Below are 114,679 nucleotides of genomic sequence, written 5' to 3'. Positions count from 1 at the left end.
GCCAGAAGAGCGCGCGTGTACGGATGCAGCGGGCGGCTGAAAGTATCGGTCTTGCTGCCGTGTTCGACTACCTTGCCGAGATACATCACCATAACGTCATCGGCAATATGCTCCACCACCGAGAGGTTGTGAGAGATGAACAGATACGCGACGCGGGTCTTTTGCTGGATATCCATCAGCAGATTGAGTACCTGCGCCTGGATCGAGACGTCCAGCGCAGAGACCGGTTCGTCCGCGACGATAACCTTCGGGTCCAGCATCAGCGCGCGCGCAATGGCGATGCGCTGGCGCTGGCCGCCGGAAAACATGTGCGGATAGCGGCCGTAGAATTCCGGACGCAGACCGACCTGCTTCATCATTTCCTTGGCTTTTTCCATGCGCTCGGCGCCGTTGAGCCGCGTGTTGATGATCAGCGGTTCTTCCAGCATGGCGGCGACTTTTTTGCGCGGATTGAGACTGGCGTCCGGATTCTGGAACACCATCTGTACCAGCGGGCGCGCTGCTTTCAGAACGGTGGGATCGCGCTCGGCAACATTTTTTCCATCGAGCCAGAGTGCGCCGGCGGTGGGCGATTCGATCATCGTGACTTGTCTGGCCAGCGTCGATTTGCCGCAGCCGGATTCACCCACCACAGCCAGAGTCTTGCCGGCGGCAAGCGTGAAGGACACGCCATCCAGCGCGCGCGAGATCGCCTTGGGTTTGAACAATCCCTGAGAGACGGGGTAGTGCTTGGTCAGTTTGTCTGCGCGCAGCAGCACTTCCGGTGCCGCTGTCGTGGGCGTGCTGGCCGGCGTCGAGGTAGTGAGTTCGGTCATCAGCTTGCCTTTTGCCATTGATTGGTCGGACGGCCGGCGCTATCCAGGGGGAAATGGCAGCGCACTTTGGCGTGGGCCGGACCGGTCAGCGCCGGGCGCACTTCGCTGCAATACGGCAAGGCGTAGGCGCAACGCGGGCTGAGCAAACAACCGGCAGGCCGGTCGTACTGGCCGGGCACCATGCCGGGAATGGTCTGCAGGCGCTCGCGGCCGGCGTTGTTTTCCGGCAGCGCCGCCAGCAGCGCCTGGGTATAGGGATGTTGCGGCGCGTTGAAGATTTCGGGAACGGTGCCGGTTTCCAGCACCTGGCCGGCATACATCACGACAACGCGTTGCGCGGTCTGCGCCACCACGCTCAGGTCATGTGTGATCAGCATCAGCGCCATGCCCCGTTCTCGCTGCAAGTCCAGCAGCAAATCCAGCATCTGCGCCTGCACGGTAACGTCCAGCGCGGTGGTGGGTTCATCGGCGATGAGCAGGTGCGGATTGCAGGCGATGGCAATCGCAACCATCACACGCTGGCTCATGCCGCCTGACAGCTGATGCGGATAGGCATCCAGCCGACGCTCGGGATCCGGAATATTGACTTGCTTGAGCAGTTCAAGCGCACGGGCGCGCAATTCGGCTTTTGAACCCTTCTCATGCACGCGCAAGGTTTCCATCAGCTGATACGCGACGGTGAAGGACGGATTTAGGCTCGTCATCGGATTCTGGAAAATCATCGCAATGTCCTTGCCCAGCAGAGCGCGCCGTTCACGCTCGGACATTTTCAGCAGGTCGCGCCCGTCGAAGGCCATGCTTTCGGCCTTGACGCGGCCGGGGTAGTCGATCAGTCCCATTAGCGCCAGCGAGGTGACGCTCTTGCCGGAGCCGGATTCGCCGACGATGCCGACGACTTCGCCCCGTTCGATGTGCAAGTCGAGATCGTCGACGGCGAGATGCGGATTGGCCTCGGTGCCGAACTCAACGCGCAGATGGTGGATATCAAGAAGCGCCATGGTCTATCGTTTCAATTTTGGATCGAGGGCGTCGCGCAGACCGTCGCCCATGAGGTTGAATGCCAGCACCGAGATCAGAATCGCCAGGCCCGGGAAGGTGACCACCCACCATGCGCTCTGGATGAATTCGAGTGCACTGGCGAGCATGGAGCCCCATTCCGGCGTCGGCGGCTGGGCGCCGAGACCGAGAAACCCCAGCGCCGCAGCGTCGAGAATGGCGGTCGAAAACCCCAGCGTGGCCTGGACGATCAGCGGCGCTGCACAGTTGGGCAATACGCAGTTGAACATCAGGCGCAGCTTGCCGGCGCCGGCGATGCGCGACGCGTTGACGTAGTCCTTGGACAGTTCGCTGATGACGGCGGCGCGGGTTTGCCGCGTGTAATGCGGCAACAGCACGATGGCGATCGCATACATCGCATTCATCAGGCCGGAGCCGAGCACGGCCACCACCGCTACTGCCAGCAGCAAACTCGGCAGGGCGAGCAGGATGTCCATCAGGCGCATGATGACCAGTTCGGCCACGCCGCGAAAGAAGCCCGCGATCAGGCCGAGTGCGATGCCGACACTCAGCGAAATGGTGACCGAGACCAGTCCGATGATCAGCGACAGACGCGTGCCGTAAATGATGCGCGACAGAATATCGCGGCCGACCGGATCGGTGCCGAGCAGGAACTTGGCGCTGCCGCCGGTCTGCCACACAGGCGGCGCCAGCGTCGTATCGCGGAATTGCTCAATGGCGGAGTGCGGCGCGATGACATCGGCGAAGATCGTGGCCAGCAACATCAGCAGGATCAACGCGAGGCCGATCACGGCGCCGCGGTTCTGGCGGAAGTGACGCCATAGTTCGATCGCCGGATGCGGCGGTTTGCCGATCCCGGCGGAGATGTTCGCGACCGGAGCCGGCGCTGTGGGGAAAGATTGATCGCTCATGCACTGTGCCTGATTCGTGGACTGATGACGCCGTACAGCAAATCGACGGCCAGGTTGACGCCGATGACAATACTTGCGGAAAGCAGGATGCCGCCTTGCACCACGGTGTAATCGCGGCTCTGGATAGCGCCGACCAGCCACTTGCCGATGCCGGGCCAGGAAAAAATGGTTTCGGTCAGGATCGCGCCGGCCAGCAGCGTGCCGATCTGGAGGCCGATTACGGTCACTACCGGGATCAGCGCATTGCGCAGGGCGTGGATCCCGATGACGCGCAGCTGGGACAAGCCTTTGGCGCGCGCTGTCCTGACATAGTCTTCACGCAGCACTTCCAGCATCGCGGAGCGCGTCATCCGCGCGACGACCGCCAGTGGAATGGTCGCCAGGGTGACGGTCGGCAGGATCAGGTGAGAGAGGGCGGAACGGAAGGCATCCATGTCACCTGCGATCAGCGTATCGATCAGCATGAAGCCGGTCACCGGCGGCAGGTCGAACATGATGTCGATGCGTCCCGATACCGGCGTCCAGCCGAGCGTGACGGAGAACAGCAGAATCAAGAGGAGCGCCCACCAGAACACCGGCATCGAATAGCCGGTGAGCGAGACGCCCATCACGGAGTAATCGAGCACGGTATTGCGTTTCAACGCGGCCAGAATGCCGGCCGGGATACCGATCAGCAGCGCCAGCAGCATGGCGCAGACGGACAGTTCCAGCGTCGCCGGGAACAGCGTCGCGAACTCGCGCAAGACCGGTTCATGCGTGACATAGGACACGCCGAGGTTGCCGCTGGCGACCTGCTTCAGATAGCTGAAATATTGAATGTAGAGCGGCTGATCCAGGCCCAGCTCATGCGCCATGCGGGCATACAGCGCCGGGTCCATGCCGCGTTCGCCGGACATGGCTTCCACCGGATCGCCCGGGATCAGATGGATCAGGGTGAAGACCAGCAGAGTGATGCCGAGGAAGGTCGGAATGACCAGACCGGCCCGCCGAAGCAGAAAAACGAACATAAGAAATACCTTGGGTAAAAATGAAAAGAACGCGCCGGTCCGTCTGGTCTCCACCGACCTCAGAAAACGTGTCGGAAAACTTACACTGCCGCCATCGCGATTGCGAAATCAGTGACCGGTACGACTCGTGTTGCCTGGTATTTTCAGTTGATTGAGGACTTGTCGAATTCTCTGCTTACCTCGGTCTGATGTGAGCTACCGGCCGTTGCAGAGGAGGCGATGTCGTCGTTTCATCGTCGTCTTGTTTATGTTGCTGCCGCCGGCCTTCTTATCGATACAGGAAGGCCGCCGGCAGCGGTAGTGCTCAGTAACTGACTTACTTGGTCAGATCGACCTTGTCGAAGTAGTTATGGATGGTCGCATCCATCTTGAAGCCCACCACTTCCTTGCGCACCGGGACGAAACGCGTGGAGTGCGCAATCGTGACCCATGGCGCTTCTTCCTTGGCGATGACCTGCGCCTGTTCGTACAGCTTGGCGCGGTCGGCTTGCTTGTTCAGGGACTTGGCTTTCTGCACCAGCGCTTCATAATCCTTGTTGCACCAGCGCGCCACGTTGCCGCCACCTTGCACCGCATCGCAGCCGAGCACGGTCTTGAAGAAGTTGTCCGGATCGCCGTTGTCACCGTTCCAGCCGTACATCATGGAATGCTGTTCGCCGGTTTTGGAACGCTTGCGGTATTCGCCCCATTCAAAGGTCGTCAGCTTGGTCTTGACGCCGACCTTTTCCCAGTCGGCCTGAATCAGTTCGGCCATGCGCTTGCCGTCCGGATTGTAAGGGCGGCTGACCGGCAGATACCACAGCTCGACTTCCACGCCGTTGGCATAGCCAGCCTTGGCCAGCAATGCCTTGGCTTTGGCGGGGTCGTAAGCGTAGTCCTTGACCTTGTCGTTATAGCTCCACATGGTCGGCGGGATCAGGTTCTTGGCGGCCATGCCGGTGCCGAGGAACACGGTGTTCAGGATGCTTTGCTTGTCGATCGCCATGTTCAGTGCCTGGCGCACTTCCTTGTTGTCGAACGGTTTCTTCTCGACGTTGAAGGCGATGTAGCCGACGTTCAGGCCCGGCTTGGTCAGCAGCTTGATGTTCTTGTCTTCCTTCATCAAGGCGAGGTCAGCCGATTTCGGATAAGCCATGACCTGGCATTCGTTGGCTTTCAGCTTCGCGTAACGCACCGAGGCGTCCGGCGTGATGGCATAGATCAGATTGTCGATCTTGGGACGGCCTTGCCAGGATTTGTCGAACGCCTTGTAACGAATGACAGCATCCTTCTGATACGAGACGAACTGGAACGGACCGGTGCCGACCGGGTCGCGGTCGATCACGTCGGGGGTGCCGGCGGCGGCCATCTTGTCGGCATATTCGGACGACAAAATGGACGCGAAGTCCATCGCCAGATTGGCGAGGAAGGGCGATTCAGGCGCCTTGAGCGTGAAGCGCACGGTGTAGTCGTCGACCTTTTCAAGCTTGTCGACGATCTTGCTCATGCCCATGTCGTTGAAGTAAGCGAAGGACTGGCCCGCTGCAAGTTTGTGGAAAGGGTGGCTGTCCACCGCCATGCGGTTGTACGAAAAAATCACGTCGTCGGCATTGAAGTCGCGGGTCGGCGTGAACTTGGCCGTGGTGTGGAACTTGACGCCATGGCGCAGTTTAAAGGTATAGGTCAGGCCGTCCGCAGAGACGTCCCACGAAGTCGCCAGACCCGGCACGATGTTGGTGGTGCCCAGCTCGAACTGCACCAGGCGGTTGTACATCGGCACCGACGAAGCGTCGAAGGTGGTGCCGGTGGTGAACAGTTGCGGATTGAATCCTTCCGGGCTGCCCTCCGAGCAGAACACCAGCGTCTTGGCTGCCATCGCGACGCCACCGTAAATGCACAGGACCGAGAACAGGCCTGCCTTGATCATTAACTTATGCTTGTTTTTCATTTTTGCCTCATTTTTATGTACCAAAATAAAACTCCGCCCGGATTGTGGGTTGCTGCTCGGGGTGGCTGCTTATTTCATGCTTCTTTCCTGCCTATTCCCTGCCTATTCCCTGCCGATTCCCTATTCATTGCCTGCTATTACTGGTGTTGCTTGCTACTGTCTTTGTATTGCTTGAAAACTGCGTCGGCTTCTTGCCGCCTTGTTGCGTCTGCCGATCGCATGCAATTTACGCGCCAATTTCAAGCGCCATGACATGGATCATGGCGCCGCCTGCGTTGGCCGGGCTTGTCCTCAGCTCGCCATGATGTCTTCAATGTCCGCGCATGTTTTCGGGATCGTGTCGCCGAGGATGCGCGCGCCGCTGCCGGTGACCAGGACATTGTCTTCAATCCGGATGCCGCCAAAATCCAGATACTCGTTAAACCGTTCGTAATTGATGTATTCGCGGTGCAATCCCTGGTTTTCCCAGCGCTGTATGAGCTGCGGGATGAAATAGATGCCGGGTTCTACGGTGATGACCATGCCGTCGCGCAGGGGTTTGGCCAGCCGCAGATTGCGCAGGCCGAACAGGTCGCTGCGGCGATGGCGGTCGTCGTAGCCGACCAGGTCTTCGCCATAACTCTCCATGTCATGGACGTCCAGGCCCAGCTGATGGCCCAGTCCGTGCGGATAGCACAATGCATAGGCGCCGGAATCGACAATCGCTTCCGGTTCGCCACGGAATAAACCCAATGCCGTCAGGCCGCGCACCAGGTCGATTGCCACCGCACGGTGCACATCGGCGTAAGCCATGCCTGCCCGAAGAGTGGCGATGCACTGTTGTTGCGCATGCAGCACCACCTCGTAGACGGCGCGCTGGCGGTCCGAGAAACGGCCGCCCACCGGGATAGTGCGTGTGATATCGGCGACATAGTGCAAGGGGCTTGCAGCGCCGGAATCGTTGACGATCAGATCGCCTTTGCACAAGCGGTTGTCATAGGAATGGTTGTGGAGAATTTCACCGTGCCGGGAAAAAATCGGTATGTACGGAGCATACGTATTGTGACGACGCAGCACGCGTTCCATTTCCGCGACGACTTCATATTCGTAGACGTCGGGCCTGGCATGCCGCATCGCCGCAATGTGCATCAGGCGCGCGACCGCTTGCGCCTTTTCCATTTCAGCGACTTCTTCGTTGCTCTTCACTTCGCGCAGACGGACGATGGCGGCAATCAGCTCTTGCGATGCACCATCTCTGATTTGCTTCGCCGGCTGCTGCAGCAAATCGCCCAGCACGGCGACAGTCTCGGCGCGATAGGGCGGAACATAGTGGATCGTGCGCTTTTGCTGCTGCGCATGGGCGAGCAATTGCTGCAAGTCCGCGCTGGGGAGGACCGTATCGATCCCGGCCTCGGCGGCCTCTTCCCGCAAGCTCGTCGGATGGGGGCCGTGCCAGATGATGTCGCTGTCGGATTGTTCGTCGCCAAACAGCACTTCGTTGCCGTCGTCGAGATCGATGAGCGCAGCCAGGGCAGGCCGTTGCAGGCCCAGGAAATAGGCGAAGGTGCTGTCCTGGCGAAATGGATAGGCGTCCCGCGGCGAGCTGAGCGGAATGGGGGCGGCGCCCATCAGCAGCACCAGCCCGGCAGGCATGGATTGCTGTAGCTGCTTGCGGCGGCGTTGGTATTCGTTACGGGTAAACATCGTGTCTCCGTTTTATTGTCGGTAGAAATATCGGTGATGCAAACGGATGCGGGTTCTTCTCGTGCGCTGGCAGACTACATGGATCAGGATGATAGGTCCAAGTTGCCGGCGGCGACAACTGTTTTGCATGTCTTGTCTGGTTTTCTCCGAGGTATTCTACTCACCGAGGCCGAAGGATGAGCATTCCGGATCAATTCTGCAATCCGTCATGGGCATGGCTTTTTGCGGAAATGTTGGCTGCAAGCTGTGCCCGGGTGGCAGCGGGAAGGATGGTCATGGCGTCGGATCGGAGATGTGCTGCAAAATGATGTTGAACGGACTGATTTGTTGCGATGCGCAGCAGGATTGTTTTTCTCTTGGCACGCTTCGGGAAATGTGCCGCCCGGATTCTATGTGAGGCAGCACATCGATCAAAAGAATATTTTTAATCTAGTTTATGCATTCAGGCATCAGAACTCGAAGCTGCAAAGCAAAAAGGCTCCCCTCGGGGAGCCTTTTCATTTGAGCGATCAGCGCACTTGCAACAGGCTGATCGTTTGTTTAGCCGTCTGCGTTAATCCGCGTAATCAACACTTTCAACACTTCTTCTGCCTTGTCATTCTCTACCTGGCAAGTGCCGGCATTTTCATGCCCGCCGCCGCCGTATTCCAGCATCAGCGCACCGATGTTGGTCTTCGAGGTGCGGTTGAGGATGGATTTGCCGGTGGCGAACACGGTGTTCTGGTTCTTCAGGCCCCACAGCACGTGGATGGAGATGTTCGTTTGCGGGAACAGAGCGTAGATGATGAAGCGGTTGCCGGCGAAGATGACTTCTTCGTTGCGCAGGTCCAGCACGACCAGGTTCTTGTGAACGGTGGCGCAGCGGCGGATCTGGTCTTTGCACTTCTCGGCATGCTCGAAGTACAGGTCCTTGCGTTCCTTGACATCGGGCGAGGCCATGATCTGATCGATGGTGTGTGTTTTGCACAGCTCGATCAGGTCCATCATCAGGTTGTAGTTGGAAATGCGGAAGTCGCGGAAACGGCCGAGGCCGGTACGGGCGTCCATCAGGAAATTGAGCAGATCCCAGCCTTCCGGATTGAGCACTTCCTGTTCATTGAAGCGCGCGGCGTCTCCCTTGTCGACGGCGGCCATCATGTCGCCCCAGGATGCCGGGAAAGCCTTCTCGCCGCCGTAGTAGTCGTACACCACGCGAGCAGCCGATGGCGCGTCGGGATGGATCACGTGGTTTTTGCGTTCACCGGTGTTGCGGATGGTTTCCGACAAGTGGTGGTCGAAGGCGATGTGCACGCCCGGCACGAACGGCAGGTTGGTCGTGATGTCGTTGTCGCTGATGGCGATCTTGCCGTCCTGCATGTCTTTCGGATGCACGAACAGGATTTCGTCGATCATGTTCAGGTGTTTCAGCAGGACTGCGCAGACCAGGCCATCAAAGTCGCTACGTGTCACCAGACGATATTTTTTTGTTTCTGACATGAGTGTTTCCCCCTCGTTGATTGAAAATTTTGCCTGGTGTTTGCCACTAGGATGCAATGGCTAATAATACAACTCAAAATTCTGCGTGGACAGAAATTGTTGCGATTGCAGTGGCTCCGGAGTGTCTGCGAAACAACCTCCGGGCGTGCTTTTTTGAACGAGCCCGACTCTTGATGGGTTTTTGATTTATTGCGAAAGAGGATGCGCGCAAGCCGATCCGATGGCCGCTGATGTCTCTTCAGTCAAAAGTGTTCTCCGGGAAAGAATCCGGTAGCAGATTTCTTTCGTCACCGCCTTTTTTTACGCAATAAAAAACCGCATTCGGCGCGGGGCTGATGCGGTTCTCTATCTTCTTCCGGAAGCCGAAGCAGAGTCACTGGGGGGGGTAACGGCCTCAGCTTTCCTGCCGGACTTCCATGATGCGCGGCAAGCTCATCTCTATCCAGTCCGTGAGGGCTTCGACGCGCTGCGCGGCTTCCAGTCCCAGTGGCGACAAGGTGTAGTCCACATGGGGCGGGACTACATCGTAGGATTTGCGGATCACCAGACCATCACCCTCCAGATCCTGCAAGGTATGCGCCAGCATCTTTTCACTGACGCCGCCGATTTTGCGGCGCAGGTCGCTGAAGCGGTGTGTGCCGGCCAGCAGCGCAACCAAGATCAGCACGCCCCAGCGGCTGGTGATGTGCTTGAGCACGCTGCGCGAGGGGCAATCGGCGGAAAACAACTCGCCGCGCTGCATCCGTTCTTTCAGCGAAACGTGATCGGCGAGCGGATTTGGGAGGGGATCTCGTGTATTCATCCGATTATTCTACACTAACCTTTTTGTGCGTACTTACTAAAAGTAAGTGTATCCGGTAATCTGCAATTTCTTTCACGTAGTTTCATTTTTATTGGATAGGAATTGTCATGATCGTCGTTACCGGAGCTACCGGCCAACTTGGCCGTCTCGTCATTGCAGCATTGTTGAAAACCGTTTCCGCAGGCCGGATCGTCGCCGCCGTGCGCAGCCCGGAGAAAGCCGGCGACCTCGCCGCGCTGGGCGTGCAGGTGCGCCGCGCCGACTATACCGATGCCGCCAGCCTCGACGCCGCGTTTCAGGGCGCAAGCAAAGTCTTGCTGATTTCTTCCAATGAAATCGGCCAGCGTCTTGCTCAGCACCGCGCCGTGATCGATGCTGCCAAACGCGCCAGGGTGCAACTGCTGGCCTACACCAGCGTGCTGCGTGCAGATACCTCGGCGCTGGGTCTTGCGGCCGAACATCTGCAGACCGAACAAGCCATCAAGGACAGCGGCGTGCCTGCAGCCATTCTGCGCAACGGCTGGTACACCGAAAACTACACCGCCGGTGTGCCGGGCGCGGTGGCGCAAGGCGCGATCTACGGCAGTGCGGGCGACGGCCGCATCTCTTCGGCCGCGCGCAGCGACTATGCCGAAGCGGCAGCAGTGGTGCTGGCGGCGGAAGGGCATGCCGGGAAGATTTATGAACTGGCCGGCGACAGCGCCTACACCTTGACCGAACTGGCGGCGGAAGTGTCGCGTCAATCGGGTAAGGCGGTGGAATATCGCAATATTCCGGAAGCCGACTACAAGGCTGCTCTGATCGGTTTCGGCTTGCCGGAAGCCGTAGCGACTTTGCTGTCCGATTCAGATACCGCCGCATCCAAAGGCGCCTTGTTTGACGAGGGGCGGCAGCTGTCGGCATTGATCGGCCGTCCGACAACTGCATGGTCGGCGACGGTTGGCGCAGCGTTGAAGTAATCTTGACGCCAACCGTGCAAGCACAGTGTTTGTACGGTTGGATAAAGCCTGTCCCGACTTACGAGAGTTTGTCGAGAATGCTGTAGTAGGCCACGCCCGCCGCGATGTAGAAGCGCTGCAATCCGTGAAAAGGAATTGGCTGTATCGTGCTGACCGGAAACGGGAATGCCGTGCCGTCGCCTGTCAGCCGCTGCGCCAGACAGCGCCCCATGGTGCTGGCCATGGCGATGCCGCGGCCGTTGTAGCCGAGCGCAATCGTCAGTCCGGCTGCCGGCTCATGGACGTGCGGCAGGAAGTCGCGCGTAATCGCCACGCGGCCGGCCCAGCGGTATTCGTATTCGACGTCCGCCAGCTGCGGAAACAGCAGCGCCAGCGAACGTTCCAGATGCGCGAAGTCCTGCGGCCCCTGCGGATCGGGAAAAGGCCCGCGTCCGCCCATGAGCAGGCGGCCCTCGGCGTCGCGGCGGTAGTACAGCAACAGCCGGCGCGAATCGGAGACCACTTCTCTGTTCATCAGAATGTTGTCGCCCAGCGCGGCAGACAGTGGGCGCGTCGCGACGATGAAACTGTTGGCGGCGATCACCGATTGCTTCAGTTGCGGCCACAGCGTGCCGGTGTAGCCGTTGGTGGCGATAATCACGCGCTCGGCGCTAATGACGGCGCCTTGCTCGGTATGCAGCAGCCAGCGTTGTCCCTGGCGTTCCAGTTTGACGACAGGTGTGCGGCCATGGATGGCGGCGCCTTGCGCCAGCGCCGCACGTGCCAGACCGCGGCAATATTTCAAAGGATGGATGCTGCCGGCGCGGCGGTCGACCCAGGCTCCCACATAGGCGGAAGTGCCGATGCGGCGGGCCACCGCGTCCCGGTCCAGTAGCTCAATTGGCGCGCCGCGTTCGGCCCATTGCGCCGCACGTTTTTCCAGCGTGGGCATGACGGCTGCCGAATGCGCCGGCTGGATCCAGCCATTGCGCACGGCGTCGCATTCAATGTTGTGACGCGCGATCAGATCGAATACTGTGTCGGCAGCTTTACCTATGGTGTCGATCAGACCTTCCGCCTTCGCGGATCCGAACATTACGCGCAGCTGATCTGGATCATATTTCAGGCCGGGGATGACCTGGCCGCCGTTACGCCCGGACGCGCCCCAGCCGGGCTCGCGGGCTTCCAGCACGCAGACCTTCACGCCGGCTTCGGCCAGATGCAATGCGGCGGACAAGCCGGTATAGCCGCCGCCGATGATGGCGACGTCAACGGTTTTTGATTCGGTGCAGGGCGGCGCTGGTGCGGCCTCTGTCGCAGTGGCCGCCCAGAGTGAAGACGGCAGCGCTGCGCCGGCCAGAGTTTGCTGCATGGTTTTGCTCATGGCGCGACCGCCGTTCCCTGATGGTCGCCTTGCACGCCGATTTGCGGCGCCAGGATGCGGCGCAGGAAATCCTTGGTGCGCGCATGCTGAGGCGCACCGAGCACGTCCTTGGCCGGACCTTCTTCGACAATCGTGCCGCTGTGCAAAAAGCAGACGCGGTCGGCCACTTCTTTCGCGAATCCCATCTCGTGCGTGACCACGATCATGGTCATGCCGTCGGCTGCCAGCGTGCGCATGACGGCCAGTACTTCGCCGACCAGCTCCGGATCGAGCGCGGAAGTCGGTTCGTCAAACAGGATCGCCTGCGGCTGCATGGCCAGTGCGCGGGCAATCGCCACGCGCTGCTGCTGGCCGCCGGACAACTGGCTGGGGTAAGAATCGGCACGTTGCGCCAGGCCGACTTTCTCCAGCAGCGTCATGGCGGATTTTTTTGCGACATCGGGCGCGATCTTGTTGACGAAGATCGGGCCTTCGACCACGTTCTCCAGCACCGTGCGATGCGGGAACAGGTTGAAACGCTGAAATACCATGCCGACGCGCGTACGCAATTGATGGATGGACGGCGACATGCTGTCGACGCGTTGGCCGTCGATCAGGATCTCGCCGGCTTCGTAAGTTTCCAGCCCGTTGATGCAGCGGAGCACTGTCGATTTTCCCGAACCCGACGGGCCGATGAGGCACACGACTTCACCTTGCGCAACCTGCAGCGACACGCCTTTCAGCACTTCATGCTTGCCGAAACATTTATGGATCTGCTTGACCTCGATCATTTGGCTTTTCCTTTGCCGGTACGGATTTCCAGGCGGCGGATGATATACACCAGCGGCAGGCTCAGCAGCAGATACAGGATCGCCACCATGGTGTAGACCGTCATGTTCTGGAAGGTGGAGGATGCAATCATCTGGCCGGCGCGTGTCATTTCCAGCACGGTGATGGTCGACACCAGCGACGAATCCTTGAGCATCATCACCAGCGTATTGCCGTAGGGCGGCAGGGCGATGCGAAACGCCTGCGGCAGCACCACGCGGCGCATGATCATGGGATTTTTCATGCCGATCGATTGTGCCGCCTCGATCTGTCCGACATCGACAGCTTCGATGCCGGCGCGGAAGTTCTCGGCCTGATAGGCGGAGTAGGCAATCCCCAGTCCGATCACACCGGCCTGGAAGGCGCTCAACTGGATACCGAATTCAGGCAGCACAAAATAGATGTAGAACAGCTGCACGATGATCGGCAGCCCCCGGATGATATTGATGATGGTCGCGGCAGTGATGGCCAGCGGCTTCCAGCGCGAGAGCTTCATCAGCGCGAAGGCGAGGCCGATCACCGAACTCAGAATGAAGGCGTAAATCGTGACCTCGATCGTCACCCATGCGCCGCGCAGCAGGATGGGCAGGAAATCGAGCATGTTCTGGATAAGCATGGCGTTTTCGCTGAGATGAATACCGGCAGTAAAAAGAGGAGATTCAGCCGCAGACTGCGCGGCCATGCGGCCGGCAGTCGGGCAGAGAGCGGATGCTTAGTTCAGGTTCCACTGCTGGACGATGCGCGCAATGGTGCCGTCGGCCTTGGCTGTCGCGATGGCCTTGTTCAATCGTTCCAGCAATTGCGTCTCACCCTTGCGTACCACCAGGCAGACATCGCCCATCAGCGTCGACTGGTATTCCTTCACCAGGCGCACTTGCGGATTGGCGCCTTGCGAGAGCTGATACGCCACGATAGGGCGATCACCGAAGCCTGCCTTGATGCGGCCCAGTCCGACGTCACGCATCATGTCCGCGATGGAGTCATAGACGCGCACTTCCTTGAAGCCGCCTTTTTTGTTAAGCGCATCGACGAACACCGTGCCGACTTGCGCGCCGACGATCTCGCCCTTCAGATCATCCAGGGATTTGTAGACATGCTTGTCTTCGGCATTGACGAACAGACCTTCACCATAGGAATACACCGGGTCGCTGAAGTCCACGATCTGCGCGCGGGCAGCGGTCTTGAGCATGGCGGCGGCAATGATGTCGATCTTGTTGGACGTCAGCGAAGGGATCAGCGCTGCAAACGGCGTCTGCTGCACATTGACGGTGAAGCCGGCGTTCTTGCCGACGGCGGTCACGGTGTCGACCATCATGCCTTGCAACTTGTTGGTCTTGATGTCGAGGAAGGTGAACGGCACGCCGGTCGAGGTGGCGCCGATGGTGTAAGTACTTTGTGCGAGAACGGCGGAAGAGGCAGAGACTGCGGCAAACAGAAAGGTGGCATGGAGCAGGTGTTTGCGGAGAGCGGTGAACGGTTTCATACATTTCCCTTTTGGTATGAGTCCGGCCGGATCGGCAGGCGACCGGGTTTGACGGATTGAACATCAATAAACGCTACGAAAATAAGTATATTCGCATTTAAAATATCGTCAATAGATATTATTGTATCGATATTCGATACGATTTATAATGATCTCGCATTGATCATCCAAAGAATTGCCATCAAGAGGTTTGCCATGAGCGAGACGGACACGAAAGAATCGCGGGAAGGTTCAGATCTGTTGTTCAACCAGTCCCTGGAAAAAGGGCTGGCGGTGCTACGCGCCTTCAGTGCGCAACGCCGCACCATGACGCTGGCGGAAGTGGCGGAGGCGACCTCCATCACCAAGAGCTCCGCACAGCGCATGATCTACACGCTGGAAGCGCTGGGTTATGTCCGCAAACATTCGCAGACGCGGCGTTTTCAGCTGACGCCCAAGGTCATGGAGGTGGGCTACAACTATCTCGCCGCCGATATCCTGGTCGACGTCGCCAATCCTTTTTTGTCCGAGCTGGCGAACATCACCGGCGAGACCATCAACCTGACCGAGCCCTACGACAAGGAGATGGTTTATGTGGCGCGCTTTGTGAGCAGCAAATTCATTCCCATCCACATGCCCATCGGCAGCCGCATTCCCATGTATTGCACGGCCTCGGGCCGCTCTTACCTGAGCGCCTTGCCGCCTGAAGAGGCGCGCGCGCAATTGCAAGCGACCGATCTGATCGGGCGCACGCAACACACGCGCACCGACATCAACGACATCCTGCAGGTGCTGGAGACCATTCGCGAAAAAGGCTATGCCTGCAATGTGGAAGAACTCTTCCTCGGCGACATGACGATCGCCTCGCCCATCCTCAACAATCAGGGCATGCCGGTGGCGGCCGTACACGTAGTGGCGCCGACCAGCCGCTGGACGCAGGAAGAAGCGGAGAAACGGCTCGGGCCGCTGGTGCTGGAATGTGGACGCGCGATCAGCAATTCGATACGCACGCTGACCTGATTTCTTTCAATTGCGGAAAAGAAAAAGCCGCTGCAGAGATTGTTCTCCGAGGCGGCTTTCGTTGTACCTGCAGGACCGGCGGTGCACCGATCATTTTCAATGCTTATTTATGGCGTGACGACACTTCCCACAAATTGAGGTGACCGTCTTTCGCCTGCTCGTCAATCGCCGCCAGCTCTTGCGGGGTGAAGCTCAGCTTGTCCAGTGCTGCCACGTTTTCACGGATCTGCTTGCTGCTGCTGGCGCCGATCAAGGTTGACGTCACGCGCGGATCGCGCAACACCCAGGCCAGCGCCATCTGCGCCAGTGTCTGGCCGCGCGCCTTGGCGATGTCGTTGAGCACGCGCACGCGCGCCAGGTTTTCCGCACTCAGATGATCGCCCTTGAGCGAGCCGCCGCCGGCACGGTTGATGCGCGCGTCTTCCGGAATGCCGTTGAGGTACTTGTCGCTCAGCAGACCTTGCGCCAGCGCGGTAAAGGTGATGCAGCCCATGCCCTGGCGCTCCAGTTCATCGAGCAGGCCTTGTTCGATCCAGCGGTTGAACATGTTGTACGACGGTTGATGGATCAGGCAGGGGATTTTCCATCCCTTGAGCAGTTCAGCCGCTTCCCTGGTCTTTTCCGGCGAGTATGACGAGACGCCTACATACAGCGCCTTGCCTTGCTGCACAGCGGTCGCCAGCGCGCCCATGGTTTCTTCCAGTGGGGTGTCCGGATCGAAGCGGTGCGAATAGAAGATGTCGACGTAATCGAGATTCATGCGCTTCAGACTCTGGTCCAGGCTTGCCAGCACATACTTGCGCGAGCCGCCGCCCTGGCCATAGGGACCCGGCCACATATCCCAGCCGGCCTTGGTCGAGATGATCAGTTCATCGCGATACGGCTGAAAATCCTGCTTGAACAAATGACCGAAGTTGGCTTCGGCGCTGCCGTATGGCGGACCGTAATTGTTCGCCAGATCGAAGTGGGTGATGCCCAGGTCGAATGCGGTGCGCAGCATTTCGCGCTGGTTCGCCAGCGAGCTGGTGTCGCCGAAGTTATGCCACATGCCCAGCGACAGCAACGGCAACTTCAGGCCGCTGCGTCCGCAGTTGCGGTATTGCATGGATTCATAGCGGGTGCTTGAGGCCAGGTAGGTCATGGATGTCTCTCCTTGATTCTCGGAATAGTTGATGCACGCCAACAGGCGAGGCCATGATCTTAGACCAATGCGGGGAAACGCGTCGGACTACACCATGCCGTGTAGCAAGGTACAGGGATGTGCGCTGATGAAAGTCGCTTGCTGACCGGCAAGGTTTAAACGGGTGTTAACTGACAAAAAACTGACTTGTTGCCGACGCGAAACCCTTTGCTGGAGCGGCTCTTCAAGTCGTCTTGGTATGTTGTAAAGATTTGTTGCGAAGCGCCTGAAAATATCGCCTAATGTTGCCTGGCCGGGGAAAAATACTTTGCAATATGAGATGCCCGGTCAAGCGTCTTGGGGGGATCCAAGCACAATTGCAAGAGAATCAGCGGTGCGCAAAAAATCGTGCACTTGCAATGACGAGTTACAACAATCATTAACCACTCGGCTGGAGAAGTACATGCAAAACCTTTTGATCGGGACAGGGGCGGGGCTGTTCGGCGTGGCCCTATTGTGGCTGCGTTATGGCAAGTCGCCCAATGTGGAAACACCGGTCTCCGACTTTCAGCGCAAGTTGAATTTCATTCGCGACATCTGCGACGGCAATCTGAAAAAATCAAACGCGTTGCTCACGGAAAAAATGGAACTCGACAAGAGTCTGTCCTATGAGCAGGCCGTCGATCTGGTCTATGCCGACATGCTGGAACTCACCAGCGAAGAACGCGCCGCCGTGCTGAAGCATGGGGAGCGTCGCAAGAAGAAGCGCTGAGATTGAGCGCGCGCCGATATTGTTACGCGCTCTTGTTCATGACTTCCTGAATTCTCTCCCGGTCTTTGCACCGAAAAAATAAACGGCTGCTGATTGATCTTGATGTCAATCGCAGCCGTTTTTGTCATCTCATTTTTGTCATTGCCTAATGCTTGACCGGCTCGGCATTGAAACCCTGCTTGCCGAGGAACTCGGCAACGAAGGGGGACCATATTTCGACGCCATTCGCGAACAATGTATGTCCGTTCTTGGCGAAGGGCGGCAACAGATGGTACTCGGCGTGCCCGCCGGCTTTGACGAAGGCCTCATGCCAGGCCTTGCTGTGCGCGGGATTGAAGTACTGATCGTTCTCCGTGTAGATCCACAGCATCGGCGCCCGGGTTGTTTGGCCGAAGCGGGCATACATATCTTCCAGCCGGTTGCCTTGGCAGGGGATGCCCGGATGGGCGGCTGGATCGCCACCGGAGCCGCCGGCGAAATTGATGGCGGCGATCAGTCCTTCGGGATGTCTGGCGGCGGTCGCCACTGTTGAGTAGCCGCCGACTGACTGGCCGACGATCAGTACACGGCTGGGATCGGCATAGGATTGTTCCTTGGCGTACTTCAGGACTGCCAGGATTTCGGTACTGGCCGCTTCCGCCATGGGCGCGTAGTTTTTGCTGTTGCAGGAACCGCTTTCTTCAGGATCGAAGCGCGTACCTTGTTCACCGTAACCGATGCGGGTCGGTACGAATACCGCAAAACCGCGTTCGGTGAAAAAGCGTACCTGCTTGGTATAGCGAAAGCGCGGTGGATCGGAGCGGTTGGTCCCGCTCCGGCCGTGATTGAGAATGAGGATGGGAAAGGGGCCGTTGCCATCGGGTTTGAACTGCGTGACGATCACCTTTCCGGTCTCTTCACGGTTGTAGAAATCCTTGACCTTCACATCAAGAGATACGATCGATTCGTGCAGGTCGCTGGCGAGTTGCTGGGCGCCGGCGGTAAGGCTGGTCGCGGCAAGGCTAAGGCAGAGCAGGAAGTGGCGCATGGTCTTTGTTCTGTTTGTGATTGGGGATGGCGTCGGCAAATTATCTGCGAACCGGCCGTGTTTGCGTGGATTTGGCAGAGGATTTTTTGCGGGAAAAAGAGCCTCTGTTGTCACTGTGCAAATAGTAATGAACATGGCTTGCAGCGGGCTGACGGAACGGGCGCGAACGTTCCGGCCGACATGCTAGAATCCATCGCGCTACAGGTGTGCAAGTGAAAATAAGTCCAACAACAAGATTTGTCCTTAACGCTTCACAGACCCGGAGAGCGTCATGCCTACCATCTCTTTCACCGTCAACGGCAAGCGCCGTTCCGTTGATGTCCGCGATCCTGAACAACCATTGCTGTATGCGCTGCGTAACACCATCGGCCTGACCGGTCCCAAATTCGGTTGTGGCCTAGGACAATGCGGTGCGTGTACGGTCTTGCTCGACAAAACGCCGCTGCGCAGTTGCATCACACCCTTGTCGGCGGTTGCGGGAAAATCCATCACCACTATCGAAGGTCTGGGTACGCCCGGCAAGCCGCATCCGGTGCAAGCCGCCTTCATCGCTGAACAGGCCGCACAATGCGGCTATTGCGCCAACGGCATGGTCATGACCAGCGCCGCCTTGCTGGCCTCCAATCCCTCACCGAGCGAAACCGAAATCAAGGACGCCTTGTCCGCCAATCTGTGCCGCTGCGGCACGCACGTGCGTATCGTGCGCGCGGTGCTGCGGGCTTCGGGGAGGACGCCCGCATGAACGCGCCATTCGATCTCCAGATGAGCCGGCGCCAGTTGCTCAAGGCCGGCGGTGCGCTGGTGGTGACGCTGGCGCTGCCGCTGCCGTTATCTGCGCGTGCGACCGAACAGGTCTTGCGCGACAAACGCGGCAACGTGCAGCCGCACGCGCTGTTGGACAAGACGCTGGACGTCAGCGCCGTGGATGGCTTCATCGCCATTCATCAGGACGGTACGGTAACGCTGTTTTCCGGCAAGGTCGATCTGGGGCAGGGATTGCGGATCGCGATTCGCCAGATGGCGGCGGAAGAGCTGGGCATCGGCGTCGACAAGATCGAGATGATCGAAGGCGATACCGCGCTCACCCCCGATCAGGGACCGACCGCCGGCAGCACCGGCATCATGCGCGGCGGCGTGCAGATTCGCCAGGCTGCGGCGACGGCGCGCGAGGCATTGATTGCCATGGCGGCGGAGCGGTTGCAGAAACCGGCTTCCGAACTGATGGTGCAGGATGGCGTGGTGCGGCCCAAGAGCGGCGGTACAGGTGTGAGCTATGCCGAGCTGGTCGGCGGCAAGCGCTTCAACCTCAAGCTGGACGCCAAGGCGCCGTTGAACAATCCGGCTGCCTACCGCGTCGTCGGCAAGCCGTTGTTGCGTCCCGATGTACCGGCCAAGGTGACTGGCACGCATACCTATGTTCACGATGTGAAGTTACCGGGCATGCTGCACGGCCGCGTGATCCGTCCGGCGGGCGAGGGTGCGCAGATCGTCTCGGTAGACGAAGCATCGGTAAAGAAATTTCCGGGTGTGAAGGTCGTGCGCATAGGCGACTTTCTCGCGGTGGCGGCGCCGGATGAATGGGATGCGATACAGGCTGCGGCTGCGTTGAAGGTGGTCTGGAATGACACCGGCAAGCTGATGGGGCACGAGAAGGTCGAGCAATGGCTGCGCAGCGGCCCTTTCGACGGGGAAGAAACGCTGGTCAATAAAGGCAACGCAGTGGCCGCATTGCAAGCGGCACCCGGCAAGCTGAGCGCCAGTTATTACTGGCCGGCGCAGACGCATGGCTCTATCGGTCCGTCGTGCGCGGTGGCGGATGTCGGTGCGAAGCAAGCCACACTCTATACCGCCTCGCAGGGTACGCATCGCTATCGTCCTGCTTATGCACAGATGCTGGGTTTGCCGAATGAGGCAGTGCGGCTGGTCTACGTCGACGGCGCCGGTTGCTACGGCATGAATGGGCATGATGACGCCGCCGCAGATGCCGCACTGATATCGAAGGCGCTAGGCAAGCCGGTGCGGGTGCAATGGTCGCGTCAGGATGAGCACGGTTTCGATCCTAAAGGCCCGCCGCAGGCACTGACGCTGGAAGCGGCGCTCGGCCCTGACAACACGATCGCAGCCTGGCGCACCGAGATGTGGCTGCCGCGCGCGACGGCAAGCCTGCCGACGGTGCCCTTGCTGGCGCCGCAGACCGCCGGAATGCCGCAACCCAAAGGCATCTCGACCGGTCTGATTACACAAAACGGCGACCCGCCTTACGAGGTTCCCAATGTCTCGGTCGGCGTGCACTGGCACGACAGCGCGCCTTTGCGTCCGGCCAATATTCGTGCGCCGGGCAAGATCGCCAACATCTTTGCCGTTGAGTGCATGACCGATGAACTGGCGGCCAAGGCCGGTGTCGATCCGCTGGCGTTTCGCCTGCAATCGCTCAAGGATGCGCGCGGTGCGGAAGTGCTCAGGCGTACGGCCTCGCTGTTCGGTTGGGAAGCGCGCGCTGCAAGTGCTGGCAGCAAGGCCAACACTAACAAGCGCGGACGCGGTATCGCCTATTCGCACTACAAGCACAATGAGACCTACGTCGCCATGGCGATGGAGGTCGAAGTCGACCGCAGCAGCGGCGAGATCCGAGTCCTGCGCGTGGCCTGTGCTCACGATTGCGGACTGATCATCAATCCGGATGGCCTGCGCGCGCAGGTCGAGGGTAGCATCTTGCAAACCATCTCGCGCAGCCTGTTTGAAGAGATTCGCTTTGACACGCGCCGGGTGCAGAACGTCGACTGGGCGAGCTATCCCATTCTGACATTCCCGGCGATGCCGGAGGTGCGGATCGACCTGATCGACCGGCCGACGATGCCGCCGCTCGGCGGCGGGGAGGCGGCAGCTTCGCCGGTGACGGCGGCACTGGCCAATGCGGTGTGGGATGCGGTCGGCATTCGCCTGCGCACCGTGCCGTTCACGCCGGAGCGGGTGAAGGCAGCGCTGGCGAGCGTCTGATGCATTTGTGTTCTACACTGCGTTGGCGGTTTCTTGCGATGTAATTACTGAGATACAACTGAGATAAAAACCAAGGAGAACAATCATGATCAAGACACACAATATCAAGGCAGCGCTGTTGGCAGCGATGCTGCTGAGCGGTGCATCGGTAATGGCGCAAACCGTCAGCGTCGAACTCAAGGGCGGCAATGAAGTGCCTGCCAATCCATCCACTGCCAGCGGCACCGGCAGCATCAGCGTGGCTGCCGACAAGACGGTGAGCGGCAGCATCACGACCACCGGCATTGAAGGCAAGATGGCGCATATCCATACCGGCGCCGCAGGCGCCAATGGTCCGGTGCTGGTCGGGCTGACCAAGAACGGCGATAACGGCTGGACCGTACCGGCCGGTGCGAAATTCACCGATGAGCAGTACGCTGCATATATGGCTGGTGGTCTGTACGTCAACGTGCATAGCGCAGCGCATCCGGGCGGCGAGATTCGCGGTCAGCTGTTGCCGAAGTAAGTCGTTAATCTGTTCAGGGGAGAAGGCAAGGCGCTTCGCCGCTTCATCTGAATAATCCGAATCCGGAAAAAGCCGTCATCGTCAGGTGACGGCTTTTTTTATTGGCGGTCACACTCGTGATCATGTTGACGACAGCGTCTTGTCGTACCTGTATTTGTCTTTAAATCATCAGACAACCTGTTCGCGATCTGGCCATAAAAAGCCAGATTTCTGCATCCTCGAAAGCTGTTTTCGGTATCCCGAAATGATAAAAGAAAGTGCGGTTTCACATACTTTGTTGATGGCTTGTAATCGGCTGTGGATAAGGCTTTGCGGGTTTTTTTGTTTGCCCTTGATAATTCGTTTGCAAAATGAAATTGGCGTGTTTATACTCCGCTTCATGTTGTATGACGACTGATAACGAATTGGTCGCATGACAGCCCTTTAATAATAAATACTGCTGCTGCAAGCCTGTTGCGCGCCGCAAGACAATAAGCAGGAGACCGCCCTCGGCGAATCAGCCGTCGGCATCCGGATTATTCGTCTTCGTCTTCCGCATGTCGGCCCAGGCGCGGTACCGGTCGGGAGATAGTCCGTGAGTATCGATCAAGTCGGCGCAAAGATAAGCGCCACCGTGCGCGCAAGCGCCAAAGCAAGCCATGTCCGTTATCTGATTCTGTTCATGCTGTTCGTCGTGACTACGGTCAACTACGCGGACCGCGCCACGCTGTCGATCGCCGGCACGTCGATGAAGGCGGAACTGGGCCTCGACCCGGTGATGATGGGTTATATCTTCTCGGCGTTCAGCTGGGCTTATGTGCTGGCGCAATTGCCGGGCGGCTGGCTGCTGGATCGTTTCGGCTCCAAGAAGATTTATGCGCTGAGCATTTTCCTGTGGTCCTTTTTCACGCTGCTGCAAGGTGGCGTCACCTGGTTCGGCACGGCTGCGGCAGTGGTGCTGCTGTTCCTGCTGCGCTTCATCGTCGGTATGGCGGAAGCGCCGTCGTTCCCGGCTAACGGCCGCATCGTGGCATCGTGGTTCCCGACGGCGGAACGCGGCACGGCGTCGGCAATTTTCAACTCTGCGCAGTATTTCGCGGCAGTGCTGTTCACGCCGCTGATGGGCTGGATCACGCATGTCTACGGCTGGCATCACGTGTTCACCGTGATGGGCGCGTTCGGCATTCTGCTGACCTTCGTCTGGATCAAGATCATCCATAGCCCTAAAGATCATCCGATGATCAACAAGGCCGAGCTGGAATACATCGAGCAGGGCGGCGGTCTGGTGGATATGGACCAGGCCAAACCGAAAGCAGCGGCAGGCGCCAATGACGGCAAAGCAAAGTGGGGCTACATCAAGCAGTTGCTGAGCAACCGCATGCTGCTGGGCGTGTATATCGGCCAGTACTGCATCAATACGATTACTTATTTCTTCCTGACCTGGTTCCCGGTGTATCTGGTGCAAGAGCGCGGCATGTCGATTCTGAAGGCGGGTTTCGTGGCATCGATTCCGGCGGTGTGCGGCTTCATCGGCGGCGTGGTCGGCGGCCTGATTTCGGACCGTCTGATCAAGCGCGGCAACAGCGTCACGATGTCCCGCAAAATCCCTATCGTCGGTGGCATGCTGTTGTCGACCACGATGATCCTGTGCAACTACGTCGATGCGCAATGGCTGGTAGTAGGCATCATGGCCGTGGCCTTCTTCGGCAAGGGCGTCGGCGCACTCGGCTGGGCAGTGGTCGCAGATACCGCACCGAAGGAAATCGTCGGTCTGTCAGGCGGTCTGTTCAACACCTTCGGCAATATCGCCGGCATCACGACGCCGATCGTAATCGGTTATATCCTGAAAGAAACCGGTTCGTTCTCGGGCGCACTGGTGTTCGTCGGCGCCAATGCGCTGGTGACTGTGATCAGCTATCTGGTCATCGTCAAGGAAATCAAGCGCGTCGAACTCAAGCCGCTTTGATCTTGTAATAACTTGCAGCAGATGGGAATAGCCATGAGCACCGAAACACACAGCGAAGCCAGCACCAACGTCAACACGCCGCGTTACATCCTGATGCACGAGAACGACAATGTCGCCATCGTCGTCAATGACCGCGGCCTGCCTGCCGGGACGGTTTTCCCGGATGGCCTGACGCTGATCAGCCAGGTGCCGCAGGGACACAAAATCGCCTTGCGCGATATTCCTCAGGGCGACGCCATCATCCGCTACGACGTTGCCATCGGTTATGCCGCGCGCGATATCGCCAAGGGCAGCTGGATCGAAGAATCGGTGGTGACGCTGCCGCCGGCGCGCGAGCTGGATAACCTGCCGATCGCTACGCGCAAGGCGCCTGCTTCGGCTTCGGTGCCGCTGGAGGGCTATACTTTCGAAGGCTATCGCAACGCCGACGGCTCGGTCGGCACACGCAATCTGCTGGCGATCACCACCACCGTGCAATGCGTGGCCGGCGTGGTCGAGCATGCGGTCAAGCGCATCCGCCTGGAACTGTTGCCGAAGTATCCCAACGTCGAAGACGTGGTTGCTCTGGAACATACCTATGGCTGCGGCGTCGCCATCGATGCGCCCAACGCCGACATTCCGATCCGTACGCTACGCAACATCAGTCTGAACCCCAACTTCGGCGGTCAGGCCATGGTGGTCAGTCTCGGTTGCGAAAAGCTGCAGCCGAACCGCCTGCTGCCGGAAAGCATCATCCCCATCCACAAGGAAGGTGAGCCTTACGTCGTCTGCCTGCAGGATTCGGAACACGTCGGTTTCAATTCGATGATCGACTCCATCCTGCACATGGCCGAAGCACGCCTGAAGGAACTGGACAAACGCCGTCGGGTGACTTGCCCGGCATCCGATCTGGTGGTCGGCGTGCAGTGCGGTGGCAGCGATGCTTTCTCGGGTGTGACGGCTAATCCTGCGGTCGGTTTTGCGACTGATCTGCTGGTGCGTGCGGGCGCTGCCGTGATGTTTTCAGAAGTGACCGAAGTGCGCGATGGCATCGACCAGTTGACTTCGCGCGCCATCAATGAAGACGTCGCGCAAGCCATGATCCGCGAGATGGACTGGTACGACAATTACCTCAAGAAAGGCGGCGTTGACCGCAGTGCGAATACGACTCCCGGCAACAAGAAGGGCGGTCTCGCCAACATCGTCGAGAAGGCCATGGGTTCCATCGTCAAGTCGGGCAGCAGCCCGATTTCCGGCGTACTGGCTCCCGGCGACAAGCTCAGGCAAAAGGGACTGATCTACGCCGCCACGCCGGCCAGCGATTTCGTTTGCGGCACCTTGCAACTGGCTGCCGGCATGAACCTGCACATCTTCACCACCGGCCGCGGCACGCCTTACGGCCTGGCCGCCGTGCCGGTGATCAAGGTCGCCACGCGCAATGATCTGGCGCGCCGCTGGCATGATCTGATGGATGTCAACGCCGGCACCATCGCCAGCGGTGAGGCAACGATTGCCGATGTCGGCTGGGAGTTGTTCCAGCTGATGCTGGACGTCGCCAGCGGCCGCAAGCAGACCTGGGCCGAGAAATGGAAGCTGCACAACGCGCTGACGCTGTTTAATCCGGCGCCGATTACCTGACCGTCAATATCCGTAGTTCACGTTACACCGCCGTACACAATAAAACCAACAAGCCTCTTGTCGATTGCTCATTGCAGGGCAGGGGCATTTTTTACCCTAAGGAGGAAGCATGGGAGTCATGAATTTTGCGCTGAAGCTGGGCGCAGCAGCAGTCCTGAGCAGCACAGTCTGCGCCGGCGTCAATGCCGCGACGATGGTGTACGTGTCCAATGCCGACAGCAAGGACATCTACGTCATGCAATTGAACAAGGACGGCAGCGTCACGCCGGTCGAACAAGTGCAGACCGGCGGCACGGTGATGCCGCTGGCGTTCAGTCCTGACCACACGCGTCTGTACGCTTCGCTGCGCTCGCAACCGTATTCGGTGACCACCTTCGCTGTCGATCAGCAAAACGGCAAGCTCAAGGCGCTGTCCACCGTGCCGCTGGCCGACAATATGGCCAACCTGGCGACCGACAAGACCGGCCGCTTCCTGTTTGCGGCGTCCTATACAGGCCACAAGGTATCGGTCAATCCGATCAGCGCCACCGGTCTGGTGCAGGAGCCGGCAACCGTCATCAACACCGGCAAGAATGCGCACGCCATCGGTTCCGATCCCCGGAACAATTTTGTCTTTGCCTCCAACCTGGGCAGCGATGTCATCCTGCAATTCAAGTTCGATGCCGCCACCGGCACGTTGACGCCGAACACACCGCCGTCGGTCGCCACCAAGGCCGGCGCCGGTCCGCGCCATTTCGTATTCCATCCGAATCTGCGTTACGTGTTCTCGACCAATGAGCTCGATAGTACGGTCAACACCTACGCTTATGACGCTGCGCACGGCACGCTGACCTTGCAAAGCACCGTGTCGGCAGTGCCGGCCGGATTCAAGGGCGATGCCCCGGCCGCAGCCGATATTCACCTGACGCCGAATGGTCGTTTCCTGTATGCGTCCGAACGCACGTCGAGTACGCTGGCCGCTTATCGCGTCAATGCAAAGACCGGCGCGCTGACGCTCATCGGCAATGTCCCGACCGAGACCCAGCCGCGCGGCTTCAACATCGATCCGCAGGGCAAGTATCTGTTGGCGGTCGGGCAAAAATCCAACGGTATGACCAGCTACGCCATCAATCAGAAAACCGGTGCGCTGACGCCCTTGCAGCACTATGAGCTGGGCAAGAATCCGAACTGGGTGGAGATCGTCAACTTCCCCTGAGTTGCCAGACTTGCCGGACGGCACAGATCACTAACAATCCCTCGCGGCGTCATGCGGGGGATTTTTCGTTGGGCTTGCAGAATTGCTGAATCGGCAACGTTGCCATTGATTTTCCGCAAGAACGATGTAAAAAAGCAGACCGCCATTTCGGCCTTGTTCTAAGATGCAAGAGTACGTTGATCGTGCGGAATATGAGAATGAACAACCGCAGTCTTGCGGAATAAACATAAAAATCAAGATAATCAGGAGCACGGAATGCGAAATATCACCGTTCGTTTTAGCCTCATGGGCGCACTGGCGCTGTTTGCCGCCATGATCGCGCTGGGCGCTGCCGTCGGCATCTTTGCACTGGGACGCGCGAATCAATCGACCGTCATGGTGCATGACGTCACCGCACGCGCCCTGACCATCAACGACGCCTACAAGGACACCACACGCACGCGTGCAGCGCTGACACGCGCCTATAGTGCGTTGAAAGAACAGAACGATCAGGAGGTCAAGAACTCCGCGCTGAAGAGCGCGCAGACCAGCTATGACCGCACCTTGAAGCTGCTAGATGAATTCAACAAAGCGCCCGCTTTCAAAGGGCAGGACGACAAGCTCAAGGCCGACCTGGTCGACGCGGGCAAGCAACTGTCGGACGTCTTGAACAAAGCCGCCGACGCCTTGCGCAACAATGACACCGCCGCCTATGCAGAGATCAACGGCCGCGACATCACCGCCAAGGGCGCCAGCTTTTCGACGCTGCTGGAAAAATTCCAGAAGCTCACCAAGGATCTGTCGGAAGACATCGTCGCCGAACGCGAGCGCGAGTACAACATGGTGGTCTGGCTGGTGGTGGTCGGCCTGGTTGCTGCATTGGCGCTGGTGCTGACCGTGCATTTCGTCTTGCGCAGCATTGTGCTGACACCGCTCAACCGCGCCGTCACCTTACTGGATCAGGTGGCCAACGGCGATCTCACCATGAAGATCGCCGACCCGGGCCGCAACGAAATCGGCCGTCTGTTTGCTTCCATCCGCAGCATGCAGCAAGGTCTGCTCAACACTGTCTCGCGCGTGCGCAGCAGCACCGACATCATTAATACCGGCGCTCAGGAAATCGCTGCCGGCAATCTCGACCTGTCGTCGCGCACGGAGACGCAGGCCAGCTCTCTGGAAGAAACCGCGGCATCAATGGAACAACTGACCGGCACCGTAAAGCAGAATGCCGAGAACGCGCAACAGGCCAACCAGCTGGCGCATTCGGCATCCGAGACCGCCGTCAAGGGCGGCGAGGTGGTGGCGCAGGTGGTCGACACGATGAATGCGATCAACGAATCCTCCAAGAAGATTGTCGACATCATCAGTGTGATTGACGGCATCGCTTTTCAGACCAATATCCTCGCCCTGAACGCTGCGGTGGAGGCCGCACGCGCCGGTGAGCAGGGGCGCGGTTTTGCTGTCGTGGCGTCGGAAGTGCGCAGCCTGGCGCAGCGTTCGGCCGCCGCTGCGAAAGAGATCAAGGGACTGATTACCGACTCGGTAGAGAAAGTCGACTCCGGCAGCCGCCTGGTGGAGCATGCAGGCAAGACCATGAGCGAAGTGGTTGAAAGCGTGCGCCGCGTGACCGATATCGTCGGCGAGATCAGCTCGGCCAGCCGTGAACAAAGCGACGGCATCGGTCAGGTCAACAATGCCATCACGCAGATGGATGAAGTCACGCAGCAAAATGCCGCGCTGGTGGAAGAGGCTGCCGCTGCCGCGCAATCCTTGCAGACGCAAGCGGTGACGCTGGCTGATGCGGTCAGTATTTTCCGCATCGATGCCAATGTGCAGGTGCTTGCGCCGGTGGCGCGTCCGGGGACGGTGTCTGCTTCGGCGCCGAAGGCGGTGGCGGTGGCTGCAGCGCCGGTGGCAACTAAGCCGGCATTGGCAAAGCCTGCAGCGAATGCAGTCGCAACATCGAAAGCTGCGCCGAAGTTGCCGTCGCCGGGCTCTGATGACGATTGGGAGCAGTTCTGATTCAGTAGCAACAAAACTGGCACGGAGAGTTTCCATCCATCGCCGTCGTCCCGGCGAACGCCGGGATCCAGTGTCCTGACTGAAGTCGAGGCGACGCTGGATCCTGACTTTCGTCAGGACGACGGCTTTTTTACATTCTGTGTTTCAACTTTCGAACGCACATAAAAAAAGCGCCGGAGCACACGCTCCGACGCTGGAAACCGCCGTTGCCGGCGGCTGTGGATACCTGATGAGGTCAGGGTTCTTTACGTGGCATCGCCGGGGAAATTACGCCGCGGTGTACGAAGTCTTCACGGTGGTGTAGAACTCGGCTGCATAAGCGCCTTGCTCGCGCGGACCAAAGCTCGATGCCTTGCGGCCGCCGAAGGGGACGTGGTAGTCGACGCCGGCGGTTGCCGTGTTGACCATCACCATGCCGGCTTGCGCATTGCGCTTGAAGTGGGTTGCATACTTCAGCGAGGTGGTGCAGATGCCCGACGACAGACCGAACTCGGTGTCGTTGGCCAGTTGCAGCGCGTGTTCGTAGTTGTCGGCCGGGATCACGGAAGCGACTGGTCCGAAAATTTCTTCACGCGAGATGCGCATGTCGTTGTTGCAATCGGCGAACAGCGCCGGCGTCATGTAGAAGCCGTCAGTGTCGCGCTTGACGCGCTCGCCGCCGAAAGCCAGGCGTGCACCTTCCTGTTTGCCGATTTCCACGTACGACAGGTTCTGGTCGAGTTGCGACTGATCGACGACCGGACCGATGTTGGTGTCGGCAGTCAGCGCGTGGCCGATCTTCAGGCCGGCCAGTTGATTGCGTGCTGCTTCGATGAAGCGCGGGTAGATGTCTTTCTCGACGATGATGCGGCTCGACGCGGTGCAGCGTTGGCCGGTCGAGAAGAACGCGCCTTGCACGGCAGCCGTGACGGCGACGTTCAGGTCGGCATCGTTCAGCACCACCAGCGGATTCTTGCCGCCCATTTCGAGCTGGAACTTGGCCATGCGGGCGACGCAGCCTTGCGCCACGCGCGCGCCGGTCGAGACCGAGCCGGTAAAGGTCAGGGCAGTGACGCGGCGGTCGTCGATGAAGCGCTGGCCGACCACCGAGCCGCGGCCCATGACCAGGTTGAACACGCCAGCCGGAATGCCCGAGCGGCTGATGATGTCGGCAATCGCCCAGGCGCTGCCCGGCACCAGTTCCGCCGGTTTGAAGACGACGGTGTTGCCGTAGGCCAGCGCCGGTGCGATCTTCCAGGCCGGGATCGCCATCGGGAAATTCCACGGGGCGATGATGCCGACGACGCCGACCGGCTCACGGGTGATTTCGATGTCCATGCCGGGACGCACCGAGGCTAGCTTCTGGCCCTGGATGCGCAGCACTTCGGCAGCGAAGAATTTGAAGATATTGCCGGCGCGGCCGGCTTCGCCGATGCCTTCGGCCAGGGTCTTGCCTTCTTCGCGCGAGAGCAGGCGGCCGAGCTCTTCCTTGCGCGCCAGGATTTCGGAGCCGATCTTGTCCAGCGCGTCGGAACGCGCCTGGATGTTGCCGACGCTCCATGCCGGGAAGGCGGCGTGTGCTGCGGCGATGGCGATGTCGGCTTGTGCTGCGTCGGCTTGTGCATACTCGCCGATGATGTCGGACAGGTCGGATGGGTTGACGTTCTTGTTGATGCTGGCGCCTTGCAGCCATTCACCGTTGATGTAGTTCGCGAATTGAGTCATCGATTTCTCCTGGATGTGGAAGCCAAAACTGACCGCGGGACGAATCCGGCGGTCAGTCGAGGGTTAGTTATTTATTGTTGGTGCTGCAATTACTGAGGTCCCAGACGCTTGATCAGCGCGGCCAGTTCTTCGTGCTCGGCTTCGGTGCAGGCGGTCAGCGGTGTGCGGACCGGACCGGCATCGTGACCGACAACCTTGGCGCCGGCCTTGACGATGCTCACTGCATAACCGGCCTTGCGATTGCGGATGGCCAGGTAAGGCAGGAAGAATTCGTCGATCAGCTTGCCGACGGTGGCGTGGTCTTCCTTGGCAATGGCGTGGTAGAAGTCCATCGCGGTCTTCGGGATGAAGTTGAACACCGCCGACGAGTACACCGGCACGCCCAGCGCCTTATAAGCAGCTGCGTAGACTTCCGCAGTCGGCAGGCCGCCGAGATAGGTGAAGCGATCGCCCAGACGGCGGCGGATCGTGACCATGGATTCGATTTCACCGACGCCATCCTTGAAACCGATCAGGTTAGGGCAGCGCTCGGCCAGGCGTTCCAGCATGTCGGCGTTGAGCTTGCAGACGCCGCGGTTGTAAATGATGACGCCGAACTTGACCGATTTACAGACCGCTTCAACGTGCTCGGCGATACCGTCCTGGCTGGCTTCGGTCAGGTAGTGCGGCATCAGCAGGATGCCGTGCGCGCCGAGGCGTTCGGCTTCTTGTGCGTAAGCGATCGCAGCGCGGGTAGGGCCGCCGGCGCCGGCGATGATAGGCACCTTGCCTTTGCAGGTTTCCACGGCGGTGCGGATGATGTCCGAGTATTCGCCCGGCACCAGCGAGAAGAACTCACCTGTACCACCGGCAGCAAACAGTGCGCTGGCGCCATAAGGAGCCAGCCATTCCAGACGTTCGATGTAAGTCTTTGGACGGAAGTCGCCCTGCTCGTCGAAGTCGGTCAGCGGGAAAGAGAGCAGGCCGGCGGAAAGAATCTGTTTCAGGTCTTGTGGTGTGTACATGTCAGTAGGTGCCAGGTGATGAAGTTAAAAATACCGTCGCGCTTGATAACAAATTCCAAACATGGTCAGCGCATCTGGATGGAACTCGTTCTTAAGCGTCTTAAGATATCAGTCATCGTACAACATGAATTAAGAGAAAGCCAGCAGTTTTTGCTGCCAGCCGGTGTTGCGTTGATTTTGCGTTGGTTCTGCGCTGATGTGCGTTATCAGCTTGTTACGATAGTGCAGGGCAATTCCGAAATACGTGATTGTTTGGTCAGGTATCCGGCGTCTCCGACGTCTTTTGCGCACCTGCCGCCGATTCGGCTGCCTCCTGCGCACGGCGCAGGCGCTCGCGGCTGTTGGTCAGGTGGTTGCGCATGGCCGCGCGCGCCGCTTCAGTATCGCGGCGGGCGATGGCTTCGTAGATGTCTTCGTGTTCGCGCTGCACGCGGTCCAGATAGCTGGCTTGCGGGTCGCGCGCCAGTTCCGCCGTGTTCAGGCGTTTGCGCGGGATCACGCCGGCGCCGAGGTGGCTCAGGATTTCAATGAAATAACGGTTGCCGGTGGCGGTGGCGATCTGGAAGTGGAAGCGGAAATCGGGGCCGACGGTGTCGTTGCCCTTTTTCAGATTCTCATGGAAGGCGTCCAGCGCGTGGCGGATTTCCAGCAGTTGCTCGTCGGTGCGGCGTGCGGCAGCCAGGCCGGCGGTTTCGGTTTCCAGACTGATGCGCAGTTCCAGCAGGGCCAGCAGATCCTTCATGGTGGTGATGGTGGCCGGATCGATATTGATATTGCCGGCCTTTTGCGCTTCCAGCACGAAGGTACCGATGCCATGCCGCGTTTCCACCAGTCCGGCCGCCTGCAGGCGTGAAATTGCCTCGCGCACCACGGTGCGGCTGACGCCCTGGGTGAGCATGATTTCAGACTCGGTCGGCAGCTTCTCGCCCGGCTTGATGGAGCCGTTGGAGATCATTTCGGAAATTGCGCCGACCACTTCCTGGGACAGGCTCTGGGTCTTCTTGCGCGGGCGCATCAGCGGGCTGGGTGTCTCGTTGACTTCCATTTTTATAGGTCGATATGTGTGAAAGTAGCCTGGAATTGCGGGGAAGAGCGTTCTGACGAACGGCGTAAGCCCGCAAAAAGATATGCGACATCTTACCAGAGGATGACTGGGTTTCGCACCCTTGATGCAGACTTAAATGGCCTTGCAGCCTCGTTGCGACGGGGGTTGAAGAGACTTTTCGGCTTTTTTCTGTCCGTTCAGCAGAAATCCCGGCTGCCGACATGGATTTCTCCCAGCAAATGGGACATGTCCACCAGTCGTTTTGCCACCAGATGCTGCACGCCGGAATGGGTTTGCCAGATGCCGTAGACGCCGAGCAGAGAGGCGTTGAGGACTTCATTGCGCTGTTTTTCCACCAGCGAGGGCCAGAGGATGACGTTGGTGGAGCCGGTTTCGTCTTCGATGGTGATGAACAGCACGCCCTTGGCGGTGCCGGGACGCTGGCGCACCGTGACGATGCCGCAGCCGCGTGCGAACTGGCCGTCCTGGAAGGTCGCCATCACGTCGTGCGGCAAAAACTTGTGCTTGGTCAGGATAGGGCGCAGCAGGGCGAGCGGATGGCGTTTGAGGGTCAGGCCGGCGCTGCGGTAATCGGCGACGATGTCTTCGGCCTCGGACGGCGCCGGCAGGCGCAGGATGTCTTCGCGCGACGGTGCGGCGTGCAGCAGGTCTTTGGCGGGGGCTGCGTCGAGCGCCTGCCAGAGGGCTTCGCGGCGATGGCCGCTGAGCGCGATCAGCGCGTTGCCGGCGGCGAGCGCCTGCAGGTTGTGCTTGTCGAGCCGGGCGCGGCGGGCCAGGTCCTGCAAGTCGGAAAACGTTTGTTCATGGCGCGCGCGTTCGATACGCAAGGCCGCTTCTTCTTTCATGCTGCCGAGCAGGGACAGGCCGAGCCGTACAGCAGGTCGGATGTCGGGGCGTGCCGGATCGACGTTTTCCAGCGTGCTGTCCCAGTTGCTGTGCATGACGTCGGCCGGCAGCACGCATACGCCGTGACGGCGCGCGTCCTGGATCAGTTGCGACGGTGAATAGAAACCCATGGGCTGGCTGTTGAGCAGCGAGCAGAGAAAGGCTTCCGGCTCGTGGCATTTGAGCCAGCTGCTGGCGTAGGCGAGGATGGCGAAGCTGGCGGCGTGGCTCTCGGGGAAGCCGTATTCACCGAAGCCTTTGATCTGCTGGAAGATGGCGTTGGCGAATTTTCCGTCATAGCCATTTTTAACCATGTTTTGAACTAGTTTGTGCTCATATTTTTCAAGGCCGCCTTTGCGTTTCCATGCTGCCATCGCACGACGCAGATCGTCGGCTTCTCCCGGCGTAAAGTCTGCAGCGATAACGGCGATCTGCATAACTTGTTCTTGGAAAATAGGAACGCCTTGTGTACGTTCTAATGCATCTTTCAGTGCTGGCGGATAAGTTGGATCTTCTTTACCTTCGCGACGCCGCAAAAATGGATGCACCATCCCGCCCTGAATCGGCCCTGGCCGCACGATGGCGACTTGAACAACAAGGTCGTAAAACCGGCGGGGTTTAAGTCGCGGCAACATGCTCATTTGCGCGCGGCTTTCGATCTGGAATACGCCGATAGTGTCCGCCTTGCAGATCATGTCGTAAGTGGCAATGTCGTCCCGGGGAATATCTTGCAGAGCGAGTGGTTTTCCATGTCGCTGTTCAACCAGTTCCAGAGCGCGTCGCAAGGCTGAGAGCATGCCTAGCGCCAGCACGTCGACTTTGAGCAAGCGCAAGGATTCCAGATCGTCTTTGTCCCATTGAATGACTGAGCGATCGGGCATGGCGGCGTTTTCTATCGGCACCAGTCGTGACAGTTTGTGGCGCGCAATGACGAAGCCACCGCTGTGCTGCGATAGATGCCGTGGAAAATTGATCAGTTGCCTGGAAAGGATTGCCCATTGATGGGCAACCGGTGATTCAGGATCCACGCCGCATTCGGCGAAGCGTTCCAGTATATCGCAGCTATTGTCGAACCACTGATACGACTTGGCGACCTTGTCGACGATTGAGGCGTCGACCCCGAGTGCCTTGCCGACGTCGCGCAGTACGCCGCGCGGACGGTAGGTGTGGACGGCGGCGGCGATCGCTGCGCGCATGCGGCCGTATTTTCTGTAGATATATTGAATGACTTCTTCACGTCGCTGATGCTCGAAATCGACATCAATGTCGGGCGGTTCGCCGCGTTCTTTACTGATGAAGCGTTCGAACAGCATGCTTGAAGAATTGGGATCGACTTCGGTCACGCCGAGGCAGTAGCAAACCACAGAATTGGCTGCCGAACCACGGCCCTGGCGCAGGATACCGTTGTCTTTCGCAAAGCGCACGATGTCGTAGACCGTGAGGAAGTAAGGCTCATAGGCCATGTCATTGATCAGCGTGAGTTCGTACTCGATCTGGTCAGTGACTTTTTGCGGGATGCCGGCGGGATAGCGCAGATGCGCGCCGAGATAGACTTCCTGGCGCAGATAGCCGGCCGGCGTCTGGCCGTCCGGGACCAGTTCTTCGGGGTATTCGTAACGCAGCGTGTCGAGCTCGAAGGTGCACATCTCAGCGATGTGCATGGTTTCCGCCAATGCCGACGGAGAGAAAATATTCGCCAGCCGTAGCCGTGAGCGCAGATGCTGTTCCGCATTCGGTGCGAGGTCGTAGCCGCAATCGCCGACGGCTTTGCCAAGACGTATCGCCGTCAGCGTGTCTTGCAAAAATTTGCGCGAGCGTACGTGCATGTTGACTTCGCCGATGGCGGTGACCGGCAGGCCATGGCGCTCGGCCGCTTCCTGGATAGTGCCGCGATGTAATTGATCGTAGGGGCGATACAGTTGCGTCAGTCCGAGCCAGGCGCGTTGCGGGAAGGTACGCGCCAGCCATGCTGCCTGCTGCGCCAGCATGGCCGCATCGGCAGGATAATGCGGCGCCAGAATCAGCAGGCAATCGGGCAGGCCACGCAGGTGGGCATGCGATGCCTGCGGTGCAGAAAAGTCATTGAGGTCGATGCGGTAGCTACCCTTGTCGGCGCGGGTACGGCCCAGCGTGATCAGCTCGGAGAGGTTGCCGTAGCCTTCACGGTTTTGCGCGAGGGCGATCAGTGTCAGCGGCGGCTTGCCGGCTTCCCATTCGATGCGGAAACAGGATCCGATAATGAGTTTCAGCTTGGCCTTTTTAGCTTCCATATGAGCGCGTACCACGCCGGCCAGCGAGCATTCATCAGTAACGGCGAGTGCGGTATAGCCGAGTTGCATGGCGCGTGCGGCGAGTTCTTCGGCGTGCGAGGCGCCTTCGAGAAAGCTGAAGTTGGACAGGCAGAACAGCTCCGCGTAATCGGGAATGGCGGAGGCGGCAGGCGAGGGAATAGGCGGGATATCAGGCATGGCTTGTCCTCGCTTCATCCGAACATGCCGTGCAGATACCAATGCGGCTCAACACCATCGACATCGCCGATGCGCTCGCGGTAAATCCAGTAGTGGCAATGATCGGCGCCTTCGGCGATGTAATAGTCGCGCGTGACCAGGTCGCCGTTCCACCAGCCTGCTTCAATGCGTTCGGCGGGCGAGACGGGGCGCAGGCGTGAACCGTAATAAGGACGATGCTGGCGCATGGTCAAGGCAATTGGTTTTTCCAGCAGCCACGTGGGGCGGGGCGGCAGAGGGCGTTCTTCCAGCGGGGCGGCGGCGTCCATGACGAAAACCCAGCGATTGGCCCGTTCCGGCCGATAGTCGGCGAGCGGTGCGGCGTGCAACACCTTGTCCGCACCCAGCCGGGCGACCAGCAGTTCGATCAGGCGCTTGTGGTCTTCGGGCGTACCGCCGGGTTCCGGAAACAGGTTGTTGCTGGCGGGCGCCATGGGTTCGGTTTGCGCCGCTTCCAGCACGACGGCGATGACCGGGGCGGTGATTTCCAGCCGCGCCAGCCGCTCTTTGAGCAGGCGGATCAGGTGCATGTCTTGCCAGGTCGGCTCGGCCAGCATGAGGTCAATAGTCGTGGGCGCGACGGCCTGGCGGCCGCGTTCGTGTTCCAGTTGTACGCGCACTTGCGTGACGGCCAGATGGCGCGCCGCCAGCCAGCCGCAGAGTTGAGTGAGCAAAGCCTGAATGGTGTATTGGGCGGCGTCGGCGTGTTCGATGCGTTCGTTTAATTCGATGCGTTGCCGGAAGCTGGGCGGGACTTCGATCCAGGCGTGCAATTCCGGTGCATCGCCATAGGCGCAGTCCAATGCATCCAGCATGTGCGTGTCGCCACGCCGTTGCAAACCGGCGCGCGGCAGGCGGCGCAGGTCGGCCAGCGAGCGGCAGCCGATGCCGGCGAGCCAGTCGAGATAAGGCTGCGCCGCCGGCAATGCGGCGACCGGCAGGCGGCTGAGATGCCGGTGCAGGCGATGCTGCTTCAACGTCCGGGCGCCGGTATGCCGGGCGAGTAAGGCGGCGCCGTTGGCGGTCGGTGCGCAGCTGATGACGGCATTCAGGCCGAGTTGCCGGACGGTGGCGCGGACGCGGCTGCACAAGGCGCGGATGCCGCCGAACAGGCTCAGGCTGGCGCCGATATCGAGCAGGATGGTGGACTCTTCCGCGAAGCTGGCCTGCGGAGTGTATTGCAGCAAGGCGGTGGCGGCGCCGAATAGTGTCTGCGCTTCGCGATCAGGCATGCGTTCGTGCATGAGCGCTTTCGGCAGCAAGGCCAGCACGCCGCCGCGCCGCATGCCGATACGCACGCCGGCTTCGCAGGCGGACTGCGAAGCCGCCATGACGCGGGTGTGCTCAAGCACGACGGCAGAGACTTCATCCGACCAGTTCGGATGAAATACTTCCAACGACAGCAGGGGCAGATGTACGGCGATCCACAGGCGCATGATGCAAAAGATTCAGTGAGGGCAAGGAGATAAACAAGGGCGTATCGCGCTGCGGTCCGCGTCGTTTGACGAAGCCGACTTCAATGCCGCCGGCTGCGGCCGCCAGCGACAAACGCAGCGGCGCGGGCGAAGCGTCCTGCGCACAACTGAGCGGTCGCAACATGACGAATAGGGTGCTGCCGGTTTGTGCCGCCAGATGCAGGCGGCGCAGACTGTCCTTGCGCATGTGTCGCTGCCAGAACAGCAGGGCGGCGCAACTGCCGGATTTCAATATCTGTTCGGCGGCCCAGGCGGCATCGGCGCTGGTGGCGGCGCGCACCGACAGCAGGCGTGCGGCATCGACGCCGATCTGGCGCCAGCCGATGGCTTGCGGTGCATGCGGCGTCTGCACCAGCGCGATGCGGCGCGGCGACAAGGATTGCAATGCCGGGCCCAGCAGGCGCAGTTCGCCGACGCCGGGCTGCGGCAGCAGCAAGTCGATCAGCGCGCCGGTCGGCCAGCCTTGGCCGGGCAGCTCCTTCGACAGCGCATCAAAGCCGGTATCGAGCCCGCGCGCCGTGCTGCGGGCAAGCTGTGAAGCGAGCCAGAGCGAGGCGTGAATGCTTTGAGGAAGAGGGGCTGACATGAACAAGCTTCGAAATACGTATACTGTATAAATATACAGTAATTAACGTGCTTCGGGGATCTTCATCAAGGGTGGTCTCTGCAGGTTTTGCAGTACCTGACAAGATTACTCAAGTTTGATATACTTGACGTAAATATTCGGGAATTCAGGGAGTGGTTCTGAAAACTGTTTCTGGAGTCGAGATTTCATGCGATTAACTACTAAAGGCCGTTTTGCTGTGACAGCAATGATTGACCTGGCGTTGCGCCAGGGCAATGGACCCGTCACGTTGTCCGCCATCAGCGAGAGGCAGGAAATTTCTTTATCATATCTGGAGCAGTTGTTCGGCAAATTGCGGCGCCACCAGATCGTTGAGTCCGTACGCGGACCCGGCGGCGGCTACAACCTGGCGCGCAAGGCGGGCGATGTGTCGGTGGCCGACATCATCATCGCCGTCGATGAACCCCTGGATGCAACGCAATGCGGCGGCAAGGAAAATTGCCATAGCGTCACCCACCCCGGTGGCACGCGCTGCATGACGCACGACCTGTGGTCGACGCTCAATGAAAAGATGGTCGAATATCTCGACTCGGTTTCCTTGCAGGACCTGGTCGACCAGCAGCACCAGAAAGAACAGAAGCAGCCGGAACACAGAACACTCGGTACTGAACAAAGCGTGGTTGTCATGCACCGCCCTCACGCAGCGGTTTGATTGGAGCTAGAACAAAATGAATGCACCTCTGGAAAAAAGCCTGTTGGACACCATCAAGGCGCCGCATTTTCCAATTTATCTGGATTACTCGGCAACCACGCCGGTCGACCCGCGCGTGGCCGACAAGATGATTCCCTATCTGCGCGAGCAGTTCGGTAATCCTGCGTCGCGCAGCCACATGTACGGCTGGACCGCAGAGAAGGCCGTGGAAGATGCACGCGAAGAAGTCGCCAAGCTGGTCAACGCGGATTCGCGCGAAATCATCTGGACTTCCGGCGCGACCGAAAGCAACAACCTGGCAATCAAGGGTGCTGCACAGTTCTACAAGACCAAGGGCAAGCACATCATCACGGTCAAGACCGAGCACAAGGCTGTGCTGGATACTTTCCGCGAACTGGAGCGTCAAGGTTTCGAAGCGACTTACCTGCAACCGCAAGACAACGGTCTGGTGACGGTCGAGCAGATCGCCGCTGCCGTGCGTCCCGACACCATCCTGATTTCGGTCATGCTGGTCAATAACGAAATCGGCGTGATCCAGCCTGTGCCTGAAATCGGCGAATTCTGCCGCTCCAAGGGCATCATTTTCCATTGCGACGCTGCGCAGGCAACCGGCAAGGTCAAGATCGATCTGGAAAACTGGAAAGTCGACCTGATGAGCTTCTCGGCGCACAAGACTTACGGTCCTAAGGGCATCGGCGCGCTGTACGTGCGCCGCAAACCACGTGTGCGTATCGAAGCGCAGATTCACGGCGGCGGTCATGAGCGCGGTCTGCGTTCCGGCACACTGGCAACTCACCAGATCGTCGGCATGGGCGAAGCCTTCCGCATCGCCCGCGAAGAGATGGAAACCGAACTGGCTCACATCCGCGCCATGCGCGATCGTCTGGCCAAGGGTTTGCAAGAGATCGAAGAAACCTATATCAACGGCGACATGGAGCATCGTGTGCCGCACAACCTGAACGTCAGCTTCAACTACGTCGAAGGCGAATCTCTGATCATGGCGATCAAGGACATTGCGGTGTCGTCCGGCTCGGCGTGCACCTCGGCCAGCCTGGAACCGTCGTACGTGCTGCGCGCCCTGGGCCGTAGCGACGAACTGGCGCACAGCTCTATCCGTTTCACCATCGGTCGTTTCACGACCGAAGAAGACATCGACTTCACCATTGATCTGATCAAGGGCAAGGTCGGCAAGCTGCGCGAATTGTCGCCGCTGTGGGATATGTACAAGGACGGGATCGACATCAGCACGATCCAATGGGCTGCACACTAAGTATCGCGAAAATGAAAACCGCCCCCATATAGAACGCAGGGGCGACCTCATCAAGGAGCATCAAAATGTCTTACTCGGAAAAAGTACTCGATCACTACGAAAACCCACGTAACGTCGGCGCCTTCGAAAAGGGCGACGAGACCGTAGGCACAGGTATGGTCGGCGCGCCCGCTTGCGGCGATGTCATGAAGTTGCAGATCAAGGTCGGCGCTGACGGCGTGATTCAGGACGCCAAGTTCAAAACCTACGGTTGCGGCTCGGCGATTGCATCGTCGTCGCTGGTGACTGAATGGGTCAAGGGCAAGACATTGGATCAGGCTTTGTCGATCAAGAACACTCAGATCGCTGAAGAACTGGCGTTGCCGCCGGTGAAGATCCACTGCTCGATCCTGGCGGAAGACGCCATCAAGGCTGCAGTGCAAGACTACAAGGCCAAGCACGGCAGCGTTGAGCAAAAGGCTGCGGCTTAATTCAAGCCGCAAGCGAAGCGAAAGAAGGCAGGCATCATGGCAATCACACTGACTGAAAAAGCTGCAAAACACATCAGCCGCTACATGGAACGTCGCGGCAAAGGTCTCGGCCTGCGTCTCGGCGTGCGCACGACCGGCTGCTCCGGCCTGGCTTACAAGCTGGAATATGTGGACGAAGAAACGCCGGAAGATCAGGTGTTTGAATCGCGCGGCATTCGCGTCTATGTGGATCCCAAGAGCTTGCCGTACATCGACGGCACCGAACTCGATTTCGCGCGTGAAGGCCTGAACGAAGGCTTCAAGTTCCAGAACCCGAACATGAAGGACGAGTGCGGCTGCGGCGAAAGCTTCCGGATTTGATGCCGTGACGGATGTTGTGATCGCCACGGTTGCCGGTAATACGGCGACCGGGTTGATCGGGATCTAGTGCTTAGCCAGAATCGTTAGCGATAGCCTCTGAAGAGTAGTTCTGCCAAGCCTGTTGAAGTCCGAACAGGCTTTTTATTTTTTGTTCATCTGAACAATCTTTGCACAACGTATGCAAAATCACTTCGCACTTTTCCAATTGCCGCAACGCTTTGCCGTCGATCTGACTGCGCTGGAAAAGGCGTTCCACGGCGTGCAGAGCCAGGCGCATCCGGACAAGTTTACCAATGCGACCGGCGCCGAGAAGCGCGTCGCCATGCAATGGGCCACCCGCGCCAACGAAGCCTACCAGACGCTCAAAAATCCTCTCAAGCGCGCCTCCTATCTGTGCGAGCTCAACGGCGTCGATCTGCAAACCGAATCCAATACTTCCATGCCGCCGGCATTCCTGATGCAGCAAATGGAGTGGCGAGAAGAACTTGACGACGCGCGTGCCGGCAAGAATATCGAGGCGCTCGAACAGCTCGACGGCGCCTTGCGCAGCGCGAAGAAAGACACCGTCGCCCGTATCGAAACGCTGCTCGATGCCAACGACTTCGCCGGCGCCGCCCAATTGGTGCGCCAGCTCATGTTCCTTGATAAATTCGGCGAAGAGATCGGTAACACGTTCGCCCTGATCGAAGGTTGATGCGCCATGCCTGACGTGTTCCTGTTTCTGATCGCCGCCATGATGCTGACCCTGGCTCCGGGGCCGGACAATATCTACGTGCTCACGCGCGGCATCGCGCAGGGCAAGAAAGCCGGCTTGGTTGCCGCACTCGGCTTTTCGTCGGGACTGTTCTTCCACACATTGTTGGCGGTGCTGGGTTTTGCCGCCATCATCAAGGCCTATCCGGCTGCGTATCACGCCCTGCAATACGCGGGCGCGGCGTATCTGGTGTATCTCGGCATCCGCACCTTGCGTTCTGCCGCGTCGATGTCGCTGGATGCGACCATGACACCGGTCAGCCTGTCGCGCATTTATTGGCAAAGCGTGATCGCCAACATCCTTAATCCCAAGGTGACGCTGTTCTTTATCGCCTTCCTGCCGCAGTTCGTCAACGTGCACGCCGGCCATGTGGCCTGGCAGATGCTGTTGCTGGCGGTAGTGTTCATTCTTCAGGCGCTGGCGATTTTCAGCGCGATTGCGTTTTTCTCCGGCATCGTCGGCGCGTACTTCAAGCGTCAGGCGCGTGCCGCTCTCTATTTGAACAGGCTTGCCGGCTGTGCGTTTGTGGGACTGGGTATCCGCATCGCCTTGCCGGAATAAATCGACTATGGCTCTTCTCCAAATCTCCGAACCGGGCATGTCCACCGCGCCGCATCAGCATCGGCTGGCGGTAGGCATCGATCTCGGCACCACCAATTCGTTGGTTGCCACCGTGCGCAACAGCATTCCTGAAGTCCTCAATGACGAAGAGGGGCGCAGCCTGTTGCCGTCGGTGGTGCGTTATCTGCCCAACGGCCACGCAAATATCGGCTACAAGGCGCAAGCTGCGCAGACCACCGATCCGAAGAATACGATCGTCTCGGTCAAGCGCTTCATGGGCCGCGGTCTGAAAGACATCGCCTACGTTGAAAATCTGCCCTACGATTTCCAGGATGCGCCCGGCATGGTGCAGCTGAAGACCGTTGCCGGTGTGAAGAGCCCGGTTGAAATTTCGGCGCAGATTCTGGCGACCTTGCGTCAGACGGCAGAAGACGCGCTGGGCGACGATCTGGTGGGCGCCGTGATTACCGTGCCTGCTTACTTCGACGACGCGCAGCGCCAGGCGACCAAGGACGCGGCGCAACTGGCCGGTCTCAATGTCCTGCGTCTGCTCAACGAACCTACGGCTGCGGCGATTGCCTACGGCCTCGACAATGGTTCGGAAGGCACGTTCGCCGTCTACGATCTGGGCGGCGGCACCTTCGATATTTCCATCCTCAAATTGACCAAGGGCGTGTTTGAAGTCTTGTCGACCGGCGGCGATTCTGCACTGGGCGGCGACGATTTCGATCAGCGCCTGTTCTGCTGGATCTGCGAACAATCGCAACTGGCGCCATTATCCGACGAAGACACGCGCATCCTGTTGGTGAAGGCGCGCGAGGTGAAAGAGCTGCTGTCGTCCAAGGCTTACACGCAAATCGACGCGGTCCTGAATTCGGGCGAAGAAGTGCATCTGTCGATCACGGCGGAAGAATTCACCGCGCTGACCCAGCATCTGGTCGCCAAGACCATCACGCCATGCCGCAAGGCCTTGCGCGATGCGAATCTGTCCGTGGACGACGTCGACGGCGTGGTGCTGGTCGGTGGTGCGACGCGCATGCCGCATGTACGCAAGGCCGTCGGCGAATTTTTCCAGACCACCCCCTTGGCTAATATCGATCCGGACAAGGTTGTGGCGCTGGGCGCCGCCGTGCAGGCCAATCTGCTGGCCGGCAATCGCGCCGCCGGCGACGACTGGCTGCTGCTGGACGTGATCCCGCTGTCGCTCGGCATCGAGACCATGGGCGGCCTGGCGGAGAAAGTCATTCCGCGCAATTCCACTATTCCATGCGCACGCGCGCAAGAGTTCACGACCTTCAAGGATGGCCAGACTGCGATGGCGATTCAGGTAGTGCAGGGCGAGCGTGAGCTTGTGGCCGATTGCCGTTCGCTGGCGCGTTTCGAGCTGCGCGGCATTCCGCCGATGGCGGCAGGCGCAGCACGCATTCGCGTGACGTATCAGGTCGACGCCGACGGTTTGCTGTCAGTATCGGCGCGTGAAATGACATCGGGTGTGGAAGCCGCGATCACGGTCAAGCCTTCTTATGGTTTGGAAGACGATGACGTCGCCCGCATGCTGCAGGATTCCTTCCAGTCGGCCGATGAAGACATGAAGCGCCGCGCCTTGCGCGAAGAGCAGGTCGAAGCCGAGCGCATTATTCTTGCGACGGAGTCGGCGCTGAATGTCGACAGCGCCTTGCTCAATGAACAAGAGCGCATCGACGTCGCTGCGCTGATCGAAGTCGTGCGCGAGAAGGCGCAAGGCGATGATCATCTGGCGATCAAGGCAGCAGTTGACGCGCTGGCGCATGGCACTGAAGAATTCGCCGCGCGCCGCATGGACCGCAGCGTTCACGCCGCGCTGGCCGGCAAGAAATTGGATGAAGTTTCGTAAAGATAGAGGTTAATACCGTGCCACAAATCGTCATACTCCCACACCCCACTTTTTGCCCTGACGGCGCCGTCATCGACGCGCCGGTAGGCAAGACCTTGTGCGATGCCATGCTCGACAGCGATGTCGATATCGAACACGCCTGCGAGAAGTCCTGCGCCTGTACTACCTGCCACGTGGTGATCCGCGAAGGTTTTGACACGCTGGATGATCCGACCGACAAGGAAGAAGATTTGCTCGACATGGCCTGGGGCCTGGAAGCGAATTCGCGCCTGTCGTGCCAGGTGGTGCTGGGCGACGACGATCTGGTCGTCGAAATTCCAAAGTACACCATCAACCACGCCAGCGAGAATCACTGATTCAGCTTACGTCTTGCATGGGCGACTGATCAACATTAGCGAGGCAGCCATGAAATGGACCGATATTCAGCGTATTGCTGAAGAGCTCAACGACAAGTTTCCGGACACCGATCCCAAGACCATACGCTTCACCGATTTGCATCGCTGGGTGATGGAGTTGGATGGCTTTGATGACGATGCCAATCGCTCCGGAGAAAAAATTCTGGAAGCGATTCAGGCTGCCTGGATCGAAGAGGCCGAGTAAGTTATTGCGGCGCAGGCTGCAGACGTAAAAAAAGGAGCGTATATCGCTCCTTTTTTACGTCCATCATTTTGTCATCTGCGCGCGCAATCACACCAGAATATTTGAAACATGCTGCATGCCTGTCGTGTACTGCGGAAAAATCTGCTGCATGGCGCTGTCGGGAATGCGCATGTGTTTCTCCGCCAGCGTTGACATCACTGCGCGAAAATCGGTCGTGATCGCCAGGTCGCGTCCCTCATTGAGTTCCGCCTTGTTCAGCCCGGGCCATTGTCCGTAAATCGTGTGTCCGCGCACGTTGCCGCCCAGCAGCCACATCACGTTGCCGTGACCGTGGTCGGTACCGCCGTTGCCATTTTCGCGGAAGGTTCTGCCGAACTCAGAGACCACCACGATCACTGTGTCATTGAAGGCCGGCCCAAGCTCCTGCGCCAGCGTCGCCAGTCCAGTCGCGAGCGGCGTCAGGCGGTTTGCCAACTGTCCGGCGCCGTTGCCCTGATTGGCATGGGTATCCCAACCGCCGACGGCAAGAAAGCCGAGACGGATCTTCGGGTCGCCGCGCATCAGTCGTCCCAGTCGCGCGGTGTCGACGGACAAGCCGTTGGGCAAAGGCGCACCGTTGTTGGCCACGCGCTGTTCATTGCTGCTCATTTCCGCCATCAGTTCTTTGCGCGCGGCGAGACCGTCGCGGTACGCCTTGCCAAGAGCATCGTTGTCGGCATACATCGCGCCATAGGCCTGATTGACCTTGGGCTGATCGATCAAGGTCGGCCGGGCGGCATCGCGGCCGGTCGGGAGGTTGGCGACGACTTGCCGGCCGCTGAGAATGCGCGGTGTCGATTCACCCAGCGTCAGGGCTTGCACCGGCGACTCGGATGGCGGCAGCTGGCCTTGCAGGCGATTCATCCAACCGTCGCGGGTGTTGTGCTGGCCGGGCGTGCCGGTCTCCATGTAATCCTGCGCTTCGAAGTGGGAGCGCGAACCGTCAGGTGATCCCGAGGCGTGGACGAAAGCCAGCTGGCCGCTTTCCCAATAAGGCATCAAGGGCCGCAATGAGGGATGCAAGCCGAAATAGCCGGTGAGGTCGATTGCGCCGTTGTTCTGTCCCGGCCGCGCCACAGCAATACTGGAGCGTGCCTGATAGTACTCGCGGTCACCGTGCGGCACGACGACATTGAGACCGTCGACGGCGCCGCGCAGGAAGACCACCACCATGCGAGGTGTGCCGTCGCCGTTGGCATGCGGACGTTGCTTCGGTGTGCCATAGGCGAGCGGGGCGTTGCTGCCTGAGGATGCAGTCGATGGTTTGCCGACCGGCGCCACAGCACAGCCCGACAGACCGATGGGAATGACAATGGCGCTGCTGCCGGCCATGCCCACGTAACGGATGAATTCACGACGGTTCATGATGGTCCTAACGTTTCATGAAGGCAGGGCTGCCCAGAATCAGGCCGACTTGCAGGTTCGCCGGCGATGAAGAGATCGTTGTCACGTTTTCCTGGCTTAGCATCGGCGACAGCGTCTGTATCAGTTGCACCGGATCGACAGGCGCCGCGTCCGGCGACGGTTGCGTGCCTTCAGTCCGCGCGATCGGCGATTTTCCGTTGCTGAGGCCGTTGACGAAATTGATCCGGCGCAATAGTGCATCAGGATTGAGCCAGGCTTCTTCGGAGTATTTGTAGCCCTCCGGTGTCAGCCAGCCGTACAAAGGCATCCCGAACTGGTTTAAAACGCCGCTGACGGGCTTGCCGTTGACCACCGGCGTTGCAGTCGCGCGCAGGGATGAGACCACATATTGGTAGGGTGTCTTGAACTGGCTCTGATAATTCTTGCGCGCCCAGAATTGCGGACTGTCGAACAAAACGCGCAGCACCGACTTGATATCGCCATTGGTGGCAAGGAAGCGCTGCGACATCTGATTCACCAGTTCCGGATCGGGCTGGTCGGAGACGAAGTACTGCACCAGCTTGGTCGAGATGAAACGCGCCGTGGCAGGATGGCGCGCAAGCATGTCGAGCGCAATTTCACCTTCCTGCTGGCCGCTGCGTGGAATCACTCTGCCGAGGAATTGCTTGTCGCCCGCATCGTGACGCCCCGGACGGAAGATGAAGGTGGCGTCGTCGGCGTCTTCTTTCATCTCGCGCACACTGATGGTCCAGCCGCTAAGGATGCGCGCCAGCGAAATCACATCGGCCTGGCTATAGCCGCCGTTGACGCCAAGCGTATGCAGTTCCATCAGCTCGCGCGCATAGTTCTCGTTGAGTCCCTTGAAGCGGCCTTTGGCTTGGGGCGTATTGGCGCCGCTGCTGAGCCAGTTGTCGAGGTAATACAGCATCGCGGGATGATGCGCCACGGCGCCGAGCAGTTGGCGAAAGTTGCCAAGCGCGTTGGGGCGAATGGCGTTCTTTTCGTAATCCGCATTCCAGTAGCGCACCCATTCCTTGCCTTCGAACACATTGAAATGGTTGAACCAGAATTCGGTCATGACCTCCTGCAACTGGCGCGGACTTTCCGTTGCCATCCACAGCCGGGCGACATGGCTGGCGGGCGTAATCTCCTTGGCGGCACGCTGGCGCGCGGCGTTCTTTTCTTCCGGCGAAGCCGTGTTGGGCGGGAAGGACGGCGGGCCGTACTGGATGTACAGTTGCGGGGCACTGAGGTTATAGGTCGGCAAGCTGTTCAGCCTCGCCTGCAGATCGGCGGGGAAGGGAATATGTTCCGGATCAAGTTGTTCGTCGATGTAGCGTTTGGCGCCAATTTTTTCAACCGCGGCAACATCGCCCGGGCGCGGTCCGTAAGCCATGCGGTTGAGGACATGCAGCGCTTTTTCCTGCGATGTCAACGCCTGTGCAGAGGCGAGACTGCACAAACACAATGCCAGTAATCCTGTCACGCCATGTCTGAACGAGGTCTGCATGATCTCTTTACACCAAAGGGAGAAGGGGAGCGTTCATTCAGTATGTACATCCTCCTTTCGCCTCGCTGTAATAAAGTGTAAGGGTCGAAACATGTCTGACAAAAAGCTGTCATCTACGAATTATTTTGCGGAAGACAGCATAGTGACCGAGTCCGTATAAAGAAGAGAAATTGCCGCCGTCATTTTCAACGAATGACCAATATTGAGAATGTGGTGAATTATCTTCGCTTGAATCTCTTCATTTTCTTATTCGAATTCCTTGATGCAGAAGATGAGTTCATTCAACTTATTTGGGTAACCATATTATTCTCGACTGGCAGTTTTTTCTTTCTTGAGAAAGTCCTTAATCTGCGTCATTTTCTCTCGTAAAACAAAGTCTCAAATTAAGAGAATTCTCATATACGGTTTTCCGCGTGATGGTCACAATGCCCCCTTGTAACGAGCTACCTGATGCGCTGCAATAAGGGCTGCCGAGCTGGAAGACTATGAGAACAATTGCGAATCTATCCATTTTAATCGTCGAAGACGAACCACTTCAACGCGCTTTTATTACTGAAAAACTGAAGGAACTGGGCGCAATCAATATTCAGGATGTATCTGACGGTATGGAGGCAATCGGTCTGTTGAAAGAGCGTCCGGTCGATCTGATATTTTGCGACATCGGCATGCCCAACATGGATGGCTCTCAATTTGTTCTGGCACACGCGGCGTTGCCGCTGCCGCGCGGCAAGGATCTGCCCATGCTGATCTGGACAAGCGCACTCGACGACGATTTGCTTGAGTCGCATCTGCAGATGGCCTGTTCGGCAGGTTTCCCCTTTGTCGATGCGATTGCCAAACCGCTGAGTTCGTTGGTGTTGAGCGTGGCTATTGATACGGTGCTGGCGCTATTGAATGCGATGAATGTTGCTCAGCAAAAGACGTCAAAATTCTCACGCAGCTTTGCTGAAGATACCATTGAGGACGACGATGTTTTGCGGGCGATCTGCGACACCAGTGAATTCGAGGTGTGGTATCAACCACACATTTCGTTGAAAACAAGAATGGTGGTTGGCGCTGATGCACTGGTACGCTGGAGTCATCCCAAATTCAGCGGCTTGTCGCCAAGTCAGTTCATGGATATCATTGAGCGGCAGGGCTTGGGCCTGATGTTGTTTTATCGCACGGTGAATCATGTGCTGAAAACCCAGCAAAAACTCGAAAAAATCGGCTGCAGAATCCCCATCTGTGTCAAAGCTTCCGCAACAACGCTGGAGACGCCTGAAATCGCGGATTACCTCTACGAGCGTATTCAGCGGCACGAAGTTTCTCCCTCTCTTATCACCGTGGGCATTTCAGAAGAAGAGCCGCCGCAGCAAGCATTGAAGCTGGCTGCTTCGCTCAATCGCTTGCGTTTGCGCGGATTGGGGCTGTCGATTGATGACTTCGGATCGGGGATTTCAACTATGAAGCTTTTGTCGCAAATGCCTTTTACCGAGATCCGCATCGACGGTCATTTTGTCCGCCAATTCCTGCGCCAGACGCAATGCAGGGTCATCGTCGAATCCACTATCAACATCGCGCGGCGGCTCAAACTCAAGGTTACTGCCGAGGGGATCGAGAACGCACGGCAGATGGAGGTGCTGGCTGCAATGGGTTGCATGTACGGGCAGGGGGCAATTATCAAACCGATGAAGCAGGAAGATTTTTTGAATAGCGTCGGTGCTGCACAGTTATTTAACAACGGTCTCGTTGATGCGTGAAGCCGCTATTGTATTTTTACTATTTTTGATACACTCGACCATAATTCGTTTGGTCGTGGGCCCGAATTTTATCGTGATCGCATCCAAGCGAAGCAAACCATCAGTATCGATGGCCATCGATTTTGCTGTGTAATGAAGGCGCGCGAAAGGATGTCACGATGACGTGGGCTGGAACAAAAGCGATTCGAATCGCCTTGCTGGATGACCATGCAGTCGTACGACACGGACTTGCAGCACGATTGAAAGAAGAGTCCGATTTCGAGGTCGTCGGCGCTTACGCTACCAGTAAAGACATGATGGCGGCGCTGCGGATTGCTCCCGCAGATATTTTGCTGATCGACTATTCGCTCAGCGTCAATGACATCGACGGATTGAATCTGATCCGTGCGCTGAAAGTGCGTTTTCCCGAGAGCAGAATCCTCGTCTCCTCTTCTCACTACAATCCTGCGACTGTGGCCCTCGCCATGAGAGCCGGCGCGCGCGGTTTCTTCGGCAAGGAGCAAGAACTCTCGGAGTTGATTGCTGCGGTGCGTTCCATATCGGTAGGCCGGGTGCATCTCAATCCGTTGATGGCGGCAGAGATTTCTTCCATGTTGTCCAACAATGCGCAAGAAGAAGAACCCACCGGCGCGGTGGATTCCCTGACCGATAACACCGAATTGTCGCCCCGCGAGAGGGAGGTGTTGCGCTGCTGCCTGGACGGCATGAGCGTGACGCAGATCGCCGAAAAATTTGCGCGCAGTGTCAAGACCATCAGTGGCCAGAAGCAGGCCGCGTTTCGCAAACTCGGCGTGCGCAACGATAATGAGCTGTTCAAGATTCAGCATCAACTCCAGGATTTATAAGGCGCATCATGACGACTATTCAGTCCGCGGCAGAACCACTGGTTCTCGTCATCGACGATTCGGCCACTAGTCGCGTCGTCATTGAAAAACAATTGAAGAAACTCGGCTGCAACGTCAGCACTGCCCAGGATGGGATGTCCGGCCTGGCTGCGATGATGAAGACTGAATTCGATCTGGTCCTGCTTGATTGCCAGATGCCTGACATGAGCGGTTACGACGTCGCGAAGCAGGTGCGCAAGCGCGAGCGCAAAGAAGAGAGTGCGCATACGCCCATCATTGCCATCTCGGCGGAAACAGATGCTGCGCATATGCAGATGTGTCTCGACAGCGGCATGGACGGCGTGTTGGGGAAGCCTCTGCCGGTCGACGAATTGAAAAAAATATTGTCATTGTGGTGCGATATCGACGTTGCCGACTCTCCCGCGACGGGTGTAGAAGAAATGAAGAACGTCGATCTGCAGGCCTTGTTCCGTTCCACGTCGCGGGAAGATTTCTGCTCCATGCAGAGCTTGCTGTCGCAGGCTGATTTGCTTGGTGTCGGACGCATGGCGCATCGCATGAAAGGCGCCGCGCTGACCATGGGTGCAGCGCAGATCGTCGGGACGCTTGAGCGCATCGAAGCAATCGCAACCGGAAAAACCGCACCTGCATCTGGTCTCAATGCGGAAATCGAGATCCTGAGGCAGCAATTGCAGACGATCTGAGGAGGCCCGGGGTCGTTGCGCGTGTGCGCGCAACCGCGGCATGCAGAATGTCCTGACAAATTCAGTTGCCGCCTGTCTGGTTAACTGATTCAGCGGACTATTCTAAGCCTCGACTTCCAACTTCAATTCCTGATGACTGATTGCCTGCTTCGGCGATCAGTCACCGTCTTGTCAGGCTCCAGCCCATGGCAATCCAGCCTTGCACCAGCCCTCAACGGTCTTGCGATGGCCAGCGCTGTCCTTGTTGCCCTCAAATCCTTCAAGAATGTCGTAGCACTCTGTGTAACCGTTTTCGGTAGCGAGCTTGGCTGCGTGACGCGAGCGCACCCCGGAGCGGCACAGGAACAGCAGTACAGTGTCCTTGCCGGCGACGGATGCGAGCTGTTCGAGAAATTGCGGGTTGGGTGTGCCTTCCGGATACAGGTTCCATTGCACGGCCACGTGCTGTTCCGCCGGCAGCGTCACCTGGCCGATCCAGTCGCGTTCTGCCTTGGTGCGGACATCCACCAGCTTGATAGCGGCATTGCCTTGCAGTAACGCATATGCTTCTTGGGGCGTTACCGCACCGGCATAAGGAAATTGTCCTGTTTGGGCGCGCTGTCTGGCAGAAGAAAAAATGTCATTGCTGGAGGTCATATTGCTTCCTGGTAATGATTGATAAAGAATTAAAAAATCGAGATTCAGTCCTGAATCGCAGTAAAAAGCACCAAAAAAGTGCAATGCATAAAAAATGGTATTTATTGGTGCATTTATTGAAATTTGCACCATAATGATTCAACCGAAAGGCGCCCGTGCACTGCTCGGAATCGCCTGTCCGCCAATAACTCCCTAAAATATGCCATACGCATCAACACAAGGCAGTTGATGGCATGGAATCTGCTATCATTCCCGCCTGAGTTCTGGCGCACTATCTGTTGTATTTGCTGCACACATCAAGTCGCACGTAGTCGGCTCATCACCCAAATTGTACAAATTTATACTACTTCCTCGTTTTAGGAGATTCGCATGGCAAGGACGGCCGCAGAGGTTTTGAAGTTGGTGAAAGACAATGAAGTCAAGTTTGTTGATTTCCGTTTTGCCGACACCCGGGGTAAAGAGCAGCACGTAACGGTTCCTGTTTCCCATTTCGACATCGACAAGTTTGAATCCGGTCACGCATTCGACGGTTCGTCGATCGCAGGCTGGAAGGGTATCGAAGCTTCGGACATGTTGCTGATCCCTGATCCAAATACTGCCAATATCGACCCGTTCATGGAAGAAACCACATTGTTCATGCAATGTGACGTGATCGAGCCATCCGACGGCAAGGGTTACGACCGTGACCCACGTTCCATCGCCAAGCGCGCTGAAGCGTACCTGAAGTCCTCGGGCCTGGGCGACACAGCCTACTTCGGTCCTGAGCCAGAATTCTTCATTTTCGACGGCGTGCGTTGGGGCGCGGACATGTCTGGTTCCTTCGTCAAGATCGAATCCGAAGAAGCATCGTGGAGCTCAGGCGCCAAGCTCGAAGGCGGCAACACCGGCCACCGTCCTGTCGTCAAGGGCGGCTACTTCCCAGTGCCACCAGTCGACAGCTTCCAGGACATGCGTTCGGAAATGTCCCTGATCCTCGAATCCCTGGGCATCCCTGTTGAAGTGCACCACCACGAAGTGGCCGGCGCAGGTCAAAACGAACTGGGCACCAAGTTCTCGACACTGGTTGAGCGCGCTGACTGGACACAGACACTGAAGTATGTGATCTGGAACGTTGCTCACACCTACGGCAAGACAGCGACCTTCATGCCTAAGCCACTGGTCGGCGACAACGGCTCCGGTATGCACGTTCACCAATCGGTCTGGAAAGACGGCAAGAACCTGTTCGCAGGTGACGGCTATGCTGGCCTGTCCGAATTCGCGCTGTTCTACATCGGCGGCATCATCAAGCACGCCAAGGCGCTGAACGCGATCACCAACCCAGGCACCAACTCGTACAAGCGTCTGGTTCCAGGCTTCGAAGCACCGGTCAAGCTGGCTTACTCGGCACGCAACCGTTCCGCATCGATCCGTATTCCACACGTTGCGAATCCTAAGGGCCGTCGCATCGAAACACGTTTCCCGGATCCACTGGCGAATCCATACCTGTGCTTCTCGGCTCTGCTGATGGCAGGGCTGGACGGTGTCCAGAACAAGATCCATCCAGGCGAAGCAGCTTCGAAGGATCTGTACCATCTGCCACCAGAAGAAGACAAGCTGATCCCGACAGTGTGCGCATCGCTGGAAGAAGCGCTGGACGCACTGAACAAGGATCGCGAGTTCCTGACACGCGGCGGCGTCTTCACCGACAGCATGATCGATGCTTATCTGGACCTGAAGGGCCAGGAAGTTCAACGCTATCGCATGACGACACACCCAATCGAATTCGACATGTACTACTCGCTGTAATCGTCGATTTTGTATTGATAAAAAAGGGAAGCTTGCTTCCCTTTTTTTATGCCTTATCGAGAACTTGGATGCGTTGTCATACACTAATCGCCATTTTCAATAAATGGATGCTGGCAAATGAAGTTTCTCGTAGCAGGAGCGCTATTGTGTGCGGCTTGTCTGAGCGATGCGCAGGCGCAAAATGATGTGTATGTTTGCACCGATGAAAACGGTACGAAAGAATACAAGAACACCGGGCTGACGAAAGGATGCCGCAAAGTCGAGTTGCCGGGACTGTCGGCCGCGCCGCAGCCAAAGCGGGCGGCGACGGCGGCCAATTCTCCCAAGGTCGACGCCGGTACGCAGAAGTCACGCGACAGCGATCGCAAACTGCTGCTGCAAGAAGAGTTGAATACGGAAGAGAGGAAGCTGGCAGGTTTGAAAGCTGACTTCAACAACGGCGAGCCGGAACGCCGCGGCGACGAGCGCAACTATGCCAAATATCAGGAGCGCGTCGCAGGCATGAAGGACGACATTGCACGCTCGGAACGCAATATCGCAGCCCTCAAACGGGAGCTTGCAAACGTGCATTAATTACTGCGTTCGTTAGTGTGTTCGTCAGGAATGCAGCGTTGTCGCAGGCTCGCCCAAATCTTGCTTAGCTGAAGGGATGCTGACAATCGTTCCTCGCGTATATCTGGTTCGATTGTTGGTTGCCTGTCACAGGCATTTCACAAGCATTTCACAAGTTTAACCGGAACGCATGAAAACAACGCTACCTTCACTGGATGGTCTCGATCTGCTGGCGTCAGCAGTCATCATCCTCGACGCTAACGGCGGCATTGTCTATGCCAACGCCGCTGCCGAAAATCTGCTGGAGAGCTCCTTCAAGGTGCTCTCGCAACAAAAGCTGAGCGAGCTTTTCCTCAATGGAAAAGAACTCGCCACGCTGTTCTATCAGGCCGTCGCTCATCAGTTTGCGGACAAGCGTCTGGACCTCGTTTTGGAGCGCATGGGACGCGAGCCGCTACAAGTCCATACGATTGTCACCGCGCTCGATAGTGCCGCCACTCCGGTTTTGCTGGAGCTGCGTGAAAACGTCCAGCAACTCAAGCTGGACAGGGAGGAACGCCTGCTCGACCAGAGCCAGGCCAATAAAGAACTCATCCGCAATCTCGCGCACGAAATCAAGAACCCGCTGGGCGGCATCCGTGGCGCGGCGCAGTTGCTGGAGCTGGAGTTGCCTGAGCGTCATCTGAAAGAGTTGCGCGAATATACCCAGGTCATCATCAAGGAAGCCGACCGCCTGCAAACGCTGGTGGACAGGCTGCTGGCGCCGCACAGGCGGCCGCATATCGTCGGCGACGTCAATATCCACGAAGTCTGCGAACGCGTGCGCAGCCTCATCCTTGCCGAGTTCCCGAATGGTCTGACCATCCGCCGCGATTATGACTTGTCGATCCCGGAGTTTCGCGGCGACAAGGAGCAACTGATCCAGGCCTTGCTCAACATCGTGCATAACGCCGCGCAGGCACTCGCCGATCGCATCCGCGCCGGTGACGCCGAACTGGTTTTGGCAACGCGAGTTGCGCGTCAAGTGACGCTGGCCAAGGTCCGTTACCGGCTGGCACTAGACTTGCATATCATCGACAATGGCCCCGGTATCTCACCAGACATCCAGGACCGTATTTTTTACCCGCTGGTTTCTGGGCGGGAAGGAGGTAGCGGTTTGGGACTGACGTTGGCGCAAACATTCGTACAGCAACATATGGGCGTTATCGAATGTGAAAGCCGGCCGGGATATACGGATTTCAGAATTTTGATCCCGCTTCCCTGATCACGATTTTTTATCGATCAGGAAAGTCGGGGACTGAAGCAAATGCAACACCGGCGCATGCCTTTGATGCTGTCTATTACACGCTACCAAAGCAGGAAAAGATAAGACTATGAAACCGATCTGGATTGTTGACGACGACGAATCGATACGCTGGGTATTGGAAAAAGCCCTCGCGCGAGAAAATCTCGCCACACAAAGTTTTTCCAGCGCGCGTGATGCGATGCAAGCATTGCAGACCGGCACGCCGCAAGTATTGGTTTCCGACATCCGCATGCCTGGCGCATCCGGTCTGGAACTGCTCCAGACCATCAAAGCCAAGCATCCCGGCATTCCGGTCATCATCATCACCGCCTTCTCGGATCTCGACTCGGCAGTGTCGGCCTTCCAGGGCGGCGCTTTCGAATATCTGGCCAAGCCTTTCGACGTCGACAAAGCAGTTGAGCTGATTCGTCGCGCGCTGGAAGAAAGCCTGCGAGAAACCGACGTCGAGCAATCCTCCGCCAACGCGCCGGAAATCCTCGGCCAGGCGCCGGCGATGCAAGACGTTTTCCGCGCCATCGGCCGCCTGTCGCAATCGAACGTGACCGTGCTGATCACCGGTGAATCCGGTTCCGGTAAAGAACTGGTCGCACGCGCTTTGCACAAGCACAGCCCGCGCGCGGCACAGCCTTTCGTCGCACTGAACACGGCGGCGATTCCGAAGGACTTGCTCGAGTCGGAATTGTTCGGTCATGAGCGCGGCGCCTTCACCGGTGCGCAAGCCATGCGCCGCGGCCGTTTCGAACAAGCCGAAGGCGGCACGTTGTTCCTCGATGAAATCGGCGACATGCCGCTTGATCTGCAAACGCGGTTGTTGCGAGTGCTGTCGGATGGACATTTTTATCGCGTCGGCGGCCATCAGTCCTTGAAGGCCAATGTGCGCGTCATCGCGGCGACCCACCAGAATCTGGAACATCGCGTGCGCGAAGGTTTGTTCCGCGAAGACTTGTATCACCGCCTCAATGTGATCCGTCTGCGCCTGCCCAGCCTGCGCGAACGCCGCGAAGACGTGCCGATTCTGGCGCGTCACTTCCTCACGCAAAGCGCGCGTCAGCTCGGCGTCGAAGCCAAGCGTCTGTCGCCGCAAGCGATGCAGTTCCTGTCGCAGCTTGAGTTGCCTGGCAACGTGCGTCAGCTGGAAAATCTCTGCAACTGGATCACCGTCATGGCGCCGGGTCAGACTGTTGAAGTCAAGGACCTGCCGCAAGATCTGATCGAAGAACGCAGCAGCAACTTCCAGCCGGTGTCGTCGCAAGCGGCATCGTCGTCGGCGCCGGCGGCAGAATCGCAAGGCGCTCCGGCTGCAAGTTTCGACGGCGACTTCGGCGGCGCCGATCGCAACTGGATCAGCCTGCTGGAAACTGAAGCGGCGCAAATGCTGGCCGAAGAACGTCCGGAAGTCATGGACATCCTCGGTCGCCAGTTTGAAGCTGCACTGATCAAGATCGCGCTCAAGCACACCCACGGTCGCAAGAACGACGCCGCCGTGCGTCTGGGCATCGGTCGCAATACGATCACGCGCAAGATTCAGGAGCTCGGTATTGGTGGTGCTGAAGACGACTGACGCACAGGTACAGGCACAAGCAAGTACAAGTTAAGGGAAGTGGGAGAGCAGTAGCAGTAGAGGGGTAGGGAAGCAAACATCGCCACGGATATGCCTCGCAAAGAATGCAAACCGCACGATGAACAATAAAATGAAAAGGGCCGGATTCGTTGATGAATCCGGCCCTTTTTTTACGTACGACTTTACTTACGTCCGGCCTGAGCCGGACGGAGCTGAAGATCAGCGCAGTTTCAACACATAGCGTGCCGATGCCGACGCGATGAAGCTCAACGCAGCGCCGAAGATCACGAAATAGCTGACCGACAGCTTGTTGCCGGTGGTCTGAATCAGCCAGGTAATGATCAGGCCGGCAAAACCGCCGAACAGCATCACAGCGATGTTGTAGCTCAGCGACATGCCTGTGCCGCGCGTCTGCACCGGGAAAATATCCGACAGCAATGCCGGCATCGATGCAAAGTACATGGTCATCAGAATGCCGATCACGATTTGCAGCAACAGCAGATTAATGAAGCTCGGCGAGCCGGTCAGGAACAGGAACATCGGATAGGTCAGTACAACGAAGGCCAGGCTGCTGGCGATCATGAACGGCGTGCGGCCATGTTTGTCCGACAGTTCGCCCACCAGCGGAGACGCCAGCATCATGATCAAGCCGGAGACCAGTGTTGCCGCGTACGACGACCATGCGGGCATGCCCAGTTGCTTGATGGCGTAGGTCGGCATGTACAGCGACAGATAGACCGACACGGTTGCCATGATCACGCTGCCGGTACCGATCAGCAGGCGCATCTTTTGAGTCGCGAAGGTGTCGCGCAGCGGTGTCTCGGTGCGTTCTGCTTCTGCGAACTCCGGCGACTCATCCAGGTGGCGACGGATGTAGAAACCGGCAGGGCCGATCAGCAGACCGAACAGGAAAGGCAAACGCCAGCCCCAGGAGTACAACTGTTCCGGTGTCAGCCAGCCGTTCAGGCCGGCGCCGAAAGCGGCTGCCATCAACAGGCTCAGACCCTGGCTGGCAACCTGCCAGCTGGAGAAGAAGCCGCGGCGATGCGGCGCGTGTTCGACCAGGAATGCGGTGGAACTGCCGAACTCGCCGCCTGCCGAAAAGCCCTGGATCAGGCGCGCCAGAACGATACCTGCCGGAGCCCACAGACCGATGCTGGAGTAGGTCGGCATGAATGCGATCATCGCAGTACCGATAGTCATCAGCACGATCGACAGCGACAAGGCTGCCTTGCGTCCGACACGGTCGGAATACGCACCGAGGATGACGGCGCCCAGCGGACGCATGAAGAACGACACACCGAAGGTCGCAAAGGTCACCAGCAGCGAGACCGTTTCATTGTCAGTCGGGAAAAACAGTTTGGCGATGACCACGGCAAACGCGCCGTAGATCAGGACGTCAAACCATTCCAGAGCATTGCCGATAGAAGACGAGATAACTGCTCGCCACGTTTGTGGATGAAGCTTGACTGACGCATCATTGCCGGTTGCTGCAGAACTCTTATTATTCATGCGTTCTCCCGTTGGTGAGTTTGTTGAGGTAAGTGTCGTGTAGTCACGGATTTGTCTGCCATGATTCCGATGAGTGGAATGCATAAAAACAATATGCGCAATATGCGCAATTCGCCGATGTCTATAGACAACCGACCGAGAATACGTGCAGGGGAGAGCGACTGTCAATCACGCATTTAGATCGTCGCATGATGCGATTCTTATTCTGCGGGAATGAGTGCGATTGGTCCTGTGGTTGATTCACCGGTGAATCAACAACGGGTCTCAAATGGCCGGCAATGCGATGTGCAACGTGCGCGTGAAATGCAAAACCGGGTTAAGTTTTTTCACCCAGTTTGCGCCATAAGGTGGTACGGCTGATGCCCAGATATTTTGCGGCTGCAGCACGATTGCCATCGAAGCGTGCAAGCACTTCTTGCAAAGACTCTTCCGCTTGCGCTGTACCGCTCGGTTTCGCCGCCGGCAATGTTGCAGTGCGCCTTGCCGATACGTCATCACTCGCGATTTCCGGCGCAGCGCGCGCGATCAGATTGGGCGTCAGGGCCTGCAAGGGTTCAGCCGCCAGGAACAGTGCCAGCCGTTCCATCATGTTGCGCAACTCGCGCACATTGCCGGGCCAGTCGTAGCGCGCCAGCAGCGGTGTGCAGCGCAAGATTTCAGCGTGCAGGTTGGCATGCGGGCGGATGTCCATCGCCGCCAGTGCATTCTTCAGGCACCACTCCGCCAGCGGCGCCAGATCGTCCGGACGCTCGCGCAGTGGCGGCAAGGTCATGCGCAGCACGCTCAGGCGATAGAACAGGTCAGCGCGGAATCGTCCTTCTTTTACGCGGCTGTCGAGGTCGCAATGCGTCGCGCTGATGATGCGTACGTTGACAGGGATCGGTCGCGTGCCACCGACGCGCACGACTTCACGTTCTTCCAGCACGCGCAGCAAACGTGTTTGCAAAGGCAAGGGCATCTCACCGATTTCATCAAGGAAGAGCGTGCCGCGATGGGCCGCTTCGAACAAGCCTGCGCGACCGCCCCGGCGCGATCCGGTGAAGGCGCCCTCTTCATAGCCGAACAGTTCCGACTCCAGCAGCGACTCCGCCAGCGCACCGCAATTGACCGCCACGAAAGGATGATGCGCCTGCACCTTGCCCTGCATCTGCGGATGGGCGCGATGGATGGCCTGCGCCGCCAGCTCCTTGCCGGTGCCGGTCTCTCCCTGGATCAACACAGTGGCCGGCGATTTGGCAAACAGCGTGATCGACTGGCGCACGGACTCCATCGCCGCCGAGTCGCCGCGCAAGTCGTTGAGGTGATGCCGGGCGCGCAAGGTATCGGCTACCGGTAAGGTACGTCCGCGCGTCGACTCCAGTTGCGTCAGGCGCGCCAGTTCCAGCGCATCGTCAAAAGCCTGGCGGATGCTGGCGGCGGAGTAGACGAAGATGCCGGTCAGTCCCGCTTCCTGCGCCAGACCTGTGATCAGGCCGGCGCCCACGATGGCCTTGATGCCGGCCGCTTTCAGTTCATTGATTTGCGAGCGCGCATCTTCTTCCGTGGCGTAGGTGCGCTGCACGATGTTCAGACCGAAGGTGCTCTGGAAATCGACCAGCGAGGGCATGGTTTCCTGATACGTGATCATGCCGATGTCGGGGGAAATCTTGCGCGCCTTCGCCAGCGCCTGCATCACGTCGAAGCCGCTGGCCTTGGCGATGATCACCGGTACCGACAAACGGCTCTTGAGATAGGCGCCGTTGGAGCCTGCCGCGATCACGGCATCGCAGTGTTCGGTGGCGAGGCGTTCGCGGATATGGCGCACCGCATCTTCAAAGCCCAGCGGGATCGGTTCGATGTCGGCGCGGTCATCGAACTCCAGCGTGATGTCGCGGAACAGTTCGACCAGACGCGACACGGAAACGGTCCAGATGACGGGCTTGTCGGTATTGTCTCTGGCGCCGATGGTGGGACGTTTCATGTTTCATCTTAAGTGTTTCATATGTTTCAAATGTAACACATTCATGCCCTGAGTATGGCCGTGAAAATTTCACGTTCTCCAGAGAAAAATGGCATAAGTCATTGATTTGACGCAGGCTTGCGCTGAAACATCGATTTCTTTTGCGTTGCAACATTCGATAGCGGCAGAGGTGGCATGCGCATTGCAATAAGCAGGGGCATCCATCCCGCTGAAACATGCGCGCCACTCAAATCAAAGGACGTCAAATGAATACTGCCTCCCAAACCACAAAACAAATCCTGCGCGATAAAGTCAATGCGCGCAAAGGCCTGCTGGTCCCCGGCGCTTTCAATGCCTTGTCGGCGCGCGTGATTGCCGATCTCGGCTTTGAAGCGCTGTATATCACCGGTGCCGGTGTCACCAATATGTATTTCGGCATGCCGGATCAGGGTTTCATCGGGCTCAACGAACTGGCTGATCACACTGCGCGCATTCGCGATGCCGTGGAAATTCCGCTGATCGTCGACGCCGACACCGGTTTCGGCAATGCGCTTAACGTACGTCACACCATCCGTACGCTGGAACGCGCCGGCGCCGATGCGGTGCAGCTGGAAGACCAGGTTTCGCCAAAGCGCTGCGGCCACTTCAGCGGCAAGGAAGTCATCTCCTGCGCTGAGATGGTGGGCAAGATCCACGCCGCCGTTGATGCCCGCAGCAATGACGGTATGCTGATCATGGCGCGTACCGATGCGCGCAGCGTCCATGGTTTTGAAGATGCGCTCGAACGCGCAGCCCGTTACAGCGAAGCCGGCGCCGACATCCTGTTTGTCGAAGCGACCGAAACCGCAGAAGAAATCCGCCGCCTGCCGCAAGCGCTCGACAAACCGCAACTGGTGAATCTGGTGATCGGCGGCAAAACGCCGATCTTCAACGCCGACGAACTGGGCGACCTCGGCTACGGCATCGTGCTGTACGCCAACGCCGCGCTGCAAGGCGCCGTGGCAGGGATGCAAAAGGCGCTGACCATTTTGCGCGATGCTCATCGTCTGGACGAAGACCCGAATTTCGTGACGCCGTTCGCCGAACGCCAGCGTCTGGTCAACAAACCGATGTTCGATCTGCTGGAAAAGAAATACGCCGACAAGTAAGTGAGAAATAGGCGAGCAATAAGCGGCATTTTCGCGGTCAACATCTTTCAGCATCCATATTCAAACAGCACCATCCCTACATCAGCAAGGAGATACGAATGAGCGAACCACAAGCACCGGCAACCGGCTTCAAACCGAAAAAATCCGTCGCCCTGTCCGGCGTCACCGCAGGCAATACCGCACTGTGCACCGTCGGCAAGACCGGCAACGATCTGCACTATCGCGGCTATGACATCCTCGACGTCGCCGATAGCTGCGAGTTCGAAGAAATCGCTCACTTGCTGGTGCACGGCAAGCTGCCGACCGCCGCCGAACTGAAAGCCTACAAGGCCAAACTGAAAGCGCTGCGCGGTTTGCCTGCCAACGTCAAGGCTGCACTGGAATGGCTGCCGGCGGCATCGCATCCTATGGACGTGATGCGTACCGGTGTGTCCGCTCTGGGCTGTGTGCTGCCGGAAAAAGACGACCACAACACGCCGGGCGCGCGCGACATCGCCGACCGCCTGATGGCCTCGCTGGGTTCGATGCTGCTCTACTGGTATCACTACAGCCACAACGGCAATCGTATCGAAGTGGAAACCGACGATGAATCCATCGGCGGCCACTTCCTGCATCTGCTGCATGGCGAAAAGCCGTCCGAGCTGTGGGAAAAAGCCATGCACACTTCGCTGATCCTGTACGCCGAACACGAATTCAATGCTTCCACCTTTGCCAGCCGCGTCATCGCCGGCACCGGCTCCGACATGTACTCGGCCATCACCGGCGGCATCGGTGCATTGCGCGGTCCCAAGCATGGCGGCGCCAATGAAGTCGCGTTTGAAATCCAGAAGCGTTACGACAATCCGGACGAAGCGGAAGCCGACATCAAGCGCCGCGTCGAGAACAAGGAAGTCGTGATCGGTTTCGGCCATCCGGTCTACACGATCTCGGATCCGCGCAACAAGGTGATCAAGGAAGTCGCGCGCAAACTGTCCAAGGATGCCGGCTCGGTCAAGATGTTCGACATCGCCGAGCGTCTGGAAACCGTCATGTGGGACATCAAGAAAATGTTCCCCAACCTCGACTGGTTCTCGGCTGTGTCGTACCACATGATGGGCGTGCCGACAGCGATGTTCACGCCGTTGTTCGTGATTGCACGTACATCGGGCTGGGCGGCGCATATCATCGAGCAACGCATCGACAACAAGATCATTCGTCCATCGGCCAACTATGTCGGTCCGGAAGATCTGAAGTTTGTGCCGATCAGCAAGCGCAAATAAACAAGCAGTACATCAAGCAACACACTACGCAACATCTGCAGCCTGCCGCACGAATATGAAATGGCGCGCAGGCTGCCACTCTTACCTAAAGTTTTTCACGGGACCGAGCCATGAATACCGCAAACCGCAAACCTTTACCTGGCACCAAGCTGGATTACTTCGACGCCCGTGCCGCGGTGGAATCCATCAAGCCAGGCGCCTGGAACACGCTTCCTTATACCTCGCGCGTGCACGCAGAAAATCTGGTGCGCCGCTGCGATCCGACCATCCTCGTCGATTGCCTGAAGCAGATCATCGAATGCAAGCGCGAACTCGACTTCCCCTGGTTTCCCGCCCGCGTGGTGTGCCACGACATTCTCGGCCAGACCGCGCTGGTTGATCTCGCCGGCCTGCGCGACGCGATTGCCGATCAGGGCGGCGACCCGGCCAAGGTGAATCCGGTGGTGCCGGTGCAACTGATCGTCGATCACTCGCTGGCAGTGGAGTGCGGCGGCTTCGATCCGCAGGCGTTCGAAAAGAATCGCGCCATCGAAGATCGCCGCAACGAAGACCGCTTCCATTTCATCAACTGGACCAAGAAGGCGTTTGAAAACATCAACGTCATCCAGCCCGGCAACGGCATCATGCACCAGATCAATCTGGAAAAAATGTCGCCGGTCATTCATAACGACAACGGTCTGGCCTATCCGGACACCTGCGTCGGCACCGACAGCCACACGCCGCACGTCGATGCGCTGGGTGTGATCGCCGTCGGCGTCGGCGGCCTGGAAGCCGAGAACGTCATGCTCGGCCGCGCATCGTGGATGCGCCTGCCGGAAATCATCGGCGTCGAATTGTCCGGCAAGCCGCAGCCCGGCATCACCGCCACCGACGTGGTGTTGTCGCTGACCGAGTTCCTGCGCAAGGAAAAAGTGGTCGGCGCTTATCTGGAATTCCGCGGCGAGGGCGCTTCCGCACTGACGCTGGGCGATCGCGCCACGATCTCCAACATGGCGCCGGAGTATGGCGCGACTGCCGCGATGTTCTTCATCGATCAGCAAACCATCGACTACCTCAAGCTGACCGGCCGCGAAGACGAGCAGGTCAAGCTGGTGGAAATCTACGCCAAGGAAGCCGGACTGTGGGCCGACAGCCTGGCGTCAGCACAATACGAGCGCACGCTGAAGTTCGATCTGTCGACTGTGGTTCGCACGCTGGCCGGTCCGTCCAATCCGCATCGCCGCTTGCCGGTGTCGGCGCTGGCCGAACGCGGCATCGCCGTCGATCTCGACAAGGCGCAAGCGCAGGAGGCCGAAGGCCTGATGCCTGACGGCGCCGTCATCATCGCCGCCATCACCAGCTGCACCAATACCAGCAATCCGCGCAACGTGATTGCCGCCGCGCTGTTGGCGCGCAACGCCAACAAGCTGGGCCTGACCCGCAAGCCCTGGGTCAAGTCCTCGCTGGCGCCCGGTTCCAAGACTGTCGAGCTGTATCTGGATGAAGCCGGCCTGACCAGCGAACTGGAAAAGCTGGGCTTCGGCATCGTCGCCTTTGCCTGCACTACCTGCAACGGCATGTCGGGCGCGCTCGATCCGATCATTCAGAAAGAAATCGTCGACCGCGATCTGTACACAACCGCTGTGCTGTCCGGCAACCGCAACTTTGACGGCCGCATCCATCCTTACGCCAAACAAGCTTTCCTGGCGTCGCCGCCGCTGGTGGTGGCCTACGCGATCGCCGGCACCATCCGCTTCGACATCGAAAAGGATGTGCTGGCCGTGGTCGACGGCAAGGAAATCCGCCTCAAGGATATCTGGCCGACTGATGAAGAGATCGATGCCGTAGTCAAGTCTTCGGTCAAGCCGCAGCAGTTCCGCAATGTCTATACCCCGATGTTCGCCGTGCAGGCCGACAACGGCGAGAAGGTCAGCCCGCTGTATGACTGGCGTCCTATGAGCACTTACATCCGCCGTCCGCCCTACTGGGAAGGCGCGCTGGCCGGCGAACGCACCATGACCGGCATGCGCGCGCTGGCAGTGCTGCCGGACAACATCACCACCGATCACCTGTCGCCGTCCAATGCCATCCTGGCCGATTCCGCCGCCGGCGAATACCTGACCAAGATGGGCTTGCCGGAAGAAGACTTCAATTCCTACGCCACCCATCGCGGCGATCATCTGACGGCACTGCGCGCCACCTTCGCCAACCCGCAACTGGTCAACGAAATGGCAGTGGTCAACGGCGAAGTCAAGAAGGGCTCGCTGGCCCGCCTCGAACCGGAAGGCCAGGTCATGCGCATGTGGGAAGCCATCGAAACCTACCTCAACCGCAAGCAGCCGCTGATCATCGTTGCCGGGGCCGATTACGGCCAGGGTTCATCGCGCGACTGGGCAGCCAAGGGGGTGCGTCTGGCCGGTGTGGAGGTGATTGCTGCCGAAGGCTTCGAACGCATCCACCGCACCAACCTGATCGGCATGGGCGTGTTGCCGCTGGAGTTCAAACCGGGCGTGACGCGCAAGACGCTGGGCATCGACGGCACCGAAACTTTCGACGTGACCGGCAAGCGTACGCCGCGTGCCGATCTGACGCTGGTGATCACACGCAAGAACGGCGAGCGCGTCGAAGTGCCGATGACGTGCCGTCTCGATACGGCAGAAGAAGTGTCGATTTATGAAGCAGGCGGCGTGCTCCAACGTTTCGCACAGGACTTTCTGGCGTCGACGGTGAAGGCAGCCTGAAGCCTCCGCTCAATTGAACAGGACACATGCATATGAACCACGTACCGCAAATCAAAATCCCCGCCACCTACATCCGTGGCGGCACCAGCAAAGGCGTGTTCTTCCGCCTGCAGGACTTGCCGGCATCCGCACAGCAGCCGGGCGCCGCGCGCGACGCCTTGCTGATGCGCGTCATCGGTAGCCCCGATCCTTACGGCAAGCAGATCGACGGCATGGGCGGCGCCACCTCCAGCACCAGCAAAACCGTCATCCTGTCCAAGTCCAGCCGTCCCGGTCACGATGTGGATTATCTGTTCGGCCAGGTCGCGATCGACAGCGCTTTTGTCGACTGGAGCGGCAACTGCGGCAACCTGTCCGCAGCAGTCGGCCCGTTCGCCATCAGCAACGGCCTGATCGATCCCGACCGTGTGCCGATCAACGGCACTTGCATCGTGCGCATCTGGCAAGCCAATATCAGCAAGACCATCATCGCCCACGTGACCATCACCGACGGTCAGGTGCAGGAGACCGGCGACTTCGAACTCGACGGCGTGACTTTTCCGGCGGCGGAAGTGCAGCTTGAATTCCTCGATCCGGCGGATGAGGGTGAGGGCGATGCGGGCGGCTCCATGTTCCCGACCGGCAATCTGGTTGACGACCTGGAAGTGCCGGGCGTCGGCACCTTCAAGGCGACCATGATCAACGCCGGCATCCCGGCGATCTTCCTGAATGCGGAAGACATCGGCTACACCGGCGCCGAGCTGCAGGACGCCATCAACAGCGATCCCAAAGCGCTGGCGATGTTCGAGACCATTCGTGCCCACGGCGCGGTGCGCATGGGCCTGATCAAGCACATCGATGAAGCCGCCAAGCGGCAGCACACGCCCAAGGTCGCCTTCGTCGCCAAGCCGCGCGACTATGTCGCCTCCAGCGGCAAGAAGGTCGCTACGGGCGATGTTGACCTGCTGGTGCGCGCGATGTCCATGGGCAAGCTGCACCACGCCATGATGGGCACGGCGGCAGTGGCCATCGGGACGGCTGCGGCGGTCCCCGGCACGCTGGTCAATCTGGCTGCGGGCGGCGGTGAGCGTACTGCAGTGCGTTTCGGTCATCCGTCCGGTACCTTGCGTGTCGGCGCCGAAGCGAAGCTGATCGACGGCGAGTGGAGCGTCACCAAAGCCATCATGAGCCGCAGCGCACGCGTGTTGATGGAAGGCTGGGTGCGCGTTCCCGGCGATTCGTTCTGAGCAGGGCAATTGCGGGAAAGCATGTTGCGATGCAGTGGCGGGAAAGCGGAATAAGGGAACACGGGAACGAAAGTTGGTAAGATGCCGTCCACATTCTCTTTTTCCCCTGCACTGGATCAAAACATGACTTTCTTGCAACGCGCTTCCGTACTGACTCTGTCCATCCTGCTGGCTGCCTGCGCATCTGAAAATGTGCCGCTGACCGAAACCAAACCGGTGCCGGCTCCGCTGCAGCCGGTTGCAGCAGCCGTAAATCCTGCTTGGGCCGGACGATTGGCGACAGGCTCTTTTTCCTGCGAAATGGGCAATAAGGTCGAAGTCAAAGTTGACGCTTCCAACAACGTGAGCCTGGTATGGAAGGGCAGCACCTACAAGATGACGCCGGTATCGACCTCCACCGGAGCGCTGCGTTTTGAAGACAAGGGCGATGGTCTGGTCTGGATTCAGATTCCGTCCAAATCGATGTTGCTGAATTCGAAGATCGGCCAGCAATTGGCGAACGACTGCAAGACGCGTTGATCGTTTGTTCGACACCGGTTGCTTGTCCAAGTGCAGGTAATTCGCGTGTCATCCGATGATGAAAAAAGGATGCTCGCGCATCCTTTTTTTTCGTCTCAAAAAAACCATTTGAAGTCGCTGGCGGCAATAAGAGAAGCGCGTGAATTAGATACAAATTAAGCTGGGCGTAAGCAAGTCCTGTCACAGTCAATAGCAGTACACAACACAGAAAGAAGATGCAGCGCAAAGATGCTGCACTCACAGCACGATGACATCTCCGTCATGTCATTGTGTATCCGGTTGCCATGAGGAGACATCATGAATTTCGCATCGTTCTACCAGCAGTCGATTGACGACCCCAACACCTTTTGGGCCAATGAAGCCCGGCGCGTCGACTGGCATACGCCGTTCAACAAGACCCTCGACTATTCGCGACCACCGTTTGCGCGCTGGTTTGTCGGCGGTGAGACCAATCTGTGCCACAACGCCATCGACCGCCATCTGGCGCAGCGTGGCGATCAGGCGGCATTGATAGCCGTCTCGACGGAAACCAATACCGAGAAAACCTACACCTTCCGCGAATTGCATCGCGAAGTCAGCGCCATGGCGGCGACCATGCAAACGCTGGGTGTGCAGCGGGGCGACAGGGTGCTGATTTACATGCCGATGATTGCCGAAGCAGTGTTTGCGATGCTGGCGTGCGCGCGTATCGGCGCCGTGCATTCGGTGGTGTTCGGCGGCTTTGCTTCCAACAGTCTGGCGACGCGTATCGATGATGCGCAACCGGCGCTGATCGTATCAGCCGATGCCGGTTCACGCGGTGGAAAAGTGGTGCCCTACAAAGGTTTGCTGGATGAAGCCATCCGGCTGGCGCAACACAAGCCGGCACACGTCCTGCTGGTGGATCGCGGTCTGGCGGAGATGCCGCGCGCAGATGGACGGGATGTCGACTACGCCGCGGCCCGGTCACAGCATCTTGACAAGCAAGTGCCGGTGGTCTGGCTGGAGTCGAACGAACCGTCCTACATCCTGTACACCTCCGGCACCACCGGCAAACCGAAAGGCGTGCAGCGTGATGTCGGCGGCTACGCGGTGGCGCTGACGGCATCGATGCAGTATGTGTTCTGCGGCAATCCAGGCGAAACCTATTTCTGCACCTCTGATATCGGTTGGGTGGTCGGCCATTCTTATATCGTTTATGGGCCGTTGATGGCGGGCATGGCGACGATTCTTTATGAAGGATTGCCGGTGTTGCCTAAAGAGACGCCGGACGCGGGCATCTGGTGGAGCCTGGTGGAGAAATACAAGGTCACGCGCATGTTCTCATCGCCGACGGCAATCCGTGTGCTGAAGAAACATCCGCCGGAATTCATGAGCAAATACGACCTGTCCTCGCTCAAGAGTTTATACCTTGCCGGCGAACCTCTGGACGAGACGACATCGAACTGGATTTCCACTTCGCTGGGCGTTCCGGTCATCGACAACTACTGGCAGACCGAAAGCGGCTGGCCGATTCTGTCGATTGCCAAAGGCGTTGACGACAAGCCGACGCGGCTCGGCAGCCCCGGCGTGCCGCTGTACGGCTACAAGATGCACATCATGAACGAATCCACCGGCGCGCTGTGCGGCCCTAACGAGAAGGGCGTGGTTGTGATCGAAGGGCCGCTGCCGCCGGGCTGCATGCAGACCGTGTACCGCGACGACGATCGATTTGTGAATACTTACTGGTCCAATTTCCGGACGCAGGTGTATTCGACCTTCGACTGGGGCATCCGCGACGAGGATGGCTACTACTTCATCCTCGGCCGTACCGATGATGTGATCAACGTCGCCGGCCACCGTCTCGGCACGCGCGAAATCGAAGAGAGCATTTCCAGCCATGCCAATGTCTCGGAAGTCGCCGTGGTCGGTGTCGAAGACAAGCTGAAGGGGCAGGTCGCCATCGCCTTCGTGATTCCGAAGAAAGCCGACGGTATCGCCACGCAGGAAGGCCGTCAGGCGCTGGAAGCGGAAATCATGCGGGTGGTCGACAAACAGATCGGCGCCGTCGGCCGGCCGTCGCGCGTGCACTTCGTCAGTCTGCTGCCGAAGACGCGCTCCGGCAAGCTGCTGCGCCGCTCGATCCAGGCAATTTGCGAAGGCCGCGATCCGGGCGACCTGACGACGATCGAAGACCCAAGTTCGTTGCAGCAAATCAAGGCGGCGCTGCAGAATTGAGCTTGTCCGGGCGTCTTGGCTGATCGTTCTGAATAAGCCAGACGCCCGCAATTTGGTTACACTACGTGTTATCAAATTTTCCTCCTCGCCATCCTCCATGAGCCTTTCGATTCGCCCGGCGACTGTCGCCGATGCTGCCGCTATTTGTGAAATTTACAACTACTACGTTCTGAACACCGTCATCAGCTTTGAGCTGGAAGCTGTCTCGGTCACCGAAATGGAAGGCCGCATCACCGAGATATCCTCGCAATTTCCGTGGTTGGTGTATGAGGAAGAGGGGCGTATCCTTGGTTATGCCTACGCCACCAAATGGAAGGTGCGCAAGGCGTATCAGCATTCGGTTGAAAGTTCGGTCTACATGGCGCAGGGCAGCGGCGGCAAGGGCATCGGTTCCCAGCTGTATGGCACCTTGTTCGCGCAACTGAAGGCGCTCGGCGTGCATGCGGTGATGGGCGGTGTTGCATTGCCGAATGCAGGGAGCGTTGCCTTGCACGAGAAGATGGGCTTCGTCAAAGTCGCGCATTTCGCCGAGGTCGGCAAGAAGCACGATCAATGGATCGACGTCGCCTACTGGCAACTGATCCTGTAAGGAGGAGGCAGCATGAGATCCACCAGAGCAACGGGCGCCATTGAGCGCCTGAACACGCGTGCAGAAACCAGGCAATATTCGATGGTGCGCACGTCCAGCGAATTGTTTTTTCTGGTGCAGCGTGTTGCCGGTAATCCGGTCGAGAAACTCAGCGAGCCGTTGCCGCTTGATGAATTTGTTGCTTTCGTCAACGCCTACGGGCCGCAAAAACCCAAGCGCATCAGCAAGCTCGACACAGCTTTCGAAAAGCAGTTGGTGAAGAAGGATAAGGAGTAACGCCGCAGTAACGTAGCAGAACAGCATTGGCAGGAGCATTCATGGAAAAACGGGATCAGGGCAAAGACTGGATATTGCGCACGCAGTCGTCCGGTGTTGAGCGCATCGAAGCCTTCTTCCATGGCAGCGGTTACGCTATGCATCGCCACGACACCTACGCGCTCGGCATCACCATGGCGGGTGTGCAGTCTTTCCAGTACAAGAAATCCTTGCGCAACAGCTTGCCGGGCAACACCATGGCGCTGTATCCCGACGAGCCGCATGACGGCCAGGCAGGCACCGAGCTAGGCTTTCGTTACCGCATGCTGTATGTCGAACCTTCGGTGCTGCAGGACGCGCTTGGAGGCGTCGCCTTGCCCTATATCGAGGGCGGTATTTCGACCGATCCGCGCATGTTCCACGCCCTCAGAAATCTGTTGGCGCAAATGGATGGCAATGTCGAACCGCTGCAGCAGGACGATGGCATTTTTGAGCTGGCTGCCGCGATGAATGCGGTATCGGGAAAGCGTCCTCGCCGCCATGCCGCGGATTTCCAGGCGGCACAACGCGCCCGCGAATACATCCACGCCGCACTCGATCGCACGCTCACGCTCGACGAGCTGGCACACTCCTGCGGCCGTGACCGCTGGAGCCTGACGCGCGATTTCCGCAGCTTCTTCGGCACCAGTCCGTATCGCTACCTGAGCATGCGCCGTCTGGACCTGGCGCGCCGCCTCATGGCGCAAGGCCAGTCTCTGGCCGAAGTCGCCGCGACGGCGGGTTTCGCGGACCAGAGCCATATGACGCGGCTGTTCACCAAGACCTACGGCATCGCACCGGCACGCTGGTTGCGGATGGTGAAGCCGGGCGGGTAAATCTGGGGAGGTAAGACCCTCACAGGAAGTTGCACGATCGTTCAAGACCGTACCGGATAGTCTGCGTAATCTGGCTCCTTGTTATTGATTGATACAGGAGCAGAACATGTCCGCAAGCACGTCACCCGCCGCCGCGAACCGCGATTACAAAGCCATCAATTTTGCCGAAAAACTGTCGCTGTTCAGCGAGCAGTGGTCGCAGCGCGTTATCGCCGAGATGAACGATTACCAGTTCAAGCTCGCCAAACTGGAAGGCGAGTTCATCTGGCACGATCATGCCGATACCGATGAAGTATTCATCGTCCTTGAGGGAAAGTTGCGTATCGACTTCCGCGACGGCGCGGTGCACCTCGGCGCAGGTGAAATGTTCGTCATTCCCAGGGGCGTTCAGCACAGGCCGTATGCCGAGACCGAAACCAAGATCCTGCTGGTCGAGCCGCGCGGTGTGGTCAATACCGGCAGCGAAGAGAGCGACAGGACGCGGCAGAACGATATCTGGATTTGAGAGCTTCCGGGAAACAGCAAATCCCGCTCAGCGGTAATGCCGTTCAATTAAGTCTATGTACCGAATCACTACGACTGCCGTCCTGACGAAAGTCAGGATCCCGCGGCGTATCGACCGTCTTTACGGCGCGGGGTCCCAGCGTGCGCCGGGACGACTGCGTCAGGAAAACGAATGGCATTGCCACATCAGCGGGCTTTGTTTTTGTGTGGCCGGCAACATCAGCCGATAGTCGCGACGACCGGTGTGTGATCAGAAGGCTGTTCCCATTTGCGCGGCACCTTGTCGATCACGCATGCGGTGCATTGTGCCGCCAGAGGAGCGGTCAGCAAGATGTGGTCAATACGCAGCCCCTTGTTGAGGCGGAAGCCCATCTGGCGGTAGTCCCACCAGCTGAAGAGTTTTTCCGGCTGTTCGAACATGCGGAAAGCGTCGGTGAAGCCCATTTTTTGCAGATGCTGGAAGGCTGCGCGTTCGGGCTCCGATACCAGGTTCTGTCCGACCCATGCTGCCGGATCGTGCACGTCGCGGTCTTCCGGCGCGATGTTGTAGTCGCCCAGTAGGGCCAGCTTGGGATGCTGCAATTGCTCTTGCGCCAGCCACTCGTGCAATGCCGCCAGCCATTTCAGCTTGTACTGGAATTTTTCCGAATCAGGCGCCTGGCCGTTGGGAATATAGGCACAGACAAAGCGCACGCCTTCAATGGTCGCTGCAATGATGCGTTGCTGTTCATCTTCAAACAGCGGGTTGTTCTTGACCACATCGCTGATGGCATGGCGCGACAGGATGGCAACGCCGTTGTAAGTTTTCTGGCCCGTGTAGACAACCTGATAGCCGGCGGCATTGATTTCCGCCAGCGGAAACTTGTCGTCGGTCAGCTTGGTTTCTTGCAGGCACAGGACGTCGATGGGATTGTCGCCCAGCCATTGCAGAACCTGAGGCAGGCGGACCTTTAAAGAGTTGACGTTCCATGTCGCAATTTTCATGAGCAAACTAAGCCTTTGTACAGAAGTCTTCGGAGGCGGAGAGCCTGGCCGGAAAGAATAAGCGGTAAAAATGATGAAGAGGGATATTACCCCATCCATCGGAAATCCTGTCCGGCAAGGCGCGGCTAATTGCCTTTTTCAGCAGATGGAGCGGCAATGATGGCGAGCGACTGGATTAAAAGGGCGGCTCGTTGCATGACATCCTCTTTTGCAGCACGGTTCTCCGCAATGGATTGCCTCGCTCGCCCAGGATCGTCGAAGTCGTGGGTGGCGCCTGGATATTCAATAACCTTGACCAGGTTTTTCGCATCGTTCACGGGCATGATGTTGAGACAGTTGCGCGGAGAAACTTCTTCATCGTTGTCGGCGAGGAAAACCCATACCTCGGTGTCGCTGCGATACCGCCGTGTCAGTAGCGAGCGAGAGCCGCAACCGGGATACAGCACCAGCGCGGCGCGGAAACGCTGGGGAGCCGCAGATGAATTTCCCTGCGTCTGGCGATACATCACATTGAGGGCCGTGCTGCCGCCATTGGACCAGCCTTGCAGCATGATGCGGTCCTTGCGCACGTCGTCGCGCCCCGCCAGATAGGCAAGAGCGCCTTCGGCGTCGAGAGGGCGCACCGTCATTTCGTTGACTGCCTGGCGTTCGGGCAGGTCGTGCGAGTTACGTCCATAGCCGTGTGCGCGGTCACGCGGGCCGAAACTGTCGACGTGCAGGGCTAGATAACCGCGACTGGCCCAGTATTCTCCCCACATCTTGTGCCGCTGCGAGAGCGTGCCCGCATTGCAGGGCGATACAACGTTGCGGCCGACACGGGAACACTTCGCGTTGACGTTACCGGAGTAGGGGCCGCCACGTCCATGCAGCATGACGATGGCGGGATGCGGTAGGTTGCCGCCGCCGGGCGGCTGGAACAGGTAACCCACCAGTTCGGCGCCATCTCCCGAGGGGAAGTAGACCGTGGCGGGAGGCGCTGCGGATGCGGTCACCGGCATGTTCCAGAACAGCGTCGCCAGCAGTGCAATGACCGCTCTTGGAACGATGCTGCGATGGACGGGCATCTGCCGCATCCACATCGCGCAGGGATTACTTGAAGTGATAGTTGATCGCGACCAGCCCCATGTTCTCGGTGCTGTGATTGACGATCGGGCTGTTGGCGATGCCGTTGCCCAGCCATTTGCGGCGGAAGGTGATATTGCCTACCCAGTTTTCGGCGATCGGCATTTCAATGGTCAGGCCGAGCATGGGTGTGGTCGATGCGCCGGCATGGTATTGGCGGAAACCGCTGGCAGTGGATTCCGATGCGGTGACGCCGTAGAAATAATCGTTGTAGGAGGCGCTGCGGCGTTCGATACCCACTTGCGGATAAATATGCGCGCGGCCGACGTCGACCTGTGCGGCATAGATGGCTTCCAGCAGCGTGCCATGCGACTTGTTGACGTCATAGAAGGCGTTCAGGAAGAAGGCGCCGAAGCGTGTTTCCTGCAAGGTGCCGATGCCGATCGGCACGGAGTTGGAGCGGCGGTTCAGGCCGCGCTCGGCGTCCATGTGGTCGAAATTGACGCGCGCTGCCAGTTCCAGGTAGCCGGCGCCCATCTTCACAGTCTTGAAGCCGAAAGTATCCAGGCGGGCGAAGAAGCGTTTGTAGTCGAAATATGCATAGGGCAGAACCGACGTCTTGTCGCTCTTGCCGAGAATGTTGCGTTCCAGGCGGAACACGCCCGGGCCGATGTCGCCGGTCAGATGATCGGGCAGGCCGGCATCGGGAGCAGCTTCTTGCGCGCACGCATGACCGGCAAACGACAGGAGCAGCGTGCAGAGCAAAGTTTTGTTCATGGTTGACTTTCTTGTTGATGAAACCGGAAAGCCCGGTTTCTCTATTCTGTTATCTGTGGCTGTGGCGAACGGCACGGCTTCGCTTTATTGTGCTTTGGCTTCCGCGCGTTTTGTTTTTCTTTTGATGACGGTGTCTTCCGGTTTCAGCGGCTTGCCGTCGCAGGTGTGCAATTTTATCTTGGGCACGGGCTTGCCGCTGTCGCGCTCAACCATCGGTGCGCAGGCTTCGCCTTTCTTGAACAGGTGGCCTTCGCCCCATTGTCGCAGGCCTAGCACCACCGTAAATAATTCCTTGCCTTTGGGCGTGAGGATGTATTCCTGATAAGCGCTGCCGTCCGAGGCCGGGACGATCTCCATGATGTCGGCCTCGACCAGGTCGCGCAGGCGCGTGGAGAGGATGTTCTTGGCCACGCCCAGGCTTTTCTGGAACTCGCCGAAACGCCGCATGCCATCGAAGGCATCGCGAATAATCAACAGCGCCCAGCGGTCGCCGACGACGTCGATGGATCGCGCCACCGGGCAAGGATCGCTCTTCAGACTTTTCCGCTTTGCCATTGTTTTGCTGCTTCCTCATGTGTGACCAATGGTTGCATTTTAGAACTCGCTCACCTACACTTCAACTAGTTTCAATTTGAAACTAGTTTGGGATTGCGTCGGAAACAGGCTAAACAAGCCGCCAAGGAGGAGATCGGATGACCGAAAACAATGGAGGGGATGGTATTTGTCTGTCGGACGACGTAGTCCCCGGGAGGCGGCCGGAGGGGCGGGAGGCTGCGGCTGAGGCTTCGGCGCCGACAGCCTCCTCCATGTCTCGCGCCATGGTGCTGCTGTTTGCGACGGCCTGCGGCATCAGTGTCGCCAACGTGTATTACGCCCAGCCGCTGCTGGATGCACTGGCCGCCGAATTCGGTTTTACGCAGGCAGCGGTGGGCATCGTCATTACGGCGACCCAGATCGGATCTGCGCTGGCGCTGGTGCTGGTAGTACCGCTCGGCGATCTGCTGGACCGGCGGCGACTCACGCTGACGCAGTTGTTCTTGCTGCTGGCCGCGTTGGCTGGCGTGGCGACGGCTTCGTCTCCTTTTCTGTTACTGGTGGGAATGCTGGCGGTCGGCATGCTGGGGACGGCCATGACGCAAGGGTTGATCGCTTACGCGGCAACGCTGGCCGGGCCGGACGAACGCGGCAGGGTAGTCGGTACGGCACAGGCTGGAGTGGTCATCGGCCTGCTGTTGGCGCGAACCATGGCGGGGTTTGTTGCCGATATCGCGGGATGGCGCATGGTCTATGTGGTCTCGGGGATTCTGGCGGCGATACTGCTGCTGTTGCTGCAGGGACGTCTGCCTCGGCATGGCGCATCCGGACGACATCTTCACATCCCGGCAACGAATGAGCGTCTGTCCTATCTTCAATTGCTTGCTTCAATGGTTCAGTTGATGTGGCGGGACCGCGTGCTGCAGATACGCGGCGTGATTGCGATGCTGATGTTTGCGGTGATGAATATCTTCTGGAGCGCGCTGGTGCTGCCGTTGCGCATGCCGCCGTATGCGCTCTCGCATGCGGCCATCGGCGCCTTCGGCCTGATTGGCGTTGTCGGTACTCTGGGTGCGGCCCGGGCCGGCAAGCTGGCGGACGGTGGAAAAGGGCAATGGACCAGCGGCATGGCGTTGCTGCTGCTATCGGGTTCCTGGCTGCCGCTGGCGATGCTGCCGCACAGCCTGTGGGCGCTGGCAGCGGGCATCGTCATGCTGGATCTGGCGGCGCAGGCCATTCACGTCACTAACCAAAGCATGATATTCAGATCGAATACCAATGCGCATAGCCGGTTGGTGGCTTGTTACATGATCTTCTATGCGGTTGGCAGCGGCGCCGGTGCGGTCATGTCGACGGCGGCGTTCGCTGCGTGGGGCTGGAGCGGCGTGTCGTTGCTGGGCGCTGGCGTGAGTTTGCTGGCGTTGCTGTTCTGGAGCTGGAGCTTGCGCCATATGCCTGATAGCGCAGGCAGACCGGCTACGTTGACATGATCGTCAGATCTGGTCGCTCGCCATCAGGATGACGCGGCCAATGATGATGTCTTGCTTGCCGTTGAATTCGTGGCGCTGATATTGTTGGCGGCTGGTGTTGTCGGAGGTCAGGTACCATCGGCCGAAATCAAGCTCCAGGCGTTTGATGACCGCTTCGCCCTGGTAGTTGATGAGATAGACCGCATTGTCCTTGAGACCGGTGTCGCCCGTATTGACGACCACTACGTCACCGTCTTTCAGCACCGGAGCCATGCTGGTGTCCATGACGCTGATCGCGAACAGCTTGTCGGCAGACAGGTGGCGGTCTTTGAGCCAGCTCGTCGGAAACCGCCACACACAGAGCGTCGGTTCCACTTCCACAGATTTGAAGCGCGCCGAGCCGGCCGTCAGTTTCAGGCTGACCTGATGAATGCTGACCGCCTCGCCCGTCTTCGCATCGGTTCTGGCACGCATCTGGTAGACATGGTGCGCGGTGCTTTCGCCGACTGCCAGCAGATCGAAATAGAGGGCGTTGAGTCCTAGTCTTTGTTCCAGGGTACGCGCCGCTTTTTCTCCAAAGCCCTGACCGCTCCGATAGGACGAAGAGAGCAGTTGCGCCAGGCGCGACTCGCTCATGTCGATGGCGTCGCAGAAGGTTTTGCGATCGCCACCATAGCGGTCCTCGATAAGCGCCTGCAACCTGTTGCGTCGATGTTCATGCATATCCATGACGGCATTTGAACGCAAATTTAGCATTTGGTAAATTAGCTTTTGCTTGACTTGTTTGTAGCAAATGCTAAATTATCAATATGACACTGATCGCTTATCTCAATTCTCTGCCGATCGAAAAGCGCAGCGAACTTGCTGCGCGCTGCGGTACGTCGTTTGATTACCTGCGCCAGATCGGCTACGGCAATCGTCCGTGTTCACCGCTGATCGCCGTTTGTCTGGAGCGCGAATCGCAGGGCGCCGTCACACGCAAGATGCTGTTTCCGGACGACTGGAGCAAGCTATGGCCGGAACTGCTGGAAAGAGGCGGTGAGTGACGCCATTGCCGGCGCCGGTTGATATGAGGACTTGGTTGGCAGCCGCTGGGTTGTCTGCTTTTCGCCTACTTTTTGTTTTTCCCCCTTTCCCCCGCTATGTATTTCTTTCTTCCGGCCTCGTGCCGTACACCCGGTTTTTATGCCGCACAGGCGACATCGTTGTTGCAGTGGATTCCCCGTGATGGACATGCATCTGAGGTGTTGCCCATCATGTTGGCCGTACTCGTCGTCGTGACGATTACGATATTGCCGGCAATCTTTTACTGGCAATACACGCAGCGGCATTGGTGGCGCTTGGGTGCCGGACTCGCGGCTTTTGTATTGATACAGGATTACCTGATGCGGGAGGACAAGGGCAGCATCGGCGAGACCTTCTTTGGCGCGACAACCTTGTTCGGACTTCTTTATCTGCCGCTGGTGGTGCTGACGGAAGGCAATCGCAGGCTAGCCCGCAAGCTCGCCGGTGACGCTTATGCCGGGATCGCGTTACGACGGTCCGAATGGCTGCTTGTTATCGCGCTGGCGGTGCCGACGCACTTGCTTTTGTTTGTCGCCGTCAATGCACTGGACATTCTCGATGTGCATATCCTGAACATCGGCAGCGATTTCGTGAATTGCTTGTTCAGCTTTGCGCAAGCAGTGAACTTGCAAGCCTATCGCGACGTATTGAACATGTTGTTGGCGGCGATTCCGGTGCTGTTGCTGGCGACCATGCTGGCGGCGTGGTTTCGCCGTAGCCGGAGACATCATCTCACCATGCCGTGGCAATTATATTTTGCCGCAGTACCGGGCGTGCTGTGCGGTGGCTTGTTGCTGGTGTCGCTGTTCGCACGCTAGCTCCAATAAAAAAGCCGTCATCGTTGAGGATGACGGCTTTGCATGCTGCTGTGACCGGCGCTATACGCTTTACGCGCGCGCCTTTTGAGCTTTCTTCGCCTGGTTCAGCAAGAAAGTCGTCAGCAACGGCACAGGACGGCCGCTGGCGCCCTTGGTCGCGCCGCCGCGCCACGCGGTGCCGGCGATGTCCAGATGCGCCCAGGTGTACTTCTTGGTGAAGCGTTCCAGGAAGCAGGCGGCAGTGACGCTGCCGGCAGGTTGACCGCCAATGTTGGCGATGTCAGCGAAGTTGGACTTCAGCTGTTCCTGATAGACATCCTGGATCGGCATGCGCCATGCGGTGTCGCCGCTGGTCTTGCCGGCTGCCAGCAGGTCATTGGCAAGCGCATCGTGAGCGTCGTCTTCCCGCGTGAACAGGCCGGAGTTGTGATGGCCCAGCGCGACCACGCAGGCGCCTGTCAGCGTGGCGATGTCGACCACTGCTGCTGGTTTGAAGCGTTCCACATAGGTCAGCGCATCGCACAGGATCAGACGGCCTTCGGCGTCAGTGTTCAACACTTCGATGGTCTGGCCCGACATCGAGGTCACGATGTCGCCCGGCTTGGTGGCGCGGCCCGACGGCATGTTTTCGCAAGTCGGGATGACGCCGATGACGTTGAGCTTCAGTTGCAGCTCGGCGATGGCGCGGAAGGTTCCCAGCACCGAAGCGGCGCCGCACATGTCGTATTTCATCTCGTCCATGGCTGCGCCCGGCTTGAGCGAAATGCCGCCGGTGTCGAAGGTGATGCCCTTGCCGACCAGGACGGTGGGGGCTTCCTTGGCCTTGCCGCCCAGGTGTTTGAGGACGATGAATTTCGGCGGTTCGTCGCTGCCGTTGGTGACCGACAGGAAGCTGCCCATCTTGAGCGCTTCCAGCTGCTTGCGGTCGAGCACTTCAACGCCCAGCTTGTATTCCTTGGCCAGCTTCTTTGCCGTATTGGCGAGGTAGGTCGGAGTGCAGACATTGCCCGGCAGGTTGGCCAGATCCTTGCTCAGTTCCATGCCATTGGCCAGCGCGACGGCTTCGGCCAGGCCGGTCTTGGCAACTGCAGTTGCCGCTGTGGAGACGCCGATGGCGATTTTTTTGACGCCGGTCGGAGCGGGATCTTTTTTGCTCTTCATGGCGTCAGAGCGGTAATTGTTGTCGCGTGCCGCCAGCACCAGAGCACGGATGGCCCAGGAGGTATCCCGGCCCTTGATTTTGTCCAGCGGCAGCACGACCAGCGCGTCATTGGCGCCGACGGTTGTCAGCGCACGCACCGCGGCTTGTGTTGCAGATGAGAAACTTTTGTCCGTAATCTCTTCATCTGCGCCCAGGCCGACCAGCAGCACGCGTTCGGCGGCAACGCCGGTCACGCCGCGCAGCAACAGGGTAGAGCCGGGTTTGCCGGTGATGTCGCCGGATTTGAGCGCGTTGGCAATCGCGCCCATCTTGTCCAATGCTTGCGCAGCCGATGTCAGCTTGCGGTTTTCAAAGACGCCAACCACGAGCGTGCCGGTCTTGGCAGCGGTGACGGAGGTTTTTGCGTCCAATGTTTTTATGCTAAAGTCCATCGCTTGTCCTTAGTTTGCTGTTTCGCTTCATCTTCGGCAGTATTTGCTTCGGATTCTGCTTCCTGTTTTGCTTCGTTTCCTGCTTCATTGACTCTTGTGATTATAAGCCCCGAATGATTTTTGAGCGCGCTCTTCGACGCGAATTGATGAGCACCGCCGGCGCAGTGTTCACAACGCTATTTACCATCATCCTCACTGTGATGCTGATCAAGATCCTCGGCCAGGCGGCCGGCGGACAGGTCAACTCGCAGGACGTGCTCGCGCTGATCGGCTTCCAGGCGCTGAACTACATGCCTATCATCCTGATCCTCACCGGCTTTATCTCGGTGCTGCTGGTGGTCACCCGTAGTTATCAGGATTCTGAAATGGTGGTCTGGTTCGCCTGTGGTCTGAGCCTGACGCGCTGGATCAAGCCGGTGCTGCGTTTCGGCTGGCCGATCATCCTGTTGACCGGCATCCTGAGTTTTGTCGCGACGCCGTGGGCCAACCAGCAAAGCGCACAATTCCGCGAGCGTTTTGAAAAGCGCGAAGACATCGCCCGCGTCTCGCCCGGCAAATTCCAGGAGTCGGCGACCGCCAACCGCATCTTCTTCGTCGAAGGTATTTCCGGCGACGCCAGCAAGGTCAAGAACATCTTCGTCAACACTTTCCGCGACGGCAAGAACAGCATTGTGGTCGCCAAAGAAGGCGAGATGGAAGTCGACAAGGACGGCGAAAAATTCGTCGTCATGAGCAAAGGCCGCCGCTATGACGGCGTGCCGACGCAGCCCGATTTCCAGATGGTCGAATTCGAACGCTACGGTCTGCTGGTCGGCGGCCAGTCCCAGGCTGCCGCCGGTGAGAAATCGGTGCGGGCATTGCAAAGCTGGGAGCTGCTGGCGCAAAACACCAGCTTCAGCCGTGGCGAAATGCTGTGGCGCATGGCCTTGCCGCTGATGGCGCTGACGCTGATCCTGCTGGCGATTCCGCTGTCCTTCGTCAATCCGCGCGCGGGCCGCTCCATCGGCTTGCTGGTGGCGCTGCTGCTGTTCGTTGTCTATAGCAACACCGTCAGCGTATTCCAGTCGTCGGTGGGCCAAAACCGCATCTCGTTCATGCTGGGATGGTGGCCGCCGCATCTGGTGGTGGCGCTGATCGTGGTCGGCTTGTTCTTCTGGCGGCTGAAGGTCAACAGCCGCTATCACCCGGCCGTTTTGTGGTCCGGCATGCGCCGTGCGCTTACTCTGAAACGGCAGGGCTGATGAGAGTCTTACAACGTTACATCACCGCCGAGATCGTGCGCTCGGTGGCATTTGCACTGGCTGCTTTTCTGGCGCTGTTCGCTTTCTTTGAACTGATGGGGCAGCTGGAGGCGGTCGGCCGCAACGGCTATCAGTTGCAGACTGCGTTGCTGTACGTGGCGATGGGTTTGCCAGGCAACGTCTATGAGCTGATGCCGACAGCGGTGCTGATCGGCACCATCTATGCGCTGGCGCAATTTGCCGCCAACTCCGAGTTCACCATCATGCGCGTGTCCAGCATGTCGACGCGCATGACCGCCAAGGCGCTGGCGAAGATCGGATTCGGTTTTGCCATCTTCACGATCTTGTTCGGCGAACTGGTTGCGCCCAAAACCACCGAGTTCGGCGAGAAGCTCAGGTTGCAGGCGCAGGGTTCTTCACTGTCGCAACAATTCCGTTCGGGCTTGTGGGCCAAGGACGTGATCAAGGATGCCGGTCTCGAAGGCAATGTCATCGGCACGCGCTTTCTGAACATTCAGCGCATGACTCCTGACGGCATGCTGGAAGGCGTAAAGATTTACGAACTGGACAAGGATTTTCACATGTCCGACATGATCGTCGCCGCGCGCGGCGATTATCAGGGCGAACATGTGTGGCAACTGACTGACGTGCAGAAGACAACCTTCATCACCAACAACAAGGCCAGCGCGATCACGACGCCGATCTCAACCAGCAAGAACAAGACGATCACCTTCGTCTCCGAGGTGACGCCGGAAATTCTGTCGGTGCTGTTTGCCGATCCGGACCGCATGTCGGCGTACGACCTGCGCGCTTACACCAAACATCTGGAAGCCAATAATCAGCGCACCGAGCGTTACGAAATTGCGTTCTGGAAGAAGGTCGTCTATCCGTTGTCGATCTTCGTCATGATGGCGCTGGCCTTGCCGTTCGCGTATCTGCATTTCCGCGCCGGCGGCGTCAGCCTGAAGATTTTTACCGGCATCATGATCGGTGTCAGCTTCCAGCTGATCAACAATCTGTTCTCGCATCTGGGCTTGCTCAACAGCTGGCCGGCGCTGTTGACGGCGGCCTTGCCGAGCACCTTGTTCATGCTGATGGCGATTGTCGCGCTGCGCTGGGTTGAACGGCGCTAGCTCGCAACACACACTCATGAAAAAATCACTCATTCTGTTTGCCCACGGCGCCCGCGATCCCAATTGGGCCGAACCGTTTCGTCGCTTGCGCGCGCTGACGCAGGCCAGCCTGCCTGAAGTGGCGGTGGAGCTGGCTTTTCTGGAATTGATGACGCCGGACTTGCCGCAACTGGCGGCGCAGCAGATCGCCGACGGCGCGCAGCAGGTGACGATCGTACCGGTGTTTTTGGGGCAGGGTGGACATGTCCGGCGCGATTTGCCGGTGCTGATAGAACAACTGCAGCAGGCGCATCCCGGCATTCAATTCAACGTCGCGGAAGCGGCCGGTGAAGATGCCGGCGTACTGCAGGCGCTGGCGACTTACTGTGTCGCGAGTGTCAGTAGTTCAAAATAGACGCGAACCGTCAGGCACTGCCTGATCGGGCGCAAACAATACCACTTCTCCCTGTGCGTCCGGGAATCCCAGCGTCAACACTTCCGACATGAACTTGCCGATCTGCCGCGGCGGAAAATTGACCACGGCCGCCACCTGCTTACCCACTAGTTGATCAAGCTGATAATGCGCCGTGATCTGCGCGCTGCTTTGCTTGACGCCAAGCGTCGGGCCAAAGTCGATCTTCAGCTTGTAGGCCGGTTTGCGTGCTTCAGGAAAGGCTTCGGCGGAGATGATCGTACCGATGCGGATATCCACCTTGAGGAAGTCGTCGAAGGTAACCGGCGCTGCAGCCGGGGCGCTGGAGTCGTGTAACAGGTGCATGGAATGTGCTCAGAAAAATAAGCGTCGTTGCAAGGTGGTTCAGCGGCAGTTCAGCTACGATTCGCCAGCGCTTCGCCGATCATGACAAGCACCGGGCCGCTGCACTGGGTCAGGCCTTGTTCCAGCGTGCCGAGTTCCAGATCGAGGATGCGCTCGTTGTCGCGGCTGCAATTTTCCACCACCACCACCGGCGTCGTCCGGGCATAGCCGAGCGACAGCAGCCGCTGCGCCGTTGCCGTCGCTTCGCGGCCGCCCATGTATTGAACCAGCGTGTCGCCGTTGGGCATGATGAATTCGCTCGGCTCATCCGGCGCCGTGCTGGAGGTGAACAGCGACACGCTACGGGCGATGCCGCGTTTGGTCAACGGGCGTTGTGCTGACGATGCGGCCGCCAGTGCGGCGGTGATGCCGGGGACGATTTCGTAAGGGATGTTCTGACTGTCGAGCGCGCGCAATTCTTCATCGGCGCGGCCGAACAGCATCGGGTCGCCGCCTTTCAGGCGCACCACCATGCGGTACTGGTGTGCACATTCGATCAGGCGTTCATTGATGACCTGCTGCGCAGTAGAGCGCTGTCCGCTGCGTTTGCCGACGGAGATCCTGACGGCTTGCGGGCACAACTCCAGCATCTCTTCGGTGACCAGCGCATCGTGCAAGACGACATCCGCCTGCGCAAGAAGGCGCGCCCCGCGCACGGTGATCAGGTCAGCTGCGCCGGGACCGGCGCCGATCAGATAGACCTTGCCGGTGGGCGTGGCGGAAGCAGGGGGCGTTGGCGGATGATTGGCTGGGACTGAGCTCATGCTAAAAAAGATAAGAATCGCAGCCCGGCACATACCGGCTGCTGCGCGTTTCAGCCCGCTTGTACGACTTTAGGCGGGTGAAACGGCACAGCAGCGATTATCAGGCATCCAGACGGATCATGCCAGCGGCAACCGTCTGGTGCGTGACTTCATCGATCAGGATGAAGGCGCCGGTGGCGCGGATGGCGTCGTAGCTGTCCGCTGCAATCGGCTGCTGTACGTTGATGGAGACGCGGGCGATGTCGTTGAGCTTGAGCGACTCGGCCGGATGGCGTTGCTGCGTGTTGATATCAAGCAAGGTATCGACCTTGGCCACGCGCGCCGCCACTTGCTTGGTGGTGTGCTTGAGCCAGTATTTACGGCGTGGGTCGAGTGCATCTTCGGACAGCCAGCACAGGTCGGCGTTGACGGTCTTGAGCAGCGTCGGCGCGCTTTCCACCGAGGCCAGCATGTCGCCGCGCGAAATATCCAGATATTCGTCCAGCAGGATAGTCACCGACTGACCGGCCGATGCCGATTGCAGCGAACCGTCCAGCGTCAGGATGTCTTTGACGGTCGCGGTCTGGCCGCTTGGTTGCACCAGCAGCTTGTCGCCTTTCTGCACTTTGCCGGCTTCGATACGGCCCATGTAGCCGCGGAAGTCGTTGGCTTCGTGGCCGTTGTGGCGCGCCACCAATTGCACCGGGAAGCGGAACGGCTCTGCGTGTGCATCTTCGTACACCGACAGCGATTCCAGCAGTTCGATCAGTGTCGGGCCTTTGTACCACGACAGATTGTCGCCGGCGGTCACGACGTTGTCGCCGGCCAGTGCCGACAGCGGGATCGGACGCACGTCCTTGAGACCCAACTGCGCCGCGAATTCCTGATAGGCGCCGACGATGCGGTCGTAGACGGTCTGGTCGTAATTCACCAGATCCATCTTGTTGACCGCGACCACCACGTGCTGGATTTGCAGCAGGTGAGCGATGGTCGAATGGCGCTTGGTCTGCGTCAGCAATTCCACGCTGCCGTCGTCATTCAGTTTGACCTTGGAGACGTCGATCAGGATGATCACGGCGTCGGCGGTCGAGGCGCCGGTCACCATGTTGCGGGTGTATTGCTCGTGGCCTGGCGTGTCGGCGATGATGAACTTGCGCTTCGGCGTGGCGAAATACCGGTAGGCCACATCGATGGTGATGCCTTGCTCGCGCTCGGCTTCCAGGCCGTCGGTGAGCAGAGACAAATCGATGGTGTCGCCCACGGTGCGCTTGTGCTTGGCGCGCGAGATGGAGGCGAGCTGGTCGGCGAAGATGCCCTTGCTGTCGAACAGCAGGCGGCCGATCAGCGTGCTCTTGCCGTCGTCCACCGAACCGGCGGTGATGAAGCGCAGCAGGCCGCGTTCGTGCGCGTTGGCGTCGGAATTCGTATTCAAGTCTTTTTCGGCAACAGCGGCATTCATCAGAAATATCCTTCTTTTTTACGTTTTTCCATCGACGCTTCGGAAGTCTGGTCGTCCATGCGCGTGGCGCCGCGTTCGGTGATCTGGGTGACTGCGGTTTCGGCGATGATGGCTTCCACGGAAGACGCATCGGACGCCACCGGGCAGGTGCAGGAAATGTCGCCGACGGTGCGGAAGCGCACCACGCGGCTCTCGACGGTTTCGCCTTCCTTGGCCGGGGTCAGGTCGGTCAGCGGCACCAGCAGGCCGTTGCGCGGGATCACCTGGCGCTCATGCGCAAAGTAGATCGGCGGCAGCGCCAGTTTTTCGCGGGCGATGTATTGCCATACGTCGAGCTCGGTCCAGTTGGAGATCGGGAACACGCGCATGTTTTCGCCCGGGTGGACGCGGGTGTTGTAGAGATCCCAGAGTTCAGGACGTTGGGCTTTCGGATTCCATTGGCCGAATTCGTCGCGGAAAGAGAAGATGCGTTCCTTGGCGCGCGCTTTTTCTTCATCGCGGCGTGCGCCGCCAATACAGGCGTCGAACTTGAATTCTTCAATCGTTTCCAGCAGCGTCACGGCTTGTGCGGCGTTGCGCGAATCGGTCAGCGGGTTGCGCAGGCGCACAGTACCGCGCTTGATCGAATCTTCGACCGAACGCACCACCAGCTTCTCGCCCAGCTCGGCAGCGCGCTGATCGCGGAAGGAAATGACTTCCGGGAAGTTGTGGCCGGTGTCGATATGTACCAGCGGGAACGGAAACTTGCCGGGACGGAACGCCTTCTCGGCGATGCGCAGCAGCACTACCGAATCCTTGCCGCCGGAAAACAGCAGGGCAGGGTTGCTGCACTCGGCCGCGACTTCGCGCATGATGTGGATCGCTTCCGATTCCAGCCAGTCCAGATGGCGGCTGCTGGCGTTGTCCAGGAAAAGTTGTTCAACTGCTGTGTTCATACGATGACCTTTGGTTCAAGCCGAATTTCAAATTTCAAATCGAGTAACAAATTGAATACTGCGAATGCTGCAATGTCAGCAGCGCTGCGCATCGGGATAGTGTTGTCGGTAGCAGACCGGTACCGGTAAAGCGAAATCAGGCGGGAGCGGTCTGCGACTTGATGCGGATCAGCTTGCCGTCCACCACGTGCAGGCCGCATTCCTTGGAGTCGGGGTTTTCCCACCACCAGCGGCCGGCACGCACGTCTTCGCCCGGCTGGATAGCGCGGGTACAGGGCTCGCAGCCGATCGACGGATAGCCCTGATCGTGCAGCGGGTTGTACGGCACCTTGTGGTCGCGGATGTATTGCCAGACATCTTCCTCGGACCAGTCGGCCAGCGGATTGAATTTGGCCATGCCGTGCGCCGGATCGTCTTCCTGTACATCGAGCGCGGCGCGGGTAACCGACTGCGCGCGGCGCTGGCCGGTGATCCAGGATTTATTGCCGGCGAGCGCGCGATTGAGCGGCTCTATCTTGCGGATGCGGCAGCATTCCTTGCGCATTTCCACACTGTCGTAAAACGCGTTGAGACCGTTCTGCGCTACGTATTGTTCGACGGCCGCAGTCTCTGGGCGATACGGCGTGACGTCGTAATCGTAGGTTTCCTTGATGCGGTCGAGCATGCCCAGCGTCTCTTTATGGAGGCGGCCGGTTTCCAGCGTGAAGATGCCGATCTTGTCCTGCAGCTTGGCGCGCAGGATCATGTCGGTCAGCACCATGTCCTCCGCCGCCATGCTGGAGGCGAACACCGCCGGAGTGTATTCGGCGGCGATCTTTTCCAGCGTGACGCGGGTGGCTGCAATCAGGTTTTGCAACTCTTCTTGCAAAGCTTTTTCGGACATGGCGTTACTCTCTCTTCCCTTGATCAACAATCAAACGATCAATCGCGGGTGACAACCGCCTCGCGTTTGGCGCGACGGAACAACGGGTTCTTCTCATCCCACGAGGTCTGGTACTTTTCCGAAAAATCGGTCAGGCCTTTCAGTGCATCGTGGATGTCTTTGTCGGCACGCACGGCGAAGGCGTTGAAGCCGACGCGCTGCATGTAGAACAACTGGTCGCGCAGCACATCGCCGACAGCACGCAGCTCGCCGGTGTAGCCGAGGCGGGCGCGCAGGTTGTAGGCGATGGAATAACCGCGGCCGTCGGCGAACTTGGGGAAGTCCACGGCGATGACCTGGAACGGCGCCAAGCCGTTTTTCAATTCGTCTTTCAGCTCTTCCGGGCGCTCGTCGCTGGCGAACCACACGCCGAGTTCCTTGCGGCCTTGCAGCGCTGCGCGTTGCGCTTGCCATACCTTCAGCGGCACGATGATCTTGCCTTCGGGAACGGCGACGCCTTCCGGCGTTTCACCTTCGGCCAGGCGCAGTACGGTCCAGTCATCGCTGATGACGACTTTGTCTTTAATCAGATTAGGCACAGACGTCTTCTCCAGTGACATGATCAGCTTTGATCGGGGTTGCATAGACGAAATCCTTGAACGGCGTGACGCCGACGCGGCGCACGGTGTCGATGAAACGTTCGTCTTCGATGCGTTGTTTGACATAGACCTGCAGCAGGCGGTCGATGACGGTCGGCATCTGGTGCGCCGAGAACGACGGGCCGATGATCTTGCCGATGCTCGAGGTATTGCCTTGCGCACCGCCCAGCGAGACCTGGTACCACTCGGCGCCATCCTTGTCGACGCCCAGAATGCCGATGTTGCCGACATGGTGATGGCCGCAGGCGTTGATGCAGCCCGAGATGTTCAGTTCGATGTCGCCGATGTCGTGCTGGAAGTCGATATTGTCGAAACGCTCGGCAATCGCTTGCGCAATCGGGATCGACTTGGCGTTGGCCAGCGAGCAGAAGTCGCCGCCGGGGCAGCAGATGATATCGGTCAGCAGGCCGATGTTCGGCGTTGCCAGACCGTGCGCCTTGGCTTCTTTCCACAGCGCGTACAGTTCGCTTTGCTTGACGTCGGCCAGCACCAGATTCTGCTCATGCGTGACGCGCAGTTCAGAGAAGCTGTAGCGGTCGGCCAGGTCGGCGACGAAGTCCAGTTGATCGGCGGTGATGTCGCCCGGCGGCACGCCGGTTTTCTTCAGCGACAGGATCGCAGCGGCGTAGCCGGGAACCTTGTGTTCCTTGACGTTGCGTTTGATCCAGTTGGCGAAGCCCTTGTCTTCGGCCTTCAGGCGCTCGTATTCAGCGTCGGTAGCCGGCAGGGTTTCATACGCAGGCTCGGTGAAGTAGTTCGCCACGCGTTGCAGTTCTTCTTCGGTCAGCGTCGACGGGCCATCCTTGATGTGCTGCCATTCTTCTTCGACCTGGCGTGCAAATTCTTCAGGGCCGATGGCCTTGACCAGAATCTTGATGCGCGCTTTGTAGATGTTGTCGCGGCGACCGTATTGGTTGTACACGCGCAGGATGGCTTCCAGATACGACATCGCGTGCTTCCATGGCAGGAAGTCGCGGATCTGGCTGCCGAGGATAGGCGTACGGCCCATGCCGCCGCCGACCAGCACGCGGAAACCGACTTCGCCGGCTTCGTTCTTGATCACATGCAGGCCGATGTCGTGCACGGCAGTCGCCGCGCGGTCTTGCTCGGACCCGCTGATGGCGATCTTGAATTTGCGCGGCAGGTAGGCGAACTCGGGGTGGAAGGTGCTCCACTCGCGGATCAGTTCGGCGTAAGGACGCGGATCGACGATCTCATCGGCGGCGACGCCGGCCAGTTCGTCCGAGGTGGTGTTGCGGATGCAGTTGCCGGAGGTCTGGATGGCGTGCATTTCGACCGTCGCGAGTTCTGCCAGGATGTCCGGCGACTCTTCCAGCTTGATCCAGTTGAACTGGATGTTCTGGCGTGTCGTGAAGTGACCGTAGCCGCGGTCGTATTTGCGCGCGATGTGGGCAAACATGCGGACCTGGCGCGACGCCAGCAGACCGTACGGCACCGCGATGCGCAGCATGTAGGCGTGGCGCTGCAGGTACAGACCGTTTTGCAGACGCAGGATGCGGAATTCGTCTTCGATCAGTTCATCGGAGAGGCGGCGGCGCACTTGATCTCGATATTGTGCAACTCGCTCTTTGACGATCAGGTGATCGTATTGGTCATAGCGGTACATCTTGTGGTCCCTGTTAACGTCTTGTCGGAATCTTGCAGTCGAGATTCCGTGTGATTAAAAAACTTAAATCAGCCTACCAAACCAACTTCAAGGCAACGCTCGTCAGCGTAACTGCCAGCAGGCCACGCAAAAACTTCTCCGGTACCGCGCGCGCAGCGAGCGAACCGATGGTGATGCCCGGCACCGAACCCAGCAACAAGGCGCCCAGCAGGCTCCAGTCGATCGATCCCAGCCACCAGTGGCCGAATGCAGCGATGGCCGTCAACGGTACCGCATAAGCGATATCGGTGCCGGCGATCTCAGCGGGCGACAAACGCGGGTAAAGCAGCACCAGCAGGGTGGCGCCGACAGCACCGGCGCCGATCGACGAAATCGTTACCAGGATGCCGAGCACGGCGCCGGCCGCGATGGTTGCGCCGGTCAATTGACGACCTTGCAAGTGGCGCTCCGGATGGGCATTCAGCCATGCCTGAAGTTTACTCTTAAACAGTAAAGCGATCACGGTCAGAAAAACCGACACCGCGATCGAATAGCGGATCACGAGGCTGATGCTGTCGCTGACGGCGCCGAAATGCTTCAGCAGCAGCGTAGCGACCACGGCGGCAGGCAGCGCGCCGTAGGACAGGCGGCGCACGATATCCCAGCGCACGGTACCCTTGAAACGATGCGCAAACGTCCCGGCCGTCTTCGTTGCCGAAGCAAAAGCCAGGTCCGTGCCCACCGCCACGCTGGGGTGGATGCCGAACAGCAGCGTCAGTAAGGGAGTCATCAGCGAGCCGCCGCCGACGCCGGTCAATCCGACCAGCAATCCGACAGCAAAACCGCTGACTACATAAGAAACAGTCATAACACCTCGTCTATAACAGGTCGAATCGTAATAAACTTAGACCCTAAACCAAACTACTTACTATTTATTTGCTTATATGCACATTCGGCATATACAAATACAGTCGCTGAAGACTCGTTGAAGTCTTGCTGCGAGGCCATGATCTGGCGTCGTCCGGTACTCGAAATCCTCATGGTCTCAAGACCACTCCGGTTTCTCCACCCCGGGCGCGACCTACTGATGGCCTCTCGCTACAGACTTGAACAGGTCTTGAACGTACAGAAACAGACAGAAACAGACAGAAGGACGGCTCATGAATCTGCATCAATTCCGCTTCGTCAGGGAGGCGGTAAGACAAAACTACAACCTCACCGAAGCCGCCAAGGCGCTGTACACCTCGCAGCCGGGTGTTTCCAAGGCAATCATTGAGCTGGAAGAAGAGCTCGGCGTTGATATCTTCACGCGCCACGGCAAGCGCATCCGCGGCCTGACCGAGCCGGGGCGGGCGGTGCTGCGCTCGGTGGAGCTGATCATGCAGGAAGTCGATGGCTTGAAGCGCATCGGCAAGGAATTTGCAGCCCACGACAGCGGCAGCTTTACCATCGCCACCACGCATACCCAGGCGCGCTATTCGCTGCCCAAGGTGGTGCAGGCTTTCACACAAAAGTATCCCAAAGTCAGATTGTCATTGCTGCAAGGCAATCCAAAACAGATTACCGAGATGGTACGCAACGACCAGGCCGACATCGCCATCGCTACCGAAGCCCTCGCTTCGGGCGAGGGACTTGTCTCTTTGCCATGTTATCAATGGGAACATGTGGTCGTGGTGCCGCCTGAGCATCCCTTGCTCAAGTCCAAGAACCTGTCGCTGGAAGAAATCGCCAGCTATCCGCTGATCACCTATGACGCAGCGTTCAGCGGCCGCAGCAAGATCGATCACGCTTTCAGTCTGCGCGACCTGAAGCCGGACATCGTGCTGGAGGCTATCGACGCCGATGTCATCAAGACTTATGTCGAACTCGGCATGGGGGTGGGCATCATCGCCGGCATGGCTTTCGATGGCGACCGCGATCGCGGCCTGCGTTCGATTCCCGCGGGCCATCTGTTCGGCACCAATGTGTCGCGCGTGGCCTTGAAGCAGGGCGCCTATCTGCGCAGCTACGTCTATACCTTCATCGAATTGCTCGCACCAACGCTCAATCGCAAGCTGATTGCGCAGGTCATGGAAGGCGAGAAGGACATGTACGAACTCTGACGAATTTTGAATGCGTTTACTCTGCCTGCAGTCCGTTTGCTGTAGTGCAGGCCGATGATCCGGAATTGATGCAATGATGCGAATGCTTGCCGGCCTGCATGGCCACACCTTGCGCCGTGTGCGCCGACTATGGCTGCAATACGGAATACTCTGGACCGGTGCGGTGCTGGTCGGTCTGGTGGCGGTGATGTATGCCTGGCTGATCGATTTCGGCTTCGAGATGTTCCGCATGATGCAGCGCGGCCACGAATGGCTGCCGCTGATCCTGACGCCTGCCATGAGCGCCTTGTGCGTGTGGCTGACGCGGCGTTTCTTTCAGGGAGCCGAAGGCAGCGGCATTCCCCAGGTGATTGCCTCGCTCGGCGAAGAGGGCGAGCTGCATGCCAAGCGCGCGCCCAAGCTGCTGTCGTTGAAAATTCTTGCCGGAAAAATCGGCGTTTCCTTCCTCGGTATTCTTGGCGGCTTTACCATCGGGCGCGAAGGGCCGACGGTGCAGGTGGGGGCTGCATTGATGTTCCAGATGCGGCGTTTTTATCCGCGTCCCAGCGCCTTGCTGGAGAAACGCCTGATCCTGGCCGGCGCCGCCGCTGGTTTGTCGGCGGCCTTCAATACACCTCTGGCCGGCATCGTGTTTGCGATCGAAGAGCTGTCGCGCAACTTTGAGCAGCGCGCCAGCGGCATTGTCATCACCACCATCATCTTTGCCGGCGTTGTCGCTCTCGGCCTGAATGGCAACTACACCTATTTCGGCACCATCAATGCCGGCGACGACAGTGCGCGCGAGCTGATCGTCGCAGTAGTCGTCAGCGGCGTGCTGATGGGCGTGGCAGGCGGCATCTTTTGCTGGCTGCTGCTCAATACGCACAAATGGATTCCTGCACCTTTGCGCACCCTGCGGGCGGAACGTCCCGTCGTATTCGGCGCACTGTGTGGCCTGATCGTAGCGATTGTCGGCATCTGCGCCGGCGGCATGACCTTCGGCAGCGGTTACGCGGAAGCCAAGGGTTTGCTGACCAATCAGACACAATTGTCGGCGTGGTATCCGCTGGCCAAGATGGTGTCGATGGTGGGGTCGTATCTGCCGGGTATTCCGGGCGGCATCTTTGCGCCATCGTTGTCGATCGGCGCCGGTTTCGGCAATCTGCTGCACATGGTGTTCGATCACACTTCGCTGTCGATGCTTATCGCACTGGCGATGGTGGGTTATCTGGCTGCGGTGACGCAATCTCCGATCACGGCCTTTGTGATCGTGATGGAAATGATCAACGGTCACGCCCTGGTGATTTCACTGATGGCGACCGCCTTGCTGGCTAGCCGTGTATCGCGCTTCTTTGCGCCGCCGTTGTATGAGGCACTGTCGGAGCGTTACGCGCAGCCGCATCGTTGAAGAATGCTGTCGTAGCCTGAGGCCGTAAAAAAAGCTGAGACCGCGAACGGCCTCAGCTTTTTTATTTGCTTCCTGACTTCTTGCTCGTCTTGTCAGACTTGTGCCACAGCCTTGGCAGAGGAGCGGCAGCCTTCCAGCAGGAAGGACAAGCCCACCACCAGCACCAGTTCGCCCTCGGCAGAGCGCGCGGTACCGGTGATGCCGTTGGTCTGGATTGCGGTCAGCGGTTTGATCACCAGATCGGCAGTGCCTTCCACGGCTTCGACGCCGAGGATGTACGGATGCGGCACCGCCATGACGATACCGACGCGTTCGCTGCCCGGCTCATAGCCAAGCACGCCTGCCAGCGAATGCACCGGCAACGGACGACCCTGATCGCGCAACACCGGCGCGCCGCCGACTTCGTCGAAGTCAGCCGGCAATTCCACCACGCGTTCCACAACCGCCATCGGCAAGGCCAGCGCCGCACCTGCGGTACGCACCAGCATGGTCGGGATGATCGACAGCTCAATCGGCAGACGGATCGAGAAGCGCGTACCGACACCCAGCGTCGAATCGATGCGGATCGTACCGCGGTGTTTTTCCACCGCAGTCTTCACCACGTCCATGCCGACGCCGCGGCCGGAAACGCTGGACGCCACTTCCTTGGTCGAGAAGCCCGGCAGGAACACCAGTTGCAGTGCTTCGTCGTGGCTTTGCGCTTCATGTTCGCCGATCAGACCCTTGCCGATTGCCTTCTTGCGCAGGAAATCGGGATCCATACCCTTGCCGTCGTCGAAAATTTCAATCATGACGCTGCTGGCCTCTTGCCATGCCTTGAGCGAAATGGTTGCCTTGTTCGGCTTGCCGGCAGCGCCGCGATCGGTTTCGATACCGTGGTCGAGCGAGTTGCGCAGCATGTGGACCAGCGGATCGTACAGGCTGTCCACAACGACGCGGTCGACTTCAGTTTCTGCACCGGAGATCGCCAGGTCGACGTCTTTGCCCAGATCCTTGGCCAGTTCGCGCACCAGTCGTGGAAACTTCTGGAACAGGCGGCCGACCGGCTGCATGCGCGTCGACAGCGTGGCGCGTTGCAGCTCGCTGGAGTAGCGCGACGCGCGGCCCAGAGTTTCGGCCAGCGTCGACATTAGCGAAGCGGCTGTGCCTTCGAACTTGAACTGTTGCAGCTTTTCCAGCAGCACGGCAGCCTGGTTGGCGGCCTGCACCGATTCGCCGGCAACTTCCAGCAGCGCGTCGAGCTTGCCGGCATCGATACGGATGCTTTCTTCCTTGCCGCCACCGGGCTGGTTGTCGGTTGCGCGGCGCGCCGGAGCTGCTGGGGCAGCAGCTGGTTTCGGCGTGGCCGACGGCAGCGATTTGGGATGGCTGGAGACTGCTGCGCTTTCTTCAGGCGCAGCATCGGCAGGTACATCGGCAATCGCGGATGCTGTTGCTGCGACATCGCCCGCACCGCCGGAAACCGCCTGATACAAGGCATTCCAGTCGAGCGAACCATCCGCGCCGAGAACGCTGGCGCCGCCATTGGCGGAGGGCGTCGAGATCGCGGAGGAAGATGCAGCTGCGGCCGGTGCTGCGGCAACCGGGGCCGCTGCAGGTGTTGCAGCGACAACCGGAGCAGCATTGCCTTCAATAGCTTGCGTCAGAATGTCTTCCAGGTCTTGCGGCATGGAAGCCAGGCTGGCCGGATCGGCGCCGTTGGACAGTTCATTGAGCTGGTCGGCGACAAAACCGCTGGCCTGCAATGCAGCCTCGATCGCCAGCGGCGTGACCGGCGCTTTGCCGGTACGCAGGGCGTCGAACAGGTTTTCCGTCAAGTGACAGGCCGATACCATGGCCGGCAAATTGACGAAGCCGGCGCCACCCTTGATGGTGTGGAAGGCACGGAAAACCGCGTTGAGAATTTCCAGGTCGTCAGGATGCCGTTCAAGAGTCAGCAGATGCTCTTCAACGTTAGTCGCGAGGTCCAAAGCCTCAACGACAAAATCCTTGAGCATTTCGTCATCCATTAGAACCCCAGGCTATCGAGTAAGTCGTCCACATCATTTTGCACCATGGCGGAGCCGGGAGAGGAGGGCCCGTTGAGCAGTTCTACCGGTTTTTCCATGGCAGCCTTGACTTCCGGCGGCGCATTGTCGCGCAGCAGTTGCGCCAGTTCGCGCTCGGCCACGGCGGTGATGCCGACGATCTTCTTGATCAGTTGGCCGGTGATGTCCTGGAAGTCCTGCGCCATCATGATTTCGAGCATGCGGGCTTTTTCGACCTCGGTGGCTTCGATGACGGCGGTGGAGAATTTCTTGGAGTCGTTCGCCAGATTCTTGAATTCGTCGATGGTCATCTGACCTGCGAACAGGCGTGCCCAGCGATCATCGATGTCCTTGGCCTTGCTGGCTAGCGCGTCCTGGGCTGGCATGCCGGCGTCGATCGAGTTGAGCACCTTGTTGGCGGCTTGTTCGGTCAGCGTGGCGACGTGTTCCAGGCGGCCCTGAGCGTCGCCGATCTGCGATGCGACATCCGACAGCGAGCGGTCGTAACCGAGTTCGCGCATGGAGTCATGCAGCAGACGGACGATGCCGCCCAGACGTTCGTACATGGGTTTGTCGGACTGATCTTCCAGCGATGCAGCCGGGCTCGCGGACGAGGCGGGTTCTGCTGCTGCAGTCGCGGCAGGCAGCGTTTGCGCCGAAATCTCGTCGAATAGTGCCTCTAAATCAACATCGTCACTCATGATCTTCTTTTCTCCATACAAATTTGATGCGTTATTTGCTTCTGCCGCAGATGCAGACAATCTTTCACAACTGAATTACATGGGGGTTCGACGAGATGGTCCGGTGATAGAAGCTCCTGTTCTGACAGATGGCTCAGGCAATACATGTCGTCAATGGATATCGGCCGGGAACACAAAACCTGTAGGACACGCGTCCGCCCGGTTCTGCTTGCCGCACCGATGTTTACTGTTGCTGATTTCCCCGAGTGACGCCTCGGTCGAGGCGGACTCCCGCTATTTGTTGAATGGATTATAAGGCCCTGTCAAGCTGCTCCATCGGCGAAAAAGCGATGAAAATTCCCCATTTCAATGACGTTATGGCGAGGATGTTGGTTTGCAGACAATCTTACTGCAAGCCTGCTTCGTTTGTCACAACAGATTGCCGGGAGTGGCGTTGCCGCATACAATTGCGCCGTTTTGGTGCTCGCCGGCGCATTTGCGCCCTCAGTCCGGCGAGTTAAACGGGAAGTACGGCGCGGAGAGCCGAGTGATTCATTGTCTGTCCGCGAACGTACGCTGCCCCCGCAACGGTAAGCAAGCGCTGTCGCATCCGACAGCAAACTGCCATGATTCGCCACTGTGTTCGCCCGGCCTGGTTTGATGTCCGGAGGCATGGGAAGGCATGGCAGTCGGTGCGGTCGTTGTTTTTTCGACCAGTTTTTGCCAGCTTGCAGCCCGGATACCGGCCAGACAGGGGAAGGTCATGCCTTCACATTCAATCCGGCTTGCGGGGAAGCGGGCCGGAGATGCTTATCAGAAATAGATCATGAAACATTCCGCTTTATCCTGGCGCGCCGTTGCCGGTCCCGCTGTCATGGCTTCGGCCGCTTTGTCCGTTCAAACTGCTGCAGCACAAACCTCAACCCAGACTGCAACCGCCCCGGGCCTGACGCCGGTTGTGGTGACGGCTTCACGCTTTCCGAATGATCCGGCCTTCAGTCCGGTGGGCGCGACCGTCATCGGCGCCGAGGAGATCCGTAACGCCGGTATCAATAACGTCAACGAGGCGATTCGCAAACTCGGCGGCGTGTATGGCCGTCAGAGCCTGGCAGGGCCTGGCGACTATGCGCTCGACATGCGCGGTTTCGGCAGCAACGGCGATCAGAACATGGTGATTCTGATTGATGGCGTACGCTTGTCGGAGAATGAGCTATCGACGGCTTTGCTGTCATCGGTGCCCATCGACAGCGTCGAGCGCATCGAGATCATGCGCGGCGGCAGCAGTGTGCTGTACGGCGATGGCGCCACCGGCGGCACGATACAGATCATCACCAAGCGGCCGGCGGCGGATGCCGTGCATGGCACTGTGGTTGGTGAGGTCGGCAGCTACGGCTTGCGCAGCGGGCGCGCCAGCGTCGCCAAGGGATGGGACGGCTTTGCACTCAATGCGGCGTACAGCAAACAGCACGCCGATAACTATCGCGACAACAATTACAGCAACCAGGAAAATTTCAGCGGCACGGCGCAATGGTTCTCCAATGAAGGCCGCTTCGGTTTGCGCGTCGATCTGGCGCGCGCCGATTATGGACTGCCGGGTTCGCTGACGATGGCGCAGTTTCTCGCCAATCCTCGCCAGACTGCCAACCCGCAGGATTACGGTTCTTATGACAGCGATCGCATTACCGCTTTTCTGGAGCGCAAATCTGGCGCGTTCGATGTTGCAGCGGAGCTTTCTCATCGCGAGAAGATTTCGCGTTCCAGCTATAGCGGCGCTGCCATCACCGAAGTGCATAGCCGCACCATGCAATTCTCGCCACGCCTGCGCCACGTTGCCGAAAACCGGTTGCTGAAAAATGAGCTGGTCACCGGCATCGATTATTCCGAATGGCAGATCGGCAATATCAACGGCAGCAGCGATGCTTCTCAGACGGCGCGCGCCGCCTATGTGCGCGATGAATTGCAGATCGCCGGAAATACGCGCATCGCACTCGGCGTGCGGCGTGAAGTCTTCGACAAGAAGAGCGTCATTGGCGGCTATGACAAGGGGCAGGGCGTCAATGCCTGGGACGCGCAGGCAAGCCATGCGATCGTTCCTTCCGTGCGCGTCTTCGGCAAGGCCGGGCAAAGCTATCGTTTGCCGACCGCCGACGAGAATGGTTTCACCGCATTGGCAACCGGGCAGGTTCTCAAGCCGCAGACTTCGCATGATCTGGAGTTCGGTGCGACTCTTGGCGGTGCAGACAACAACGCCACGCTCAAGTGGTTTCGCCATCGTCTCAAGGACGAACTGTTTTTCGATCCGACCGCCGGTGCGTTCGGCGCCAACGTCAACCTTGATCCGACCAAACGCCAGGGCGTTGAGCTGGAAGCCAGTGCGCGCCTGAACCAGGATTTCAGCCTGAAAGCCAACTTCCAGCATATCGTCGCCACCTTCACCGGCGGTCCGAACGCCGGCAAGGAAATGGTGCTGGTGCCGAAGAATACGGCGTCCGCCCGCCTGAACTGGAACTACGGCAATCAGACCGCCAATGTCGGCGTCCTGTGGGCCGATTCGCAACGTTATGGCAGCGACTTCAGCAACACGTGCAACGCACGCATGCCGTCGTACACGACCTTCGATGCGCGCTATGCGGTGCGCGTAAGCGCGTGGGAATTCGCGCTCACAGGCAGCAACCTGACCGGCAAGGATTATTTCTCGCAGGCTTTCGGTTGCGCCAGCGGCATCTATCCGGACAGTGGGCGTACAGTAAAATTCACCGCACGTTATGACTTCTAACGTCGACTTCTAAGGACTTCATGCGCCGCGCCATCCTGCTGCTTATTTGCCTGACAGTGCTTGCCGTGCTGGCGCTGATCCTCGCCGGCCTTTGCGGCAGTACCGGTTGCCTGCGGCCGAGCGGCGATCCGGACAACGTTGCCCTGCTGCTGCAATTGCGTGTGCCGCGTGCGCTGACGGCGTTCACCGTTGGTGCTTTGTTGGCGATGGCCGGCGCGTTGATGCAGGTCCTGTTGCGCAATCCGTTGGCGGAACCGTACGTGCTTGGCGTCTCGGGCGGCTCTGCCGCCGGCGCATTACTGGCGATGCTGCTGGCGGCTTCCGTCGGATTGCCGCGTCAGAATATTGCGGCAGTCGGTGCGGTGCTGGGGGCGGGCGTGGCGGTTGTCCTGTTGTTCGGCCTGGTCGGAAAATCTCTGCGCCGCTTGCCGTTGTCGCCGATGGCCGCCGGTCATCGATTGCTTCTGACGGGTGTGATGCTGGCGGCAGGTTTTGGCGCAGTCATCACACTGGTGCTGACGCTGGCGGCGGAGACGCAATTGCGCGGCATGGTGTTCTGGCTCATGGGCGATCTGGAGGACAGCCGGTTCTTGCCGATTGCCGCCGTCATCGCCTTTGCGGTTTTGCTGTGGTCAATATGGAATGCGCCGCGCCTGAATTTGCTGGCGCGCGGCGAGAGTTTTGCACAGTTGCTGGGAGTTCCTGTGGTGCGTTTGCGCGTGGCGACGCTGTGCGCAGCATCGCTGGCAACGGCAGCTGCGGTCACGATGGCCGGCACGATCGGCTTCGTCGGGCTGGTGGTGCCGCATGGTCTGCGTCTGCTGATCGGCAACGACCAGCGCGTCTTGTTGCCGGCGGCGGCGCTGGCCGGTGGCGGCGGATTGACGCTGGCAGACCTGGCTGCGCGCACGGTCGTCGCGCCGACGCAATTGCCGGTCGGCGTCATCACTGCGCTGATCGGCGTGCCGCTGTTTCTCTGGCTGCTGTCGAGGAGCCGTGCATGATTTCCGAAATGACGGCGAATGTTCTGCTTCACGTCGATCAACTGACGCTGCACGCCGGTCAGACGAGCCTGGTGACGGATTTCAGCTGGCAGGTGCGCGCCGGTCAGTTCTGGTGCGTGCTGGGCAAGAACGGCATTGGCAAAAGCACTTTGCTGCATGCGATCGCAGGTTTGCTTGAACCCGCTGCGGGACGTGTTTGTTCCCCTTCAGGCGAGATTGCGAAGTCGTCGCCGCAACAACTTGCACGATGGCGCGGATTGGTGGCGCAGCAGCAGTTCGATGCGTTTTCATGCAGCGTGATGGATAGCGTGATGGCGGGTTTGCATCCGTATCGACCCGGCTGGGGATGGCCTGATGATGCTGATCGGCAGGCTGCGCTGGCGGCGTTGGGGCGGCTCGGTATGGCGGCTGGCGTTCATGCCGATGTGGCTCGATTGTCCGGAGGTGAGCGTCAGCGTGTGGCGATCGCGACACTGATGTTGCAGGCGCCGCAGCTCTATCTTCTGGACGAACCGGCCTCGCATCAGGATGTCGCCGCGCAGCAACTGGTGATGCATGTGTTGAAAGAGCTTGCCGACGATCGTCACGCCGTGGTCGCGAGCATGCATGACATCAATTTGACGGCGCGATTTGCGACGCATGTATTGCTGATCGCTGAGGGACAGGTCTGGCAGGGATCCGTGACCGATATATTGCGCCCTGAGCTGTTGGAAGCGGCGTATGGCTGCGACTTCGAAATCGTCGAGTCAGCTGCGGGAAGATGGCTGATGCCGACAGCATGAGCGGCGGGCGGTGCTGATGGCGGCTATTTCAGTTCGCGGCGTGAGCGTACCGTATCCAGAATCTTGCAGACTTCTTCCGTCGCATCAAGAATGCGCGGCCCCGGCCGGTTAAGCCAGTCGGCGTTGACCGTGAAGAGTGTGTCGGCGTTGACGGCCTTCATTTTGCCGAACCGGCGCCAGTCGTCGAGCGGATGATCTTTGGCATCGTCAGGCGCGAGAATGGCGTCGGGGTCGGCGGCAATTACCGCCTCCAGGCTGACGTGCGGCGCCAGTTGCGGCAAGTCGGCGAAGATATTGCTGCCGCCGCAAGTGCGTAGAACGGACGACACCATATGCTTGCCGTTGAGCGTCATCAACGGCTGTCCCCATATCTGATAAAACACGCTGACAGGTTCGCGATCGCGATAGGTCCGGGCCAAGGCTTGCCAACGCTGGCGAAAACCAGCGGCGGCCTTGTTGCCTTCGCTTTCGGTTCCGCTCAGTACCGCAAGCCGCTCCAGCGAGGTCGCAATGGTTGCGTAGTCGGCCGGTTGGCTTTCGAACACGGGCAAGCCGAACGACCGCAGTTTTTGCAATTGCGCGACTGCGTTGCCGCTGTGCCAGGCGACGATCAGGTCGGGTTTGAGTGTGAGGATTTTTTCGATGTCGACGGCGCTGATGCGGCCGACTGAGGCGACTTGCAAAGCTGCAGGCGGATAGTTGCTGTAGTGGCTGACGCCGACAACGTAAGGACCCGCGCCGGCGGCGTAGAGCAATTCCGTGGTGTGCGGTGACAGGCTGACGATGCGGCGGGCGGGGCGTTCCAGATGGATGTCGTTGCCGTAGTCGTCTTTGACAGTGATGCCGCTTCCGACCGCAGTGGCAGCGGCCGCGGCGGTAGTGCCGGCTGCGGCGCCGACAGCGCAGAGCGCCGCAAGCAGCGATGCGACCGGCCAATACCGCATCAGATTTCCAGGTTGTCGATCAGGCGTGTCTTGCCGAGTTTGGCGGCAGCGACGACGACCAGCTGTGCGCCCTGTTCGAGGTCGGCAGCCGATGGCGCCTGCAAGTTCATGCGCTTGCGGATCGAGATATAGTCAGGTTGCCAGCCGCGTTGCGCCAATACATCCATGGCCTTGCGTTCAAGCTGTGCCACATCCGGACGGCCGCCACGCATTTCAGCGGCAACCTGATTGAGTACTTTGTACAGTTCCGGCGCTTCGGCGCGTTCGTCTGCCGACAGGTAACCGTTGCGCGACGACAGCGCCAGGCCGTCGTCGGCGCGCCAGGTTTCGGCGGCGATGATTTCGGTGGGCAGAGCAAATTGACGCGCCATGTTGCGCACGATCATGAGCTGCTGGTAGTCCTTCTTGCCGAACACGGCAACGCGCGGCTGCACACAGGAGAACAGCTTGAGCACGACGGTTGTGACGCCGGTAAAGAAGCCGGGGCGGAATTCACCTTCCAGGATGTTGCCGAGGTCGTCCGGCGGCTGCACGCGATATTCCTGCGGTTCCGGATAGAGATCTTTTTCGGTCGGCGCGAACAGCACGTAGACGCCTTCTTTTTCCAGCTTCTCGACGTCTGCCTGGAAGGTGCGCGGATACTTGTCGAAATCCTCGTTCGGTCCGAACTGCAGGCGGTTCACGAAAATCGACGCCACCACCGGATCGCCATGCGTGCGCGCCAGGCGCATCAGCGACAGATGGCCTTCGTGCAGATTGCCCATGGTCGGGACGAAGGCGGTGCGCAGCTGGCCGCGCAGTTGATCGCGCAGTTCTTCGATGGACGAGATGATTTTCATGTTGTGTTTCTTTGATTAGGGTACGGAGGCGGGCTGAGCAGATACCAGATTCACAGAGCTGAAAAAAAATCAGCTCGGCGAGTACGACAGCCGCACGTATATCGGCGCGAAGGCTTCAGCCTGCGTGATCTCGATCAGGGTTTCTTTGGCCAGTTCGAGCAGGGCGATGAAGTTGACCACTACCACCGGCACGCCGCGCATCGGGTCGAACAGATCGGCGAACTCGACAAAGCGCGCCGATTGCAGGCGGCGCAAGATGCCGGTCATGTGCTCGCGTACGGAAAGCTCTTCGCGGCTGATGTGATGGTGGGCGGTGAGTTTGGCGCGGCGCATGATGTCGCTCCACACCGATTGCAGATCGTCGAGGTTGACGTCCGGCCAGCGGGTGACGACGGTCTGTTCCACATACACCTGAGTGCGCACATAGTCGCGGCCGACTTGCGGCAGCGAATCGAGTTCCTGCGCGGCCAGTTTCATCTGCTCGTACTCCAGCAGGCGGCGCACCAGCTCGGCGCGGGGATCTTCGGCTTCTTCGCCGGTGTCAGCCTTCTTGACCGGCAGCAGCATGCGCGATTTGATCTCGATCAGCATCGCGGCCATGAGCAGGTATTCAGCGGCCAGTTCGAGATTGTGCTTGCGGATCTGCTCGACGTATTCCAGATATTGCAGGGTGACCTGCGCCATCGGGATGTCGAGGATGTTGAAGTTTTGCTTGCGGATCAGGTACAGCAACAGATCCAACGGCCCCTGGAAGGCTTCCAGAAACACTTCCAGCGCGTCCGGAGGGATGTACAGATCAGTCGGCAGCTTGAACAGCGGCTCTCCGTACAGTTTGGCGAAAGCGACGCCGTCGACCACATCCGGCGTGGTATCCGGCTGGCCTGCCAGCGTCAGTTCAGCAGCGTCGGAGGATTGATTCCCGGCGTTTTCGATCATGCTGGCTTAGTGGTTTTGGTAGACGTAAGGTTGTTGCTTGACGCGGGAATCCTTGTCGCGTGCGGTCTTGTCCAGATCCAGGGGCGCCTTGTCCCACAGCAGGGCACGGCCGGCGCGTTGTTGTTCTTCCAGTTTCGGATTCTTTTCCTTGAGCTCGGCGATGAACTTGGTCGCTTCGGATTCGTAGGATTTGAAAAGTTTGAAGAATGGCATGGTTTTTCCTGGAAATTCTTATTAACTGGCTAATAGGCGCTATTCTACCCTGTCTTGAAGCCCGAGAATCAAAGATGGCAATGATGAGAAACAAGGTGTTGGCGTGGTGCATGGCCGCTTGCGCGGCACTGCTGGCGCTGGGATGTGATCGCGACGGCAATCCCGTACAGGAGTTTGGCTTGGACAAGTTGAATAAAGGCGCCTCGACCGAGGCGGACGTACGCGGCGTCATGGGACAGCCCGACAGCGTGCGGGAAGAGAGCGGTGAACGCATTCTGGAATACCCCAAGGGGCCGCAGGGCGTGCGTACCTGGATGTTCCGTATCGGCACTGACGGAAAATTGACAGACTATCAACAGGTGCTGACGGACGAAAATTTCGACAAGGTGCAAAAAGGCATGACGCGCGACGAAGTGCGCAACCTGCTTGGCCGTCCGCGCACCGTGGTGCCGTTTGCGCGCAAGCAGGAAGAAGTGTGGGACTGGAAATACCTGCATGTCCACGAAGAACGCCTGTTCAACGTGCATTTCGACATGCAGACCGGCAAGGTCGTGCGCATGTCGATTTCGGAAATTTCCGGGCACTGATCAGTACTGCGCGCCCGGACAATCAGGGCGGATGCGAATAGTCGCCGAATTCCTGCCGGGCCTGAGCGACGGTCGGATCGTCGCCGATGTTCATGCGGCTCCTGCGCAGCATGCCGGCGTCGTCCAGCACAGAGTATGCCGTTGAACAAAACAGCGAATGCATGCGGCGCATGTCGCTGATCAGATCCAGATGCAGCGAGCTGGTTTCGATGCTTTGCTGGGTTTCACCGGCGAGGCGAATCAGGTGGGTCTTGGAATAGGCGCGTTCAAGATCGCGGAAAGCCTCCTTTTCGGCCAGCAGCTTCTGCGCACTTTTCAGATCGCCATCGAGAAATACCGACAAGCCCAACTGCAGGCTGGTCACCAGACGCGCGTGCATTTCGCAGACTTCGGTCATGCCGGCATCTGAGAAAGTGCGTTGCGGCGCAATCTTCTTGCTCTCGATTCCTTTGACGATGCGTTCGATGATGTCGCCTGCCTGTTCCAGATTGATGGTCAGGGTGACGATGTCGGTCCAGCGGCGCACTTCCTTGTCGTTCAGTTCTTCACGCGACACGCGCGCGAGGTACATCTTCACCGCGGTGTAGAGTTTGTCGACGTCGTCGTCGAGCTTGCGGATCTGCTGCGCGCGCAACTGATCGTTGTTGCGGATGACAGGCAGCAGGCTCAACAGCATCTTTTCGATCAGATCGCCGATGCGCAGCACTTCGCGCGAAGCATTGGCCAGCGCCAGCGAAGGCGTGTCGATGGCGCCCGGATCGAGATGGCGTGCTGCGATGGCGGCGTCATCATCCTTCTCTGTTTCCGGCAGCAGGCGTGTGCACAGACGCGCCATCGGTTCCACCAGCGGCAGCAGCAGTCCGCAACGCACGGTGTTGTACAGCACATGGAAAGCGACCACGCCAAAGCGAAGATCTTTGGTCAGCAGAGCAATCCACACTTCCAGATAGTTTATGAAGGGCAGCACGACAATTGCGCCGGAGAGCCGGAACAGCATGCTGCCCAGCGCCACGCGCCGTCCAGCCACATTCTGGCTGGCTGCGGTCAGCAGGGCCAGGATGCCGCTGCCCAAGTTTGCGCCGATGACCAGGCACAGCGCCACCTTCAGCGAAATGATGCCGGACGTCGCCAGCGTCGCTGCCAGCAGGACGGCGGCGAGACTGGAATAGGTCAGCATCGCGAATATGGCGCCGATCAGCGCATCGAGGACGATGTCGCCGGTCAGCGTCGAGAACAGCACCTTGATGCCGGCGCCCTGGATCATGGGGCGCGTGGCGGCGGTGATCATTTCCAGCGCCAGCAGGATCAGGCCGAGGCCGATCACGGCGCGCGCCATGCGGCCGATCGAGGTATGGCGGCGCGACAGATACACCACCACGCCACCGAAAATCAGCAGCGGAGAAATCCACGACAAATCGAAACTCAGCACGCCCGTCATCAGCGCCGTGCCGACATCGGCGCCGAGCATGATGGTCAGCGCCGGCGTCAGGGTTACCAGGCCCTGGGCGACAAACGAGCACACGATGACGGCGGTGGCGTTGCTGCTCTGAACCAGACTGGTCACGCCGACGCCCGCGAGGAAGGCAAGGCTGCGGCGTTTGATGCTGGTGCTCAGGATGCGGCGCAGCTGCGCGCCGTACACGCGCAGCACGTCGGTGCGCACGATGTGGGTGCCCCAGACCAGCAGGGCCAATGCAGAGAGCAGGTTGAGTAAGGTGGTCATGGCTCCAGCAAATGTTGAGTCAGTTCAGCGAATCCGGCGCCGCTGGGCTGGTGCGTGATGAAACGGGGCGGATGCGGCAGGCGATCGGCAAAGTTGAGCACGTTGGCCACGCCCACCGACAGCGGGAAATAGGCGAACATCGGCGCATCGTTGGGCGAGTCGCCTGCGAACACGCAACGGTGGCGTTCGGCGTCGTCGTCCAGATCGATGTCGTAGCGTTCCTGCATCATCAGGCGCGCCATGCTGAGTTTGTCGTAGTTGCCGAACCAGCCGTTGACGTGAATCGAGCTGATCTTGGCGGTCATGCCAGCGTCTTCCATAATCCTTACGATGCAATCGATTACATCAAGTTCCAAAGGAGGGACATCTTCGCAGAAATCAATAGCCAGATCGTATTGGCGGCAGAACTGGTCCGATGCGACTGCGCAGCCCGGTACTTCGCGCAGGATCTTGTCGCGTACTGCAGCAAGGCGCACGGTGTTTTCGCGCCGGATGTTTTCTTCCAGCAGATGGCGCGTATGCAGCTTGCCGGTCTTGCTGTCATGCCACATATACAACGCGCCGTTCTCGCCGATGACGCCGTCGACCGGCCACATGCGCGCAATGTGATCGCACCAGCCGGCCGGACGCCCGGTCACCGGGATAACGCGCAGGCCGCTGCGTTGCAGCGACTCCAGTGCTTCATAGGCCTGAGCGCTGAGCTTGCCGTCGGTGGTGAGCGTGTCGTCGATATCGGTGAAGACCGTCCGGACTTCTCTGGCGAGTGCGCGTGGCAATTGATTCAGCGCTTGCATGTCAGCTCCGGCGCGCGCAGCGTTCGGTGAACCACGCGGCAAAATCGGCGCGCTGTTGTTCCGTCATGTGCAGGCCGCACTTGGTGCGGCGCCACAGCACATCGTCAGGCTGGTAAGCCCATTCGCGCATGATCAGGTAGTCGACTTCACGTTGCACCAGTCCGCCGCCGAAATCGCGGCCCAGTTCTTCCGGCGTTTGCGCTTCTTTCAGGATTACGTGCGCGTTACGGCCGTGGCGGCCGAACAGGCGTGTCAGGAAATGGGCGTCGAGCCGGGCGTATTTCTTCTTCAGGTAATCCAGCTCCTGTGCGCGGTCGGCGCGCTTGAACTTGCCGCCTGGCAGAGCCTCCTGGTTGGTCCACGAACCACGGCGTGTTTTGGTCCACGGCGCCAGCTTTTCCAATACGGATTCCGCGAGGCGGCGATAGGTGGTGATCTTGCCGCCGTAGACCGACACGCAGGGCGTGTTCTCGGCGTCTTGCAACACCAGCGTGTAGTCGCGTGTGACGGCGGACGGATTGTCCGACTCGTCGTCGAACAGCGGACGCACGCCGGCGTAGCGCCAGACGATGTCGGCGTGAGCGATTGGTTCGGCCAGGTATTGATTGACGGCGCGCAGCAGGTAGGCTTCTTCTTCCGCACTGATTTTGGCGCCGTTGTCCATGTTCTCTTGCGGGACATCGGTGGTGCCGATCAGGGTGAACTTGTCTTCGTAAGGGATCATGAAGACGATGCGCTTGTCGTCGTTTTGCAGGATGTAGGCATGCTCACCCGCGAACAGGCGCGGCACGATGATGTGGCTGCCGCGCACCAGCTTGACGGCGGCATGTTTGCTGCCTTGTGCGGTCGGATTGAGCAGGTGATCCATCTTCGCGACCCAGGGGCCGGCGGTATTGACGACGACGCGTGCGGTGAGATTCTGGCGTACGCCGGTGATGGTGTTTTCCAGTTCGCATTGCCACACGCCGTTGGTGCGCCTGGCGTCAACGAGGCGGGTGCGGGCGAAGATGTCGGCGCCGTGTTCCTGCGCGCTTTGCAGATTCAGGATGACCAGCCGCGCATCGTCGACCCAGGCGTCGGAATAGGCGAAGCCGCGGGTGATGTCCGCGCGCAGGCCGCTGGGTGCATCCATGCGATCCAGTTCGATGCCGCGCGAATGCGGCAAGGTAATGCGGCCGCCGATATGGTCGTACATCCACAAGCCGAGACGGATCATCCAGCGCGGACGCAGGCCTTTGACGTGCGGCATGACGAAGCGCAGCGGCCATGCAATGTGCGGCGCGATGTTGAGCAGATGTTCACGCTCGGCCAGCGCCTCGGCGACCAGGCGAAATTCGTAGTATTCGAGATAGCGCAAGCCGCCATGGATGAGCTTGGTGCTAGCCGACGAGGTCGCACCGGCGAAGTCGTTTTGTTCGCACAGGGCTACCTTCAGGCCGCGTCCGGCTGCATCACGCGCGACGCCGGCGCCGTTGATGCCGCCGCCGATGATCAGGAGGTCGTAGGTTTCCGGACTGGCTGTAGGAGTCAGTAAGGTCATTGCTTTGCTCGCTTGCGGTTGGTTTTGTTGTTTGATGCCGTATTTGCTGCTTCGGTTGTGGCAGTTGTTTGTTCTTGCTGTCCCAGCTCTTCCACCAGCAATCTGGCGGTGGGTTCGTCGATCACCAGTTCGTTGATGTAGCCGCCTGTCAGTGCTGCGCGCAGGCCGGGAATTTTGCCCTTGCCGCACACCACGCAGATGGAGTGCGCCGCGCGCTGGAAGCGATCCAGATCCGGACCGCTGCTGCGCGCATTCAATGCCACGTCTTTCCAGCTGCCATCTTCGCGGAAGAACACCGTGGCGATGTCGCCGACCACGCCGTCCTTGAGGATGTCTTGCCGGTCGTGTTTGTCAAGGTAGCCGCCGGTATGGATGTGGCTGCCGGTTTCCGCTGCGCCGATGCTGAACAGCAGGATCGAGGCGTTGTTTTGCAAGGTGCGGATGGTCTTGATGCTGCGTTCGCGCCAGAGCGCGTTGCGCGTGTCGGCATAGTCGAAAAAGGCCGGCACCGGAAAGCTGTGCGCTTGCGCGCCGTAGTTTTGTGCGAAGCGCGAAACGATCGACTCGCCGAAGGTATTGACGATATTGGCGCCGGCGCCGGATCCGTTGAGCTGAACCACTGCAACGCCATGGACATGTTTGGGCACCAGATTCTCGGCGATGGCGGCAACGGTGTTGCCCCAGGCCAGACCGATGACGGTGGAGGGCAGCACCAGCGAGTTCAGGTAGGCAGCGGTATGCGCGGCAACGCGCTGCATGCTTTCGCGTTCGTTGGCCGATGCAGGCACCGGGACGACCTGGATCGAGCGCAGTGAATAGTGTTTCCTGATGACGGCCTCAAGATTGCCGGACAGCTCCAGCGGATCATGCACGCGGATCTCGACCAGACCGTTTTCCATGGCGTAAGACAGCAGCCGCGACACGGTGGCGCGCGAAGTGCCCATCTCTTCCGCGATGGCGGCCGTGGTCATGTTCTGAAAGTAATACAGACGCGCCACGCGGACGGCGGAATGCGCGATGCTCTGACGATCTGCTGTAGCCATATTTCAGTTTGGACAAATGATCATTTGTTTTGAACGTTTGTACAATAATCCAATTGAGCTTAGAAATCAAGTCAAGCCAGTCGTGAGCAGGGCTGTGGTGTATCGATATGCAGAGTGCCGACGGGGTGTGAAAAGAATGACGTGCGGAAGCTGCACAGGGAGGAGATGTCCGGACGTAAAAAAGCCGCCATACACCGGCGAATGACGGCGTATAGCGGCTTGAAATACGGCGGGGTGTCTAGTTGCGCAGCCAGCGGCGCATCACGATAGGCGAGGGCTCCATCGGATTGGCGCGGGTGTATTCCAGTTCCGGTGCGATTTCAAAGCCGAAGGCGGCGTAGACGTCGAGCAGTTGTCCCTGATCGGTCCTGACCGCCAGCCGGAGTTCGCCGATGTCGGCCGCCAGCGCGCGGTGGATCAGTGCTTCCATCAGATGCTGCGACAGGCGCTCGCCGCGATAGCTCGGCAGAATGCCCATGCGCAGGATTTCCCAGACGTCGAGCTCGGTATCCAGCGGCAGCCAGCGCACCGAGCCGGCCGGGACGTTGTCGCGCAGCAGCACAAAGCCGCCGCCGCGCTGCAGGTCTTCGGCGACGCGTTTCGGGTCTTCACGGTGGCCGCTGGAACTTGGCGCCACCTTGTTGGCCCAGCTGCCTCGCGTGATTTCGGCGATCAGCTCGGCGTCGTCAACGGTGGCTTCACGGATCAAAAGGTCAATGTCTGCCATGGTGCGATAGCCCGGCTTAACGAACGCGCATGCCCGGCTCGGCGCCTGGCCACGGGTTCAGCACGTAGATACCCGGTTTGGCTTTTTCATCCTTGGCGGAAGCGGCCAGCACCATGCCTTCGGAGATGCCGAACTTCATCTTGCGCGGCGCCAGGTTGGCAACCATGACCGTCAGCTTGCCGACCAGCTCTTCCGGCTTGTAGGCCGAAGCGATGCCGGAGAACACATTGCGCATGCGGCCTTCGCCGGCGTCCAGCGTCAGGCGCAGCAGCTTGGTCGAACCTTCGACCGCTTCGCAGTTCACGATCTTGGCAATGCGCAGGTCGATCTTGGCGAAATCGTCGATGCTGATTTCAGGGGCCAGTTCTTCGATGGCGGCCTCCGCTGTCTCTGCAGGTGCAGCAGCGGCAGCTTCAGGCGCATCGAACAGCGCATCCAGCATCTTCGGATCGACGCGTTGCATCAGGTGAGCGTAGGCGTTGATGACATGACCATCAGGCAGCGCGGTTTGCACATCGGCCCAGGTGAATGGCGCGACGTTGAGGAAGCCTTCCACTTGTGCCGCCAGTTGCGGCAGCACCGGTTTCAGATACACGGTCAGGATGCGGAAGGCTTCCAGCAGGCGGCTGCAGACTTCATGCAGTTGCGCGTCCTTGCTGCTGTCCTTGGCCAGTTCCCATGGCTTGTTGGCGTCGACATAGGCGTTGATGACGTCGGCTTGCTCCATGATCGCGCGCAGGGCCTTGCCGTATTCGCGTTGCTCGTAAAGTGCCTGAATTTCCGGCGCGATGCCGCGCAGTTTCGCCAGGAAAGCGTCGTCGCCGGTCGCCCACGCAGTCGACAGCTTGCCGTCGAAACGTTTGGCGATGAAGCCCGCAGCGCGGCTGGCGATGTTGACGTACTTGCCGATCAGGTCGGCGTTGACGCGTGCAACGAAATCGTCCGGGTTGAAGTCGACGTCTTCGACCTTGGCGTTGAGTTTGGCGGCGATGTAATAGCGCAGCCATTCCGGGTTCATGCCGATGTCGAGGTAGCGCAGCGGCGAGATGCCGGTGCCGCGCGACTTGGACATCTTCTCGCCGCTGACGGTGATGAAGCCGTGGGCGAACACGTTGTTGGGCACCTTGCGGCCGGCGAACTTCAGCATGGCTGGCCAGAACAGCGTGTGGAAGTAGGTGATGTCCTTACCGATGAAGTGGTACTGCTCGGTCTTGTCGTCCACCATGAAGGCGTCGAAGTCGCGGCCGATTTTGCCGAAATAATTCTTCAGCGAAGCCAGATAGCCGATCGGCGCGTCCAGCCAGACGTAGAAGTATTTGCCCGGCGCGTCGGGGATTTCGATGCCGAAATAGGGCGCGTCGCGGCTGATGTCCCAGTCGCCCAGGCCGCTTTCACCATCGAGCCATTCGCGGCACTTGTTGGCTACTTCCGGTTGCAGGCGATTGTTATCGAGCGCCCATTCACGCAGGAAAGCGACGCATTTCGGATCGGACAATTTGAAGAAAAAGTGTTCCGACGACTTCATTACCGGCGTGGCACCGGACAGGGTCGAATAGGGATTCTTCAGGTCGGTTGGCGCATAGACGGCGCTGCAGTTTTCACAGGAGTCGCCGTACTGGTCCTTGGTGCCGCACTTCGGGCATTCGCCCTTGATGTAGCGGTCCGGCAGGAACATGCTTTTGACCGGGTCGAAGAACTGGTCGATGGTTTTGGTCGTGATCAGCTTGGCATCATCGCGCAACGCACGATAGATGTCTTGCGACAACTGGTGGTTTTCTTCGCTGTCGGTCGAGCTCCAGTTGTCGAAGGCGATGTGGAAGCCGTCCAGGTATTGCTTGCGGCCGGCTGCGATGTTGGCGACGAACTGCTGCGGCGTCACGCCGGCCTTTTCAGCCGCGATCATGATCGGTGCGCCATGCGCATCGTCAGCGCCGACGAAATGGACTTCATGGCCCTGCATTCGTTGGAACCGGACCCAGATGTCGGCCTGGATGTATTCCATGATGTGGCCGATGTGGAACGCGCCGTTGGCGTAAGGGAGGGCGGTGGTAACGAAAAGTTGGCGTGGCGATGAAGTGCTCATTGGCAATGCTTGCTGGGTGGGTGAAAAGAAAAAGAGGGTCATTTTAGCAGTCGCGGGGCTTTTGGCGCAGTCTTGATAGACAAACAAGGCGCAAAGCATGGTCGCCGGAGCAGTGATTTGATGTCTGAATGGCAATTTTTTGCCGGTGATGCTTTGCCGATCCGCCTGTGGCGGCAGCCCGATTAGTTTAGACTTGCGGGTGCATTAAAAGCAGGTCTATCAAGGAGAGGTAATGAGCATCACCACCGAAGCAGTCAAAACAGCGCTTTCCCAGGTCATCGATCCCAACACGGGCAAGGATCTGGTCGCAGGGAAATCGGTCAAGAACATCCAGCTCGATGGCGCCAATGTCGCCTTCGACGTCGAATTGGGCTATCCCGCCAACAGCCAGATCGAACTGATCCGCAACGCCGCCGAGAGGGCGGTGCAGGATGTGGCCGGTGTCGGCTCGGTCAAAGCCAACGTTTATTTCAAGATCGTCGCGCATGCCGTGCAGCGCGGTATCAAACTCAAGTCCAACGTCAAGAACATCATCGCGGTCGCGTCCGGCAAGGGCGGCGTCGGCAAATCGACGACCGCCGCCAACCTGGCGCTGGCACTGGCCGCTGAAGGGGCCAGCGTCGGGATTCTGGACGCCGACATCTATGGTCCGTCGCAGCCGATGATGCTGGGCATCGACGCCAAGCCGGAAACCAAGGATGGCAAAACCATGGAGCCGCTGGAAAATCATGGCCTGCAAGTGTCGTCCATCGGTTTCATGATCGACCCGGACGAGCCGATGGTGTGGCGTGGTCCTATCGTCACGCAAGCCTTGCAGCAGTTGCTCGACCAGACCAACTGGCGCGATCTGGATTATCTGATCGTCGACATGCCGCCGGGTACCGGCGACGTGCAGTTGACACTGTCGCAAAAGGTGCCGGTCACCGGTGCGGTCATCGTGACGACGCCGCAAGATATTGCCTTGCTGGATGCGCGCAAGGGTCTGAAGATGTTTGAGAAGGTCGGCATCCCCATCCTCGGCATCGTCGAGAACATGAGTACGCATATCTGCTCCAATTGCGGTCACGCCGAGGCGATCTTCGGCAGCGGCGGCGGCGAGAAGATGTGTGCCGACTTCGGCGTTGACTTCCTTGGCGCTCTGCCGCTGACGATGGCAATACGCGAACAGACCGATTCCGGCCGTCCGACCGTCGTGGCCGAACCGAACGGTCCGGTTGCGGAAATTTACAAGAACATTGCGCGCAAGGTCGCTGTCAAAGTGGCGGAAAAAGCTAAGGACATGACCAGCAAGTTCCCGAGCATCGTGATTCAGAACGATTGACCTGAAACTGCTGATGCGGCCGAAATGCCGGTGCGGCCTGCGGGTGTTGTTTGTGTGTCCGGCTTTTTCGCCACTGTTGTATCTGATCAATGTAGTGTATTGAGGAGACATGTAATGACACCCCTGGCATCCCGTTTGATTCAAACCTTGTTCTGTTCGGCAGTGCTGCTGGTATCGGCAGCATCGACGGCATCCCTGGCGCAGGCGGCGGAACCTTCCGTCTCCTTCACCGCGCCAATGGACGGCGCCACCGTCACCAGCCCGTTCGACGTCAAGTTCGCCGTCTCCGGTATGGAAATCAAGCCGCTGGGCGACATGACGCCCAACACCGGCCATCATCATCTGCTGATCAATACTGGTCCTATCCCTAAGGGCGCGCCGATTCCGATGGACGACACGCATTTGCACTACGGCAAAGGCCAGACCGAAGCCAAGATCACGCTGCCGCCGGGCAAATACAAGCTGACCATGCAATTCGGCGACGGCGCGCATCAGTCATACGGCCCTGCCATGAGCAAGACAATCAATATCACCGTCAAGTAAATCCGGGTCGGTGCGCGGCATGATTCCATGACCGCTCCCGACGCGGTAAAATGACGGCTTTCCGATCAGACTGACAACGGCTTTGGCGTTCCAAGGCCGTTTTTATTTATCATGACATCCACAGACCAGACTGCTCCTTCCGCCGAACCCGTTCACACCCAGGTTCGTACCCGTTTCGCACCCAGCCCGACTGGTTATCTCCATCTGGGCGGCGCGCGTACGGCCTTGTTCTCGTGGGCCTATGCGCGCCGTTTCGGCGGCACCTTCATCCTGCGTATCGAAGACACCGATCTGGAGCGTTCCACCCCGGAAGCGGTGCAGGCCATCATCGACGGCATGCAATGGCTGGGCCTGGAACATGACGAAGGTCCGTTCTATCAGATGAAGCGCATGGAGCGCTATCGCGAAGTCGTGGCGCACATGCTGCAGCAGGGTACTGCCTACTATTGCTATTCCTCGCCGGAAGAAGTCGAAGCCATGCGCGAGCGCCAACGCGCCGCAGGCGAAAAACCGCGCTACGACGGCACCTGGCGTCCTGAGCGTGGCAAGGCCTTGCCGGAAATTCCGGAAGGCCGCAAGCCGGTGGTGCGTTTCCGCAATCCGCTCGACGGCGACGTGACCTGGGACGACGTGGTCAAGGGACCGATCACGATTTCCAACCGTGAGCTGGACGACTTGGTGATCGCGCGTCCGGACGGCACGCCGACCTATAACTTCTGCGTCGTGGTTGACGACTGGGACATGCGCATCACCCACGTGATCCGCGGCGATGACCACGTCAACAACACGCCGCGCCAGATCAACATCCTCAAGGCGCTCGGCGGCACGCTGCCGCTGTACGGCCACGTGCCGATGATCCTCGGCGCCGACGGCGAGAAGCTGTCCAAGCGTCACGGCGCGGTCAGCGTGATGGATTACCCGGCGCAAGGTTTCCTGCCGGAAGCCATGCTGAACTATCTGGCGCGTCTGGGCTGGAGCCACGGCGACGAAGAAATTTTCTCGATGGAACAATTCTGCGAATGGTTCGACCTCGATCACCTGTCGAAGTCGCCGGCGCAATTCAATCCGGAAAAGCTGGCGTGGCTGAACAACCATTACATCAAACTGGCCGACAACGAGCGCCTCGCCGCACTGGTGCGTCCGCTGCTGGAAAAAGAAGGCGCGCAGTTCGACGGGGCACCTGCATTGGCGCAAACCATCGCGCTGCTCAAAGAGCGCGCCAACACCGTCAACGAACTGGCGCCTGCGGTCATGATGTTTTATCGCCAGCCTGCGCCTGATGCCGCATTGGTAACGCAGCACATCACCGACGCCATCAAACCGGCGCTGCAAGATTTTGCGGCACGCTGTGCGACGGTGGAGTGGAACAAAGCAGCACTGGGCGCGATGATCAAGGAAGTACTCGCCGCGCATACGCTGAAGATGCCGTTGCTGGCGATGCCTTTGCGCCTGATCGTCGCCGGTCAGTTGCAGACGCCGGCAATTGATGCAGTGCTGGAATTGTTCGGCCGCGAAGTCGTGCTGGCGCGTTTGCAAAACTATTTGTAATAAAGAAGAGGGTTTTTCCGAAAACCCTCTTGCTATTTACCAATGCATGTTGCATAATCTCGCTTCTTCGCAAGGGGGTATAGCTCAGCTGGGAGAGCGCTTGCATGGCATGCAAGAGGTCAGCGGTTCGATCCCGCTTACCTCCACCAGCGACTAAGTAGTAAAAGTAGTAGAGTAAATGCTAGTAATAAACTGTGATGCCACACAGTCGGTAGTAAGGTAACAGCTGCGGGACAACACAATGTCCCCATCGTCTAGAGGCCTAGGACATCACCCTTTCACGGTGAGTACGGGGGTTCGAATCCCCCTGGGGACGCCAACGT

The 114,679-nt window shown here is 59.1% G+C and carries 102 protein-coding genes, 2 tRNA genes and 1 riboswitch (1 of these 105 cut by a window edge); of the genes, 53 read left to right on the top strand and 51 right to left on the bottom strand.

What is annotated here, in order from left to right; translation table 11 throughout:
- The 8 genes from AC1RN6_RS01570 to AC1RN6_RS01535 all read right to left on the bottom strand — a co-directional run.
- Positions 1–815: the 5' portion of a dipeptide ABC transporter ATP-binding protein gene (locus AC1RN6_RS01570; protein ID WP_493002554.1), read on the bottom strand. It extends 205 nt beyond the left edge of the window; the window shows 815 of its 1,020 coding nt (coding positions 1–815); its start codon is at positions 813–815; the stop codon falls past the left edge of the window.
- Entirely contained in the window at positions 815–1,813 is a 999-nt protein-coding gene (locus AC1RN6_RS01565; RefSeq protein ID WP_493002552.1) for an oligopeptide/dipeptide ABC transporter ATP-binding protein, read from the bottom strand. The genes AC1RN6_RS01570 and AC1RN6_RS01565 overlap by 1 nt, the downstream gene beginning before the upstream one ends.
- A 3-nt stretch (positions 1,814–1,816) precedes the next feature.
- Entirely contained in the window at positions 1,817–2,743 is a 927-nt protein-coding gene (locus AC1RN6_RS01560; RefSeq protein ID WP_493002550.1) for an ABC transporter permease subunit, read from the bottom strand.
- A complete protein-coding gene (locus tag AC1RN6_RS01555; RefSeq protein WP_493002549.1) occupies positions 2,740–3,750 on the bottom strand; it encodes an ABC transporter permease subunit in 1,011 nt (336 codons plus the stop codon). Before AC1RN6_RS01555 ends, AC1RN6_RS01560 begins: the two co-directional genes overlap by 4 nt.
- Before the next feature lie 316 nt (positions 3,751–4,066).
- Entirely contained in the window at positions 4,067–5,677 is a 1,611-nt protein-coding gene (locus AC1RN6_RS01550; protein WP_493002547.1) for an ABC transporter substrate-binding protein, read from the bottom strand.
- A 291-nt stretch (positions 5,678–5,968) separates the two neighbouring features.
- The gene (locus tag AC1RN6_RS01545; RefSeq protein ID WP_493002545.1) at positions 5,969–7,360 is read right to left on the bottom strand and encodes an aminopeptidase P family protein; all 1,392 of its coding nucleotides are present in this window, start codon (positions 7,358–7,360) and stop codon (positions 5,969–5,971) included.
- A gap of 540 nt (positions 7,361–7,900) precedes the next feature.
- On the bottom strand, positions 7,901–8,836 hold the full coding sequence (locus AC1RN6_RS01540; RefSeq protein WP_493002544.1) for an exopolyphosphatase: 936 nt from the start codon (positions 8,834–8,836) through the stop codon (positions 7,901–7,903).
- A gap of 394 nt (positions 8,837–9,230) precedes the next feature.
- Complete coding sequence (locus tag AC1RN6_RS01535) at positions 9,231–9,638, bottom strand: winged helix-turn-helix transcriptional regulator (protein ID WP_493002542.1); 408 nt, start codon at positions 9,636–9,638, stop codon at positions 9,231–9,233.
- A gap of 107 nt (positions 9,639–9,745) precedes the next feature.
- Between AC1RN6_RS01535 and AC1RN6_RS01530 the strand changes: the two genes are divergently transcribed.
- A complete protein-coding gene (locus AC1RN6_RS01530; RefSeq protein ID WP_493002540.1) occupies positions 9,746–10,597 on the top strand; it encodes an SDR family oxidoreductase in 852 nt (283 codons plus the stop codon).
- 58 nt (positions 10,598–10,655) lie between these two features.
- Here the strand turns inward: AC1RN6_RS01530 and AC1RN6_RS01525 are convergent, their stop codons facing one another.
- From AC1RN6_RS01525 to AC1RN6_RS01510, 4 genes are all read right to left on the bottom strand, one after another.
- Positions 10,656–11,948 (bottom strand): NAD(P)/FAD-dependent oxidoreductase, encoded by a 1,293-nt coding sequence (locus tag AC1RN6_RS01525; RefSeq protein ID WP_493003488.1) that lies wholly within the window; start codon positions 11,946–11,948, stop codon positions 10,656–10,658.
- 8 nt (positions 11,949–11,956) lie between these two features.
- The gene (locus tag AC1RN6_RS01520) at positions 11,957–12,730 is read right to left on the bottom strand and encodes an amino acid ABC transporter ATP-binding protein (RefSeq protein ID WP_493002539.1); all 774 of its coding nucleotides are present in this window, start codon (positions 12,728–12,730) and stop codon (positions 11,957–11,959) included.
- Entirely contained in the window at positions 12,727–13,383 is a 657-nt protein-coding gene (locus AC1RN6_RS01515) for an amino acid ABC transporter permease (protein WP_493002537.1), read from the bottom strand. Before AC1RN6_RS01515 ends, AC1RN6_RS01520 begins: the two co-directional genes overlap by 4 nt.
- A gap of 96 nt (positions 13,384–13,479) precedes the next feature.
- A complete protein-coding gene (locus AC1RN6_RS01510) occupies positions 13,480–14,250 on the bottom strand; it encodes an ABC transporter substrate-binding protein (RefSeq protein WP_493002535.1) in 771 nt (256 codons plus the stop codon).
- 195 nt (positions 14,251–14,445) lie between these two features.
- Between AC1RN6_RS01510 and AC1RN6_RS01505 the strand changes: the two genes are divergently transcribed.
- Positions 14,446–15,249, top strand: a complete 804-nt coding sequence (locus AC1RN6_RS01505) for an IclR family transcriptional regulator (protein WP_493002533.1) — start codon at positions 14,446–14,448, stop codon at positions 15,247–15,249.
- Positions 15,250–15,352: 103 nt separating this feature from the next.
- Here AC1RN6_RS01505 and mgrA read toward each other — a convergent pair whose 3' ends face one another.
- Complete coding sequence (mgrA, locus tag AC1RN6_RS01500; RefSeq protein WP_493002532.1) at positions 15,353–16,390, bottom strand: L-glyceraldehyde 3-phosphate reductase; 1,038 nt, start codon at positions 16,388–16,390, stop codon at positions 15,353–15,355.
- 442 nt (positions 16,391–16,832) lie between these two features.
- Between mgrA and AC1RN6_RS01495 the strand changes: the two genes are divergently transcribed.
- Positions 16,833–17,141 (top strand): hypothetical protein, encoded by a 309-nt coding sequence (locus AC1RN6_RS01495; RefSeq protein ID WP_493002530.1) that lies wholly within the window; start codon positions 16,833–16,835, stop codon positions 17,139–17,141.
- Between the two features lie 145 nt (positions 17,142–17,286).
- Here the strand turns inward: AC1RN6_RS01495 and AC1RN6_RS01490 are convergent, their stop codons facing one another.
- A complete protein-coding gene (locus AC1RN6_RS01490) occupies positions 17,287–18,168 on the bottom strand; it encodes an alpha/beta hydrolase family protein (RefSeq protein WP_493002529.1) in 882 nt (293 codons plus the stop codon).
- Positions 18,169–18,439: 271 nt separating this feature from the next.
- On the opposite strand from AC1RN6_RS01490, the gene AC1RN6_RS01485 reads away from it, so the two are divergent.
- From AC1RN6_RS01485 to AC1RN6_RS01455, 7 genes are all read left to right on the top strand, one after another.
- Complete coding sequence (locus AC1RN6_RS01485) at positions 18,440–18,910, top strand: (2Fe-2S)-binding protein (protein ID WP_493002528.1); 471 nt, start codon at positions 18,440–18,442, stop codon at positions 18,908–18,910.
- Positions 18,907–21,165, top strand: a complete 2,259-nt coding sequence (locus tag AC1RN6_RS01480) for a xanthine dehydrogenase family protein molybdopterin-binding subunit (protein ID WP_493002526.1) — start codon at positions 18,907–18,909, stop codon at positions 21,163–21,165. Before AC1RN6_RS01485 ends, AC1RN6_RS01480 begins: the two co-directional genes overlap by 4 nt.
- An 85-nt stretch (positions 21,166–21,250) precedes the next feature.
- The gene (locus AC1RN6_RS01475; protein ID WP_493002525.1) at positions 21,251–21,670 is read left to right on the top strand and encodes a CHRD domain-containing protein; all 420 of its coding nucleotides are present in this window, start codon (positions 21,251–21,253) and stop codon (positions 21,668–21,670) included.
- Between the two features lie 661 nt (positions 21,671–22,331).
- Positions 22,332–23,615, top strand: coding sequence for an MFS transporter (locus AC1RN6_RS01470; protein WP_493003487.1), 1,284 nt, complete (start codon positions 22,332–22,334; stop codon positions 23,613–23,615).
- Between the two features lie 33 nt (positions 23,616–23,648).
- A complete protein-coding gene (gene garD, locus AC1RN6_RS01465) occupies positions 23,649–25,232 on the top strand; it encodes a galactarate dehydratase (RefSeq protein WP_493002523.1) in 1,584 nt (527 codons plus the stop codon).
- Positions 25,233–25,341: 109 nt separating this feature from the next.
- Positions 25,342–26,427, top strand: a complete 1,086-nt coding sequence (locus AC1RN6_RS01460; protein WP_493002522.1) for a lactonase family protein — start codon at positions 25,342–25,344, stop codon at positions 26,425–26,427.
- Positions 26,428–26,682: 255 nt separating this feature from the next.
- Positions 26,683–28,428, top strand: a complete 1,746-nt coding sequence (locus tag AC1RN6_RS01455) for a methyl-accepting chemotaxis protein (protein WP_493002521.1) — start codon at positions 26,683–26,685, stop codon at positions 28,426–28,428.
- Between the two features lie 267 nt (positions 28,429–28,695).
- Here AC1RN6_RS01455 and AC1RN6_RS01450 read toward each other — a convergent pair whose 3' ends face one another.
- The 6 genes from AC1RN6_RS01450 to imuA form a co-directional block, all read right to left on the bottom strand.
- On the bottom strand, positions 28,696–30,132 hold the full coding sequence (locus AC1RN6_RS01450) for an aldehyde dehydrogenase family protein (protein ID WP_493002519.1): 1,437 nt from the start codon (positions 30,130–30,132) through the stop codon (positions 28,696–28,698).
- Between the two features lie 89 nt (positions 30,133–30,221).
- Entirely contained in the window at positions 30,222–31,136 is a 915-nt protein-coding gene (gene kdgD / locus AC1RN6_RS01445; protein ID WP_050475999.1) for a 5-dehydro-4-deoxyglucarate dehydratase, read from the bottom strand.
- 256 nt (positions 31,137–31,392) lie between these two features.
- Positions 31,393–32,181, bottom strand: coding sequence for a FadR/GntR family transcriptional regulator (locus tag AC1RN6_RS01440; RefSeq protein WP_493002516.1), 789 nt, complete (start codon positions 32,179–32,181; stop codon positions 31,393–31,395).
- A 197-nt stretch (positions 32,182–32,378) separates the two neighbouring features.
- A complete protein-coding gene (locus tag AC1RN6_RS01435; RefSeq protein ID WP_493002515.1) occupies positions 32,379–35,555 on the bottom strand; it encodes an error-prone DNA polymerase in 3,177 nt (1,058 codons plus the stop codon).
- 14 nt (positions 35,556–35,569) lie between these two features.
- On the bottom strand, positions 35,570–37,030 hold the full coding sequence (locus AC1RN6_RS01430) for a Y-family DNA polymerase (protein WP_493002513.1): 1,461 nt from the start codon (positions 37,028–37,030) through the stop codon (positions 35,570–35,572).
- A complete protein-coding gene (gene imuA / locus AC1RN6_RS01425; protein WP_493002511.1) occupies positions 36,960–37,655 on the bottom strand; it encodes a translesion DNA synthesis-associated protein ImuA in 696 nt (231 codons plus the stop codon). Before imuA ends, AC1RN6_RS01430 begins: the two co-directional genes overlap by 71 nt.
- 187 nt (positions 37,656–37,842) lie before the next feature.
- Between imuA and iscR the strand changes: the two genes are divergently transcribed.
- The 9 genes from iscR (at position 37,843) to iscX (ending at position 44,234) form a co-directional block, all read left to right on the top strand.
- Positions 37,843–38,346 carry a Fe-S cluster assembly transcriptional regulator IscR gene (iscR, locus tag AC1RN6_RS01420; protein WP_493002509.1) on the top strand — a complete coding sequence of 168 codons (504 nt, stop codon included), beginning with the start codon at positions 37,843–37,845 and terminating at the stop codon, positions 38,344–38,346.
- Between the two features lie 16 nt (positions 38,347–38,362).
- Positions 38,363–39,616 (top strand): IscS subfamily cysteine desulfurase, encoded by a 1,254-nt coding sequence (locus AC1RN6_RS01415; protein ID WP_493002507.1) that lies wholly within the window; start codon positions 38,363–38,365, stop codon positions 39,614–39,616.
- 65 nt (positions 39,617–39,681) lie between these two features.
- Positions 39,682–40,086, top strand: coding sequence for a Fe-S cluster assembly scaffold IscU (gene iscU, locus AC1RN6_RS01410; protein ID WP_007880057.1), 405 nt, complete (start codon positions 39,682–39,684; stop codon positions 40,084–40,086).
- A gap of 36 nt (positions 40,087–40,122) precedes the next feature.
- The gene (iscA, locus tag AC1RN6_RS01405; protein WP_007880060.1) at positions 40,123–40,446 is read left to right on the top strand and encodes an iron-sulfur cluster assembly protein IscA; all 324 of its coding nucleotides are present in this window, start codon (positions 40,123–40,125) and stop codon (positions 40,444–40,446) included.
- A 178-nt stretch (positions 40,447–40,624) separates the two neighbouring features.
- Positions 40,625–41,140 carry a Fe-S protein assembly co-chaperone HscB gene (hscB, locus tag AC1RN6_RS01400; protein WP_493002505.1) on the top strand — a complete coding sequence of 172 codons (516 nt, stop codon included), beginning with the start codon at positions 40,625–40,627 and terminating at the stop codon, positions 41,138–41,140.
- A 6-nt stretch (positions 41,141–41,146) separates the two neighbouring features.
- Positions 41,147–41,761 (top strand): LysE family translocator, encoded by a 615-nt coding sequence (locus tag AC1RN6_RS01395; RefSeq protein WP_493002503.1) that lies wholly within the window; start codon positions 41,147–41,149, stop codon positions 41,759–41,761.
- Positions 41,762–41,768: 7 nt separating this feature from the next.
- On the top strand, positions 41,769–43,634 hold the full coding sequence (gene hscA / locus AC1RN6_RS01390) for a Fe-S protein assembly chaperone HscA (protein ID WP_493002501.1): 1,866 nt from the start codon (positions 41,769–41,771) through the stop codon (positions 43,632–43,634).
- A gap of 17 nt (positions 43,635–43,651) precedes the next feature.
- Positions 43,652–43,990 (top strand): ISC system 2Fe-2S type ferredoxin, encoded by a 339-nt coding sequence (fdx, locus tag AC1RN6_RS01385; RefSeq protein WP_007880067.1) that lies wholly within the window; start codon positions 43,652–43,654, stop codon positions 43,988–43,990.
- A 49-nt stretch (positions 43,991–44,039) separates the two neighbouring features.
- The gene (iscX, locus tag AC1RN6_RS01380) at positions 44,040–44,234 is read left to right on the top strand and encodes a Fe-S cluster assembly protein IscX (protein WP_094564522.1); all 195 of its coding nucleotides are present in this window, start codon (positions 44,040–44,042) and stop codon (positions 44,232–44,234) included.
- Positions 44,235–44,321: 87 nt separating this feature from the next.
- Here the strand turns inward: iscX and AC1RN6_RS01375 are convergent, their stop codons facing one another.
- Complete coding sequence (locus AC1RN6_RS01375) at positions 44,322–45,638, bottom strand: DUF1501 domain-containing protein (protein ID WP_493002499.1); 1,317 nt, start codon at positions 45,636–45,638, stop codon at positions 44,322–44,324.
- A gap of 7 nt (positions 45,639–45,645) precedes the next feature.
- Positions 45,646–47,148 carry a DUF1800 domain-containing protein gene (locus AC1RN6_RS01370; RefSeq protein WP_493002498.1) on the bottom strand — a complete coding sequence of 501 codons (1,503 nt, stop codon included), beginning with the start codon at positions 47,146–47,148 and terminating at the stop codon, positions 45,646–45,648.
- A gap of 485 nt (positions 47,149–47,633) precedes the next feature.
- Between AC1RN6_RS01370 and AC1RN6_RS01365 the strand changes: the two genes are divergently transcribed.
- The 3 genes from AC1RN6_RS01365 (at position 47,634) to AC1RN6_RS01355 (ending at position 50,439) form a co-directional block, all read left to right on the top strand.
- Positions 47,634–48,890, top strand: a complete 1,257-nt coding sequence (locus AC1RN6_RS01365; RefSeq protein ID WP_493002496.1) for an EAL domain-containing response regulator — start codon at positions 47,634–47,636, stop codon at positions 48,888–48,890.
- Positions 48,891–49,048: 158 nt separating this feature from the next.
- Entirely contained in the window at positions 49,049–49,735 is a 687-nt protein-coding gene (locus AC1RN6_RS01360; RefSeq protein ID WP_493003486.1) for a response regulator, read from the top strand.
- Positions 49,736–49,743: 8 nt separating this feature from the next.
- The gene (locus AC1RN6_RS01355) at positions 49,744–50,439 is read left to right on the top strand and encodes a response regulator (RefSeq protein ID WP_493002495.1); all 696 of its coding nucleotides are present in this window, start codon (positions 49,744–49,746) and stop codon (positions 50,437–50,439) included.
- A 171-nt stretch (positions 50,440–50,610) separates the two neighbouring features.
- On the opposite strand, the gene AC1RN6_RS01350 is transcribed toward AC1RN6_RS01355, so the two are convergent.
- The gene (locus tag AC1RN6_RS01350; protein ID WP_493003484.1) at positions 50,611–51,075 is read right to left on the bottom strand and encodes a rhodanese-like domain-containing protein; all 465 of its coding nucleotides are present in this window, start codon (positions 51,073–51,075) and stop codon (positions 50,611–50,613) included.
- A gap of 369 nt (positions 51,076–51,444) precedes the next feature.
- On the opposite strand from AC1RN6_RS01350, the gene glnA reads away from it, so the two are divergent.
- The 4 genes from glnA to ntrC all read left to right on the top strand — a co-directional run bounded on the left by glnA (position 51,445) and on the right by ntrC (position 56,279).
- Positions 51,445–52,860 (top strand): type I glutamate--ammonia ligase, encoded by a 1,416-nt coding sequence (glnA, locus tag AC1RN6_RS01345; RefSeq protein WP_007880082.1) that lies wholly within the window; start codon positions 51,445–51,447, stop codon positions 52,858–52,860.
- A 117-nt stretch (positions 52,861–52,977) separates the two neighbouring features.
- The gene (locus AC1RN6_RS01340) at positions 52,978–53,433 is read left to right on the top strand and encodes a DUF4124 domain-containing protein (RefSeq protein WP_493002492.1); all 456 of its coding nucleotides are present in this window, start codon (positions 52,978–52,980) and stop codon (positions 53,431–53,433) included.
- Between the two features lie 169 nt (positions 53,434–53,602).
- A complete protein-coding gene (gene glnL / locus AC1RN6_RS01335; RefSeq protein ID WP_094564514.1) occupies positions 53,603–54,676 on the top strand; it encodes a nitrogen regulation protein NR(II) in 1,074 nt (357 codons plus the stop codon).
- Positions 54,677–54,785: 109 nt separating this feature from the next.
- Positions 54,786–56,279 carry a nitrogen regulation protein NR(I) gene (gene ntrC / locus AC1RN6_RS01330; RefSeq protein ID WP_493002490.1) on the top strand — a complete coding sequence of 498 codons (1,494 nt, stop codon included), beginning with the start codon at positions 54,786–54,788 and terminating at the stop codon, positions 56,277–56,279.
- 219 nt (positions 56,280–56,498) lie between these two features.
- Here ntrC and AC1RN6_RS01325 read toward each other — a convergent pair whose 3' ends face one another.
- Together AC1RN6_RS01325 and prpR are read right to left on the bottom strand one after the other, a co-directional pair.
- Positions 56,499–57,791, bottom strand: a complete 1,293-nt coding sequence (locus AC1RN6_RS01325) for an MFS transporter (RefSeq protein ID WP_493002488.1) — start codon at positions 57,789–57,791, stop codon at positions 56,499–56,501.
- A gap of 316 nt (positions 57,792–58,107) precedes the next feature.
- Complete coding sequence (prpR, locus tag AC1RN6_RS01320; protein WP_493002486.1) at positions 58,108–59,751, bottom strand: propionate catabolism operon regulatory protein PrpR; 1,644 nt, start codon at positions 59,749–59,751, stop codon at positions 58,108–58,110.
- 245 nt (positions 59,752–59,996) lie between these two features.
- On the opposite strand from prpR, the gene AC1RN6_RS01315 reads away from it, so the two are divergent.
- From AC1RN6_RS01315 to AC1RN6_RS01270, 10 genes are all read left to right on the top strand, one after another.
- Positions 59,997–60,878: an isocitrate lyase/PEP mutase family protein gene (locus AC1RN6_RS01315; RefSeq protein ID WP_493002484.1), complete on the top strand. Its 882-nt coding sequence runs from the start codon at positions 59,997–59,999 to the stop codon at positions 60,876–60,878.
- A gap of 98 nt (positions 60,879–60,976) precedes the next feature.
- Complete coding sequence (prpC, locus tag AC1RN6_RS01310) at positions 60,977–62,137, top strand: bifunctional 2-methylcitrate synthase/citrate synthase (protein ID WP_493002482.1); 1,161 nt, start codon at positions 60,977–60,979, stop codon at positions 62,135–62,137.
- Positions 62,138–62,247: 110 nt separating this feature from the next.
- Complete coding sequence (gene acnD / locus AC1RN6_RS01305; RefSeq protein ID WP_493002480.1) at positions 62,248–64,857, top strand: Fe/S-dependent 2-methylisocitrate dehydratase AcnD; 2,610 nt, start codon at positions 62,248–62,250, stop codon at positions 64,855–64,857.
- A 32-nt stretch (positions 64,858–64,889) separates the two neighbouring features.
- Positions 64,890–66,083 carry a 2-methylaconitate cis-trans isomerase PrpF gene (gene prpF / locus AC1RN6_RS01300; RefSeq protein ID WP_493002479.1) on the top strand — a complete coding sequence of 398 codons (1,194 nt, stop codon included), beginning with the start codon at positions 64,890–64,892 and terminating at the stop codon, positions 66,081–66,083.
- Between the two features lie 123 nt (positions 66,084–66,206).
- A complete protein-coding gene (locus AC1RN6_RS01295) occupies positions 66,207–66,602 on the top strand; it encodes a hypothetical protein (protein WP_493002477.1) in 396 nt (131 codons plus the stop codon).
- Between the two features lie 297 nt (positions 66,603–66,899).
- On the top strand, positions 66,900–68,798 hold the full coding sequence (locus tag AC1RN6_RS01290) for a propionate--CoA ligase (protein WP_493002476.1): 1,899 nt from the start codon (positions 66,900–66,902) through the stop codon (positions 68,796–68,798).
- A gap of 97 nt (positions 68,799–68,895) precedes the next feature.
- Entirely contained in the window at positions 68,896–69,387 is a 492-nt protein-coding gene (locus AC1RN6_RS01285; protein WP_493002474.1) for an arsinothricin resistance N-acetyltransferase ArsN1 family B, read from the top strand.
- A 12-nt stretch (positions 69,388–69,399) separates the two neighbouring features.
- Positions 69,400–69,663: a hypothetical protein gene (locus tag AC1RN6_RS01280; RefSeq protein ID WP_493002473.1), complete on the top strand. Its 264-nt coding sequence runs from the start codon at positions 69,400–69,402 to the stop codon at positions 69,661–69,663.
- 41 nt (positions 69,664–69,704) lie between these two features.
- Positions 69,705–70,517, top strand: coding sequence for an AraC family transcriptional regulator (locus AC1RN6_RS01275; protein WP_493002471.1), 813 nt, complete (start codon positions 69,705–69,707; stop codon positions 70,515–70,517).
- Positions 70,518–70,623: 106 nt separating this feature from the next.
- Positions 70,624–71,022 carry a cupin domain-containing protein gene (locus AC1RN6_RS01270; protein ID WP_493002470.1) on the top strand — a complete coding sequence of 133 codons (399 nt, stop codon included), beginning with the start codon at positions 70,624–70,626 and terminating at the stop codon, positions 71,020–71,022.
- A gap of 218 nt (positions 71,023–71,240) precedes the next feature.
- Here AC1RN6_RS01270 and xth read toward each other — a convergent pair whose 3' ends face one another.
- The 4 genes from xth to AC1RN6_RS01250 all read right to left on the bottom strand — a co-directional run bounded on the left by xth (position 71,241) and on the right by AC1RN6_RS01250 (position 74,399).
- Positions 71,241–72,005 (bottom strand): exodeoxyribonuclease III, encoded by a 765-nt coding sequence (gene xth, locus AC1RN6_RS01265; protein WP_493002468.1) that lies wholly within the window; start codon positions 72,003–72,005, stop codon positions 71,241–71,243.
- Positions 72,006–72,130: 125 nt separating this feature from the next.
- A complete protein-coding gene (locus tag AC1RN6_RS01260) occupies positions 72,131–73,069 on the bottom strand; it encodes a dienelactone hydrolase family protein (protein ID WP_493002467.1) in 939 nt (312 codons plus the stop codon).
- Between the two features lie 25 nt (positions 73,070–73,094).
- Positions 73,095–73,844, bottom strand: coding sequence for a MipA/OmpV family protein (locus tag AC1RN6_RS01255; protein ID WP_493002465.1), 750 nt, complete (start codon positions 73,842–73,844; stop codon positions 73,095–73,097).
- 84 nt (positions 73,845–73,928) lie between these two features.
- The gene (locus AC1RN6_RS01250; protein ID WP_493002463.1) at positions 73,929–74,399 is read right to left on the bottom strand and encodes a winged helix-turn-helix transcriptional regulator; all 471 of its coding nucleotides are present in this window, start codon (positions 74,397–74,399) and stop codon (positions 73,929–73,931) included.
- Between the two features lie 251 nt (positions 74,400–74,650).
- On the opposite strand from AC1RN6_RS01250, the gene AC1RN6_RS01245 reads away from it, so the two are divergent.
- A complete protein-coding gene (locus AC1RN6_RS01245; protein ID WP_493002462.1) occupies positions 74,651–75,868 on the top strand; it encodes an MFS transporter in 1,218 nt (405 codons plus the stop codon).
- A 3-nt stretch (positions 75,869–75,871) separates the two neighbouring features.
- On the opposite strand, the gene AC1RN6_RS01240 is transcribed toward AC1RN6_RS01245, so the two are convergent.
- Positions 75,872–76,570, bottom strand: coding sequence for a S24 family peptidase (locus AC1RN6_RS01240; RefSeq protein ID WP_493002460.1), 699 nt, complete (start codon positions 76,568–76,570; stop codon positions 75,872–75,874).
- Positions 76,571–76,656: 86 nt separating this feature from the next.
- Here AC1RN6_RS01240 and AC1RN6_RS01235 point away from each other — a divergent pair, with 86 nt between their 5' ends.
- On the top strand, positions 76,657–76,893 hold the full coding sequence (locus AC1RN6_RS01235; protein ID WP_493002458.1) for a transcriptional regulator: 237 nt from the start codon (positions 76,657–76,659) through the stop codon (positions 76,891–76,893).
- 210 nt (positions 76,894–77,103) lie between these two features.
- The gene (locus AC1RN6_RS01230; protein WP_493002456.1) at positions 77,104–77,730 is read left to right on the top strand and encodes a hypothetical protein; all 627 of its coding nucleotides are present in this window, start codon (positions 77,104–77,106) and stop codon (positions 77,728–77,730) included.
- A gap of 69 nt (positions 77,731–77,799) precedes the next feature.
- On the opposite strand, the gene AC1RN6_RS01225 is transcribed toward AC1RN6_RS01230, so the two are convergent.
- Complete coding sequence (locus AC1RN6_RS01225) at positions 77,800–79,323, bottom strand: leucyl aminopeptidase (RefSeq protein WP_493002455.1); 1,524 nt, start codon at positions 79,321–79,323, stop codon at positions 77,800–77,802.
- A gap of 113 nt (positions 79,324–79,436) precedes the next feature.
- On the opposite strand from AC1RN6_RS01225, the gene lptF reads away from it, so the two are divergent.
- From lptF to AC1RN6_RS01210, 3 genes are read left to right on the top strand one after another with little or no spacing between them, the layout of a single operon-like run.
- Positions 79,437–80,564, top strand: coding sequence for an LPS export ABC transporter permease LptF (gene lptF / locus AC1RN6_RS01220; protein WP_493002453.1), 1,128 nt, complete (start codon positions 79,437–79,439; stop codon positions 80,562–80,564).
- Positions 80,564–81,697 (top strand): LPS export ABC transporter permease LptG, encoded by a 1,134-nt coding sequence (gene lptG / locus AC1RN6_RS01215; RefSeq protein ID WP_493002452.1) that lies wholly within the window; start codon positions 80,564–80,566, stop codon positions 81,695–81,697. Before lptF ends, lptG begins: the two co-directional genes overlap by 1 nt.
- 16 nt (positions 81,698–81,713) lie before the next feature.
- Positions 81,714–82,091 (top strand): sirohydrochlorin chelatase, encoded by a 378-nt coding sequence (locus tag AC1RN6_RS01210; RefSeq protein WP_493002450.1) that lies wholly within the window; start codon positions 81,714–81,716, stop codon positions 82,089–82,091.
- Here AC1RN6_RS01210 and AC1RN6_RS01205 read toward each other — a convergent pair.
- The 8 genes from AC1RN6_RS01205 to AC1RN6_RS01170 all read right to left on the bottom strand — a co-directional run bounded on the left by AC1RN6_RS01205 (position 82,083) and on the right by AC1RN6_RS01170 (position 89,625).
- Positions 82,083–82,454, bottom strand: coding sequence for a tRNA-binding protein (locus tag AC1RN6_RS01205; protein WP_493002449.1), 372 nt, complete (start codon positions 82,452–82,454; stop codon positions 82,083–82,085). The two genes, AC1RN6_RS01210 and AC1RN6_RS01205, sit on opposite strands and share 9 nt — an antisense overlap.
- A gap of 50 nt (positions 82,455–82,504) precedes the next feature.
- Entirely contained in the window at positions 82,505–83,257 is a 753-nt protein-coding gene (gene cobA, locus AC1RN6_RS01200) for a uroporphyrinogen-III C-methyltransferase (protein ID WP_493002447.1), read from the bottom strand.
- Positions 83,258–83,357: 100 nt separating this feature from the next.
- The gene (locus AC1RN6_RS01195) at positions 83,358–84,695 is read right to left on the bottom strand and encodes a sulfate adenylyltransferase subunit 1 (RefSeq protein WP_493002445.1); all 1,338 of its coding nucleotides are present in this window, start codon (positions 84,693–84,695) and stop codon (positions 83,358–83,360) included.
- Positions 84,695–85,630, bottom strand: a complete 936-nt coding sequence (gene cysD, locus AC1RN6_RS01190; RefSeq protein WP_493002444.1) for a sulfate adenylyltransferase subunit CysD — start codon at positions 85,628–85,630, stop codon at positions 84,695–84,697. The genes AC1RN6_RS01195 and cysD overlap by 1 nt, the downstream gene beginning before the upstream one ends.
- Positions 85,631–85,766: 136 nt before the next feature.
- Complete coding sequence (locus tag AC1RN6_RS01185) at positions 85,767–86,513, bottom strand: phosphoadenylyl-sulfate reductase (protein ID WP_493002442.1); 747 nt, start codon at positions 86,511–86,513, stop codon at positions 85,767–85,769.
- 38 nt (positions 86,514–86,551) lie between these two features.
- Positions 86,552–87,091 carry a DUF934 domain-containing protein gene (locus tag AC1RN6_RS01180; protein ID WP_493002440.1) on the bottom strand — a complete coding sequence of 180 codons (540 nt, stop codon included), beginning with the start codon at positions 87,089–87,091 and terminating at the stop codon, positions 86,552–86,554.
- Positions 87,084–88,778, bottom strand: coding sequence for a nitrite/sulfite reductase (locus AC1RN6_RS01175; protein ID WP_493002438.1), 1,695 nt, complete (start codon positions 88,776–88,778; stop codon positions 87,084–87,086). The genes AC1RN6_RS01180 and AC1RN6_RS01175 overlap by 8 nt, the downstream gene beginning before the upstream one ends.
- Before the next feature lie 73 nt (positions 88,779–88,851).
- Positions 88,852–89,625 carry a sulfite exporter TauE/SafE family protein gene (locus tag AC1RN6_RS01170; protein ID WP_493002436.1) on the bottom strand — a complete coding sequence of 258 codons (774 nt, stop codon included), beginning with the start codon at positions 89,623–89,625 and terminating at the stop codon, positions 88,852–88,854.
- Between the two features lie 292 nt (positions 89,626–89,917).
- Here AC1RN6_RS01170 and AC1RN6_RS01165 point away from each other — a divergent pair, with 292 nt between their 5' ends.
- Entirely contained in the window at positions 89,918–90,859 is a 942-nt protein-coding gene (locus AC1RN6_RS01165) for a CysB family HTH-type transcriptional regulator (protein ID WP_493002434.1), read from the top strand.
- Between the two features lie 73 nt (positions 90,860–90,932).
- Positions 90,933–92,246, top strand: coding sequence for a chloride channel protein (locus tag AC1RN6_RS01160; protein ID WP_493002432.1), 1,314 nt, complete (start codon positions 90,933–90,935; stop codon positions 92,244–92,246).
- A gap of 92 nt (positions 92,247–92,338) precedes the next feature.
- Here the strand turns inward: AC1RN6_RS01160 and AC1RN6_RS01155 are convergent, their stop codons facing one another.
- Positions 92,339–94,255: a chemotaxis protein CheA gene (locus tag AC1RN6_RS01155; RefSeq protein WP_493002431.1), complete on the bottom strand. Its 1,917-nt coding sequence runs from the start codon at positions 94,253–94,255 to the stop codon at positions 92,339–92,341.
- The gene (locus AC1RN6_RS01150) at positions 94,255–94,974 is read right to left on the bottom strand and encodes a protein phosphatase CheZ (protein WP_493002429.1); all 720 of its coding nucleotides are present in this window, start codon (positions 94,972–94,974) and stop codon (positions 94,255–94,257) included. The genes AC1RN6_RS01155 and AC1RN6_RS01150 overlap by 1 nt, the downstream gene beginning before the upstream one ends.
- Positions 94,975–95,414: 440 nt before the next feature.
- Positions 95,415–95,718, top strand: a riboswitch (cobalamin riboswitch).
- 61 nt (positions 95,719–95,779) lie between these two features.
- On the opposite strand from AC1RN6_RS01150, the gene AC1RN6_RS01145 reads away from it, so the two are divergent.
- From AC1RN6_RS01145 to AC1RN6_RS01135, 3 genes are read left to right on the top strand one after another with little or no spacing between them, the layout of a single operon-like run.
- A complete protein-coding gene (locus AC1RN6_RS01145; protein WP_493002427.1) occupies positions 95,780–97,729 on the top strand; it encodes a TonB-dependent receptor family protein in 1,950 nt (649 codons plus the stop codon).
- 20 nt (positions 97,730–97,749) lie between these two features.
- Entirely contained in the window at positions 97,750–98,733 is a 984-nt protein-coding gene (locus AC1RN6_RS01140; protein WP_493002426.1) for a FecCD family ABC transporter permease, read from the top strand.
- A complete protein-coding gene (locus AC1RN6_RS01135) occupies positions 98,730–99,515 on the top strand; it encodes an ABC transporter ATP-binding protein (protein ID WP_493002425.1) in 786 nt (261 codons plus the stop codon). Before AC1RN6_RS01140 ends, AC1RN6_RS01135 begins: the two co-directional genes overlap by 4 nt.
- Before the next feature lie 23 nt (positions 99,516–99,538).
- Here AC1RN6_RS01135 and AC1RN6_RS01130 read toward each other — a convergent pair whose 3' ends face one another.
- From AC1RN6_RS01130 to AC1RN6_RS01115, 4 genes are all read right to left on the bottom strand, one after another.
- Positions 99,539–100,459, bottom strand: coding sequence for a cobalamin-binding protein (locus tag AC1RN6_RS01130; protein ID WP_493002423.1), 921 nt, complete (start codon positions 100,457–100,459; stop codon positions 99,539–99,541).
- Entirely contained in the window at positions 100,459–101,298 is an 840-nt protein-coding gene (gene panC / locus AC1RN6_RS01125) for a pantoate--beta-alanine ligase (protein WP_493002421.1), read from the bottom strand. The genes AC1RN6_RS01130 and panC overlap by 1 nt, the downstream gene beginning before the upstream one ends.
- A gap of 69 nt (positions 101,299–101,367) precedes the next feature.
- The gene (locus tag AC1RN6_RS01120; RefSeq protein WP_493002420.1) at positions 101,368–102,234 is read right to left on the bottom strand and encodes a segregation and condensation protein A; all 867 of its coding nucleotides are present in this window, start codon (positions 102,232–102,234) and stop codon (positions 101,368–101,370) included.
- Between the two features lie 6 nt (positions 102,235–102,240).
- Positions 102,241–102,447, bottom strand: a complete 207-nt coding sequence (locus AC1RN6_RS01115) for a DUF3460 family protein (protein WP_493002419.1) — start codon at positions 102,445–102,447, stop codon at positions 102,241–102,243.
- A gap of 74 nt (positions 102,448–102,521) precedes the next feature.
- Here AC1RN6_RS01115 and AC1RN6_RS01110 point away from each other — a divergent pair, with 74 nt between their 5' ends.
- On the top strand, positions 102,522–103,034 hold the full coding sequence (locus tag AC1RN6_RS01110) for an outer membrane protein assembly factor BamE (protein ID WP_493002418.1): 513 nt from the start codon (positions 102,522–102,524) through the stop codon (positions 103,032–103,034).
- Between the two features lie 22 nt (positions 103,035–103,056).
- On the opposite strand, the gene AC1RN6_RS01105 is transcribed toward AC1RN6_RS01110, so the two are convergent.
- The 6 genes from AC1RN6_RS01105 to metG all read right to left on the bottom strand — a co-directional run bounded on the left by AC1RN6_RS01105 (position 103,057) and on the right by metG (position 110,944).
- Complete coding sequence (locus tag AC1RN6_RS01105; protein ID WP_493002416.1) at positions 103,057–104,757, bottom strand: Na/Pi cotransporter family protein; 1,701 nt, start codon at positions 104,755–104,757, stop codon at positions 103,057–103,059.
- The gene (locus AC1RN6_RS01100; protein ID WP_493002414.1) at positions 104,754–105,551 is read right to left on the bottom strand and encodes an HAD-IIB family hydrolase; all 798 of its coding nucleotides are present in this window, start codon (positions 105,549–105,551) and stop codon (positions 104,754–104,756) included. The genes AC1RN6_RS01105 and AC1RN6_RS01100 overlap by 4 nt, the downstream gene beginning before the upstream one ends.
- 1 nt (position 105,552) lies before the next feature.
- Positions 105,553–107,091: a glycerol-3-phosphate dehydrogenase gene (gene glpD, locus AC1RN6_RS01095; RefSeq protein ID WP_493002412.1), complete on the bottom strand. Its 1,539-nt coding sequence runs from the start codon at positions 107,089–107,091 to the stop codon at positions 105,553–105,555.
- Entirely contained in the window at positions 107,088–108,134 is a 1,047-nt protein-coding gene (locus AC1RN6_RS01090; protein WP_493002410.1) for a sugar-binding transcriptional regulator, read from the bottom strand. Before AC1RN6_RS01090 ends, glpD begins: the two co-directional genes overlap by 4 nt.
- A 238-nt stretch (positions 108,135–108,372) precedes the next feature.
- A complete protein-coding gene (locus AC1RN6_RS01085; RefSeq protein WP_050476982.1) occupies positions 108,373–108,852 on the bottom strand; it encodes a GNAT family N-acetyltransferase in 480 nt (159 codons plus the stop codon).
- A gap of 25 nt (positions 108,853–108,877) precedes the next feature.
- Complete coding sequence (gene metG, locus AC1RN6_RS01080; protein ID WP_493002409.1) at positions 108,878–110,944, bottom strand: methionine--tRNA ligase; 2,067 nt, start codon at positions 110,942–110,944, stop codon at positions 108,878–108,880.
- 232 nt (positions 110,945–111,176) lie between these two features.
- On the opposite strand from metG, the gene apbC reads away from it, so the two are divergent.
- From apbC to AC1RN6_RS01055, 5 genes are all read left to right on the top strand, one after another.
- On the top strand, positions 111,177–112,265 hold the full coding sequence (gene apbC / locus AC1RN6_RS01075; RefSeq protein WP_493002406.1) for an iron-sulfur cluster carrier protein ApbC: 1,089 nt from the start codon (positions 111,177–111,179) through the stop codon (positions 112,263–112,265).
- Positions 112,266–112,379: 114 nt separating this feature from the next.
- Positions 112,380–112,808, top strand: coding sequence for a DUF4399 domain-containing protein (locus AC1RN6_RS01070; RefSeq protein ID WP_493002405.1), 429 nt, complete (start codon positions 112,380–112,382; stop codon positions 112,806–112,808).
- 111 nt (positions 112,809–112,919) lie between these two features.
- Positions 112,920–114,356, top strand: a complete 1,437-nt coding sequence (gltX, locus tag AC1RN6_RS01065) for a glutamate--tRNA ligase (protein WP_493002404.1) — start codon at positions 112,920–112,922, stop codon at positions 114,354–114,356.
- 73 nt (positions 114,357–114,429) lie between these two features.
- Positions 114,430–114,505, top strand: a tRNA-Ala gene (locus AC1RN6_RS01060).
- A gap of 94 nt (positions 114,506–114,599) precedes the next feature.
- Positions 114,600–114,675 (top strand) — tRNA-Glu (locus tag AC1RN6_RS01055).
- Positions 114,676–114,679 lie beyond the last annotated feature (4 nt).

The sequence above is a fragment of the Herbaspirillum sp. GW822-FHT03A08 genome (assembly GCF_058801885.1).
Note: the sequence above shows the minus strand (reverse complement) of the source record. Positions and strands in the feature narration are given on the sequence as shown.

Coding starts and splice junctions, on each gene's coding strand:
- AC1RN6_RS01435 (WP_493002515.1), bottom strand. CDS start 35,555: ATGCCTGATATCCCGCCTATTCCCTCGCCTGCCGCCTCCGCCATTCCC.
- AC1RN6_RS01565 (WP_493002552.1), bottom strand. CDS start 1,813: ATGGCGCTTCTTGATATCCACCATCTGCGCGTTGAGTTCGGCACCGAG.
- AC1RN6_RS01070 (WP_493002405.1), top strand. CDS start 112,380: ATGACACCCCTGGCATCCCGTTTGATTCAAACCTTGTTCTGTTCGGCA.
- AC1RN6_RS01235 (WP_493002458.1), top strand. CDS start 76,657: ATGACACTGATCGCTTATCTCAATTCTCTGCCGATCGAAAAGCGCAGC.
- AC1RN6_RS01525 (WP_493003488.1), bottom strand. CDS start 11,948: ATGCAGCAAACTCTGGCCGGCGCAGCGCTGCCGTCTTCACTCTGGGCG.
- AC1RN6_RS01090 (WP_493002410.1), bottom strand. CDS start 108,134: ATGGCTACAGCAGATCGTCAGAGCATCGCGCATTCCGCCGTCCGCGTG.
- AC1RN6_RS01505 (WP_493002533.1), top strand. CDS start 14,446: ATGAGCGAGACGGACACGAAAGAATCGCGGGAAGGTTCAGATCTGTTG.
- iscX (WP_094564522.1), top strand. CDS start 44,040: ATGAAATGGACCGATATTCAGCGTATTGCTGAAGAGCTCAACGACAAG.
- AC1RN6_RS01360 (WP_493003486.1), top strand. CDS start 49,049: ATGACGTGGGCTGGAACAAAAGCGATTCGAATCGCCTTGCTGGATGAC.
- iscR (WP_493002509.1), top strand. CDS start 37,843: ATGCGATTAACTACTAAAGGCCGTTTTGCTGTGACAGCAATGATTGAC.
- AC1RN6_RS01515 (WP_493002537.1), bottom strand. CDS start 13,383: ATGCTTATCCAGAACATGCTCGATTTCCTGCCCATCCTGCTGCGCGGC.
- cysD (WP_493002444.1), bottom strand. CDS start 85,630: ATGAACACAGCAGTTGAACAACTTTTCCTGGACAACGCCAGCAGCCGC.
- AC1RN6_RS01260 (WP_493002467.1), bottom strand. CDS start 73,069: ATGCCCGTCCATCGCAGCATCGTTCCAAGAGCGGTCATTGCACTGCTG.
- prpF (WP_493002479.1), top strand. CDS start 64,890: ATGAACCACGTACCGCAAATCAAAATCCCCGCCACCTACATCCGTGGC.
- AC1RN6_RS01510 (WP_493002535.1), bottom strand. CDS start 14,250: ATGAAACCGTTCACCGCTCTCCGCAAACACCTGCTCCATGCCACCTTT.
- AC1RN6_RS01545 (WP_493002545.1), bottom strand. CDS start 7,360: ATGTTTACCCGTAACGAATACCAACGCCGCCGCAAGCAGCTACAGCAA.
- cobA (WP_493002447.1), bottom strand. CDS start 83,257: ATGAGCTCAGTCCCAGCCAATCATCCGCCAACGCCCCCTGCTTCCGCC.
- AC1RN6_RS01140 (WP_493002426.1), top strand. CDS start 97,750: ATGCGCCGCGCCATCCTGCTGCTTATTTGCCTGACAGTGCTTGCCGTG.
- AC1RN6_RS01355 (WP_493002495.1), top strand. CDS start 49,744: ATGACGACTATTCAGTCCGCGGCAGAACCACTGGTTCTCGTCATCGAC.
- AC1RN6_RS01455 (WP_493002521.1), top strand. CDS start 26,683: ATGCGAAATATCACCGTTCGTTTTAGCCTCATGGGCGCACTGGCGCTG.
- gltX (WP_493002404.1), top strand. CDS start 112,920: ATGACATCCACAGACCAGACTGCTCCTTCCGCCGAACCCGTTCACACC.
- AC1RN6_RS01340 (WP_493002492.1), top strand. CDS start 52,978: ATGAAGTTTCTCGTAGCAGGAGCGCTATTGTGTGCGGCTTGTCTGAGC.
- AC1RN6_RS01365 (WP_493002496.1), top strand. CDS start 47,634: ATGAGAACAATTGCGAATCTATCCATTTTAATCGTCGAAGACGAACCA.
- AC1RN6_RS01130 (WP_493002423.1), bottom strand. CDS start 100,459: ATGCGGTATTGGCCGGTCGCATCGCTGCTTGCGGCGCTCTGCGCTGTC.
- AC1RN6_RS01440 (WP_493002516.1), bottom strand. CDS start 32,181: ATGGAAGTCAACGAGACACCCAGCCCGCTGATGCGCCCGCGCAAGAAG.
- AC1RN6_RS01295 (WP_493002477.1), top strand. CDS start 66,207: ATGACTTTCTTGCAACGCGCTTCCGTACTGACTCTGTCCATCCTGCTG.
- AC1RN6_RS01135 (WP_493002425.1), top strand. CDS start 98,730: ATGATTTCCGAAATGACGGCGAATGTTCTGCTTCACGTCGATCAACTG.
- hscA (WP_493002501.1), top strand. CDS start 41,769: ATGGCTCTTCTCCAAATCTCCGAACCGGGCATGTCCACCGCGCCGCAT.
- AC1RN6_RS01370 (WP_493002498.1), bottom strand. CDS start 47,148: ATGCAGACCTCGTTCAGACATGGCGTGACAGGATTACTGGCATTGTGT.
- AC1RN6_RS01540 (WP_493002544.1), bottom strand. CDS start 8,836: ATGTCAGAAACAAAAAAATATCGTCTGGTGACACGTAGCGACTTTGAT.
- ntrC (WP_493002490.1), top strand. CDS start 54,786: ATGAAACCGATCTGGATTGTTGACGACGACGAATCGATACGCTGGGTA.
- AC1RN6_RS01240 (WP_493002460.1), bottom strand. CDS start 76,570: ATGCATGAACATCGACGCAACAGGTTGCAGGCGCTTATCGAGGACCGC.
- AC1RN6_RS01110 (WP_493002418.1), top strand. CDS start 102,522: ATGGCAATGATGAGAAACAAGGTGTTGGCGTGGTGCATGGCCGCTTGC.
- AC1RN6_RS01285 (WP_493002474.1), top strand. CDS start 68,896: ATGAGCCTTTCGATTCGCCCGGCGACTGTCGCCGATGCTGCCGCTATT.
- AC1RN6_RS01350 (WP_493003484.1), bottom strand. CDS start 51,075: ATGACCTCCAGCAATGACATTTTTTCTTCTGCCAGACAGCGCGCCCAA.
- hscB (WP_493002505.1), top strand. CDS start 40,625: ATGCAAAATCACTTCGCACTTTTCCAATTGCCGCAACGCTTTGCCGTC.
- AC1RN6_RS01475 (WP_493002525.1), top strand. CDS start 21,251: ATGATCAAGACACACAATATCAAGGCAGCGCTGTTGGCAGCGATGCTG.
- AC1RN6_RS01250 (WP_493002463.1), bottom strand. CDS start 74,399: ATGGCAAAGCGGAAAAGTCTGAAGAGCGATCCTTGCCCGGTGGCGCGA.
- glpD (WP_493002412.1), bottom strand. CDS start 107,091: ATGACCTTACTGACTCCTACAGCCAGTCCGGAAACCTACGACCTCCTG.
- AC1RN6_RS01555 (WP_493002549.1), bottom strand. CDS start 3,750: ATGTTCGTTTTTCTGCTTCGGCGGGCCGGTCTGGTCATTCCGACCTTC.
- prpC (WP_493002482.1), top strand. CDS start 60,977: ATGAGCGAACCACAAGCACCGGCAACCGGCTTCAAACCGAAAAAATCC.
- AC1RN6_RS01205 (WP_493002449.1), bottom strand. CDS start 82,454: ATGCACCTGTTACACGACTCCAGCGCCCCGGCTGCAGCGCCGGTTACC.
- AC1RN6_RS01485 (WP_493002528.1), top strand. CDS start 18,440: ATGCCTACCATCTCTTTCACCGTCAACGGCAAGCGCCGTTCCGTTGAT.
- AC1RN6_RS01415 (WP_493002507.1), top strand. CDS start 38,363: ATGAATGCACCTCTGGAAAAAAGCCTGTTGGACACCATCAAGGCGCCG.
- AC1RN6_RS01195 (WP_493002445.1), bottom strand. CDS start 84,695: ATGAATGCCGCTGTTGCCGAAAAAGACTTGAATACGAATTCCGACGCC.
- AC1RN6_RS01230 (WP_493002456.1), top strand. CDS start 77,104: ATGTTGGCCGTACTCGTCGTCGTGACGATTACGATATTGCCGGCAATC.
- AC1RN6_RS01105 (WP_493002416.1), bottom strand. CDS start 104,757: ATGACCACCTTACTCAACCTGCTCTCTGCATTGGCCCTGCTGGTCTGG.
- AC1RN6_RS01520 (WP_493002539.1), bottom strand. CDS start 12,730: ATGATCGAGGTCAAGCAGATCCATAAATGTTTCGGCAAGCATGAAGTG.
- AC1RN6_RS01275 (WP_493002471.1), top strand. CDS start 69,705: ATGGAAAAACGGGATCAGGGCAAAGACTGGATATTGCGCACGCAGTCG.
- AC1RN6_RS01160 (WP_493002432.1), top strand. CDS start 90,933: ATGATGCGAATGCTTGCCGGCCTGCATGGCCACACCTTGCGCCGTGTG.
- AC1RN6_RS01185 (WP_493002442.1), bottom strand. CDS start 86,513: ATGTCCGAAAAAGCTTTGCAAGAAGAGTTGCAAAACCTGATTGCAGCC.
- AC1RN6_RS01245 (WP_493002462.1), top strand. CDS start 74,651: ATGTCTCGCGCCATGGTGCTGCTGTTTGCGACGGCCTGCGGCATCAGT.
- AC1RN6_RS01395 (WP_493002503.1), top strand. CDS start 41,147: ATGCCTGACGTGTTCCTGTTTCTGATCGCCGCCATGATGCTGACCCTG.
- AC1RN6_RS01450 (WP_493002519.1), bottom strand. CDS start 30,132: ATGACTCAATTCGCGAACTACATCAACGGTGAATGGCTGCAAGGCGCC.
- AC1RN6_RS01145 (WP_493002427.1), top strand. CDS start 95,780: ATGAAACATTCCGCTTTATCCTGGCGCGCCGTTGCCGGTCCCGCTGTC.
- AC1RN6_RS01255 (WP_493002465.1), bottom strand. CDS start 73,844: ATGAACAAAACTTTGCTCTGCACGCTGCTCCTGTCGTTTGCCGGTCAT.
- AC1RN6_RS01280 (WP_493002473.1), top strand. CDS start 69,400: ATGAGATCCACCAGAGCAACGGGCGCCATTGAGCGCCTGAACACGCGT.
- AC1RN6_RS01550 (WP_493002547.1), bottom strand. CDS start 5,677: ATGAAAAACAAGCATAAGTTAATGATCAAGGCAGGCCTGTTCTCGGTC.
- AC1RN6_RS01460 (WP_493002522.1), top strand. CDS start 25,342: ATGGGAGTCATGAATTTTGCGCTGAAGCTGGGCGCAGCAGCAGTCCTG.
- AC1RN6_RS01155 (WP_493002431.1), bottom strand. CDS start 94,255: ATGGATGACGAAATGCTCAAGGATTTTGTCGTTGAGGCTTTGGACCTC.
- panC (WP_493002421.1), bottom strand. CDS start 101,298: ATGAAAATCATCTCGTCCATCGAAGAACTGCGCGATCAACTGCGCGGC.
- xth (WP_493002468.1), bottom strand. CDS start 72,005: ATGAAAATTGCGACATGGAACGTCAACTCTTTAAAGGTCCGCCTGCCT.
- AC1RN6_RS01535 (WP_493002542.1), bottom strand. CDS start 9,638: ATGAATACACGAGATCCCCTCCCAAATCCGCTCGCCGATCACGTTTCG.
- AC1RN6_RS01120 (WP_493002420.1), bottom strand. CDS start 102,234: ATGATCGAAAACGCCGGGAATCAATCCTCCGACGCTGCTGAACTGACG.
- AC1RN6_RS01100 (WP_493002414.1), bottom strand. CDS start 105,551: ATGCAAGCGCTGAATCAATTGCCACGCGCACTCGCCAGAGAAGTCCGG.
- AC1RN6_RS01315 (WP_493002484.1), top strand. CDS start 59,997: ATGAATACTGCCTCCCAAACCACAAAACAAATCCTGCGCGATAAAGTC.
- glnL (WP_094564514.1), top strand. CDS start 53,603: ATGAAAACAACGCTACCTTCACTGGATGGTCTCGATCTGCTGGCGTCA.
- acnD (WP_493002480.1), top strand. CDS start 62,248: ATGAATACCGCAAACCGCAAACCTTTACCTGGCACCAAGCTGGATTAC.
- AC1RN6_RS01225 (WP_493002455.1), bottom strand. CDS start 79,323: ATGGACTTTAGCATAAAAACATTGGACGCAAAAACCTCCGTCACCGCT.
- mgrA (WP_493002532.1), bottom strand. CDS start 16,390: ATGACCTACCTGGCCTCAAGCACCCGCTATGAATCCATGCAATACCGC.
- AC1RN6_RS01530 (WP_493002540.1), top strand. CDS start 9,746: ATGATCGTCGTTACCGGAGCTACCGGCCAACTTGGCCGTCTCGTCATT.
- AC1RN6_RS01290 (WP_493002476.1), top strand. CDS start 66,900: ATGAATTTCGCATCGTTCTACCAGCAGTCGATTGACGACCCCAACACC.
- glnA (WP_007880082.1), top strand. CDS start 51,445: ATGGCAAGGACGGCCGCAGAGGTTTTGAAGTTGGTGAAAGACAATGAA.
- AC1RN6_RS01115 (WP_493002419.1), bottom strand. CDS start 102,447: ATGCCATTCTTCAAACTTTTCAAATCCTACGAATCCGAAGCGACCAAG.
- AC1RN6_RS01170 (WP_493002436.1), bottom strand. CDS start 89,625: ATGACTGTTTCTTATGTAGTCAGCGGTTTTGCTGTCGGATTGCTGGTC.
- lptG (WP_493002452.1), top strand. CDS start 80,564: ATGAGAGTCTTACAACGTTACATCACCGCCGAGATCGTGCGCTCGGTG.
- iscU (WP_007880057.1), top strand. CDS start 39,682: ATGTCTTACTCGGAAAAAGTACTCGATCACTACGAAAACCCACGTAAC.
- AC1RN6_RS01165 (WP_493002434.1), top strand. CDS start 89,918: ATGAATCTGCATCAATTCCGCTTCGTCAGGGAGGCGGTAAGACAAAAC.
- AC1RN6_RS01480 (WP_493002526.1), top strand. CDS start 18,907: ATGAACGCGCCATTCGATCTCCAGATGAGCCGGCGCCAGTTGCTCAAG.
- AC1RN6_RS01175 (WP_493002438.1), bottom strand. CDS start 88,778: ATGTACCGCTATGACCAATACGATCACCTGATCGTCAAAGAGCGAGTT.
- apbC (WP_493002406.1), top strand. CDS start 111,177: ATGAGCATCACCACCGAAGCAGTCAAAACAGCGCTTTCCCAGGTCATC.
- AC1RN6_RS01560 (WP_493002550.1), bottom strand. CDS start 2,743: ATGAGCGATCAATCTTTCCCCACAGCGCCGGCTCCGGTCGCGAACATC.
- AC1RN6_RS01495 (WP_493002530.1), top strand. CDS start 16,833: ATGCAAAACCTTTTGATCGGGACAGGGGCGGGGCTGTTCGGCGTGGCC.
- metG (WP_493002409.1), bottom strand. CDS start 110,944: ATGAGCACTTCATCGCCACGCCAACTTTTCGTTACCACCGCCCTCCCT.
- AC1RN6_RS01325 (WP_493002488.1), bottom strand. CDS start 57,791: ATGAATAATAAGAGTTCTGCAGCAACCGGCAATGATGCGTCAGTCAAG.
- kdgD (WP_050475999.1), bottom strand. CDS start 31,136: ATGTACACACCACAAGACCTGAAACAGATTCTTTCCGCCGGCCTGCTC.
- AC1RN6_RS01375 (WP_493002499.1), bottom strand. CDS start 45,638: ATGAACCGTCGTGAATTCATCCGTTACGTGGGCATGGCCGGCAGCAGC.
- imuA (WP_493002511.1), bottom strand. CDS start 37,655: ATGTCAGCCCCTCTTCCTCAAAGCATTCACGCCTCGCTCTGGCTCGCT.
- AC1RN6_RS01430 (WP_493002513.1), bottom strand. CDS start 37,030: ATGCGCCTGTGGATCGCCGTACATCTGCCCCTGCTGTCGTTGGAAGTA.
- lptF (WP_493002453.1), top strand. CDS start 79,437: ATGATTTTTGAGCGCGCTCTTCGACGCGAATTGATGAGCACCGCCGGC.
- AC1RN6_RS01490 (WP_493002529.1), bottom strand. CDS start 18,168: ATGCGCCACTTCCTGCTCTGCCTTAGCCTTGCCGCGACCAGCCTTACC.
- AC1RN6_RS01470 (WP_493003487.1), top strand. CDS start 22,332: ATGCTGTTCGTCGTGACTACGGTCAACTACGCGGACCGCGCCACGCTG.
- AC1RN6_RS01210 (WP_493002450.1), top strand. CDS start 81,714: ATGAAAAAATCACTCATTCTGTTTGCCCACGGCGCCCGCGATCCCAAT.
- AC1RN6_RS01270 (WP_493002470.1), top strand. CDS start 70,624: ATGTCCGCAAGCACGTCACCCGCCGCCGCGAACCGCGATTACAAAGCC.
- AC1RN6_RS01150 (WP_493002429.1), bottom strand. CDS start 94,974: ATGAGTGACGATGTTGATTTAGAGGCACTATTCGACGAGATTTCGGCG.
- garD (WP_493002523.1), top strand. CDS start 23,649: ATGAGCACCGAAACACACAGCGAAGCCAGCACCAACGTCAACACGCCG.
- iscA (WP_007880060.1), top strand. CDS start 40,123: ATGGCAATCACACTGACTGAAAAAGCTGCAAAACACATCAGCCGCTAC.
- prpR (WP_493002486.1), bottom strand. CDS start 59,751: ATGAAACGTCCCACCATCGGCGCCAGAGACAATACCGACAAGCCCGTC.